Genomic DNA, 112439 nt, shown 5'->3' on the forward strand with positions numbered 1-112439 from the left:
GTATGCACGTCATGTGGAAAGGAGATAACCCCAAGGGAGCACGCCACTCACTTCGTCTGCCCGAACTGTGGCGAGGCGATAATCTGGCGCTGCGAGTCCTGCAGGGTTTTGAGCGTCCCCTACAAGTGCCCCAAGTGCGGCTGGGAGGGGCCGTGAACTGAAGAGGTGATAAAAAATGGCGGATTTCAACCTCGTTGGCGTTATAAAGGTCATGCCGACCGATCCGGACGTGAACCTCGACGAGCTCGAGGAGAAACTCAAGGCGGTTATACCCGAGAAGTTCGGCCTCGCCAAGGTCGAGCGCGAGCCCATAGCCTTCGGTCTCGTCGCCCTCAAGTTCTACGTCCTCGGAAGGGACGAAGAGGGCTACTCCTACGACGAGGTCGCCGAGCTCTTCAGGGAAGTTGAGAACGTCGAGAGCGCGGAAGTTGAGACCGTTTCGAGGATCTGAATCCTCGTCCCTTTTCTCTATATGCCCCCGAACGCGGCTTCATAGTTTCATTGCAATGCTCCTAAAGGCTCACACGATAAAAGGGCAGAAGAGGATATGGACTCAAAGCCCCAGCTCAAGGCTCAGCTTCGGCCTCTTCCACTCGTCGAGGGTCGAGCGGAGGTCCTCGTTCTCCACCCTGGAGTAGAGCTCTTCGAAGCGCTTCTTCGCTTCCTCATCCCCGCCCTTCCAGCGCGCCAGCTCTCCAATCGCCCTGAAGAAGTAGGCAGTATCGTCCTCGAAGAGCTCCGCAAGGGTCTCCACGTTCCCTGCCACGGTTTCGTAGGCCCCTTCGTTGAAGAGTCCCTCTATGAAGTCAACGAGCGTTTCGAACACGAGGTCAAAAATCTCGTCGTTCACGTTTATCGCCTTCAGCAGGGCGTCCCGCATGGCCCTGAACGCCTTTCCGTAGTCCTCTTTACCCGCGGATATCTCCGCCTCCACGAGCTTCGCGTTGACCTCTATCTCGTCGTCCCTCGGGTTCCTGAGGACCTCCCCGATGAGCTTCCCGGCCGCGTCGTAGTCCCCGAGCTCGTACTTAAAGTGGGCCAGGTCAAGGAGGCTTATGAGGCGGTTCTTATCGTCCCCGAGCCTCTCGAAGATCTCCCCGGCCTTCTCCATGAGCTCTATCGCCTTCTCCGTCTCACCGATCTCATCGTAGTTTACCGCAAGGTTCGCGAGGGTCAATGCTATCTCCCTCTCGTTCTTCAGAACTTCCTCCTCAAGCTTGAGGAGGTCCTCGTAGGTCTCTATCGCCTTCTCGGGCATGCCGAAGTGCTCGTAGGCATCGGCCAGGTAGTAGAGGGCGGTCGCGTGCTCCTCCGGATCGTCCTTTTTACGCTCGAGTATCCGTTTGTAAAGGCCAATGCCTTCCTCCAAATCGTCCAGGTGGGCGTAAACGTGGGCTATCTCGTGGGCGAGGTCGTAGGGGTCATCGCAGTCCGGGACGACCTCCCCAAGTCTCTTCAGCTCACCCCTCAGCTTTTCCTCGTCTTCGATGCCCTCTATGTAATCGTCAAACAGCTCCAGGAGCCTTTCGCAGTCCTTCTCGCTCAGAGCCTTCTCCCACTCGGCTTTAACGTCGGTCATCTTCACCACCGACCCCCGTTGGGGAGACGGGTTAAAAAGGTATGGGACCGAAAAATTTATAAATAGCCCAAAGGAACACTAAACCGAAAACACGGATTGTAACTAAAACCTCTCCACTCATAAAAACAAAAACGACGGGAGGTGGGGGGAGATGGCCCAGCTCGCCCTCGGGGAGGAACCCGACCCGGAAGCCCTCGCAAAGCTCACAAAGAGACTCATGAGAACGGAGCTCGTTTACTGGAGCTACACCCCAGCCATAACTGTGTGCAACAGATGTGGATACTCGGAGGTGGGGGGAGATGGCCCAGCTCGCCGGACAGCCGGTTGTTATTCTGCCCGAAGGGACTCAGAGGTACGTTGGAAGGGACGCGCAGAGGCTCAACATTTTGGCCGCAAGAATAATAGCCGAGACCGTCAGAACCACCCTCGGCCCCAAGGGAATGGACAAAATGCTCGTCGACAGCCTCGGAGACATAGTCATCACCAACGACGGTGCGACCATACTCGACGAGATGGACATCCAGCACCCGGCCGCGAAGATGATGGTTGAGGTTGCGAAGACTCAGGACAAGGAGGCCGGTGACGGTACCACCACGGCTGTGGTTATCGCTGGAGAGCTCCTCAGGAAGGCTGAGGAGTTGCTCGACCAGAACATTCACCCGAGCATCATAGTTAAGGGTTACACAATGGCCGCCGAAAAAGCCCAGGAAATACTCGACGAGATAGCCAGGGATGTCGACGTTGAGGACGTCGAGACGCTGAAGAAGGCCGCCGTCACCGCCATCACCGGAAAGGCCGCTGAGGAGGAGCGCGAGTACCTCGCCGGCATCGCCGTTGAGGCGGTCAGGCAGGTGGCCGAGAAGGTTGACGGCACCTACAAGGTCGACCTCGACAACATCAAGTTCGAGAAGAAGGAGGGCGGTAGCGTCAGGGACACCGAGCTCATCCGCGGCGTCGTCATCGACAAGGAAGTCGTCCACCCCGGAATGCCCAAGAGGGTTGAGAACGCGAAGATAGCACTCATAAACGAGGCCCTCGAGGTCAAGGAGACCGAGACCGACGCCGAGATAAGGATCACCAGCCCTGACCAGCTCCAGGCCTTCCTCGAGCAGGAGGAGAGGATGCTCCGCGAGATGGTCGACAAGATCAAGGAGGTCGGCGCGAACGTCGTCTTCGTTCAGAAGGGAATCGACGACCTCGCCCAGCACTACCTCGCCAAGTACGGCATAATGGCCGTCAGGCGCGTTAAGAAGAGCGACATGGAGAAGCTCGCCAAGGCCACCGGTGCCAAGATCGTCACCAGACCCTCGTTAAGGTCATCGCCGCCCACAAGGAGAAGGGAGCCACCATCGGTGTCGACGTCTTCGAGGGCGAGCCGGCCGACATGATGGAGCGCGGCGTCATCGCCCCGGTCAGGGTTACGAAGCAGGCCATCAAGAGCGCGAGCGAAGCCGCGATAATGATACTCCGCATCGACGACGTCATAGCCGCCAGCAAACTCGAGAAGGAGAAGGAAGGCGGCGCTGGCGAGAACGAGAACTTCGGAAGCGACCTCGACTGAGGGCTTTGAACCTTAACTTCTTTCCCTTCTCTCCGGTTTTGTCGATTTTCCGGCGCGCTTCTGGGCAACCTTTTTTAAAGAACTCCCGTTCTCATTCCGGGACAGATACCGAGGTGTTCTCCATGAGGGTGGTGGGAGTCGATCCCGGAACGAAGAGCTTCGACGTTATAGGACTCGAGGATGGGGGGATAAAGCTCGACCTCACATTCCCGAGCGAGGTGGTCGCGGAGGCACCCGAGAGGATCGTGAAGGCCATCGCGGACTTCAACGCCGACCTCGTGATCGGGCCCTCCGGCTACGGGGTGCCGCTGAAGCACATAAGCGAGTTAACCGAGCGGGACCGCTTCGAGATGACCCTCGTCAGGGAGGAGGAGCTGAAGGAGATCCCCGTCCTCATAGGGTTGCAGAGGATGGTAAGCGAGATGGCCGAGAGGGGCATGAACGTCTGGTTCATTCCCGGTGTCATCCACCTCCCGACGGTGCCGGAGTGGAGGAAATACAACAGGGTTGACATGGGGACGGCAGACAAGATGGCCATAACCGTTCTCGGCATCTACGACCAGGCGAAGAGGCTCGGAATCGGGTACGGGGAGGTTTCCTTCGTCCTCCTCGAGGTGGGCTTCGGCTACAACTACGCCGGGGCGGTGAAGGGCGGAAAAATCGTCGACGGCATAGGCGGAACCATCTTCCCGGGCCCGGCCTACGTGAACGGCGGTGCCCTCGACGGGGAGGTCGCCTACCTGATGGGAAAGCTCAAGAAGTGGCACCTCTTCTGGGGTGGGGCCACTGTGATAGCCGCCAACGGGATACTCCCGCCGGAGGAGTTCGCGGAGAGGCTCGACGAGGAACCGTTCGCAAAGGCCTGGGAGGCCATGAAGGACGGCTTTTTAAAGGCCGTCGCGAGCGAGCTGGCCGTCGTTGGTAACGCCAAGGAGATAATCCTCTCCGGCAGGCTGATGCGCATAGATGCCCTCCGGAAGGACGTGGAGGACCTCTTCGAGGAGCGTTTTGGCCTTCCCGTCGTGAAGCAGAGGGGCCTCGAGGGAAAGGCGAAGGAGGCCGCGCAGGGGAGCGCGATAATAGCGGACGGCCTCGCCGGTGGGGAGTTCAGGGAGCTCGTGGAGCACGTTGAGATAAGGAAGAGCCGAGGGAGCGTTCTCGACTACGTGAGGCTCCCGCTGGAGGTATGAGCAGTTTTAGCGTTTCTATTTTAGTTTCGCCCCGACCTCATCTTCCAATCTTTTCAGCTTTCCCTTGAAGCGCCTCAGCTGGGCGTTGGCGATTCCGACGATCCTCTCGATGTATTCCCCATCGACCCAGAGCTCCCCGTCCTCACCGAGCGGGACGTCCATCCTCTCTGTGGAGCGTATCTCGACGAGGAGCTTTCTGTGACTCACGCTCTTTATGTTCGAGTACTTGAAGCCGAGGCCCACCGCGAGGTTCAGGAGTCCAACGGCATCCTCCACGCTCCTCGCCGCGACGTGCAGGATGGGGCTCCTCACCAGGAACCAGAGCTGGCCTTTCCGATGTTTCCCGATGGCCTCGAGCACCTCGTCGACGGAGACCTCGCGGTGCCACTTGCCCAGCCAGACGGAGTTGACCTTGTCGCCGAAGTAGGGCATCTCCATCACCGATACCCTGCCGGAGCAGGAGGAGGTCGTGAAGTAGTTATCGAGCGAGTTTATCCTCTCCAGGAGCGGGATAACGTCCTCGTCCACCTTCTTCTCGGACAGGGCCTTTCTCAGACCCGCCATGGCCCTCGCCTTCTGCCCGTCGAAGTTCTCGGTGTAGAGGAACACCCTCACACCCCCAGTTCGCCGGCATCGACGATAACCTCTTTCTCACGCACGAACTCCACCAGCCGCTTATAGGTCGGATGGGCGACAAGCGTCGATGAGTCGCCCACAACTATGAGCTTCCGTTTGGCCCTCGTCAGCGAGACGTTCAACCGCCTCAGGTCCTTCAGGAAGCCGAGCTCGCCCTTCCCGTTGGAGCGGACGAGGGACAGAACGATCACCTCCTTTTCCCTCCCCTGGTAGCCGTCGACGGTCTTCACCTCGACCTCCTCTGGCAGGAGCGAGCGTATCAGCTCGCGCTGGTCGTCGTAGGGCGTGATGACCCCGATCCATCCCGGGTCGACGCCGAGCCCCAGCAGTCCGTTGACGATTTCCTCCACGAGTTTGGCCTCCAGCGGGTTCTCCCTGCTCTCGCTCCCGTAGCGCCGCCTCTCGAAGCGGTCGTCCCTCCTCGAGGTGTCCACGAAGACGAGGACGTTATCGGGTTTCAGAACCTCACTGGACGGGCCTTCCGGGGGTTCCTCAACCCCGAGGTCGGCGAGGGTTATTCCCCTAACGCTCCCGTCGGCCCTCACCCTTCCGCCGTAGAACTCCTTACTCGGGAACTCCATGAGCCTCTCGTTCATCCTGTACTGGATCTCGAGCATCTCGCTCTTTCCGGGATGGCGTTCGATGAGGCCCTCGAAGAGTGTTTTACTCAGCTCCCTCGCCTTCTCGCTCAGTATCGTCGGGGGCAGCTGCCTGTGGTCGCCGCCGAGAACGAAGCGCTTGGCCCGGTTTATCGGGATTAAAACGCTCGGGATGGTCGCCTGCGTCGCCTCGTCGATTACCGCCACGTCGTAATCGGCGTAGTCTACGACGTCGAGGGCCGCCGAGGAGTTGGTGGTCAGGACGACGTCGGCCTCCCCAATTATCTCCCTCGCTATCCTCTCCTCGAGCTTCATCGCGTCGTCGAAGGCCTTTCTTACCCCCTCGTTTAGCTTAATCCACTCGGCCATCTCCCTTATCAGGCGGGCGGGAACCCCTCTCGTTCCAACTCCCTTAGAGGCCAGTCGCAGTATCTCGCGGTCGCTCAGGCCCCGCCGGTATCTGGGTGCGGGCTTCGTGAAGGTGTCCCGCTTCTCCTTGAGGCTCTGGGCCGTGGCGTAAAGCTCCCTCAGCTCACCGTAGAGCTCGTGCTGGGTTATCAGGTACGCCAGGGTGGTCTCGTGAAGGCCCCGCGAGACCCTACTCGGGTGGCCAACGCGCACGACCCCAACGCCCGAATCGACGAGCCTCTCCACGAGGTTGTCCACCGCCACGTTGCTCTCCGCCGTTGCGAGGACCTTATTCCCCCTCTCCACCTCCTGCCTTATCAGCTCCACCAGTGTTCTGGTCTTCCCGGTTCCGAAGGGGCCGTGGACGAGGAAGAAGTCGGGACTGCCGAGGGCCTTCGAGATGGCCCGCCTCTGGCTCGCGTTCAGGCTTCTATCGAAAGGCTCGAAGGGAACTTCCTCGCTTCCCTCCGGCTCCCTCAGGCCGAGGTAGAACTCGAGGGCTCTCCTCCCGCCCTCGCGCAGGTTATCGAGGTTCTCGAGCCACCTCTTAAAGGTTATGTCGTTCGCGTAGAGGTCAAGCCGAACCCCCTTCAGCGCCCACTCCGGGACCGTCTCGAGGGCGACCGTCAGGAAGCGCTTTCCCTTCTCGGTCACGGTTCCGACCAAATCGCTCTTAAGGGGGTCTCTTTTGCTCACCACGACGAGGTCGCCGACGCTTATCTCGGTCTCTATCTCCCTCTCGCGCCCGTACCGGACGAGGAAGTAGCCGAGCTCCTCGCCGACCACCTTCCCGTTGAGGCCCAGAACGGCCCTCCCGACCTTCTCGCGCTCCCTTCCAGAGAGCCGCCTCATCTCGGCCCTCATCGCCTCTATCTCGGCCTTCCTCTCCATCTCGACGAGGGTCTTGAGGTGAGAGATGAATCCCCTTAGCGTTTCGTTCTCCATCATCCTCTCCCACCTTGAACTGCGGACTGAATTTTTAAACCCTTGGGAAACCCTTTATTTTGTCGGACATATGGGGACGACGGTTAAGGTTTCCGCGAGGATACCCAGGGGGTCCGCGGAGAGGATGGACAGTCTCATTGAACAGGGCATCTACCCGAACAGGAGCGAGATAATAAAGGAAGCCCTCAGGGAGTTTCTTCTCAGAAAGAGACCGAGAACGGCCGAAAATTCCGAGATTAAGCCATACCTCAAAGCCGTTGAGGGAATCCTCCGCAGGGACTGGGAGAGCGCGGCGGACGAGTACTGGGACGACGTGGGGGAGTCCCCTATGATTCCACCGGGTGAGCTCCCCCAGTGGAAGATAGTCCTCCTCGGTTTTCCTTTTGTGGACCTGACGAACCGAAAACTCCGCCCCGTGCTGATTGTTTCAAACGACGAGATCAACAGAACCTCAAACGCCGTTGTGGCGCTCCAGATAACGTCGAACCTCGGAAGCGGTTTCCGGAGTACAACGTCAGGGTACCCGATTAAGACGTTGTACGTTACGCCGGGACAAAGCCGCTGAGGCCCAGCCTGATAAAGCCGTACGTTGTTTTTGCCCTTGAGAAATCCCTCGTCAGAAAAAGGATCGGCGTTCTCAGGAAAGAAAAAATCGAAGAGGTCAAGGAAGGCCTTAGACGGGGCTTCGGCCCCTGAGGTCAGCCCATGCGAGTTTCCTCACCGCTCGGACGAAACTTCCCTCATCATCCCGAACGAGATAGAAAAGAGGGCTTAAAAGGCTAAGCCCTTCAGAAGAGCACCGAAACCATGTCCCTGTGGAAGGACCTCAAAGCTCTCCAGTGCCTTTCCTGGAGCTCGCCGTCCCAGGAGACCCGCTCGTAGAACCCCTCGAGGTCGTCGAGCAGGTACTCGAGGTACTCGCGCCTGCCCCCAGAAACCCCGTTGCTCAACAGCTTGCCCCTCAAAAACGGCATGACCTCCGACGGCCTTCCAAGAGCCGCCCAGAACAGACCTTCCTTCAGGATCTCGTACAGCACTTCCTCGAAGTCAGACCTCTCGGAGGGTTTGGCCCTCCCCCCTTGCGTTCACGATCTCCACGGCTTCCATGGGTACCACCGCTTTATGGAGCGGGCACCCCCTATTTTAGGGTTTTGGGCCTTCCTTCGTCAGTTTGTCATAAAATGGAGGAATTGGGAATGAAGTTTGAACAAAACCCCACATAATCCAGTGTTGCCTGTCACATCATCAGGGCAATGAGGCTCAGGGTAAGTAACAGGGGTGCCGCGTACGATAAGGCTATCGCGAGGTTCTTCGCGGGTATCCCCGTGCTCAAACATATACATCTGTTTACAAAGTTTACGTTTGTAAAGCCCTCGAAGGAAAGGCTCAAATTCCTGGATGCATATCGGATCAGATAACGTGTTGTTCCCAAGTGAAAACCCTTAAAAACTCCTGCCAGGTTCATGTTAAAAAGGACGTGGGGGTCAGGCAAAAATGGGAAAATTTGAACACAAACTTGTTAATGCCCTCAGGGGCTACACCTTCGACGACGTTCTTCTGATCCCTCAGGCGACTGAGGTCGAGCCCAAGGAGGTTGACGTCTCAACCCGGATAACGCCGAACGTGAAACTCAACGTACCTGTTCTCAGCGCGGCGATGGACACGGTCACCGAGTGGGAGATGGCCGTTGCGATGGCCCGCGAGGGCGGCCTCGGCGTCATCCACAGGAACATGAGCGTGGCGGAGCAGGTCGAGATGGTCAGGAAGGTCAAGAGGGCGGAGCGCTTCATAGTCGAGGACGTCATCACCGTGGGGCCAGGGGAGACGCTCGACTACGCCCTCTTCCTCATGGAGAGGAACGACGTGGACGGCCTTCCGGTCGTCGATGAGAACGGAAGGATAGCCGGCATCATCACGAAGGAGGACATCGCCGCAAAGGAGGGGAGCAGGGTCAGGGACGTCATGACGGGAGAGGTGATAACCGTCGACGAGAACGTCTCGGTCGAGGAGGCCCTCGAGACGATGGTGAGCAGGAGGGTGTCCCGCCTTCCGGTGGTCGATGGGGACGGAAAACTCGTGGGGATAATAACCATGAGCGACCTCACGAGGAGGAAGAAGTACAGGAACGCGGTCAGGGACGCGAACGGGGACCTCATCGTTGCCGCCGCCGTCGGGCCCTTCGATATCGAGAGGGCGAAGGCCCTCGATAGAGCCGGGGCGGACGTCATCGTCGTTGACACGGCCCACGCCCACAACCTCAAGGCCATAAGGGCCATGAAGGAGATAAGGAAGGCCGTGGATGCGGATTTGATAGTCGGGAACGTGGCCAACCCGAAGGCCGTCGATGATTTAACCTTCGCCGACGCCGTGAAGGTCGGGATAGGCCCCGGAAGCATATGCACCACGAGGGTGGTTGCAGGAGTAGGCGTCCCGCAGGTCACCGCGATAGCGCTCGTGGCTGACAGGGCCGGGGAGTACGGGCTCCACGTGATAGCAGACGGCGGAATCCGCTACTCCGGGGACATCGTCAAGGCGATAGCGGCAGGAGCGGACGCGGTGATGCTCGGTTCCCTCCTGGCGGGGACGAAGGAGGCGCCGGGTAAGGAGGTCGTCATAAACGGCAGGCGCTACAAGACCTACCGCGGGATGGGCTCCCTCGGGGCGATGATGAAGGGCGGCGCCGAGAGGTACTACCAGAAAGGCCACATGAAGACCGGAAAGTTCGTGCCGGAGGGCGTCGAGGGCGTCGTTCCCTACAGGGGGAGCGTCGGCGAGGTCCTCTACCAGCTCGTCGGCGGTTTAAGGTCCGGGATGGGCTACGTGGGGGCCAGGAACATCGCTGAACTCAAGGAGAGGGGAGAGTTCGTCATCATCACCCAGGCCGGCGTCAGGGAGAGCCATCCTCACGACATCACCATCACCAACGAGGCCCCGAACTATCCCCTCGGGAGGTGAGTTCGTCCTTCCCCCAATCCTTTCTTCCAGTTTTTCTAACCTCCCTCCTCTTTGGGTTTGGGCTTCGGATGAGACTTCCTCACCCGCTTTTTAACGCTCACGTTGAGCCGCATCAAAAACCGTTTAAGCCCTCCCGCCTACCCTCCGCGGGTGGTCGGATGAAGGTTGGAATAATCGGAAGCGGTGCCGCGGGGTTGACGGCCGCGGTGGCCCTCGCGAGGCTTGGCTTCGACGTAACGGTCATCGGGCCGGGGATAAGGGAGAGCAACTCCTACCTGGCACAGGCTGGAATAGCCCTTCCCATTCTCGAAGGCGATTCTCCGAAGGCCCATTTCCTCGACACGGTGAAGGCCGGAAAGTACCTCAACGACGAGGAGGCGGTCTGGAGCGTCATCTCAAAGGCGAGCGAGGTTTACAGCTTTCTAACCTCGCTGGGGCTGGAGTTCGAGACGAACGAGACGGAGGGCGGCCATTCCTTCCCGCGCGTCTTCACGATAAAGAACGAGACCGGGAAGCACATGACGAAGGTCCTTTACATGGCCGCGAGGGAAGAGGGCGTTCACTTCGTCGATGGCTTCGCGGAGGAGCTCGCCGTAAGGGACGGGAAGGCCTACGGCGTTTTCCTCAACGGGGAGCTCCTGAGGTTCGACGCAACTGTTGTGGCAACGGGCGGCTTTTCGGGTCTCTTCAAATACACCGCGGGCTCCCCAGCTAACCTCGGCCTCCTCATCGGGGACGCCGTAACGAAGGGTGCCCCCGCGAGGGATCTCGAGTTCGTCCAGTTCCATCCGACGGGCTACATCGGGAGGAATGGCGTTTTTTTAATCAGCGAGGCCGTTAGGGGGGCCGGGGCGAGACTTTTAGCGGACGGCGAGCGCTTCGTGGACGAGCTCTCCACGAGGGACATCGTCGCGAGGGCCATCTACCTCCAGATGATAGCAGGAAGGAAGGTTTTCCTCGACGCTACGGGGGTGGAGGATTTCAAGAGGAGGTTCCCGCAGATATACGCCTTCCTGAGGAGGGACGGCATCGATCCGGCAAGGGACCCGATCCCGGTCTCTCCAATAGCCCACTACACCATCGGGGGCATAGCGACCGACCTCTGGTACAGGACGCCCGTGGAAGGGCTCTACGCAATCGGAGAGGCCATGAGCAACGGCTTCCACGGCGCCAACAGGCTCGCCAGCAACTCACTCCTCGAGTGCATCGTGAGCGGGCTCGAGGTTTCGAGGACGATAGCGCGCGACAGGCCCAGAGAGGGCGAGGTTCCGGAGGTCCCTTACCGCTTCGACTCCCTCGGGGACGTCGATTCCCTCAGGGGGCTCCTCTGGGAGCACGCGGGTATCGTGAGGAACGCCGGGAGCCTGAGGGAAGGACTGGAAAAGCTCGATTCTATAGAGGCGGACGAAAGGCTTAAACTGCTCGCGAGGGGGGTTCTCGAGTGCGCGCTGGCGAGGGAGGAGAGCAGGGGCGCCCACTACCGCGAGGACTTCCCTTTCATGAGGAAGAACTTTGAGAGGCCGGGCTTTTTCAAGGGGAGGTGCGGGCTTTAGGGAGAACCAGTAGTAGTTGAAACCAGGAGGGGTCTTCCGAGAGACGTCTCGAGCGCGAGCTTAAGACCCACGAAGTCACAGTGGAGGAACTTGAAAAATTGCTTAAGGTCTGAACGGACTAACCTTTTTCAGGGTTTCTCCATAGTCCGGACGGGATTCCCCTATCACAAGCAAAGCTTGAGGTATGTGGTCTTTAGGTCGAATCAAAACCCGTTGCGGCGCACCTCTGAAAGCTTTTATACCCCCAACCGTATCATCCCCCAGGTGGGAGCATGGAGAAAGGGGAACTCGTACGGGAGATTGAACGCCTGAAGGAGGAGAGGAACGCGATAATCATGGCCCACAACTACCAGTTGCCCGAGGTTCAGGACGTAGCCGATTTCCTCGGGGACAGCCTCGAGCTCGCGAGGAAGGCGGTGAACGTTGACGCAGACGTGATAGTGTTCGCGGGCGTCGATTTCATGGCCGAGACAGCCAAGATCCTCAACCCGGACAAGACCGTCCTTCTACCGACAAAGCGGGCCACCTGCGCCATGGCCAACATGCTGAGGGTCGAGCACATCCTCGAGGCCAAGAGGCGGTATCCCAACGCGCCGGTGGTTCTCTACGTGAACACCACCGCCGAGGCCAAGGCCCACGCGGACGTCACCGTTACCTCGGCAAACGCGGTGGAAATCGTGGGAAAGCTCGACTCGGATGTAGTCATCTTCGGCCCGGACAGGAACCTCGCCCACTACGTGGCAAAGCGGACGGGCAAAAGGATAATTCCCGTCCCGGAGGACGGGCACTGCTACGTGCACAGGAAGTTCACCCTCGAGGACGTGGAGCGGGCCAGAAAACTCTACCCCAACGCCAGGCTGATGGTTCACCCCGAGTGCAAGCCGGAGGTTCAGGAGGAGGCGGACATCATCGTCTCGACCGGCGGGATGATAAGGCGCGCGCGGGAGTGGGACGAGTGGGTTGTCTTCACGGAGCGCGAGATGGTCTACCGCCTGCGGAAGCTCTACCCGGACATTAAGTTCCACCCGGCCAGGGAGGACGCCACATGCATTGGAATGAAGGCCATAACGCTCAAGCACATATACGAATCCCTGCGGGACATGAAGTACGAGGTTGAGGTGCCGGAGGAGATAGCGGAGAGGGCGAGGAGGGCCATCGAGAGGATGCTGGAGATGAGTTAAGTTCGGAGGGAAAGATTTCGAGATTTTTTGTTAATTGAAGAGGGAAACTTTTTAAGGATTTTTACCTCTCCATTTAACATGAATCGAGAGGAAACGATATCCCAGATTCTAATGGACTACATCAACATCGACGTTGAGGGCGTCGAGCGCGAGCTTGAGGTTCCCGAGAAAATCCCTGTGAACAAGGCTGTAACGATAATAGGCCCGAGGAGGGCGGGAAAAACGTTCTACATTCTCCAGAGATTTTCCAGGCTCAGGAGAGCTGGTAAAGCGGCCCTCTTCTTCCCCCTCGACGACGACAGGATATACCCGCCGACGCTCGAGGACCTTTCAACCCTCGTGAAGCTCTTTTACGAGCTCTTCCCCGACGCGGACGAGAAGTACCTGTTCCTCGACGAGGTTCAGGAGGTTGAAAACTGGGAGCTCTTCGTCAAGCGGGCCGCTGAGAGGGAAGGGTTCAGGGTTTACCTGACAGGGTCCTCTTCGAAGCTCCTCGGGAGCGAGATAGCGACGGCCCTCAGGGGGCGGACCCTGACGTTCGAGATACTGCCCTTCAGTTTCCGGGAATTCCTGAGGGCCAAGGGGGCCAAGTTCGGCAGACATCCATCCACAAGGGAAGAAGCGACCCTTAAAGCCCTTCTAAAGGAGTACCTAAAGTTCGGGGGTTTTCCCGAGGTCGCTCTCATCGAGGACGAGTTCCTGAAACGGAAGGTCCTCTCTGAGTACGTGGACGTTATGCTCTACCGCGACATCGTGGAGAGGCACGGTATAAAGAACCTCAAAGCCGTCAGGCTGTTCCTGAAGCTCCTCGTAACGTCCTTCGCGAAGGAGTTCTCGGTGAACAGAACCGCGAGGTACATGAAGGACATGGGGGTAGATGTCAGCAGGAACACCCTCTACAGTTACTTCGACCACTTCGAGGAGGCCTACGTGGTCTTCCCGCTCAGGAAGTTCTCCCACAACCTGAAGGAGGTTGAGAAGAGCCTTCCAAAGGTCTACATCGTTGATACCGGCCTGATAAACGCCTACTCCCCGCGCTCGGATGTTAGCATGGGCAGGCTGATGGAAAACGCGGTTTTCCTTGAGCTCAGGAGGCGGGGAAGGGAGCTCTACTACTTCAAGGACGAACGCGGCAGGGAGGTTGACTTCCTCGTGAAGGACGGCGACGGTGTTTCGGAACTCATACAGGTCAATTACTCCATCGAGGAACCCGAAACGTTTAAACGGGAGGTTTCCGCACTTCTCAGCGCCTCGGAGAGGCTCGGCTGTGAAAACCTGAGGATAATAAACTGGGGCAGGGACGACACCGTTGAGGCCGGGGGGAAGGAGATAAGGCTCGTTCCCCTCTGGAGGTTCCTGCTCGGAGGTGAGGAAGAATGACGCGGATTTCCTATCTCCTGCGCTTCGTTGAGGAGGACGCGCCCTTCGGCGACGTCACGAGCGAGGCGGTCATCCCCGAAGGGACGAAAGCAAGGGCCGTTATAATAGCCAAGCAGAGCGGCGTCATAGCGGGCGTTGGGGAGGCCAAGGCCCTCTTCGAGCACTTCGGCGTTAAGGTTGAGGTCAAAAAGCGCGACGGCGATGAGGTCAGGGAGGGCGACGTTATCATCGAGCTCCTCGGTGATGCCCGGGCGATTCTGCTCGTCGAGAGGACGGCCTTAAACGTCATGGGCAGGATGAGCGGCATAGCCACGGAAGTGAGGAAGCTCGTGGAGAAGGTCAAGGCCGTGAACCCGAAGGTCAGGGTCGCCGGAACGAGGAAAACCCTGCTGAAGCCGATGGACAAGAGGGCCATCCTCATCGGTGGGGGCGAACCCCACAGGTTCAGCTTAAGCGACGCGATTCTAATAAAGGACAACCACTTAGCGCTGGTTCCGCTTGAGGAGGCGATAAGGCGCGCGAGGGAGTTCAGCGTCTACAAGGTCGTCGAGGTCGAGGTTGAAAGGCTGGAGGACGCGCTCAAAGCGGCCAAAGCCGGGGCCGATGTTATAATGCTCGACAACATGTCACCGGAGGAGATAGCCGAAACGGTCGAAGCGCTTAGGAGGGAGGGTCTCCGCGATAGGGTGAGGATAGAGGTCAGCGGCGGGATAACGCCCCAGAACATCACCGAGTACGCGAGGCTCGACGTCGACGTGATAAGCCTCGGCTACCTGACGCACAGCGTGAGGAACTTCGACGTGAGCTTGGAAATCCTGAAGGAGTAAAAGAATTAAGGTCTAATGCCTATCCTTAACCATCCCTAAAAAGGATTTCAGTTCCAAAATCGGATGAGCGGACTCTAATTTTAGAACTCTCCTCCCTTAACTGTCCCGAACCGGCGCTCCGGCCCAAAAGTAATGTGAATAAAAATCCAGCCCCAAGGACTCAAAGGCAGAAACACAGCCAGTTCCTGTGAAAAGGCTTAAGAGCTGAAACCACCCTTTCCCTCTTTTTTTCTAAAGTATTATCAGAAACTTAAACCTAACGTTCAACATGCTTATCCTGACAGTATGATATCGATGCTGTCGGTATGCTTTCACTTTAATCACCCTCCGGGGATACATAGTTTATGATAAAAGACTGGGATCGTCTGAGGTTTTAGCTTTCATATTCCCCTTCTTGACAGTTTGAATTTCATAAATCTTCCTTTTTATGAAGGGAACCTTAAAGGATGAAACGGAGAATTTTTTAACACCAAATTGCAGTAATATCTCCACAGCATCTTCTTTTCCTGCCAGTTCCCCGCAAACGCTAACTGGCAGATTGAAGTTTCTAGCTTTTTCAGCTATAGTGGTGATAATCTCAAAGATTATCTCGTGCTCGTCTTGGTAATATTTGGATACTGAAGGATTGTTCCTATCTGCCGCAAAGATATATTGCGTCAGGTCATTTGTGCCTATGCTCACAAAGTCAATATGGGGATTAATCTTATCGATGAGCCATATTATCGAAGGCACCTCTACCATAATGCCCAGCTTGAAGGACCCTATTTTCCTTCCTTCAGTTAAAAGATCTTCTTTTGTTTCGTGGATGATCCTGAGCAGTCCTTTGATGTCTTCAGGCAAAGTAACCATCGGAACTAAAACTGAGAGATTGCCATAGGGTGATGCTCTGAGGAGTGCTCTCAGTTGGGTTTTTAAAATCTCTTTGTGCTTCAGGAGTAAACGGATCCCCCTTAATCCTAAAAATGGGTTTTCCTCATCATCTACTGGCAGGTATTCAAGTTTCTTGTCTCCTCCAATATCTAATAACCTAATGACAACTTCTTCAGGATAAAATGTTTCTAGAGCCTTCTTATAAACGAGATATTGCTCCTCTTCAGAGGGGGGATTATCCCGCCCAACGAATAGGAATTCTGTTCTAAAAAGGCCAATTCCGTCTGCTCCTTTCCTTTTGGCAACCTCTATTTCTTGGGGCACACTGATATTTGCCATTATCTTTATGTCGTCAAACTTGAGCCTGCCGTATTTTTCTATTTTCTCTTTTTCTTTTGTGTACCTTTTTGTTATCTTTTCAAATTCTCGAATATTTGCGTCATCAGGGTCTATAACGATCCTACCGATTACCGCATCAACAAAAACCGTCTTTCCCTCATACTCTGAGAGGTCAGGAAGCCGGATTATGTACGGGATTTCAAACGCCCGAGCGAGAATGGCGGCGTGAGTCGTGTGAGAGCCTTGGGTGGAAAGGAGAGCCTTGACGCCAAGAGTGCTCAACTTTATGATATCAGAGGGGAAAAACTCCTCACTATATACCACATTACTCTTTAAATTATCAAGTCCTTCAGGAGATTCAAGAAGAAGGTTTCTAAATAGGTCTTTAATATCGTCAACTCTCTGTTGTATGAGAGGATTACCGGTGCTCAACAATAATGAGATTATTTCGTCGCGAATATACTTGTAGTCTTCAATCATTATCTTCCCATCCGCGCTTGCATCTTCCAGTTTTTTCCAAAGAAACGGATCCTCAAGAAGGAGCTGATGAACCTGCGAAATTTCCTGTACCTCCTTTGGCAATGAGGGGTCACTTATAATTTTGCTCAACTCGGAAGAGAGAGTTTTTGCGGCAAGTTTGATATCCTCTAGGTTGATAAACTGTTTTTCTGTTGTTTTTTTTCTCTTTAGTACTCTAAGAGTACCCAATCCATAGCCTTCAGATATTATATTGCCCCTTGGAATTTGGATTACTTTATTTTTTTGCCTCTCCATCCAGAATTCCCTCCACAATTTCGATAACTTTTTCAGCGTCTTCTCCGCTTACGATAACCTCAACTTCAGCGCCAGGGTCGACTCCTAAGCTTAGGATGTTTAAGATGCTCTTTGCATTCGCCTTCATGCCTTTATACACAATATAGACCTCACTGGAAACCCCTAAAAGAGCTTTAACCAGCTCAGATGCCGGACGGGCATGAAGTCCTTCTGGGTTTTTGACAACAACTTTTTTTCTAATTTTCATATTATCCCTCCGTTACGATATGAACAAAGAAATTAAAGAAGATGATCAAGCAAAAGCTACCTCTCTACGTGTGTATCTCTTCACGGCAATAACTACCAGTGCTGTAATTATTGTTCCAATTGCTATCACACCTAGGTAAGTGATTGGGTGATTGACGACGTTTGGTAAGATTATTGCGAATATTCCTCCATGAGGTGCCCTAAGTTCCAGATTTAGTGCCATTGAGAGTGCCCCTGTAATTGCTGATCCTGTCATTATAGATGGGATTACTCTGAACGGGTCTGCTGCAGCGAATGGGATCGCACCCTCTGTAATGAAAGATATTCCCAAGATCCATGCAGCTCTTCCTGCCTCAATTTCCTCTTCTGTAAACAGCTCTTTCTTCAGGGTTGTGGCAAGTGCAAGACCGAGAGGTGGTGTCATACCCGCTGCCATAACTGCTGCCATTGGTGTGTAAATTCCTTCTCCGAGAAGACCAACCGCAAACGTGTAAGCAGCTTTGTTAACGGGACCACCCATATCAAAAGCCATCATAGCTCCAAGTATCAATCCGAAAGTTATGGCGCCCGCAGTACTTACAGTGGAGAGCCAGGTTCTTAGGCTCGCTTCAACGGAGGATATTGGGTTACCGATTATGTATATCATTAGAACCCCTACAACAAATACTGACGTTAGTGGAATTACGAAGATTGTGTAAACTCCACTTAAAAGGTCGGGAATTTCTACTTTTTTCATGTATTCTACAAGATATCCGGCTATATATCCCGCCACGATACCTCCAAGAAATCCTGCACCCATGTCTACCGCTAAAAAGCCACCAACCATACCTGGGGCAAGGCCTGGCTTATCTGCAATAGAGTACGCTATGTATCCCGCAAGCACTGGAACAAACAATTTAAATGCTGCCCCGCCACCCATTTTCATGAGTGCCCAAGCTAGTGTTCCTTCCTTCTCAAACGCGTGGATACCAAAAGCGAACGAGAGCGCTATCAACACACCTCCCGCTACGACGAAGGGTATCATAAAGGAAACTCCTGTTAGTAGGTGTCTATATGCACCACTTACCGCGTTTACCTGAATTATGTCGTGGCTTTCTCTTGTCTTTTTAGGGGGGTTTGCGGGTTGCTCTTTTCTGCGGGTGGGCTCTTCCTTTGCAAGTTCAATGGCCTTCAGCAAGACTTCTTTTGCATTCTTTATGGCTTCCTGAAGTGGAACTTCCACTATTGGTTTACCTTCAAACCTAGAGAGATCAACTTTCGTTGCGGCAGCGACTATCACAGCATCTGCTTCCTCAATGTCCTTCTCTGAAAGCTGACTTTCAGTTCCTCTTGCTCCTTGGGTCTCAACTTTTATTTCAACACCCAGTTCCCTAGCGGCTTTCTCTAAAGCCTCTGCTGCCATATATGTGTGGGCTATTCCAGTTGGACAGGCTGTAGTGGCCGCAATTTTTATTTTTCGATTTTCTTCGTCTGGCATCTTTCAACACCTCCCAACACTTTCGATCGGATAACAAATCCGCATTATCCTTCAATGTTCTTACTCAAAATCTCCACAATCTCGTGAGGGCTTTTTGCCCTCATCAGGGCCTCCCTAAACTCTTCATGGACGAGTCTTCTGGAGAGGGAACTTAGTATTTTCAGATGAAGATCTCGTGCATTCTCAGGAACCCCTATCAAGAACACCAAATGGACGGGCTTATCGTCTATGGCCTCAAAATCAACACCTCTACTTGATTTTCCGATGGCCACTACAGGGGACACTACAGCAGAGCTTTTAGCGTGAGGTATTGCAACACCAAACCCAACTCCAGTTGGTGTTATCTGCTCCCTTGCCCATACATCTTCGAAGAACTTCTCCTTATCCTTGACAACTCCATATTCGTAAAGTAAATCAATGAGTTCAAGTATAACTTCTCTCTTGTTTCTCTTCTTTAGTTCCATTTTAATTAGCTCCTCTCGAATTACCTCTTTAATCTCAGTCATTGTTTATCCCCCTCTGTAATCTCAATCCTCGAAAGTAATGCCCGAAAAACTTCTAAATCAATCGGACCCGTATCTTCCGATATTATTGAGGTAGAAGCAGTAGCCGTTGCAATTTTGATAGCATCAACAATACCAAGCCCTTTTTCAAAAGCGTGAGCAAAACCTGCCACTAATGCATCTCCTGCACCTACAGGAGTTTTTACATCTTCAATATAAAGAGGCTCAGCGTAATATGCTCTTTCTGAAGTTATTGTAACACTTCCCCGCGCTCCCATAGAAACACATATGACGCTTATTCCATATTTATCCATCAACTCTCTAGCCGCGGCCACTATTTCACGAATTTCTTCAAAATTCTTCCCAAGTAGCTGTGAAAATTCTTGGAGATTAGGTTTTATCATAAACGGGGAAGCTTCGATCCCCTGTTTTAACGCATCTCCGCTTGCATCAAGGATGACTTTTGTATTCTCTCGAATTTCTGTGATAATCTCCTTGTAAGCAGAAACTGACAATCCCTGAGGGAGGGAACCAGATAATACTGTGACATCTGCTCGTTTAGAATATTGAGAAATCTTTTGTTTTAAGACTTCAAAGAGTTGTTTGCTAACTTCAGGACCTCCTTCATTAATCTCAGTAAGCCGTCCAGTACTAGTTTCTATTAATTTTATGTTCTCCCGAACATCCACTTGGGGAATAACTACAAAATCATATTTTATTCCCAAAGATGAAAGATAGTCCTCAAACACAAGCTTGCTTTTCTCTCCAATAAACCCCACAACTGTAACCTCTGCGCCAAGTGCTCGAGCATTTTTAGCTACATTAATGCCTTTTCCTCCAATGTTTCTACTGACATCTACGGCCCTATTAGTTGCTCCAAGTTTTAGTTCCTCAACAAAAAGGGTCTTGTCAATAGCCGGATTCATTGCAACAGAAAGTATCACCTGCCCACACCTCCCAGTGTTATAAGCTGAATCTTCCGTTCTTTGAACGCCGTAATCCACTTAGGATCAATTCCAGAGTCTGTTATTATCGCAGAAACCTCCTTTGGTTCTGCAAATTTCACAAAAGCAGTCCTACCAAACTTCGAATGATCCACCACAATATATGGCGTCGAGGCAATTTTAATCATTATCCTCTTAATTTCAGCTTCCAGCAAGTTTGTAGTTGTTATTGCATCTAACGTAATACCATTAGCCCCAACGAAAGCCATATCTGCATGTAACTTAGACAAGGTATTCTCTGCTATTGGGCCCACCAAAGCAAGTGTCCCCTTTTTAAGAGTTCCCCCTGTAAGTATTACTTCCACGTTTTTTCGTATAGAGAGTTCCCTAACTATAAGGGGGGAATTCGTGATTACCGTGATATTTTTATCTTCAAGGTTTCGGGTTATCTCTAGAGTAGTCGTCCCAGAATCCAAAACTATGATGTCCCCATCCTTCACGAGATCATTAACTAATTTCCCGATTTCTTCCTTGGCGGATTTCTCAAGAGATTCTTTCTCAAAGAACGTAGGTTCATAAGAAAGGTACTCTATTGCTATAGCTCCCCCATGAGTCCGAATTATCTGTCTTTTACTTTCTAAAAATGCCAGGTCCCTCCTTATCGTGGGTTCGGAAACATTGAGTATTTTAGCTAACTCAGAAACAGTCATGCTCTTGTGCCTCCGTAGGAACTCCAAGATTTTAGCTCTTCGCTCTTCTGCAAACATGGTAGCATCACCTAATCGATATCGATCAAAATCTTATTATTATGATTGTTTGTGATTGTTTATGATTATATAATATATAAGTGTTATGGTGCTGGATAAGCATGCCCTCAGGATAATTGGGGTATCATCTTGCGAAGCTCGACGTCGACGTGATAAGCCTCGGCTACCTGACGCACAGCGTGAGGAACTTCGACGTCAGCCTCGAAATAATTGGAAAGGTCTGAACTCCCCCTGGATTTCCTTTCCATGTTTTCCCGAGACTTAAGTGTTCGATTGTGTTTTGGACTTCATATCCCGGCTTTCCGCTATCCCCTCTCCGCCCCTTTGCTAAGTTCCTTCAGTTCTCGCAGCAGTTTTTTGTAATCGTTTATCATCTTGCCGTACTCTTTGATGCCGCTCTCCTCGAATATCTGAGTGGCGGATTCCAACTCACGAACGGCCCCCTCAACGGTCTCAACCACAACCCCCACGAACTCTCCAACGGGTACCCTGCACACCCTCCTGTAATTCAGGCTTACGAGGTACGTATACCCGTCCTCTTTGAAGAGGTAAACACCCAGGGTGGGGTCGTAACTTCCAAATGATGACGCCAGGAACGGTTTTGATGTTAGCTCTCTGAATTTATCGCCCAATAACCCTTTGAGGATTCCAACGTCCCTGCTAAGCCATTCCGGAATGTCCCTTACCCCCCTGCACTCCAGCCCGTGGAATTCCAAGTTTTCTGGGATTTCTCCGGTTATGGCGTAGAATCCAAAGCGGAGCAGCTCGTAGAGGAATTCGTTGAAGTAAACGGTTGCGTTGAATACCTCCCTACCATCACAATAAATAACGACGTCGTACCCATTCAGCGTTGTTCCGATTATTGACTCACTTGGATAATCATGTCCCTTTCCGTCCATTACCACCTCTTTTGCTCTCCTTTTCAGCGGGCCGAACGAGTCATCAAGCACAAAAACGGCCCTGAACTCACCCGTTAGCATCACCTCGATCTTTTGAATAAAAATAAAAACATTGCTCAGTCCCAGTCCACCGGAAATGCCGTCACTATTCTGTACAGACCACTGGGCAACCGCTCGATAACAACCCTCAGTTTGTTCTTAGCACCAACCCCAGGGTAATACTTCTCGATTATGTCTGTTCTTTCCGTCACAATACGGTTTGCCAGTTTCGATGGTCGTCTTTATCATCTGGAAAATCATGTCCGCGGTTAGATGTCGGAACTTTGACTTACGCTTCCATGTTTCTTTGGAGATATGTCTATCGATTATGTGTTTTGCCCCGTTCTTATCAATAGTGACGTCCCCCTCAGGGAAGTTTCGATGTCTCGTTGTTTCTGGGTTCTACCGTCAACTCTCCCTTTCTTGATGTCCGGTCACCCCGCCACAAACCTTATATTCAAGTTTTTCCTTGAGATTAATGCAAGTCAAAACTTGAGAAGGTGATGGCGATGGGGAAGCTCCACGTTATAGAGGCCAAGGGTACGGACAGGCTGAAGCGCGGTTTTGCCAGGATGGTTAAGGGCGGGGTCATAATGGACGTCACCAACGCCGAGCAGGCCAGGGTGGCGGAAGAGGCCGGCGCGGTCTCGGTCATGGCCCTCCACCGGGTTCCGGCGGACATCAGGAAGGCCGGCGGAGTGGCGAGGATGGCGCCGATAGAGAAGATCCAGGAGATAATGGACGCGGTTACGATCCCCGTCATGGCGAAGGTCAGGATAGGCCACGTGGCCGAGGCCAGGATCCTGGAGAGCCTCGGGGTCGACATGATAGACGAGAGCGAGGTTCTGACGCCCTCCGACCCGTTCTTCCACATCGACAAGCGGGAGTTCAAGGTGCCCTTCGTCTGCGGCGCCAGAAACCTCGGCGAGGCCGTGAGGAGGATATGGGAAGGCTCCGCGATGATAAGGACGAAGGGCGAGGCGGGGACAGGTAACGTAGTGGAGGCGGTGAGGCACGTCCGTCTCGTCGCCGAGGGGATAAGGCAGGTGCAGGCCATGACAGACGAGGGGATTTACGGAGTCGCCGAGAAGTTCGCCGAGCCCTATCTGAGGCTGTCCCTCAACGTCAAGGAGATAGCTGGTCTCCCGGCGAAGGTACTCGATAACGAGCCGGTCTACGGCGACTACACCTACCGCGAGATAGTGGAAGGGCTCTACGGGATATTGCTCGAGATCAAGAAGCTCGGCAGGCTTCCTGTTGTGAACTTCGCCGCAGGAGGGATCGCGACGCCGGCGGACGCGGCGCTCATGATGGAGATGGGAATGGACGGCGTCTTCGTTGGTTCCGGCATCTTCAAGAGCTCCAATCCCGAGAAGATGGCGAGGGCCATAGTCGAGGCCGTCAACCACTGGGACGAGCCGGAGGTCCTGGCCGAGATAAGCAGGGAAATCGGGGAGCCCATGAAGGGGCAGGAGATAGAGGAGCTCCAGGTCCGCCTCGAGGAGAGGGGCGTCTGATCCCCTTTTCTTTTGCCTTCCGGGGGTGATAAAATGGTTAAGGTGGGAGTTGTGGGTCTCCAGGGCGACGTAGAGGAGCACATTGGGGCGGCAACGAAAGCTCTGAAGAACCTCGGGGTTTCGGGGGAGGTGCTCTGGCTCAGGAAGCCGGCCCAGCTCGAGGGGGTCTCCGCGGTGATAATCCCGGGCGGCGAGAGCACGACGATATCCCGGTTGATGGTGAAGAACGGTCTCCTCGATCCTCTGAGGAAGCTCGGCGGGGAGGGTCTCCCGATAATGGGCACCTGCGCGGGCCTGATAATGCTCTCGAGGGAGGTTATCGGCGCCACGCCGGAGCAGAGGTTCCTCGGGCTCCTCGACGTCCGCGTCAACAGAAACGCCTACGGGAGACAGGTGGACAGCTTCGAGGCGCCGGTGAGGTTATCCTTCAGCGATGAACCCTTCCCGGGCGTCTTCATCCGCGCTCCGAGGATAGTCGAGACCCTGAGCGATGAGGTGAGGCCGATAGCGTGGCTCGGTGACAGGGTTGTGGGCGTCGAGGAGGGCAACGTCATCGGTCTCGAGTTCCACCCCGAGCTGACGGACGACACGAGGGTCCACGAGTACTTCCTGGAGAAGGCGATATGAGCTGGATTTTCGTTCCAGACGTATTTCAGGCACCTTTTTGCTAATTTCTCCGAAAACCTTTTTATTCCTGCCGTTGGAACGTGCAAAGGTGGTAACGTGAGCGGGCCCAAGACGGTTGTGTGTCCCTTCTGCGGCTTCGGATGCAGGCTCCTCGTTGATCCAGAGACGATGAAGGTCAAACCCCACAGGGGCGAGCCGAACAGGGGCAAGCTATGTCCCAAGGGGCTTCACTCAACGGAGTTCGTCCTTTCCGGGGACAGGGTCAAGCGCCCCCTGAAGCGTGAGGGCTCGCGGATGCGGCCGGTGAGCTGGGGACGGGCCATAGATGAGATATCCGCTAAACTCCTCGAAATCCGCGAGCTTTACGGGGCCGACGCTGTGGCCTTCCTGGCCTCCTCCAAGGTCAGCAACGAGGAGAACTACCTCCTCCAGAAGATAGCGCGGCTCTTCGGCACCAACAACATAGACAACTGCGCCCGTCTCTGCCACGAGGCGAGCGTCCACGCCCTCAAGATGACCGTCGGGGCCGGGGCGCAGACCAACCCCTACGCGGATCTCGAGGGGTTCGGCGCGATACTCATCTGGGGCTACAACCCGGCCGAGACCCACCCGGTAGTGATGGACTACATCCTGAGGGCCCGGAAGAACGGGGCGAGGATCATCGTCGTTGACGTCAGGAAGACGAGGACGATGGCCTTCGCCGATTACGGGCTCATCGTCCGCCCGGGAACGGACATAACCCTCGCGAACGCCATGATGAACGTGATAATCCGCGAGGAGCTCCACGACGAGGACTTCGTGAGGGGCAGGACCACGGGCTTCTCCGAGGTCAGGATGGCCGTGAGGAAGTACACGCCGGAGTACGCGGAGAAGATCACCGGAGTTCCGGCGGGGGTTATCCGTGAAGTGGCGAGGACGTTTGCCCTGGCCGGTAGCGGGGCGGTGATGTGGGGGATGGGACTGACCCAGCACGTCTCAGGCGTCGAGAACGTCATGGCCGTCATAGACCTCGCCCTGCTCCTCGGTTACATCGGCGAGAGGGGTGGCCTCTACCCCATGCGCGGCCAGAACAACGTTCAGGGGGCGGCGTACATGGGGGCGCTCAGCGAGTTTCTGCCGGGCTACGTCCCCCTGACGGACGAGAGGTTCAGGAAGCGCGTGGCGAAGATATGGGGAGTGGAAGACCTCCCGACGGAGCGCGGCCTCTACCTGACGGAGCTCTGGGAGGCCGTTGAGAGGGGTGACCTCAGGGCCCTCTACGTGGTCGGGGAGAACCCGGCGGTGAGCGAGCCGAACTTCATGGAGGTGCGGAGGGCCCTCAGAAAGCTCGACCTCCTCGTCGTTCAGGACCTCTTCATGACACGGACGGCGAGGTACGCCCACTACGTCCTCCCGGCCAGCGCCTTCTGCGAGAAGTCCGGGAGCTACATGAACAGCGAGCGCAGAATCCAGTGGAGCCAGAGGGTTTGCGAGCCATACGCGGACTCAAGGCCCGACTGGGAGATACTGACCGACCTCGGAAGGGCCCTTGGCCTGCCCGGTTTCAACTATTCGAGCGTCGAGGAGATAACCGAAGAGTACTTCCGCCTCTTCCCCTCGCTGGAGGAGAGGAGCGTTGAGGAGCTCAAGAACGGCGACGGTATCTTCCTCCCGAGGAAGAGACTCCACACCTGGGAGTTCGCGACACCCGACGGGAAGGCGAGGTTCATCGCCGTGGAGCAGGTGGGGCCGTGGGAGAGGCCGGACGGGGAGTACCCGTTCATACTGACCACCGTCAGGGTGATAAGCCACTACAACACGGGCGAGATGACGCTCAGGAGTCCGTCGCTCCTCAGGTTGATGGGGGAGCCCAGGGCGGTGATAAACCGGGACGACGCTGAAAAGCTCGGAATCCGCGAGGGCGATTGGGTCGAGATAGAGACGAGGCGCGGCAGGATAAGGATGAGGGCGGGTATGGGGGACGTCCAGCCGGGCCTCATCGCCGTTCCCTTCCACTTCAAGGCCAACAGGGTAACGAGTCCGGCACTGAACAAGGCGGGAACCCCGGAGTTCAAGTTCGCGGCGGCGAGGATACGGAAGCTGAGATAACGGGAGAGCTACGGGATAGCTAAGCTCAGAAACGAGAAGATCGAGGAAGTCAAGGCCGCGCTCGGGGGAGCCCTTGGAATCAGACCTTAAAGGCCCACTCGGGGTACTCGCCCGTGAGGCACGCGGTGCAGAGGTTTTTCATTCCAACCGCCCTTCTGAGCCCCTCGACGCTGAGGTAGGCCAGGCTGTCGGCCCCTATCGCTTTCCTCACCCTTTCAACCCCGCCGAAAGCCGCTATGAGCTCGTGCCTCGTCGGGATGTCAACTCCCATGTAGCAGGGGTACCTTATCGGCGGCGATGCCACCCGGACGTGCACCTTCCGCGCGCCGGCCTTCCTGAGCATCGCCACTATGCGCCTCATCGTGGTACCCCTGACGATTGAATCATCGACGAGGACGACGCTCTTCCCTTCTACCACCTCTTTCACCGGCGAAAGCTTCAGCCGGACCTTCAGCTCGCGGTAGAACTGCCCCGGGGTTATGAAAGTCCTCCCTATGTAACGGTTCTTTATCAGTCCCTCCGAGTAGGGGATCCCGCTCACCTGCGAAAAGCCGAGGGCGGCCGCCCTGCCCGAGTCGGGCACGGCCACGACGACGTCCCCATCGGCCGGGCTCTCCTTGGCCAGCTCCTGCCCCATCCGGACCCTCGCGAGGTACACGTTAACGCCGTCTATCGTGCTGTCCGGGCGGGCGAAGTAGATGTACTCGAAGACGCAGTGGTGATGCCTCTCCCTGGCTATAACCCTGTTCTCAACCTCCCCCTCCGAGAGGAGAAAGACCTCCCCGGGTCTTACGTCCCTCGTCTCATCGACGAAGAGCCTCAGCGCAGAGTCCTCCGAGGCGAAGTAGTGGCCGTCCCCCCGGCCGTAGCTCAGCGGCCTGAAGCCGACGGGGTCCCTCGCGACGAGTATCTTTCCATCGAAGAGAAAGGCCACGGAGTAGGCCCCCCGGACCTCCTCAAAAACGGCCCCCATGGCCTCGAACTCGTCCCCGGTCTCGCGGAAGTGCCGAAGGAACGAGATCCCCAGGAGCTCCGAGTCAACGGAGTGCCTGAAGCGGGCTCCGAGCCCCTCGTAGTGCCGTCTGAGCGGGAGAAAATTGGTCAGGGTCCCGTTGTGGGCCACGGCTACGGTCTTTCCACAGCAGGCCGCCTCCAGCGGCTGGGTCTCCGTGGGGGAACCCGAAGTGGAGTAGCGGACATGGGCTATCGCCATCCCCGACCTCAGCCTCGCAATCTCGCCGTTCCTGAAGACCTCGGAGACGAGCCCCCTCCCCGAGACCGTCCGTATCCGGTGCTTCCAGACGCTTATCCCCGCGCTCTCCTGTCCGCGGTGCTGGAGCGCCATGAGCGCGTAGTAGGCCTTCCTCGGTGCGTTCTCTGTAACCGCCGCAAAGACCCCGCACTTCTCCCTCATGGAAACCCCGCCGTTTTGGTTTTAGCATTTAACTTTTAAATGTCAATGAAAGCGGACTTCGACGCGATATTTTAGCTTTTCGTGTTTAAAAGCTTTGCCCACTTATTGACATTTAAATGTTAAAATAATCCTTAAATAGAGGTTAACTTTACATTAAAATGGTGAAGACCGTGCGGGTTTACGAAGGCAAGGCCAAGAGGATAGTCCCCCTCGACGAGGGGAAGGTGATTATGGAGTTCAAGGACGATGCCACGGCCTTTAACGGCGGAAAAAAGGGAGAATTCAAGGGCAAGGGCTCGCTCAACGCCCAGATAAGCGCGGTTCTTTTCAGGGTTCTCGAGGAGAGGGGCGTAAAGACCCACTTCATCGGCGTCGCCGGCGACAACAGGCTCATCGTCGAGCGGCTGAGGATGTATCCCCTCGAAGTCGTGGTCAGGAATGTCGTCGCCGGGAGCCTGAAGAAACGCCTTCCCCTTGCGGAAGGGACCGAACTGGCGGAGCCGATAGTCGAGCTCTACTACAAGGACGACGACCTCGGAGACCCGATGATAAACCGTTACCACGCGAAGGCCCTCGGGATAAGCGAGGGGGAGATAGATGAGATGGAGCGCATCGCCCTTAAGGTCAACGAGATCCTGAAGGAGTACTTCGCCTCGCGCGGGGTGGTGCTGGTCGACTTCAAGCTGGAGTTCGGGAAGAACGGCAGGGGGGAGATAGTCCTCGGTGACGAGATAAGCCCGGACACCTGCCGCCTCTGGGATGCGAGAACGAAGGGGAGCCTCGACAAGGACGTCTTCCGCTTCGATAGGGGCGACCTAATGGAAGCCTACGGGGAGCTTTACAGGCGGCTCGTGGGGGACTCGTAGGTTATGAAGACCGTGTAACAGCCCTTCCCGTCCTCCTCTATCACTATTTTCCTCAGTCCGATCCCGTACTCCTCAACGGCCTCCTTTACGATCCCGGGCAGGTTCTCGAGGAACCCCTTCCTCTTAATCGTGAGCTCCATGCCACCACCAAGGAAAGTTGGGGACGGGCCTTAAAGCCCTATCCCGTAGTTTCCCACGACTATCCCCGGTTCCTCCGTGACGGTTCCAAGATCGAAGACCTCAAAGTGCTTACCCAGGATCTCAAGGGCTTCTTCCCTCTCCCTCCATGGCACTATGACCGCCATACCAACGCCCATGTTGAAGACCCTGAACATCTCCTCCAATGGGACGCCGTTCTCGTGGATGAGCCTGAATATCCCCTCGATGGGCGGCATCTCAAGGTAGAAGCCGTGGTTCGTGAGGCGTTTGAGGTTGGTTAGACCGCCGCCGGTTATGTGCACCAATCCGTGGACCTCAACGCTTTCCAGGAGTTCCAGAACGGGCTTCACGTAAATCCTCGTCGGCTCCAGGAGCCACTCCCAGAGTTCCCTCCCTTCGTACTCGTAGTCGAGCCCGTACTTCGGGATGAGGAGCTTTCTGGCCAGCGTGAGGCCGTTGGAGTGTATCCCCGAGCTGGCAACACCGATAACCGCGTCTCCGGGCTTTATCTTCTCGCCGGTTATCACGCGCTCCCTCCGAACGATGCCCACGGCCGTCCCCGCGAGGTCGAAACCCCTTACAAGGTCGGGCATCACCGCCGTCTCCCCGCCGACTATTGAGATTCCGGCCTGCCTCGCCCCCTCGTAGAGCCCCCTGGCTATCCCGGCGAAAACCTTCTCATCGGGCTCCCTCACCGCGAGGTAGTCGACGAGCGCCACGGGCTCGGCCCCAACGCATATCAGGTCGTTGACGTTCATCGCCACCATGTCGATGCCTACGGTGTCGAACTTCCCGACGGCCTCGGCCACGAGAACCTTGGTCCCCACCCCGTCCGTCGTCATCGCGAGGTAGAAGTCGCGGAAATCCATCAAGGCGGCGTAGTGGCCTATCTCCCCCGGCTCGCCGATTTTGCCCTTCCTGAACTTGAAGGTCGCCTTTGCGAGATCTATGATCCCCCTCAAGGCCCGCGAGGTCTTTTCGTCGTCCACCCCGGCTTGAGCGTAGGTAAGCATGCTATCACCGCGTGGGAGTTGGGGGCCGAACCTTAAAAGCTTTGCCATTTTAATGCTTAAAAAGGCTTAAATATAATGAATTTTCAACATTTTTACGTCAAAGCATGAGGTGATGGTGATGATAAAACCCCGGGACGAGCTTGGAACCGCCATGACGGATTCCGCCGTTAGGATAATGCTCCTCGGGAGCGGTGAGCTCGGAAAGGAAATAGCCATCGAGGCCCAGAGGCTGGGCGTTGAGGTAGTGGCCGTGGATAGATACGCCAACGCTCCCGCGATGCAGGTTGCCCACCGCTCCTACGTCGGGGACATGAGGAACGCCGACTTCCTGTTCTCGGTGGTCGAGCGCGAAAAGCCCGACGCGATAATCCCCGAGATAGAGGCCATAAACCTCGACGCCCTCTTCGAGCTCGAGAGGGACGGCTACTTCGTTGTCCCCAATGCAAAAGCGACCTGGATAGCCATGCACCGCGAGAGGACGAGGGAGACGCTCGCGAAGGAAGCCGGAGTTCCCACCTCGCGTTACGCTTACGCAACAACGCTCGACGAGCTCTACGACGCCTGCGAGAGGATAGGTTACCCCTGTCACACGAAGGCCATAATGAGCTCCTCGGGAAAGGGCTCCTACTTCGTCAGGGGGCCGGAAGACGTCCCGAAGGCGTGGGAAATAGCCAAGAAGAAGGCCCGCGGCAGCGCTGACAAGATAATCGTGGAGGAGCACATCGACTTCGACGTCGAGATAACGGAGCTGGCGGTCAGGCACTACGACGAAAACGGCGAGCTCGTCACGACCTTTCCGAAGCCCGTGGGGCACTACCAGATTGATGGCGACTATCACTCAAGCTGGCAGCCTGCGGAAATAAGCGAGAAGGCCGAGCGCGAGGTTTACCGCATAGCCAAACGGATAACCGACGTCCTCGGCGGTCTCGGGCTCTTCGGCGTCGAGATGTTCGTGAAGGGCGATAGGGTCTGGGCCAACGAGGTCTCGCCGAGGCCCCACGACACGGGGATGGTAACCTTGGCCTCTCATCCCCCCGGCTTCTCCGAGTTCGGACTGCACCTGAGGGCCGTTCTGGGGCTTCCGATTCCGGGGGAGTGGGTCGATGGATACCGCCTGTTCCCGATTGTAGCACCTGCGGCGACCCACGTCATCAAGGCCAACGTCCCCGGTTATTCCCCGCGCTTCCGCGGCTTAAGCAGAGCTTTAAGCGTTCCGAACGCCACAATCAGGCTCTTCGGAAAGCCCGAGGCCTATCCCGGAAGGAGACTGGGGGTCGCGCTGGCGTGGGATAAGGACGTTGAGGCCGCGAAGAGGAGGGCCGAGAGGATCGCGCACACCGTTGAGCTGAGGACGAGGAGCGGGGGGTGGCAGAGCCAGGAGTTTATTAAAAAGATGCACCTGCTCTGATTTTTCTTTTTAAAGTCTTTTAAAAAAATAAATTAAAAAATAAAGCCACTAGCCCCTCATCTTTTCCCTGTACTCCTCAAGCTTTTTCTTCATGCTTTCATCTTTTAGCGCCAAAATCTCAATTGCGAGCAAAGCCGCGTTCTTCCCGTTATCTATCCCGACGGCGGCTACCGGAACACCCGGGGGCATCTGGGCCATGCTCAGGAGGGCGTCGAGACCGCCGAGCTTCGCCGAGACTGGGACCCCTATCACGGGTTTGGTCGTGTGGGATGCGATAACGCCCGGCAGGGCGGCACTTAAGCCCGCTATGGCTATGAAAACGTCGTAGTCTCTCTTTGCCAGCTCCTCGACCTTCTCCGGGTTCCTATGGGCGGATGCAACCTCAACGTCGTATTCAACTCCAAACTCCTCCAGGACTTTGGCAACCTTCTCGGCGATGTGAGAGTCGCTTTTGCTTCCCATCACCACGAGCACCTTCATGGCCTTCACCGGTCTCTGTTCTCCCCAGCCCTTATAAGTTTTGCCATTTTAATGTAAAAACAAAGCTTAAAAATTGAATTTTTTGACTTATAAATGGTGAAACCTATGAAGGTTCTGCTCGTTGGAGGCGGCGGCAGGGAGCACGCCATAGGCGAGGCGCTCGTGAGGGGTGGTGCCGAGCTCTACGTTGTCTCAAAGCACAGAAATCCGGGGCTTCTCAAAATCGCGGAGGGCTACGCCCTCGCCAGGGAAACGGACGTGGAAAGGGTTCTCGCCCACGCCGAGAGGTTCGGGGTCGACCTTGCCTTCATCGGCCCGGAGGCCCCGCTCGAGAGGGGAATCGTAGATGTCCTTGAGGAGAACGGGATCCCCGCGGTTGGTCCCTCAAAGGAGGCGGCCCGGCTCGAGACGGACAAGGCCTTTGCGAGGCACATGATGGAAAAATACGAAATTCCGGGGAGGAAGCACTTCAGGGTCTTCGACGACGTTTCCGAGATGCGCTCGTGGGTGGACGACTTCGGAAGGCCCGTCGTCGTAAAACCCCTCGGACTGACAGGGGGTAAGGGCGTTAAAGTTGTCGGCTACCAGCTGAGGGACAACGAGGAGGCGAAGGCCTACGCCGAAGAGCTCATCCGGAGGGACGGGAAGGTTCTGATCGAGGAGAGGACGGACGGCGTTGAGTTCACATTCCAGGTCTTCACGGACGGAAAAAATGTGATCCCGATGCCCCTCGCCCAGGACTACCCCCACGCCTATGAGGGCGATGTTGGGCCGATAACCGGAGGGATGGGCTCTTACTCATGTGAAAACCACACCCTGCCCTTCGTAACGGGGGAGGATTACGAGAGGGCCCTCGAAACCCTGAGGGCAACCGTTGAAGCCATGAGGAAGGAGGGAACCCCCTACAAAGGCATCCTCTACGGCCAGTTCATGCTCGCCAAGGATGAACCAAAGATAATCGAGTACAACGCCCGCTTCGGCGACCCCGAGGCCATGAACGTTCTTCCTATTCTGAAAACACCGCTCCCCGAGATAGCGGAGGGGATAGTTGGCGGGAGGCTCAAAAAGGCTGAATTTGAGAAAAAAGCCACCGTCGTCAAGTACCTCGCCCCGCGGGGTTATCCCGCTGATCCAATAAAGGGCGTCGGGGTTGAAATCAGGGAGGATAAAATCAGGGAAGAAGGTGCCAGGGTTTACTACGCCTCCGTGGATGAGAACTTAACCCTTCTCGGCTCCCGTGCGGTGGCGGTCGTTGGAATCGCCGGTTCCCTTGAAGAGGCGGAGAGAATCGCATCCGCAGGAATAAGGCACGTTAGAGGGGAGGTTTTCCACCGCGCCGACGTGGGGACGAGGGAGAGCGTCGAGAAGAGGATACGCGTTCTAAAGGAACTCGGGAAGGAGTTTGAGCCGAATCCGTGCTGAGGTGGTATGAATGATAGGTCGCGACGAGATCCTGGGGATCCTTGAGGGTTACGACCCCGGGCGGATAGCAATCGGGGTCATCGGAAGCCATTCCGCCCTTGACATAGCCGATGGAGCGAAGGAGGAGGGCCTCCCCGTTTTGGTCGTGGCCCAGCGCGGGAGGCACAGAACATACGCGGAGTACTTCAGGCAGAGAAAGAAGAAGGACGGCCTGACGAAGGGCTTCATCGACGAGGTAATCGTTTTGGAGAGGTTCGGCGGAATCATTGAAATTCAGGAGGAGCTGAGGAGGAGAAACGTCATCTTCGTTCCCAACCGCTCCTTTGTGGTCTACACGGGCATTGACAGGGTCGAGAACGAGTTTTTGGTGCCGCTCTTCGGGAGCCGCAACCTGCTGAGGAGCGAGGAGCGTAGTGAGGAGAAGAGCTATTACTGGCTCCTTGAGAGGGCGGGGCTTCCGTACCCCGAAGCCGTAAAGCCGGAGGAGATAGACGACGTCGGCCTGGTCATCGTCAAGCTCCCCCACGCGAAGAAGAGGCTCGAGCGCGGCTTCTTCACGGCCGCTTCATATAGGGAGTTCCGGGAGAAGGCCGAACGCCTGAAGAAGCTCGGCGTGATCACGGAGGAGGACCTCGCGAGGGCAAGGGTAGAGCGCTACATAATAGGCCCCGTCTTCAACTTCGACTTCTTCTACTCGCCCATCGACGGGGAGATCGAGCTCCTCGGGATAGACTGGCGCTTCGAGACGAGCCTTGACGGCCACGTGCGCCTTCCAGCGGGCCAGCAGTTGACCCTGCCCGAGCACCAGTTCGAGCCCGAGTACACCGTGTGCGGCCACGCGTCCTCGACGCTCCGCGAGAGCCTCCTTGAGAAGGTCTTCGACATGGCCGAGCGCTACGTGGAGGCAACCAAGAAGTACTACCCGCCCGGGATCATCGGCCCCTTCACGCTCCAGACCGCCGTCGACAAGGACCTGAACTTCTACATCTACGACGTCGCCCCCCGGACGGGCGGCGGGACGAACATCCACATGGCCATGGGGCACCCCTACGGCAACGCCCTCTGGAGGAAGCCCATGAGCACTGGAAGGAGGATAGGCCTCGAGGTAAAGCGCGCAATCGAGCTGGACGAGCTCGAGAAGGTCGTTACGTGAGGTGACGCCCATGAGGTGGAAGGCAAAAATCATCGTTCGCCTGAAGGAGGGGCTCAACGACCCCGAGGGAAGGGTCATCGGGAAGGCGCTAAAAAACCTGGGCTATGACGTTGATGAGCTGAAGGTTCCAAAGTGCTTTGAGCTCGTTTTTGAGAGCGAGGAGCCGGAGGAGGACGTCGAAGAAATGTGCAAACGCCTGCTCGCCAACCCCCTGATCCACACCTACGAGTACGAAATAGAGCCGCTGGGTGAGTGAGATGCCAAAGTTCGCCGTTGTAGTGTTTCCGGGGACGAACTGCGACTTTGAGACCCTTGAAGCGATTAGAAAAGCCGGGGGCAAAGCGGAGCGCGTCTGGCACGAATCAGGTCTGAAGGACTTCGATGGCGTTGTCCTGCCCGGCGGCTTCAGCTACGCCGATTACCTCAGGGCCGGGGCCATCGCCGCGAGGGCCGGGATAATGGAGGAGGTTAGGGAGTTCGCCCGGGACGGTAGGCCCGTCCTCGGGATATGCAACGGCTTTCAGGTTTTAACGGAGGCCGGCCTTCTGCCCGGGGCGCTGAGGCCGAACAAAAACCCAAGGTTCCTCTGCAGGTGGGTGCACCTCCGCGTCGAGGACGTCGAGACCCCCTTCACCGCCCTCTACGAGCCAGGGGAGGTCATCAGGATGCCGATAGCCCACGCCGAGGGGAATTATTACACGGACGACCCCTCAAAAGTTCGCGTGGTCTTCCGGTACAGCGACGGGGAGGGAAACGTCACGGACGGGGCGAACCCGAACGGCTCCCTCATGAACATAGCGGCGATAGCCAACGGGCGCGGTAACGTCCTCGGAACCATGCCCCACCCAGAGAGGGCGAGCGATAAATTCCTAGGAAGCGAAGACGGGCTGAGGCTCTTCAGGGGCATGGTGGAGTGGGCGAAGCGTTAGTCTTCTATTTTTTGCACAGGTGAGTGAACACCTCTTCGAGGGTCACTTGAGATGTTTGAACGTCGACAATTTTGTAACGGGATAGGAGACCGAGCACCTCTTTGATGTCCTCATTTTTGAAGTACAGCTGGAGGTACGTGAACTCCCCATTGCGTTGAACTTCTATTTTTTGGGTGATTCCATCAAAATCCTTGGGATGAACCATTCCTTTAATCTTTGCAATGATTTTCCTTTCCGCTTTGAGGGTCTGAACTTCTTCAATGAGCTCTTTTGGGGTCCCCTCGGCGATTTTGCTCCTGTTGAATAGCAAAACCCTGTCGCACAGACTTTCAGCCTCTCTTAGATTATGGGTCGTCAATAGTATTGTTGTTCCGAGTTCTTTTGAAAGCCTCAAAATTGCATTCCAGACTTCCCTTCTCGTAAAAGCATCGAGATAAACCGTAGGTTCGTCGAGGATCAGAACTTCAGGCTGGAGGACTAAGGGTAACGCCAGGTAAACCTTCTGTCTCATTCCAGCGGAGAGTTTTTGATACCACTCGTTCCGTTTCTCTTTTAGGTGGAGTAATTCAAGTGCTTGATTAATTCTTCTATCGGTCTCTGCCTTGGGAATTCCCCACAGTTCAGCCATGAACCTGAGATTCTTCTCCACGCTCACCCTCCACTGAAAGAGTCCGAATAAATCCCTGCTCCCCCCAAAGATGGTAAATATTTTGCCCTTAACTTCGTTGTGCTCTTCAACCGATTCATACCCATCAATGTAGAGATGTCCCCCCGTAGGTATAACAAGGGCGCTGGCGATTTTGCAGAGCGTGGTTTTTCCAGCACCGTTCGGACCGAGGAGACCGTATATCTCGCCTTCCTTAACCTTGAAATTCAAATCAACCAGAGCCGGGATTTCCTCCCTGGGCTTTCCAAGAAAATCCCCAAGACTTTTCAAATCAAGGGGGGACTTTATTGGGGGAGGGTAGTATTTGGTTAGCTTAACCGCCTCTATCACTTAAACCACCCTGATTACGTACGTTTTTCCCTTTCTTTCACGTCGAACCAATCCCATAGCCTCAAGATTCCTGACGGCCCTGCAGGCGTTGGCCCTGCCGAACAGCTCTCCCAATTCCTTCTGGGTTATCTCATTGTTATCAAGGATAAAGTCCAATACCTGCCCTTCCAAATCGCTCAGCTCGTGCTGGTGCAGGTTGTTTATCTCGATCTCAATCTTGAGTAGCAACACGAGTTTCCCGTTTTCACACTCCTCCCTTAAGATACTTACTCTCATCTTACCACCTCACGTGTGTCCCAGTGTTCCCAGCTGTCTCGCCTTGTTAAAGCCCCATCTAAAAGTCAGGTATCCTACGAGGAGCATTATGGCGGTGATGAGGAGCATGTTCGTCAGGCTTGGAAGGATTCGAGATAAAGAGTAGCCGCCACCCATTGTGAGCCTGCCCATCTGGAGGATATACGTCTCTGGATGGATTTTTGATAATGGTTGAAGCCACCATGGCAAAGCCTCGGGTGGAAAGTATAAACCACTGACGAGCTGGGCGGTAATGTTGAAGAACCAGTTCAGCGGGTCCTGTTTCGCTTTAGTGCCAATTCTAAAGCCGGCTGAAAACAGGTCGAGGGCGAAAATTAGCAATATTCCGCTCAGGATAACGATTATAACGCCAAGGTTAAGGTGGATGGTTAACCCGAAGAAGAGGACATAGATTATTGCTATCACTACGGTAAGTCCTAAGTTCCACAGGATTCGCCAGGCGTTAATCCCAATGAAGATTGAAGTTAAAGATGCCGGAGAATTGTAAAGAACCGGAAAAATTCTGCCGAGTACAAAGGACGAGATGCTCCCCCTGGGCAGGAAGACGAGGTTGTGGATTATTGAGCCTATGAGAAGATAATCAAGGTAGTTGGGCTGTTTCTTGGTTGGTGGTTTTTGTAACTTTGTTGTCTTTCATCACCGCAAGGTTTAAATACTACAACTTAGTATTCCCTTGACGGGTGTTAGTAATGCCTAAAGCGACTTTTGTCATCGACAGTGAAACGCTTGAAGAATTCAAAAGGCTGGCCAAAGAACGCTATGGGAACAAGAGGGGAGTCCTAAGCATTGCAGTTGAGGAAGCGATAAAAGATTGGATTAAGAAAACAAGAAAGGAACTGGAAAATGCCGAATGAAACGATAAAACTCACCGCAAAATTCAAGCTCAAAGAGATTCCAGACGGGTTAGATGGCCTATTCCAAACTTACCGAGAAATAGTGAACACCCTCATCACCCACGCTCACGAGAACAACATCACCAGCTTCTACAGGCTGAAAAAAGAAACGTACAAAAGCCTTCGCAAAGAGTACCCGGAACTACCAAGCCACTACCTCTACACGGCCTGCCAGATGGCCGCGTGGATTTACAAGAGTTACAGGAAGAGGAAGAAGAAGGGAAAGGCAAAGGGGAGGCCAGTCTTCAGGAAGGAAGTCATAATGCTCGATGATCATCTCTTCAAGCTCGACCTCGACGGAAAGATAATAAAACTCTCCACTCCTAACGGGAGGATTTCGCTGGAGTTTTACCCCGCAAGGTACCACGAGAAGTTCCGGGGCTGGAAGGTTGGGCAGGCCTGGTTGGTTAAAACCCCAAAAGGCGTCTTCGTGAACGTCGTCTTCTCCACGGAAGTTGAAGTTGGAGAAGCAAAGACTTTCGTCGGCGTTGACCTGAACGAGAACAATGTAACCCTGAGCCTCCCGGATGGTGAGTTCGTGCAAATCATCACTCATGAGCGTGAAATCAGGACGGGTTACTTCCTGAAGAGGCGGAGGATTCAGAAGAAGTTTAGGGCAGGCAAGAAGCGGGAGAAACTCCTCGAGAAGTATGGGGGAAGAGAAAAGAACAGGCTGAACGACTTGTACCACAAAATAGCGAATAAGATTGTTGAACTGGCGGAGGAATACGGTGGAATAGCTTTGGAGGACTTGACGAACATTCGGGATTCGATAAGGTATTCGGCTGAAATGAACGGGAGGCTTCACCGCTGGAGTTTCCGAAAGTTGCAGTCAATCATCGAGTACAAGGCGAAGTTGAGGGGCGTGAGTGTTGTTTTTGTTGATCCGGCTTACACTTCTTCCCGGTGCCCGGTATGTGGGGGAAAGTTAAGCCCGAATGGGTACCGGCGGGTGAAGTGTGAGTGTGGTTTTGAGGCTGATAGGGACGTTGTTGGGAGCTGGAACATCCGCTTGAGAGCCCTGAAGATGTGGGGAGTGCCCGTTCCCCCCGAAAGCCACCCGATGAAGATGGGAGGGTGGAAGGTTAGCCGTAACGATGTTTACAAAAGTTACGGCCAACCAGAACGGGTACCGTATTGAGAGATGTTGGCATTAATGGTTATTAGCTTTGCAAAGATGCCTATCTTCTCATGATGCGGTTCATAAGTGGTTATATTAAAATCAACGATGGTAACAATGAAAGGTATATAAGTCTCATCGATATTATACTCACGGAGGTAGATTGAGATGGGGAGGCTTAAAACCCTTAGCATAGCGTTCCTTGGAATCGGAATCATCTCCCTTATACTTGCGTTCCTGAAAGGGGAAGTAGCCCTCTATATTGTTGGAGCCTTGCTCCTCATGTTTTTCCTAATTACACCCTACGATGTTCAGCTCAGAGGTGACCGTTTAATCGTGAAACATCCCCTTATCACACGGAAATATAAAGTGATTGAAACAATCCCTGTGTCTGTTTTTTCAATAGCTAAAGCTAGAAAGTTTGGCATGCGGATTGGTAACATATGCATTGGTTATTTTTCAACAAGGGAAGGGCAGGATGCATTTTTTGCAACCACACAGTCCTCTGCACTTTTAGTCAGAACCGAAAAGGGGCTGTTCGTCATAGACAATCCCAGTAAATAACCAAGGGGGCTGTGACATGCGGTGGGACAACGTTAAATCCATCGTGCTAAAGGAATACTGGACGTACGTTGGAAATAGAAAAATAATCTTCTCGACTTTGACAGTTATAGTGCTCTACGCGATAATCATCGGGATCAACTATATCACAGGTCCAAAAGCTTTAACATCATATTCTCGAGCAATTGCTATAAAACAAATATCTTCATCCCCGACTGTTTTTGGCATCGGTCCGCTTGATGTTAAGAAAATGGGCGATAATGCGATTTTACTGGCAGCGATGGTCGTCCAGCTTCCCCCCACGATTGCTGTGTTTTCATATTTTACAACATACACATCTATTTTGGCATCTTTTTTTGTGGAGCGTACATTGGGAACGATGGAGGTGCTGTTCTCCACCCCCCTCGAGGATGGGGAAATCCTTGGGGGAAAAATCATAGCCTCCGTGAGCATGGGGATAACTACGTGGATGGCCCTGTTTTTAACAAATACCCTGGGAATCGAAGCCCTGACTTTGAAGAGTCTGGGCAGGATGTGGGTACCCACGCAGGATTACATTATACTGTCCGTCCTATATCCACTATCGATCGTTCTTCTGGCAATTCCCATCGGCCTCTTAATTAGCGCAAGGGCAAAAGAACTTGGAGAACAGGTGGGAAGTTTGATTGGAATCATCCCCGTTGTCATCGTACTCCTTCTCATCCGTATGGATCTTGTAGATTTTTTCAGGCTTATCAAAATACTCACAGTGGCGGATTTCTTAATGATACTCGCATCTTTAAAGTTCCTGAAATTCAACCGCCTTTCCTTCATATCCAACCCGTGAGGTGATCCCATGCTCACAGTTGAGGGCATAAGTGCCGGCTACGGTGAGAGGGATGTAATAAGGGATCTGAGCTTTTCTGTAAAGGAGAATGAAGTTTACGTCCTCCTGGGGGCAAACGGTTCGGGAAAAACCACGACCTTTAGAGTTGTCACAGGCGTTCTCCCGCCTTCTAAAGGTAGGGTTCTGGTCAATGAAGTTGACTTGTGGCTTGAACCGGGTAGTGCCAAAAGGAAAATTGGATACCTGCCTGAAGGTGAGAGAATTTACCCGGATCTAAGCGTTTACAGAAACCTGCTGTTCTTTGCTAAAGTCTACGACATCAATGGGGGAAGGGTTGATGAACTTATAAAGGAGTTTGGACTTGAAAGGTACCGGAATGTTAACGCCGGGAACCTGAGCAGGGGCTTCAGAAAGAGACTTGCGCTGGCCAGGGCGCTCCTCCATGACCCAGAGGTTTTGGTTTTGGATGAGCCGTTCAGCAATCTTGACGTTCCAGGGGTTCTGAGTTTGAGAGATAAGATATTGGAAATGATCAGGATGGGTAAGGTCGTTCTTTTCTCAACCCATATCTTCACGGAACTCCAGCACTTTGAGGGTGTGAAATGCAGGGTTGGGATAATAAACGATGGAGAGCTCGTTGTTGAGGATAAGCTTGACAACCTGCTTTCAAGGGTTTCCAACATCGAGATTGGAATAACAACGGACAAACCCGAGTTGGCGATAAACCTCCTAAAAAATCTTGGGTACGAAGTGAGGCGCGATGAGGGATCCGGCATCGCCGTTCGTGTCTCCAATTACAACGCTGAAGTGCCGGGGATAATAAAAACCTTGGTTGCCGAGGGCGTCAACGTCTACCAGGTAAAACCTAAGGAGACACCGTTGGAGAGCATCTTCGTGAAGGTATCAGGAGAAGGAAGAGGCTTGAGTAAGTGAAGCAACCCGATAGAACGCATCATAATGGATGGGGAAAAGATGCCGGATGTTAAGTCCCTGATGGTGCCCCTTTTAATTCTCCTCATTTTCTTCGCCTATTACATCACCCCTTCGGGAGTTCAGCAAAAGCCTGTCATTCATCTCAACCTCTCCCCCATTTCCGATTGCTCGGGTAACGTCTGCGTTGAAGTCAATCCCTACCTTGAACTCACGGATGTTGTCTTCCACATGGCCGGCTGGAACTATAACGACACGCCCTATGCCAGGGAGGCAATGTCTTACTTCTCCCCTTACAAAAACCATAAGGCGGTGCTCCTCGCCAGAAAGGCTATGAAGAAAGGTTTGAAATACGATGCAATCCCCAGGTTTGCCATGCAGCTGAACTCCACGGAGTGGGATGAACATCTAATAGGGAGGGTTCACGGGGACGAAAAACTCCTCAACGAACTCGCTTTAGCTATGAAGGAGTTCGCCAGGGACTCGAACTTTTCAGGATTCTACGAGGGACATGGAAAATTCTATGAGGGGCAGATAAACCTCTCCCTTAAGGAGAACCCGAATCTTTTCAGCATTCCAAATTTTGAGGAGAACTTCTTCGGAGGGAGGAAGGAACGCTATGTCTTTGTCCTTCAGCCCCTTGAGATGTATAGCAGTTACGGTGGCTACATGGATGGCGGTACCGTTTATGGATTTCTCGGCGTTTGCTCTAATGGCTCATACTGCGATGCCTCTGTCCATGAGTTAGCCCACAGCTTCGTCAATCCCGCGGTGGACGCTCATTACGCCGAGTTCAAAGAATACTCCCAGATGTTCTCACCTGTAAAGGAGGTTATGCCATCCATGGCGTACTCCACCTGGAAGGTCTATCTTGATGAGACCTTCATCAGGGCTTTCAACGCTTACTACATCCTCGAAACGGAGGGAAATCAGAGTGCTGAAAGGTTCATAGAGGGTCAGGAAAGTCTCGGTTTCTACCTCGTTGGAAAGGTTTACAGGGCTTATCTAACCGATTACCTTCCGAACAGAGATAAATACCCCACCTTCGGGAGCTTCATGCCAGAGCTCGCGAGGCTCATGGGGAAGTGGTACAGGGATGGCTTCTGGAAGAACGTCTCTCCCGAACCGACCATCGAGAGGGCTTTCCTGGAATTTAAACATAAAGGAGTTAAAGTCTACGTTGTGGGAAACCTCTCAGAGAGTACCTACGTCAAAAACTACGTTGAGATGCTCAAAGAGGCGGGCTTTAATGCGAGGCTTACAGACAGGCTCGATGGGGGTAACCTTATCGTAATCGCACCGCTGGATTCCCCGATAACCCGTAACCTGAATAAATACGTTGAACTTAAGAACTGCTCAGTCGTTGTGGATGGTACCGCTTACTCGAGTGGCGTCTTCCTCGTTGAAGCACTGAAAAATCCGAATGGGGATGGCTTCCTACTCCTGATCGCGGGAACGCCCGACGTGTTCGGGAGAAAACCATCGAATGGGGATGAGAGCCTGGGGGACTACCATTACTTCGTTTACCTGACGAGCATTAAACGGGTCGTTGCCTTCGGGTGAAATTGAGGACGGGGGATGCTCTCACTTTAGCCTTCCCCCTGTTGAGCGTAGTGTAATAACGGAGAATTCACACTCGACGGGATTAAAATAAGAATAGAGTAATCAAAAGCTTCAATACTGCGATTTCGAAACGGAAAAACAATAGAAAAAGCGGAGCGCGTCTGATATACAGCTATCCAAGGACTTCGGTGGCATAATGATTCACCCGAAGAGGGCTTCTTATAGCTCAGCTCACCTCTAAATCCTTAGGCGTGAGCATCTTAACTCCCTCCTTCTCGCATGACTCCCCGGCTTTCTCCGTGAACCCGGATTTTGAGAAGAAGAACATCACAGCGGAGCCAAATTCACTCCTAACCTTTCCGACGAACTTCTCTATGTCCCTGCGGGTCGCGGGCCGGTTCCTCCACTTAACCTCAAGCACGTAAACCTTATCACCAAAGGCGACCCCGTCGAACTCAACGTCACCCCTCTGGTAGGGACGAAAGTCAACGCCCAGGGTTTCCCGTAGTTTCTCCCTGACCATGGCCTCTTCTGCAATTCCAAGCTCTTGTTTTGCCCTGAGGTATTTCTCCTCCAGCTCCTTAATAAGTTCCTCCAGAAGTTTCTCCCGCCTGAGCTCCAGCTCGGTAATGCCAAGGTAGGTCTTTGCGAGCCAGAAGCGCATAAGCTTGTCCGTAAAGTAGTACCTCCCGTCCTGCCTCGTGATTAAATCAGTCCTCAGGAGGAACTTCAGGTAGTTCGACACCTCCCCGCTGGGTTTGTTCAAACGCCTGGCTATCTCCGAAAGCCTCAGTCCCTCCTCCTGGGCCAGGATAAGAAGTATCTGTTTGTGTATAGGCCCCTTATATGCCCTTGAGAGGGACTCGTTGAAGACGTATTCAAGGTGCGCGTAGATGTCCCCCTTCTCACTCAGCAGTTCGGTGAGGAAGGCGTAGTGGACGTCTTTACGCCGGATCTTCTCAAAGCCCTCCTCGACCAGACGCCTGCAAACTGCTAAAACATAAAAGGGATGTCCCTGTGTGAGGCGGTGGAGCAATTCAAGGGCCGAGTGAGTGGTTTCAGTCCCTGCCCTTTCCAGGATTGCTTTTGAGAGCGCTATCGTATCCTCCTTCGGCAGGCCCCTCAGGTAAATCCGTCGGAATTGCCCAAAGAAGGGATTCTTTGAGGCCAAAATTTCCTCCATCATCCTAACGGCGGAGCCGGAAATGAAGTACGCTATTTTCTCCTGCTTTTCTGTGATGGCACGCATCGTCTCCAGGAACCCTTTAAAGTTAAGAACCTCCTGAAATTCGTCCAGAATGAAAACGGCTTTTTGTTCTGTCTTTTCTAAAATTGACTCCTGCATTTCAAAGAGGGTCTCGAGGGTTCCCCCCTTGATCGCCTTAACCTCTCCATCGACGTTAAGCTTTGCCGAGAGGATCAGCAGGTCGTCCCACGTCAAGAGCTCGCTCCTCTCGACCTTCGTATCCAGCGCATTGGCGAGTTCATAGAGGAGTTCCCGGGTGTAAGCGAAGATGAACGACTCCAGGCTTCCAATACGCTGAAGGTTCAGGTATGGGATTACTCCGTGAGCCTCTTTCTTAAACCTGAGGAGAAGTTCCGTTTTTCCGATCCTCCTCGGCCCGATAACGGCCACGTTGACCTTCTCACCCTTTCTCAGCGAGTTATAGGCGGAATGCAATACCCTCAATTCAAGCCTTCTGTCCACGAACATGTCATCACCTTATAGTTTTATGCATAAAACTATAATGCATTAGAGTTTAATAGTTTTTGGTTGTCTATGGGATGAGCGACATAATGCCTCACCCGATCCCGTTTCCATTATTTTTACATTTTACTGCCAAAATAAATCTTAAAAACTTTAAATTTTTACATATTTCTGACAATAAGGGAGGTGATCCTCATGTTTCCTCACGAGGAGAAAATCATCAGGGAAAAGCTTGGAAGGGAGCCGAACGAAGTTGAGTGGGCCATGATTGAGGTCATGTGGAGCGAGCACGCCTCCTACAAATCGAGCAGGCCCTGGTTAAAGCTCCTCCCAACAAAAAACGAGCACGTAATTCTGGGTCCCGGAGAGGACGCCGGGATAGTGAGGTTCGACGATAACACCGCAATAGTCGTCGGAATCGAGAGCCACAACCACCCGAGCGCGGTTGAGCCCTACGGTGGTGCCGCAACGGGCGTCGGCGGAATCGTTAGGGATATCCTATGTATGGGCGCCCGCCCCATAGCGCTTCTGGATCCGATTCGTTTCGGACCTCTCGAGAAAGAGAGGAACCGCTACCTATTGGGTGGTGTTGTGAAGGGCATAGCCGACTACGGCAACAGGATCGGTGTTCCGACGGTTGGCGGAGAAACCGAGTTCGATGAAAGCCTCGATGGCTACGCGCTCGTAAACGTCGCCTGCGTCGGCATTATGAGGCCGGAGCACCTGACCCACAGCTACGTTACCGAGGCGGGCCTGAAGCTGATCCTGGTCGGCAACAGAACCGGGCGGGACGGGATCCACGGCGTCACCTTTGCGAGCGAGGAGCTGGGCGAGAACGCGGATGAGGAGGACCGCTCAGCGGTGCAAATTCCCGACCCTTTCACGGAGAAGCTCCTAATCGAGGCCACTCTCGAGGCCGTTTACACCGGAAGGGTAAGGGCCCTCAAGGACCTGGGCGGTGGCGGGCTGACGTGCGCCGCCTCCGAGATGGCGGGAAAGAAGGGCTTTGGTGCAATAATTTACGCGGATAGAGTTCCCCAGAGAGAACCAAACATGAACGCAATGGAGGTCATGATTTCGGAGAGCCAGGAGAGGATGCTCTTCGCGGTTAGACCGGAGGACGTTGGGGAACTCGGAAGGGTATTCGAGAAGTACGGTCTCGAGTGGGCGGTGGTCGGTGAAGTTATCGAGGAGCCGCGCTTCGTCGTCATCTGGAAGGGGAAGAAGGTCGCCGACCTGCCGATTGACCTTCTCACGGACGTTCCGACAATGAAATGGGAGCTAAAGCCCCGCGACATCGAGCGGGGCGTTGAGATGCCCGGCCTTCCCTTCGAGAGGGCCTTCCAGCTCGTCTGGGGCAGTGAGAACATCGTGAGCAAGCGCTGGGTATGGGAGGGATACGACCACGAGGTCGGGGGGAGAACGGTCCTCAAGCCCGGCCGAGATGCGGCGGTGCTCAAGATCAACGACGAGTACGGCCTCGCCCTCACGGCCGACGGGAATCCAAACCACAGCCATCTCAACCCCTACCACGGGGCGATGGGAGCGGTTGCCGAGGCCGTCCGGAACCTCGTGAGCGTCGGGGCCGAACCCCTCGCGCTGGTGGACAACCTCAACTTCGCATCCCCTGAAAGGCCCGACGTCTACTGGAGCTTCGCGGAGACGGTCAGGGGCCTCGCCGACGCCGCGAGGGCCTTCGGCTTGGCTTACGTGAGCGGGAACGTCAGCTTCTACAACGAGACGAACGGCAGGCCCATAAAACCCACCCCGGTAGTTGCAGGCCTCGGGAGGGTGAGGCTAAAGGACATCCCCGGAATGGGCCTCGAGGAGGGTCTCCTGATAGGTACCGTGGGGTTAACCCGGGGGGAACTCGGTGGCTCCGAGTTGTTCTCGAGGCTCGGCCTCGGAGGGGGCTTCGCCCCCCGGGTGGACCTTGAACTGGAGCGGGCCAACGCCGAAGGGATCCTAAATGCTGTAAGGGCGGGCCTCGTGAAGGCGGTCCATGACGTGAGCGGGGGAGGAATCGCAGTCGCTTTAGCCGAGATGGCGGTAAACGGGGTCGGTTTCCGGGTGGATCTCTCAAAGGTCCCTGCAGAAACCACGAACCCACTGGAGGTCGCCTTCAGCGAGAGCCACGGCCGCTACATCGTGGCCTTCCCGGAGGGAAACCTCGATGAGCTAAAGGGCTTCTTCAGGCACTTCGCCATCATCGGAGAGGCCGGGGGGAGTGACGTGGTCTTCCGGTGGAACGGAAGGGAGCTCCTGAGGCGGCCCCTCGAGGAGGTTAAGGCCATCTACGAATCCTTCCCAGAGCTCCTGGGTGAGGGGGAATGAGGTAGAACTCTTTTTCCTTTTTTGACAGAGTGATGTGAGGGACGTTAGCTTCGCGGTGGTCCGTTTAACCTTAGATATATTCCATTTTCAGAACAAATTTTTTTAAATTCGGAACATACATGGGGTACCGATGGCCATGGACGACGGGTACTTCATGAGCCTGGCGCTGGAACTCGCAAGAAAAGGGGAGGGCGCGGTAAACCCAAACCCGATGGTGGGGGCCGTTATCGTAAAAGATGGGGAGGTGATAGGGAAGGGCTACCACGAGCGTTTTGGCGGCAAGCACGCCGAAGTCAACGCCATAGAAGACGCCAAGAGCAAAGGCCACTCCATTGAGGGGGCAACTCTCTACGTTACTCTGGAGCCGTGCTCCCACTGGGGCAAACAACCCCCGTGCGTCGATAGGATCATCCAGGAGGGGTTCTCCAGAGTTGTGGTGGCAATGAAGGACCCCAACCCGTTGGTCAACGGAAGGGGCATTGAAAAGCTCGAGGCGGCGGGGATTGAGGTTAAGGTTGGTGTCCTCGAGGGTGAGGCGAGGAAACTGAACGAGGTGTTCGTCAAGTACATTACAACTGGGCTTCCCTTCGTGTCGATAAAGCTGGCCTTGACCCTCGATGGGTTCATAGCAACGAGTGGGTTCTCTTCTAAGTGGATCACGGGTGAAAAAGCCCGAAGGAAGGTGCAGGAGCTCAGGAGAAAACATATGGCGGTAATGATCGGGGCCAGCACCGTCCTCAAAGACGATCCGAGACTGACCTGCAGGATAAAGGGGTGCACCGAGAAGGTCAAGGTGATACTCGACAGGCACGGGCTGACCGCGGACGGGAATTTTAGGGTCTTCAACGACGGGAAGGTCATCGTCTTCACGGATAGCGAAAGGGAGTGGGCCAAAGCAGAGGTCATCAGGGAAACGGATCCAGGGAGAATACTCGAAATTCTCGGCGAAAAGGGAATTGACAGCGTTTTAATAGAAGGGGGAAGGTCAGCGTGCCAGTTTCTTCCCTTTGCTGACAGACTGTACCTGTTCTACGGACCCAAGCTCTTTGGGAGGGGCATCTCTCCGTTTGAGTGCCTGGACGTTGAAACCGTCGATGATGCGTTCAGGCTCGAGTTCCTCGGGGTTGAAAGGCTCGATGACGGCATCTACGTGGAGGCGCGGCCATGTTCTCGGGGATAGTGGAAGAGGTTGCAAAGGCGCATTACTCCAGCGGGAGGCTCTACGTGGATAGCGCGCTGAACGTGAGGCCGGGGGACAGCGTCGCCGTTAACGGGGCCTGCCTGACGGTGAGCGAAATTGGGCGCCAGGTGGTCTTTGACGTTGGGGGAGAGACGCTTAGGAGGACCAACCTCGCAGAGACAAGGCTCGTCAACCTCGAGAGGGCCATAAAGCTTGGTGATAGGATCAATGGGCACCTCGTTACAGGGCACGTGGACGGAACCCTGAGGCTGAGAAAGGTCCTGGGGAAGGGGAACACCCACTGGATGGCCTTTGAAATGCCAAAAGAAAAGTTCGGGGTGGTGGAGAAGGGGAGCATAGCCATCAACGGGGTAAGTCTAACGATCGCCCGGATTGGGAAAAACTGGTTCTGGGTTCAGGTCATCCCCCACACATGGGAGAACACCAACCTGAAGTTCCTGAGGGTGGGGGACCGGGTGAACTACGAGATAGACATCGTTGCCAGGTACCTGAAGGGCATTCTGGGTGATGGCTATGGACCTGAAAGGACTTAGGAAGAGCGTTCTTGAGGGCAAACCGATAGTCCTTATCGACGAGGAAAGGGAAGCTGAGGCTGATCTGGTCTATCCAGCCGAGATCGTTACTCCTGGAACACTGAACCTCATGCTTGAGGCCAAGGGGATGCTCTGCTTGGCCATGGACGAGGATGAGGCCCTGAGGAGGGGCTTCTTCAGACTTCCGTCGAAGGGGAGCGAGACCAACTTCCTGATGAGCGTCGATTACGGGGGAACCTTCACGGGGATCAGCGCCGAGGAGAGGGCGTTAACAGCTAAGAAGATCGCCGAGGAGCTTACAATCGACCACTTCCGCTACCCCGGCCATCTGCACCTGCTGGGCGGGATCGGGATAACGCGCAGGAGGGGACACACGGAGGCTTCCCTTGAACTTGTGGAGATGCTTGGCTTCAAGAGGTACGCGCTGATAATCGAGCTCCTGGATGAAAGCGGGAACTCCCACAACTTCGAGTTCGTCAGGGGTTTCGCGAGGAGACACGGTCTGCCAGTGGTCACGATCAGGGAGGTCTTTAGGGAGACGGTGAGGCGGAAAAGCTTCGTTAAAGTTGCCGCCCGGGCAAAGCTCCCCAGCAAATACGGAACTTTCAAGGTAATCGCCTTCGACAACGATCTGGACTTTAGGGAGCACGTGGGGATAGTGAAGGAACCCCTCGGTGAGGTGCCCCTCGTCAGGATTCACTCCGAATGTCTAACAGGGGATACCCTGGGTTCCTCAAGGTGCGACTGTGGGAGCCAGCTAACGAATGCCCTGAGAATGATAGCCCAAAACGGCGGGATTCTGCTCTACCTGCAGCAGGAGGGAAGGGGCATAGGCCTGAAGAACAAGATCAAAGCTTACGAACTCCAGGACAGCGGTCTCGATACGGTTGAGGCGAATGAGGCATTGGGCTTCAAAGCGGACGAGAGGGACTTCAGCGTCGCGTACCAGATGCTCAAGGCACTCGGGGTATCAAAGGTCAGGCTCCTGACGAACAACCCGCGGAAGGCCAAAGCCCTGGAGGAACTTGGTATTGAGGTCGTTGAGGTGATTCCCCTATTCGGGGAGGTAAACGAGGTCAACCGACCTTACCTTGAGGTGAAGATGCTCAAGCTCGGACACGATTTAAAACCTCTTCTGGAGGGAGGGAAATGATATACGAGGGGGGATACAACGGCGAAGGTCTGAGGATAGGAATAATCGTGAGCAGGTTTAACGACCTGCTGACCAGGGGACTCCTGGATGGAGCGCTGGATTGTTTCAAGAGACACGGTGTAGAGGACCCGGATGTGTTCAAGGTTCCGGGGGCCTTTGAAATCCCCTTTGTGGCCAAGGAACTGGCAAAGAGAGGCAAGTACGATGCCGTTCTGGCGCTGGGGGCCGTCGTCAGGGGTGAAACGCACCACTTCGATCTGATTGCCGGCGAGGTCGCCAAGGGCATCGCCCAGGTGAACCTGAACTATGAAACGCCCGTTGTATTCGGTGTTATAACCGTTGACGATGAACTTCAGGGGCTCGATAGGGCGGGGATAAAATCCAACAGGGGCTTTGAGTACGCCCTTACTACGTTGGAGATGGCGAACCTGCGGAGGAAACTTGAGTCCATATGATTAACATTTTTTTGTTAAAATAATCTTAAAAATAACTGCTTTTCTACATTTTTTTGGTGATGAAATGAACCTTAGAGTAGCCACCTACTCATCCCACTCGGCCCTTCAGATATTGAAGGGAGCGAGGGACGAGGGCTTTGAAACGGTGGCCTTTGGGAGCGGCCGCGTCAGGCCCCTCTACACCCGCTACTTCCCAGTTGCGGATTACTTCATCGAGGGAACCTACCCCGAGGCGGAGCTCCTTGGGCTGGACGCGGTTGTGATTCCAACCGGCTCCTTCGTAGCCCACCTCGGAATCGAACTGGTCGAGCGGATGCGAGTCCCGTACTACGGCAACAAGGCCGTCCTGAGGTGGGAGAGTGACCGCTCGCTTGAGAGGCTGTGGCTCGAAAGGGCCGGTCTGAGGCTCCCGCGCGTGTACGACGACCCGGACGAAATAGACGGGCCCGTTATAGTCAAGCCCGACGGTGCCGGTGGCGGGAGGGGCTACTTCCTGGCGAAGAGCCCGGAGGACTTCTGGAGGAAGGCCGAGAAACTCGGCGTCAGGGACAAGGAAGACCTCGTGGGGATCCAGATTCAGGAGTACGTCCTCGGCGTTCCGGTTTACCCCCACTACTTCTACTCCAAGCTCAGCCGTGAGCTCGAGCTCATGAGCGTGGACAAACGCTATGAATCCACCGTTGACGCGATAGGGAGGATCCCGGCGAGGGAACAGCTTGACCTCGAGGTGGACACCAACTACACGGTGATAGGCAACGTCCCGCTGGTCCTGAGGGAGAGCCTCCTGATGGACGTCATCGAGGCGGGGGAGAGGGTGGTCAAAGCCGCCGGGGAGCTCATGGGCGGCCTGTGGGGTCCCTTCTGCCTTGAGGGCGTCTTCACGGAGGAGATGGAGTTCGTCGTCTTCGAGGTCTCCGCGAGGATCGTCGCCGGGACCAACCCCTTCGTCCACGGCTCCCCCTACAGCTGGCTCCGCTACGATAAACCCGTTAGTACGGGGAGGCGGATCGCCATGGAGCTGAGGGAGGCCCTTGAAGAGGACAGGCTCGACGAAGTTTTAACATGAACATGTTTAAGTCTCGGGAGAATAGGTTTATAAATTGACGTCCGAATGCTGGGAAAAAGGTGGTGTCCATGTGGGAGAGGTTCATCGGGGAGAAGGTTGAGGAGATCAGGGAGACGGTAGGGGACGGAAGGGCGGTAATAGCGCTCTCGGGTGGCGTTGACAGCTCCGTGGCGGCGGTGCTCGCACACAGGGCCATAGGAGACAGACTCCACGCGGTCTTCGTCAACACCGGCTTCTTGAGAAAGGGTGAACCGGAGTTCGTGAGGAAGACCTTCGGGGAGGAGTTCGGCCTGAACCTGCACTACATCGATGCAAGTGAGCGGTTCTTCGGCGAGCTCCGCGGTGTAACGGACCCCGAGGAGAAGCGGAAGGTGATCGGGAGGGTCTTCATCGAGGTCTTCGAGGAGGTCGCGGGGGAAATCGACGCGGAGTTCCTAATCCAGGGGACGATAGCCCCGGACTGGATAGAGAGCAGGGGAAAGATCAAGAGCCACCACAACGTCGGTGGACTGCCCGAGAGGCTGAACCTGAAGCTCATAGAACCGCTCCGCGACCTCTACAAGGACGAGGTCAGGGAGCTTGGGAGGGAGCTCGGTCTTCCGGAGAAGATCTACAGCAGGATGCCCTTCCCGGGGCCTGGCCTGGCGGTCCGCGTCCTCGGGGAGGTCACGCCCGAGAGGATCGCCATAGTCAGGGAGGCCAACGCGATAGTCGAGGAGGAGATAGAGAAGGCCAAGCTGAAGCCCTGGCAGGCCTTCGCCGTCCTGCTCGGCGTTAAGACTGTGGGCGTTCAGGGCGACATAAGGGCCTACAAGGAAACGGTGGCCGTTCGCGTCGTCGAGAGCCTCGACGGCATGACCGCCAGCGCCATGGCCGTTCCCTTCGATGTCCTCCAGCGGATAGCCTTCCGGATAACGAGCGAGATCCCGGAGGTCGGAAGGGTCCTCTACGACGTAACGAACAAGCCACCCGCGACGATAGAGTTCGAGTGATGCGATACCCTTATCCCCATTTCAACGTAGTATCGAAGGGTGGGATCGTGGAGGCCATCTACGGGAACGGGGTGTCGAAATCCCTCAGGCCCCTGAGGCTGAAGGAGGGGCAGAGGCTAAGGGTGAGGACATACCCCGGGATTTCCTTGAGCTCGCGAGGGAGATGAGGCGAAAAGTAACGCCGGAGAGGTTTAGAGAGAACCCAACGGATTATCTCCTGCGGCTTCGGGAGGAGGAAACATGAAGGTCGTGGCTGATACCTCCGCGGTTTTCCCACTGTTTTCGAGTTTTTATCCAGAGCTCATCACTAACGATAAAAAGATGGCCGAGTTGGCAAAGATGATCGGACTGCGGGCGTTTTACCTTGTCGATGAAGCGGACGATTTCTTCGAACTCCTGGGGGTGAACCCATGATTTTGATAATGGACAACGGCGGGCAGTACGTCCACAGGATATGGAGGACGCTTAGATACCTCGGCGTCGAGGCCAGGATCGTTCCCAACACGACGCCGCTCGAGGAGATAAAGGCGATGGGGCCGAAGGGGATAATCTTCTCCGGCGGGCCCGACATCGAGAGAACCGGGAACTGCGGGGCGATTCTGGAGCACTACGACGAGTTCAACGTTCCGATCCTCGGGATATGCCTCGGTCACCAGCTGATAGCGAAACACTTCGGCGGAAGGGTCGGGAGGGGTGAGAAGGCCGAGTACAGCCTCGTCGAGGTCGAGGTAATCGATGAGGACGACCTCTTCGCAGGCCTTCCCGGAAAGCTGAGGGTCTGGGAGAGCCACATGGACGAGGTCAAGGAGCTTCCGCCGGGCTTCAAACTCCTGGCCCGGAGCGAGACCTGCCCCGTCGAGGCGATGAAGCACGAGGAGTTGCCGATCTACGGGGTGCAGTTCCATCCCGAGGTCTCCCACACGGAGCACGGGAGCGAAATCTACAGGAACTTCGCCGCTCTATGCGGAGAGCTTTAGTACCCCACCTTTCTTTGTTTTATCCCTGGTTCATGTGGCTCGTGGTCATGTTCATTCCGAAAAGTCCTTGGGTAATCCCTTTCCACTCCCTATTTTCAAATTGATACAAGTAAAATCGAAAACCTTTTAACGTTTTACTCATTGCTACCTTAGTGTAGTGGAGGGCGCACCATGGGACACACGATTTACTATCATTTGGAGCTCAAAGAACCCGGAAGGGCGTTCCGGTTCATCGAGAGGGTCTGCCGGGGGCTAAACCTTGAGTACGGGCTTCTGGAGGGGGAGATTATCGTAAGATGTTCCCCCAATGTGGAGCCCCTCGTAATCAAAAACGGGGAGGGCTTTGCAAAGACCTACGGTCGGGAGCCGTGCACGTCCCTTTACCTGCTGCTCTTGCTCTCGCTCTCCTCCTTCGGCTCGGTCGAGCTCTGGGAGGACTGACCCCCGAGGTAAACCTCGAGTATCCTCGTCGGAACCGCCCCCCTGAGCTTCCTGTCCTCTATGAGGAGCTTAACGACCCGCCCCACCTCGAGGTCATCCACTGCATCCACCCAGTAGTAGCCGGGCTTGACGTTGGCGGCTATGTCATCGTGAACGGATACCCTGGCGAGGCCGCCCCTGAGTTCCTCAACGACCCCGTAGGTGTAGTCCCGCCCGTATTTCGCCTTGAAGTACCACCTGAACGCCAGGATGGCCACGACCACCAGCGTGAGGTAGGTGTAGTAATAGTAGACGCTCGTGGCGATCCTTCTGAGGAGGTCGTAGCCGAGGAACGCACCGAAGGATATGGTGGATATCGAGTAGTAGAAGAACCTGTAAGGTTGAAATTCGATGAAGAACTCCCTGTTTCTGGTCAGGGTGTACCTGAGGTATAGGAAGTAGATCGCGGCAAGCCCCGCGAGCCACAGTGGGTTGAGCCTCAAGAAGAGCAGGGCAAGGTTGAGCGAGAGGTAGCCGAGGAAGGTCAGCTGGAGCTTGAGGCTTAGGAACTCGTGGACGGTGAGGGGCTTTTTGGTGAGCTTTCTGAGGTACTTGAAGCGCGGAGGCTCGGAGGAGGGGGAGGGGTGCAGGAAGCCCTTTACGGACTCGATAATCCTCCTGGTTCCAGAGTCCACGGACTCACCTATTCTGTAAAGGAATTCTTCAACGTTCATGATTTCACCTCTGGAGGAGGTCTTCCGCCCCCTGTTTTCCGAATATTGCCTCTGCGGTGTCTTCGTCGAGGAAGAACGGGATCGTGCTTAAATCTCCGCTTGATGTTACTCCCTGGGAAATTCCCCACACCCTGAACCCTGAGACCTTTGAACCGCCCTTAAAATAGTAGTTGAGGAAATAGTAGTCCACGCTGGACTGCCCTTCTTCCACTGAAATCCCCAGCGTATTGAAGAGATTGAAGAGCTTCTCATCGTAGTTTGCGTGCGGTATCATGAAGCTGACGAGGCCTATGGGATAGTATTTATCTCCGTATTTAACCCCGAGCTCGTCCTGCATCCTGTGGGCGAGGGTTACGTACGCGTCGTGGTTTGTGCTGCTACCCTCAAGGCGCTCGAAGAAAGACCATCCCCCGTATATGCCGAAGTAGCGGTTGTCCTGGATGCAATCTATGAAGGGCTGGAGGTCGTAGGCGCGGGCATTTGAATAGGTCGTTGAAGAGGTAGGTATTGTTTCTTCTGCCCCTGCACTTACCCTTGGTTCTGGATTGGCGTATTTGCGGATTCTCACCAGATCCACCCAGTAATCATAACCTCCAGCAATGTAGTAATTAGTAAAATTAGAATACTGAGTATCGGTGATAGACCCTGATGCTACAACAGTTCCTTCAGGGTATTCAAGTTCTACACGTATAGTTCCATTGCTCATTATTATCAATCTTTGCAAATACCATACATCCGTTGGAATAGTGGTGATGGTATTATATGAATGGGCTGAAGCGCTCATTCCTGTTCTTACATCTATGCGAGCTTTGTTTCCTTTAATATTAGCGGCAGAACCATATCCATTTCCATTATCATCTACAACACCAACCCTATCCCAGTTACCACCGGTTGATGCAGAGTTCCTGTTAATCCATGACTCAACTATAATATCCCTACCGAGAGGTTTTGGCAATGCTTTCCAAGCACCATTCGGGTCATTATTCTTCGTTTTATGTGCTGAATAGGTTCCTTCATATCTTCTTGACGAATCCTGAGACACTTGACCCTTTCCATATTTTCTCCAGCCTGTCCAAGTTTCCATATCATCGAAGAAATCAAAAACCTTAGTTCCATCTGATTCAGAGGAAGCAGAAGGATTGTCATAGTACATATAAATCGTTGTAGTTGAATAAGCTGGAATATAAGGAACTCTCACCCAGACTATTGCTTTCCCCGTTGTCGTGTCCCATTTTTCTATCCAGTATGGCAAAGAATTACAGGAACTATCGGCAAACCTTATGTCGCTTCCATCCGCTTTTGCCTTTGAAAAATCAAAGTTAGTACTGTCTAACTCAACCTTAACTTGATAATCAGTTAAAGTATTTGGATTTTGTGTGTTGTCGATCGTTATGGGTTTCCGGTGTTTCCAGTTCTGGTAATTGGAACACCAACCCCCTGGTGTTCCACCACCAGCACTCACACCATCGAACACCAGAACACCCATATCATTGTCGTTAAACACATCAAGCGGGGATATCTTCTTCCCGTTCAGGGTTGTGTTGACAATTGCTGGCTTTGTAATACCTGTCGTGTCCCCCTCGCGGAGCACATACCCGTCTGCCCCGCTCCCGGGATATGAATTACCGTAGAATATGTACCCTCCTTTCAGGGTTGGGGAGTATTTTCCGATCACAGGGGAACTCGTACTACTACCTTTACCCTCTAAAACTTTAATCGGCCTGTCAATGAGTTCGGGGAAGGGATAGGAGCATGCCCTAATTGACCGCTGGTACCTGCCTCCCGTCATCGCCGAAAAGAGGGGATCCTCAAGGTTCCGGATTGAGATTATCGAGCGGGTGGGGCCGTTTCTCGGCAGGGGGCCGGTGTAGATAACGGTCCCCGATAGGTCTTTGAGGGTGGCGTTCGGGATCCTGCCAAGTACCACGATCCTGAAAGAATCCAGGGGCGCGACGGTTAGGTTGATGTGCTTTGCAAGAAAACTATTTCTCGCGGATTCATTCCTTCTCATAATCTCGTCGATGCCCTTGTTCGCTATCAGGAATTCGTATCCCTGTTCTCTGAGCTTATCCGCTATCGTTACCAGCCAGTTCTCAACGCTCTGCCCCTTCATGACCCTGTTGAAGTCGTATCCGGGCATGCTCGATGACGTACCCGTCAAAATTAAGTCGCTGATGGTGTTGTTGACCCCATATGCAGGGCTTATGAAACTCCTCATAACCGCCACATAATCAACGGCCGCCACCACCGCCCTCTTCCCGGAGAGCTCCAGCGCTTTTTCGAAGTCCATCTCGAGGTAGGACACCACACGGTAGGTTCTCTCAACCTGGGTTCTCTCGCTCTGGGCCACTATTATCTGGGACGAGACGTCCTCGTAGGTGGCTAAGAGGAGCATCAGGGGTATGATCAGGAGTAGAACTGTTGAGTTAATCAGAAAAGCCCGCCGCTTCCTCATCCGTTATCCCTCCAGACCCTAAGGGTTATGGTTATCGGCTCAAACAGGCCGGGGATGTTGCCCATCGGGGCGAAGTCTATCCTGACGCTGGACGGAAGCCCTACGTCTATGGGGTTTTCTTGAGAGCCATCGTATGGAGTTTTTTTCCATTCTCCGGGGTTTGCATCATTCTTAAAGTTGAGCTTATCGAACAGCCTCAGGATGGCGTCGTCGAGGGCGTATTTGTCCGGCTTTAGTTCATCGACGGAGATATCTTTGTAGGTTTTATCACCCACGAGAATGGTGCTCTTAACGGGTCCCTCCCCAATGTCATAATAGTAGGTTAGCCTGTAACCATTGTACGTCCCCTGGCCCTGGAGAAGGTAGGGGAAGACGTCCCCGTAGCCAGCGTAGCCGGATATGAAATAGTTAATTATGGCCCTGCTCTCACCGGGGCGGAATCCATACTGAGAGACGTCTGAGCTCTCCGCCAGATACGTATTCTTCTGGCCCGGAACCATCATACTACCATTCAACTGGGAGTACGCCGCCCTTATCATATATATGTCCGAATAATTGTTGTAGAACACCTGCCCGTTTTCCGAAAGGGTTGTAGTCGATGATGGGGTGAACGTTGTGAACTGTATGGCCGTCCATACATCCACGTACCATGGTATTGCAGTTTCTGGTAGCGTGTAGGAGAAACTCATTTTGGAACATCTAACTGGGGTTCTATAATAGTAAACACAAGTGCCGCCATAATGGATATCACTGTAGTTTTTGAATATCGAGAGAGGTATTGAGTAGGGGGTGGTGAGGGTTTTCGGCACGTAATCTATTCTTATCCACGATTGGCCGTTTCCGTAGAGGTGCCTCTTCCTGTAAGAGGTATCATAAACAAAGTACCTTTTCTGACTATCCCATTCAGCGTCGAGAGCTATGACTATTCCAAAATAGGTCTTGGACAGGTTGTCGAGAGTGAAACCATACCTGTTCAGGTTTCCTTCTATCTCCGAGGAGCTTATGTCCACGCTTTGAACTCCTGTAGTGGGTACTGTCCTCCGCGCGATTAAGTAGTTGTTGGAACCGTAGGGGTAGTAGACGCGTATATTTTCGACACCTTCAGTAACGAGATGGAGTGATATACCTGTGATGATACCCGGAGCAAATAGGGCGTTTAGGTAGTAAATTCCCGTGTAGCTCTGAACATCGTAGAGCTCTCCGTAACGCCTTGTAGGGTCAAAAAACCGGGAGTCCGTGGTATTGGTGGAGTAGTTCACATACATCATGGAGCCGCTTGCGTATCCCAGCTCATAGCAGTTATCAGTGCCGTAAGAGGTCGAAAATGTCGCAGTTAATACGTTATCCCCCCCCGTTAGATAGTCTTTGATATCGGAATGATATCCCGCTCCGAGCGAGTGGCCGTTGAGGTCAAAAGACGATGTTTGATATCCCGTCCTCTCAGCAAGCTGTATATCAGCTTTTTTAATATCCACATCGTCGGGAAGTCGGAAGTGGCTCCGAACAGTTAGGGTGTTTGCACCCTCCCCATAATTCGTGGTGTAGCGACATCTAGCTAAAACCCTCTGAATTCCAAAGATGTCGCTCCTCGTGTACTCCGCCTTCGTCAAATAAGCCCTCGCCATGTAGCCCCTCGGCGTCTGGTTGTAGGCGTAACCGCTCAAAACAAGGGTGGCGGGTGAAACGTCAGGGACCTTTGAAGGATCGGAGCCGACCTTACGGAGGTAGGGGCTCGTGTAGTTGTTTATCATGAGCTCGTAGTTGTAGTTCCTAAGCGTGTTGTTGAGGATGTAGCCGAGTATCACCTCCGCCTTGTGCTTCAGGTTTGCGCCCGGAAAAATGGGTGCCGTGGCCCAGTAGGTTGTCACTATATCCAGTGGGGACATGTCGGGCGTTACAAGGGTTGTGTTGAGGGTTCCGTTGCTTATCCATCCGTCCACCACGTTCTGAGGGACCAGATCCCTCAAAGAGGTCGTTCTCAGCGTTAGCAGGGTATCTTCCGCCACGTACTTGGACTGGGAGCGCATGTAGGTGGAGTAAACCTGAGAGCTTGGGTTGATCAGGGTTATGCTGGCCACGAACATCGTAACCAGCAGGAGGGCGAGCAGGGCATCAAGGGTGAACACAAAACCTTTCCTCTTCATGAGTCATCCCACACCAGGAGTTTTATTATAGCCTCGTCGAGTTTGGGCTCCATCAGGTACTTTATGCTGGGAACCACATCAAGGCTTACATGATCCCTGCCCCAACCGTTTAGGGAGTAAAGCCATAGTCCTATCGGCTTGTCCTTGGCATTCGGCCCGAAGAGCTCCTCGAAGGGTACCGTTATAGTGCTACCGCTACCCTCGTAGTACTTTAGGGAGACTTTGCCGTTTTCGTAATAGGCCAGGGTCGCTTTTAGCTCCGTGGAGTTCCCGTAAACGAAGAGTCCCCTGACTTCAGTGCCCAGGACTGAAATTAGGGTTAAATTGCCCTGGGAGGCTGAACTGACCTTAACCCTGAGGGAAGTTCCGAGCGGGGGGTTATACCGCATTACGCCGTAAACGATGGGTTCCTCCTTTGAGGGGCCACCCGATAGGTTGTAAGCGAACCTTGAAACGGTTGTAACCCTCTCTGCGGGCTCTATCCAGGGGGAGTTGCCCATCGATTTATCTATCACAGCCCCATCGTTCACGATTGAACCGTTTATCATTGCAAAACTGTGGAAAGATTCCCCATTCTCCAGGAACTCCCGTGCACCCGTGAAGTTCGATTTAAGCTGTGGAAGGGCGTTGTCCCGGGCTGAAATTCGGATCTGAACCTGTCCCTGCCCCCCTATGTGTATGGAGGTTATATTACCAGGGCATCCGGTCACGCTCATGCGATACTGACTCGTAGAGTCGATAACCTCAAACTCGACCTTTACGTTCGAAGGGAGGGTTTTCTCAAACGTTTGCCCTCCCTGCACAGTGACATTTATCGCCTCGGTGGCAACAAACACCAGGTGATCACCCGGTTTAAGAAACACGTTACCAGAATTCTCCAGAGTTAAACTACATACGTCCCCATTCACATAAGACGTTCCGTCCCTGGTTAGGTTGATGTAGGAGATGGAGAACTCCGTATTACCCGGCCCTGCTTTGGATATTTTAACGTTTCCCAAATCATTCCCTGGAAGAAGAAGGTTGTGAAGATAGTACCTCGGGAACCTTCCGGAGATGCTCACGTTAAAGCTCGAGAGATAGAACTCCATCCGGAAGTCCTTCCCCATGCTGAGGTTCAGGAGGCTCTCCTTCACGCTGGCATCATCAAAATGGTTTTTCAGGGCCAGGAGCTTCTCGTAGCTCAGGGCGTAGGTGTAGTTCTCGCTTCTCAACCCGACCACTTTTACCCCGCTGGGGTTCGCCTCCCAGTCGGATGGAACACCGGGGTTCTTAACGAGTACGTCGAGCATGTTGTCCGCTACGTTGGCCCTCTCGTACCATCCGAGCAGAGAGGTTATCTCGCCCCTAAGGTTGTCAGCGGTGGTGGTTACCGTCCCGAGTATCATGATGACCATGACCAGTGACAGCATCGCGTCGAGCGAGAGCAGCTGGCCCCTCCTCATTCTCTCACCACATCAACGTTTATCTCGATCTTTTTACCATTTAGGTAGAGGGGGTCGTTCAATTCCCCGCTCCATTCAACGTCGGTTCTTACCGAGACGTCCGTCTTGATGTACTGGGTTATACCCCTCTCGACCGTGCTCTCCGGAAGCCCGGCCCCGGTGTAGGTTATCTTAACGTCAACTTTTATGGTACCGTTGACCTCCTCCGTGCGCACCCCCAGGAGGCGGAACGCCCGGTAGGAGTAGTTCGTGGCGGTTATTATACCGTTCAGGGGATCGTGGATGTCGTCGTGGGTCACAACCCCAGCGTTCAGGTAGGCGCAGGCGTCCGAGGCCGAGCTTTTAACGTACGATACTATAGAAACGGCCGTGTTCTCGTGTAGGTACGGAGGAATCACCACAAGAACCCCGGTTAAGATCACCGCGGTTATGAAGAGAACCTCAATCGCTGTCTGTCCCTTACGACGAGAGGACCACATCGACCCTCCCCTCCGCTTCGTTGTACGTTGCGGTTACGTTAAACTCCATGTTCGTTGCCGTTAGGGTTACCTTGCTGTTTTTGTATATCGGCACCTGAGCCCTCTGAACCACGTGGTAGGACTCCCCCCCGATATAGGCATCGATGGTGATGTTGCTCGGGGCGATAAGCTTAATGGTTACCTCATCCCCGCTATCCAGCTCAATTGGGAGCCTCTTCCTCACCGTGAACCCGTCCCCAACGGCGTACGCCTTGACCACGGTGTCCCTCACGTCGATGGAGAAGGCTTTAAGCTTCGCCACGGTGTCGAAGGCCTCCGAGTGGGCCTGCTCTATACTGGCAATATGGACTAAGTTGACCATTGTAATGGCTATCAGAGTCACCGCGAACAGGAAGTCGAGGCTTATCTGCCCTTTCCTCATCTCATCCACCAGGTTTTATGTTTATGCGGAGCTCGCCGGCCGTTGGATCGAATGCCCACGAGACGGGCTTGTCTGGGTTCCACTCCACTATTATTTTGAGAGTGGAAGGGAGGCTGGCCGGCTTTATCCCGAGGCCGTAGAGTGTGGTTGAGTCCACGGTTAGTCCAACCCCCGGAGACCACACGGAGGAATTGGTGTAGAGAATGGCCTGGTACATGCCCCTGCTCCAGAAGACGTTCTTGTCCCCCCCACTGAGAACAAGGGTGCCGCTGGTTCCAACAACGGTGACGTACGTTCCATTGCCCTCATTACCGTAGTTCCCGTAGGTTATGAAGACGGTGGGGTCCTTCACGCCCAGACCTTTGCTGAGCATCTCCGGGTCCCGTAAGTAAGTTAACTCCACGTAGGCCGTCGCCTTCGAGCCCGGCCCCTGGGCGTAGACCTGGGATATCGTGTTCGATATCGCGTTGGCGAGGTTCTTCTCCTCGAGGCTTATCTGGATCCGGAGGTTCTCGGTCGAGGCTGAGCCCTCCTTGAAGGTCACGTTGTTCACGGAGTAGATCAGGAGGATGAGCATCACCCCGAAGACCAGCATGAACTCCAGTGAAACCTGCCCGCGTCCCGCTTTTTTTATCATACCTCTCCCCTCATTGGGTTTATCTCAGTGCATCTATTTAATCGTTACTCCCCGTCTCTGCGGAGGTTACTACCCGGCTCTGGGGACTCACGATGGCGAAAATCCCCGTTCCGGACTTTCTAATTTCGACACCGAAGTAATCGCCGCTGAATATCTTGAACCTGTACCTCTCCGGCCGGAGGGAGTGCTTTTCAACGAGTTCCCTCAGCTCATCGATGAAGAACTGGGTAAGCTCGTAGTAAATTAGATCGAGCTTTTCCCGGGTTAGGCTCCAAATCAGGAAAACCGCCGGAAGAACCGCGAGTCCAAGGATGACGTACGGTTGGCGCAGGAGAGCCGTAGCGATCACGGTGAGGATAATGAACACCGCTATCGAGGCGTACGCCATTTTCTCCCTCAGCCTCGCCTTTTTAATCTCCCTCACCTTTCTCTCCCAGATATCCAGCAGGGCGGGGTTGTAGAAATCGAAGGCAGTGTGCCGCTTCCCCTTCGCTATCCTCTCCCTTATCAGATCGTCCCAGTCGTCACGGTAGTATATGACCTCCCCGTGGAGCCTCGCCCTCTCAGCATCGAGGGAGGAGATTATCCTGACGATGTCCTCCGCGCTCTCGTGGGCTATGTGGGAGTAGACCTCCTTCTCGTCCAGCTCGAGGGCGACCTCGACGGAGTCCCTGACGGGTTCAGTCATCCCCCTCCCCTCCGGCATCGGGATACTCCTCCGGGAATCCTCCCCTCGCGTACACGTCGTCGAAGTCCGGTAAACCGCTCAGGAGCTCCCGCTTCTTCGTCTCCGCCTCCTCCTTGGCCTCCATGAACGAGCGGGCGTACCTCTTCGCGGTGGCGATTACCTCCTCTATGCTCCCACTCTCGTATATCCCGCTTAGGAGGGTCACGACCTCGACCTCCCTCTCGCGCGGGTCCGGGTAGAAGCCCCTGAATATCTGCTTGCCCCTTATCTTGTTGGTGAGGTAGTCGAGGGCCTCGAATATCTCGGAGGCCTTGAGGACCTCGGGTGGGCCGTGGACGGCGACGAGGCCGTAGAGGGCCGATTCTATGTTCGCGTCAAGGTAGAGACCCTCGTTCTCGAAGGATTTTATGATAAGCCTGGAGAGGTTCTTCACCCTGCTCGCATCCGCCTTGGCGTAACCGACGGTTGCGAAGCTCCCGAAGGCCTTCAGTACGAACTTCAGGTCACTGGCGTCCAGCGTTTGCTCGCCGGGAACGTCCACGAGGGCGAGGAGCGATGCTATACGCTCGACTACCGTGTAGTTTATCCGCTCGTAGGCCTTCGCTATGTCGTCGCCCCCCTCCTTGAGCCTGTTGTTGTCTATGGCTATGATTGAGTCGGCCACCTTGGAGAGCTTGTCGATGGTTATGGCGGCGTTTATCGTCGGTCTTATGCCCTCCTCCTTGAGCGGGAGCGCCCCGATGGCGACGACGAGCGAATCCGGGTACTCCTCCTTTAGGGCCTCCGCCAGGACCGGCGTCCCCCCGGCTCCGGTTCCACCCCCGAAGCCAAAGGTGAGGAAGAAGATGTCAACGTCCTCGTAGCCTATTATCGAGCCTATCTTGCGCATGACCAGCGGAAGGTCGCGCTTCATCGCCTCCCTGCCGAGTATCGGGTTCGCGTTGACTCCCTTCCCGCCCGTCAGGCTCTCACCTATCAGTATCCTCCGCTCCGGGGGGACGTGCTTGAGGTAATCGAGGTCGCCGCGGGAGGTGTTTATCGCCAGGGCCTCGAAGTCAACAAGGGCGAAGAGGTCGGCTATCTTGGTCCCGCACTGGCCGACCCCTATGATTAGAGCCCTCACCTCTTAATCACCCCACCACCGTTACCCGTACCTTGCCATTCTCGAGGAGGAGAACCATCGCGTGTCCCCGGATGTACCTGATGAAGCCGGTGGTGAAGACCTCCCTGGCGATCTCTGAATTTTCGGGTTCGTACAGAACGAAGAGGACGATCCCCTCCGGGGTCTTGCCGGGGACGAGGACGACGGCTTCGCTCGTCGGTACGGTGATGTTTCCAACGGTTACGGTTCCGTTGTCCACGTAGAACTTCAGATAGGGGTTGTACTCCCTTATGGGGTATCCCGTGAAGTTCGCCAGGACTATGTAGCTCCCCTCACCGATTGAGCTCGTGTTGGCCGGGAGGAAACCCCCGCTGAAGAGGTCGTTGAGCGTCTTTATTACCGCTTCGAGGCTCTCGTTGTCCATGCCCGGTGCTACTACTCTGAAGGTGTCCCCGTCGAGGGCCCTCCTCACGTCGTAAAGGTCAACGGGCGGGATGTACTGGAAGCGCGAGAGGTATTCTATCGCGCTGGCCATCTCTATCGTTTTGCCGTCTATCGCTCCGGAGTCCCTCGCGTTCATGACGAAACTCAGGGTCTCGTTGGTGTAGTTGTAGCCGTAGTCCAGCAGAAGGTCTGTTGCCCTGACCGTGAGCTCGACGGTCGGCGTTCCGGGGAATTCCCTGTTCTCGTCCCACACGTAGTACGTCTTCCAGTAGGGCCAGCCTCCGTCCACCCTCTGCTCTATCAACCACTCGAGGTGAGGTTTGAGCTCCTCGGGAGTGGCCATCCCCTTCAGAGCCTCCAGAACGGTGATGGTAGTCAGCACGTCCGGCTTGAGCATGTAGGAGTAATAGGCGGTTGTTACGTAGGTCCCCCATCCGCCGTTGCTTACGCTTAAAAGCCAGCTCTTTGCCCTCTGGATGAGTGAATCGTTCGCCGGAACTCCCAGCTCACGCAGGGCATCCACTGCAAGCGCCGTGTCGTAGGGTTGTGGCCCGAGCACGGTGTTGCCCCAGAGGCCCTGATCGAGCTGAACACTCCGTATAAGCTCCCTGGCCTCCTCCTTTTCCTCCGCCGTCAGGTTACCGTAGGCGAGGAGCGTTTTCAGCGCGTAGTAGTATCCAACCGACATCCTGCGGTTCTCCTTCATCCAGTTCGCATCCCGTTCAAACGCCTCCCTCGTCCACGCGAGGGCCCTCCTGACCCTCTCCGTTGAGGGGTAGCACACATCAATGGCCCTGAGCGCGTAGTAGGTGGCCTTCTCGTCGGACGGAGTGTTGAGGCCGAGCCCCCATCCACCATCGGGGTTCTGCATGTTTTCAAGCGCCTGACAGGGCATCTCGTAGGGGTTGCTGACTTTTTTTACCGGCGGCAGCTTGGAAACGCTCGAGAGTGCCATCAGGGCGTAGGAGGTGGTGGCTATAAGCTCGGAGGACGAGAACATGTACGGGGTGCTCACCCAGTAAACGAGGTTTCCCGCTTCCGTGCTGTAAGATTCGAGCCTGATGAGCATCCTCATCGTGTCGAAATCCCAGGGGGCGTAGAGAACGAGGACGTAGGTGAGCATGGCCCTCTCCTTCATGCTCAGGTCTCCGCCCTTAAGGAGAAGCTCCTTCACCGTCTCCAGCGTCCCGTTGGACACGGGGTAGCCCACGCTATGGTAGGCTATTAACTTGAGGGCGAGCGCCTCGTACTTCGGGAGCTCACAGGTGGCGTTCCCCACGTACTTGACGGCGTTTCTAACGGCCCTGCTGTTGTAGCTGTAACCGTTCTCGCCGAGGGCCCAGATGGCCGCAAGCGTCGGGTAGCAGGAGGTCGGGGTTCCGGGCACGTAGCCCCATCCATCGTCGTTCTCCGCCGAGAAAAGGTACGAGAGGCCGCGATCGATGGCGAGCTTCACTGTCCCCCTCTTCTGGCTCTCGAGGTACGGGTAGACCCTGCTAAAGGCCACAACGGCGTAGGCCGTGTCAACCACGTTGCTAACCTCTCCTGGATAGAAGCCCCATCCGCCGTCAGGATTTTGATAATCGAGCATTCTGTCGACGAGGGTAACGAGGTCGGGGGTTACATCCCAGGCCAGGTCATCTGCCGCCGCCGAGAGGGCCATTATCGCCAGGCTTATTTCTCCCGTCTGCTGACTGGACCCGGCGGCGTCTTTGAGGAACCTCACGGAGCCGTCTATCGTTCCTGCGGCAACTGCTGGGATCAGCATGAGAACGATCGTTATCAGGGCAAGAATCCTCTTCATCACCTCACACCTCTAAACTCATCCTAAGCCGCCGGAATAAATAAACTTTTTCCATGGGCATGAGGCATGAATTGAAAAATCGAAAGGGGTTCAGTGTTTTATGAACCTGCCCCCCGTGCCCGATGCGTGCGGGTCAACGTCGTCGCGCATTATGAGAACCACCCTGCTGGGCTCGTACTCGTCCTCGATGTGGTAGCCCGGAAGGTGCTTCACCAGCTCCTCCGCGAAGGCCTTTATCTCCCCGTGCTTCGGCATGTTGTCTATGGTCAGCCGGTTCCTCGAGAAGCCGACGAACATGTACGCTTTGGCCTCGACGAACATGGGCCTGGCCTTCATTATGAGCCTCGCGTAGCCCTCGGGGTTGTGCATGTTCTCGCCCCTGACGAGCGTCATCCTTACCACGGTCCTCGTCGGCAGGTCTTTCATGAGCTCGAGTGTCCTGAGGATCCTGTCCCAGCCGTCGGGGATCATGGGAACGTTGACGCGGTTGTAGGTCTCCAGGTCCGGGGCGGTCAGCGAGAGGTAGAGCTGGGTCGGGAGCTTGTCCTCCCTCAGCATCTCCTCGATCCTCTCGGGAACCGTGCCGTTCGTGACTATGAAGGTCGTGAAGCCCCTCCTATGAAACTCCTCAACGAGGTCGCCCATGTAGGGGTAGAGCATCGGCTCGCCGGAGAGGCTTATGGCGGCGTGCTTCGGGTTCCACGCCTCCTCGAACTTCTTCATGTTTATGCCCGGCATGCCCTTGTAACCGACGAGGAGCCTCCTCTGGGCCTTTATGCTCTCCTCGACTATGAAGGCCGGGTCGTCCCAGGGCTGGGGCAACTCCGTCCCGAGGAAACCCTCCATCGGGCGCCAGCAGAATATGCAGTTGTGGGTGCACCACGCGGTGACGGGCGTCATCTGCAAACAGCGGTGCGAGTGGATACCGTAGAACTTCTGCTTGTAGCAGAAGCGGTCGTGCTTCAGGCTCTCCTTCAGCCAGTGGCAGAGCTTGACCGAGCTGTGATGGCCCACGAGGGCGTAATGCTGCCTCTGGAACAGTCTCGCAATCTCCTCCGGCATGTTCGGATTGGACTGGAACGTTATCGCCATTAGCCTCACCTACGTCTCTCTGTGGTTGGGTTCGGGGAGCCTTTTAAAAAGGTGATGGGAACAGAACTGGCCAATATTTTATCGTCGAAAAATACTTCGGCAATCTGCGAAAGGTTTAAAAGTGGGGTATCGATGTACCTTCCATGTTCGAGACGATGAAACCTGAACCGTCCTTCAATCCAAGGGAGATTAGAATCGAGTTCCTCGAGGACGACCCCGAGCCCGTGGAGAGGCCAAAGGTTAAGTTCCTCTTCGAGGTCAGGAGGAATCACCTGGCGTAGCCGTTTATCAGGACTATGTCCTCGAAGAAGAAGTGCCTCGTGGCGATTACCCTCCCGTTAAACCCGGCCTCTTCCAGCAGTCTCAGGGTCTCCTCCACCCCGGTTATCGAGCTCTGGACTATCTGGACGACTCCGCCCGGTTTGATGTACGCGGGAACCTCCCGGATGAACCTGTCGAGGACTTCCCTCCCGTTTTTGCCTCCGACCAGCGCGAGGTCTATGGGTTCCTCGGGTTCGCCGGGCAGGTAGGGGGCGTTGAAGGTCACCACGTCGAACTTTCCGGAGACGTTCTCGAAGAGGTCACTCACCCTGAACTCGACGTTTTCAAGGCCGTTTATCCGGGCGTTCTCCTTCGCCAGTTCAACGGCCATGGGGTTTACATCGACCCCCAGGACAAAGCGGGCCTTCCTCGCCATCAGAAGGGCTATTACGCCAGTCCCCGTGCCCACGTCGAGGGCGACGTCTCCCGCCTTAACGGCAAGGTTCTCGGCCAGTAGAAAGGTGTCCTCGGCCGGTTCGTAGACCTGCGGGTGAAGCTTGAGATCGATGCCGTAGTAGGATGGCATTAAACACCACGCGCCAGTTGATATAGGGGTAAAGGAGCAGAAAAGCCGAAAGAGGTCACTTCCTCTTCCACTCGGTGTAGCCGCACCTTCCGCAGCTCCAGCGGTCCTTGTGCTCGGCCATGAAGACGCCCGGACCGCAGCGCGGGCAGAACTTGTTCTTCCTCCTGACCTTGCCGCCCTTGACCTCGTAGAGCTTCCACTTCTGGCCCATCTCACTCCTCCTCCTTCTTTATTATCCCGTCCCTCACGAGGACGTATTCGGGTTCGATGTAGAGCATCCTCTCCTTGCTCTCGTAGGCCTTGGCGTAGCCCCTGCTAACGCGGCTACCGAAGTAGCTCCTTATGTACTGGATGACCACGGTTTCAGGGTTGAGGTCGAGCATTGCGACGAGCTTGCCCTTGACGTCGGCCCTGCTCGGGGTCGCCTCGCCCTCGTGGATTACGTCGAAGTATATCTCCTTTCTCCCGAGGAGCCTGTTCTCCTTCATCTCCCTAACCTTAATCTCCATCGCGAACCACCTCCATCTTCGACATGATCTTCCCGCATTTGAGCTTGCATTCGGGTGTTACCCTTATAAGCACCACTCCCTCATCGGGCTGGCCGTAGAGCACGATCGAGTCGGGGGGCGCGTAGAGCACGGCCGGGATGGCCGCCAGATCCTCCTCACCGTTCACCTTTATGTAGACCCTCCTGCCCCTCTCGGCCAGTCCAAGGCCCTTTCTGACTGCATCTAATAAAGCTTTCGTTATCGTCCCGGGGGGATTCTGAACCGTTATCACCACGGCGCCGATCTCGATCCGGGGATTGTACTCGTGACGTTTGGTTCTGTGGTCGTATATCGCCACGCTCGGCCTTATCCCCAGCTTGAGGACGTTCTCGGTGACGACGTCGCCGACGGTAATCAGGTGGGGGGCCTTTTCAAGCTCTTCCCTAACCCTGATGTAGGGCTCTGGGATCTCCCCCCGGATGAGCTCGCCGAGGGGGTTCTTCAGCTCCCCCCGGAGTTCTGGAGTTAGTACGAACAGCATCATCTGACCCTTACTGCGTACTTTCCTGGGGCCTTAACGCCCAGTTTTTGGGCTATCCTCGACTTCTCGGGGTCGGTGATTATGACGAGGTCGAACCACTCGTCGCTCAGGTCCCTGCTCCCGCAGATCGGGCATCGGTCCTCGGTCGTTATGTAGTGGCAGTGCCTGCAGGCCCTCTCCTTCGTCATGCCTCGGCCTCCTTGCGCTTCTCCTTCTCTATCCAGTCCCTCTTTCCGAGACCGGGCTGACGCATCGTGAGGCCTATCTTGTTCTCCCTGATGACGCGGCTCTTACCGCTTACGGTAATGATCCTCGCCCTGACCTCATCGCCGAGCTTCAGCGTCCTCTTGGTCTCCTTGCCGAGGAACTGCTTGTTCTTCTCGTCGAAGACGACGTAGTCGTCCATGAGCTGGCTGATGTGGACGAGACCGTCCATCGGGCCGATCCTGATGAAGGCACCGTACGGGGCCACGTCGATGACCTCGCCCTCAACCACTTCGTGCATCTCTGGCTTCCAGACGAGGACGTCAAAGACAACCTCGTGGTAGGTCGCTCCGTCTCCCGGCACCACGACCCCCTGGCCTATCTCCTCAACGTCCATGACCGCAAGGATAACGCCCTCTTCGCGGTCGTAGATTCCCTCGTAGGTCTCGCGGAGCACGAGCTTCGCCGCGTCCTTCGGATCCATCGTGAACATGGTGGGCGGGATCCTCACGACGTCCTTAACCTTCAGGAGCTTGTACATTCCTTTACCTCCCGCGGGATGGGAATAAAAGAAGGGAAATCACTCCTTCCTGCCGAACTTCTCCCTGTACATCTCTATGGCCCTGAGTATCTCCCTCTTGGCCTCCTCGGCGTTGCCCCAGCCCTCAACGGTGGTGGTCTTGCCCTGAAGCTCCTTGTAGCGCTGGAAGAAGTGGGCCACCTCGTCGAGGAAGGCCCTCGGAACGTCGTCGATGTCCTTCCAGTCCTTGAAGTAGGGGTCCTCAACCGGGACGGCCAGAACCTTCCAGTCCCTGTCCCCGGAGTCGTTCATCTTCATTATGCCTACAGGCCTCGCCTCGATGATGGTGAGCGGATAGACGGGCTCGCGCATGATCACCATGATGTCGAAGGGGTCCCCGTCGTCGTACCAGGTCTGGGGGATTATTCCGTAGTCCACCGGGTAGAAGAACGGGCTGTAGAGGACGCGGTCAAGCTTTATTAGTCCGGTCTTCTTATCGAGCTCGTACTTGTTTCTGCTCCCCTTTGGTATCTCTATGAGGGCGTAAACGACCTCTGGAACCTCCGGGCCGGGTTCAAGCTCGTGGAACGGGTTCATCTCTAACCACCTCTTACCTCTTGTAGAACTTCTACTTAGCCTTTCGGATAGGTCTTTTAAAGTTGTTGGTTACGAAAATTAGAAACGCAAAGGAGAGAGCCTCAGTTGGGCTCGTTCCTCTTCCCGGGCAGGGGTTTCCTGTACTCGTACGATACCCCCTCGTCGATTATGGCGAAGACCTCTTCATTATCGTCCACGTAGTGGAGCACCGGCCTGTCCAGGAGCTCGAAGGCCGTCTCCAGGTCCTTCGGGGTCTTCAGAACGACCCGTTTCTGGACCTGCCCCGGTACGCCGTTGACCATGTACCGCTTTATCCTCGCCATCTCGTCCTTTGGCGGTCTCGAGGTGTAGGCGTAGCCCACCACGGGTATCAGCATCAGGAGCGCCATCAGTGTGGTCACTACCTTCGCCGTATTGAGGTCGCCCGTTACCCCCAGAACGCTTGCGCTGACCTCTTCCCTGCTGGTCGCCGTCAGCGGCTTCCTGGTGGTCTTCTCCGTGTTCGTGAAGTAGTAGAGCCCGGCCCCGCCGTCTCTGACGAGCTCAACCTCATGGTCGAACTTCTCGTTTACGGCCTTCCCGCCGACCTCGCCGGTCCCGGAGGCCTTCACCGTCACGGTTATCCGCCGCTTCAACCGCGTCATCCCGAGCTCTCTGGACACGTTACCGCTCATCTCCTCGATCTTCCCCATGTCCAGCTTTCTCTCCACCGTGAACCCACCGTTCTGGAGCTTCCCCCTCTCGTCGAAGAGCGTTTCCTCCCACAGGGTAACGTCTTTGCTCCCCCTGGTGACGTAGTAGGTGACCTTCCCCGTGACTTCGTACGTACCCGTGCTAAGCGGGGGGTTGGAGCGGTACGTGTAGTTAAGCAGGAACCGGTCAACGAGCGATATTGGGTATTCATCCCTGGAGATCAAATACCCGTAGATTTCGTTGGGCTTGAGGTACGCGGAGTGCCTCAGCTCCCCCATATCACTGAACGTCCCGAGTTTCTGGGTCTTCACCACGTACGGGCTCGCGCTCATGAACTTCACCGAATAAAAGGCGAAGAGCAGGAAGAGTATCAGGAACGCCCCCAGGACTTCCTTCCGTCCAATAAACCAGATCAGCTTTTTCTCCTTCATCCTTCACATTCTCCCATGTCGTTTTCATGATTGTAACCCTGGTCGTGATTGCACCAGCAGTTGTTATGACAGCACCAGCCGTCCACGCTTACGGTGAGGGCGTTGCTCGTTATGCCGTAGTGCAGTATGGTCGCCCCGTCGTTCAGGTTGTAGTCGCCGCATGAGGTGAACTCCTGTTTTCCTCCATTGTTCACCCTGGTGAATATCGTCACGTTCATGCGGGCGCTTCCTCCCGCTGGGATCGTGACGTTCCACTCCATCTTGGTGGCGGAATGGGAGTGACCGTTGTTGGCCGCCGCCCAGAACCTGTAAGTGCCGGCGCTTGCACTGGTTCTCCCCGGACTCACGTTGAACTCTGCGGGCACGGTGTCGGTGATGGTCAGGGAAAGGTCGTCCGCCGTTGGGTTCGTCACCAGTATCTGGAAGGTCCATTCCTGGTACGTGAACATGGGTATCCCGCTGGTGTTGCCGTAGAGGAGTACCTTCTCCACCGTCGGGTCCGCGGGTGGATCACCGACGATGAGCTTTATCGGGCAGGTTTCTATAACGGCATCTCCACCGTCCCAGCGGGCGCGCATCGTGACCGGAATAACGTACTCCCCCGGGGCCGTGTTGCTTGCGTTAACGTGCCCGGTGAACGTGTATTCAGCACCGGAGGCTATCATCCGCTCGGCGCCGTCCTCGGTTTCTATGAACGTGTCCGCGTTGCCCTGAATGCCCGAGTAGTCCGGGTCGAGCGATATCCATACGTCCTTTCCCCCGTTCAGGTAGTTCCTCACGGTCAGCGCGTCGAAGTCAGTCCCGTTGTTGGGGTTAACCTCCACGACCGCGGCGTAGCCGTCTTCACAGTCAAAGCCGAGGTACTCGTTATCGTGGGGGACGACGGCAACTTTGACGTCCCTTGATGCGTTAAGACCCACGAACGTCCCGCTGGAGCCCATGAGAACCAACGCTGCCAGTGTGAACGTTACGATAATTGAGAACAGAGCTTTCATATCCTGAACACCTCCGATATTCCACTAAGAAAGGAACCCCTTCTCCTCCTGATTCTGATGACCTCCTCGTTCCCGACGCCCGAGATGACGTACAGTGCCCCCAGGAGCACGGATATCTCGGCTAAAATTGCCATCAGCGGCACCATTGGGTGGATTTCGTACAGGTAAACGAGTATAGGGGCCGGGAGGAGCGGTGGGTACGCGTTAACCTGCAGTTTTGGCGAGTACAGGCCCGTTGCATTCGGGGCCCTGATGGTCAACACGAGGTCTTTCTCCTCCCCACCGCCCAGTTTGAATCCCCCGCTCGATACGTCCGTTATCGTGGGTCCGGCCGAGGTGCGGTACATCATGGGGTAACGGTTGTCGTTCCTCACCGTGACGTTCTGCCGGAACTCCTCTCCCGGGAGGTACCAGCCCTCCCTCAGTCCCCCCGCGGAGGTGGAGGAGTAAGTCACCGGAAGGGCCTCCCACGAGACGAAGGTCGAAACGGCCACCATGATGAGTAGGAGAATGGAGGCAAGGAGGTAAAGGGTCTTGAACCTGAGAACGGTCTCCCTCTTCCTCTTCTTGTGGCCCTTCGAACCCCCGTCCCCCGCGAAGGAGAGGATGCCGAGAACTATCAGCCCCCCAGCGAGGAGCACCCTCGTCCTGCCGGAGAGGCCGCCTTCGAGGTAGTTCCCGATCTTGGGTACCTTTATCGGTTTTCCGTTTACCGTTATCACGGTTCCCGCCACCTTATCCTTCGGGATGGGCGGGATCTTGTGGCTCTGCTGGTCCGTCGCCACGTTGTTGTCGCCCTTCGTGACGTATCCGTCTTCGGTAACGGCGTAGACCCTGTGAACGGTCCACACGCTCCCCGTTCGGAAGACCATTATCTCACCGACCCCGGGGCTCCTCGCCAGGGGGTTGATGAAGAAGACGTCCCCCTTGCCTATCGTCGGGGCCATGCTCCCGGAGTAAGCGTAGGAGACGAACACGGGCCTGTCGAGGAGCACACCCACGAGGGAAGCCACCGCGAGAACGCCGACGATGAGCAGGGCCGCGTACTCGAGTAGGGTCTTCATCCGCAACTTCTCCCCCAGGCCTCTATGGTTATTTCATCGCTGTAGTCTCCAAGCGTCAGGTTGTGGGTGTCGATCCTGACCCCAACGCTCGTGCTCTCGTTCGCCGCGAGGGTTACCTCCACCGCGTCGCTCCAGTTTCCCCCGAAGCCCCCGGTGAAGAGGCCCACGTTCGGGGCGTTTGAGGTGACCCTCACGCATATCTCGTCGTATCCGGTCTGGCTCCGATTGTTCTCGATGGTGAACACGTGGTCAAAAACGAAGGTGCCGTTCACGCCCAACCCATCGCCGTAACCCGGATAGAAAGGGTTTTCGGGCGAGACGTCAACGAACAGAACCCCGCCTTTGGAGTAAGCGTAAGGAGGAACGGGGTTAATGGAAGGGTTTACGCCCTCGGAGGTTGCGTAAACCACGGTTAAAGGATTGGAGGGGTAAAGTCCTCCGATCCCCATGAGCAGGATAATAACTCCAAAACCAATGACGGCTGTTATATTTTTTCTCATCTTCTTCCCTTCCTTCCGCAAACAACGGTAAGGGGAGCAAAGGCTCCCGAACTAAAGTTCATCACGGTGAGGTCTCGCAGGGCCCCGGAACCGCGTAGAGCTGTACCTGGCCGTTTATGCTGTCTCCGGCCTCAAGGTCGGTGCTGTTCAGGATCATGCCGATGGGGACAACGTCTCCAGGCATAACGGTTACGTCGAGGCTCGTCTCGCCCGGCTGGCCGGTGTAGTTCCCAACGAAGAGACCTACCTCGTCGCCGTAGGCGCTACCGCTGTAGGTCAGGTGCATGCAGATGGGGGTTCCCTCCCAGAGGTCGTTGCTGATACCGAAGACTTCCTCGAACACGTAGGTGCTGTTCGGGCTGACGCCCTCACCGAAGCCTTCCTGGTAGTTCAGGTTGTTGTGGCTGAAATCAACGAGCAGCATTCCGTTGTCGTTGATGTACGCGTAGGGTTGCATAGGTCTTAGATCTATGAGCTCGTTGTCATCCGGAACAACCTGGATGTGAACTCCCCTGTCCGCCTGGAAATAAGCGAAGTGGGCACTGCTTGCCGCGACCGCAACTAAAAGACCCATCATCAGTGCGAATAGTCCCATGAGTTTTCGCATTTTCAGTCACCTCCGCAAGTGAACGGTGCATCGTCCGCCGGCCATGCCTGGATGTTTATATCCACGTCGTAGCCTCCAAGGGTGTTTGATGCCGCAAGTTCCATGCCAACGCCGAGGGCCTGTCCGGGCTCAAGGTAGAAGCACACGTCTCCAACCGCGGTGTCCGAGTTGTAGGGAACGCCGCCGCCGTTGGTGTTGTACATCAGTTCGTCGGGGCTGTAGAACGAGACCATTCCGGGATCCGAGGAGGTTATCCTCACGACTATCGTTTCGTTTTCCCAGAGGTGGTTGCTGACGTTGAAAACCTCGTCGAAGTTGTACCTGCTCTGCGGGCTCAGGCCGATTCCTCTGCCTGTGTACCCGTCGAGCTCCCCCTGGTACTCGGCCCAATCGCTTCCGTTATCGTTCCCGGGCCAGTTGGGGTTGTCCTTTGAGAAGTCAATAACGAGTTGCCCACCATCGTTCAGGTAAGCGTAGGGCTGAACCGGCGTCAGATCGATGAGCTCGCTGTCGTCGGGAACGACGGCGATGTGAGTGCTCCTCTGGGCTCTGTAGTCCCTGAAGGTTGCGCTCGTGCCCAACGCGAAGGCCGCCGCTATCATCAGCCCCAGCATACCCAGGGCCAGAATTTTCTTCATGGTACATTACCTCCATGTTTTCCAACGACACCCTCGGCGAAGGCCATCATAAGATGCCTGATGACGTTAGAGGGGTCGGGGTATATAGTAAATTCCGGCTTACTCAATGGTAATACCCCGTTACCGGAACAAAAATGACTGGATTTTATCAAAACGGGCGGTTCACGACCGTGCTCCGCTAAAACAGCCTCTTGATCTTCCTGTGGTGGACGATGCTTATGAGGAGGTACACCACGGAGGCCAGCAGCAGGTGCAGGTTCCCGAGGTACCAGCCGGCCACGATGAATATCACCGACGTCCCCATGTAGAAGGTGCTCCAGCTTATGTCGTGCCTGTTGACGGTCTCCATGTAGACGGTAACGTTGTCCGGGATCCTCAGGAGCTTAACAACGCCGCGGTCGAAGGTTACGACGCCCTCCCTCTCCAGCTTTGGTATGTGGGTCTGGACTAAACTGACGTATACGCTCTTCCTGTGCTTCCGGTCGGTGTCCCCCTCCCTCTCCGCTATGTACTCCACGAGTTCCCGAAGTTCCGCGTTGCCCTCCATCTTCTGGAGGTACTCTATCATCAGCATCCTCCTGTCGTTTCCGAGTATAGCCGTTGTCGCGCCCATTCTCTCACCGCAACCGGTAGTGATTTCTCCTGTTTCCGTTGGTGTAGAACGCCTCCACCTTTCTCTGCTCCACGAGCTTCCTCAGGGTTCTCTCAACCTTCTGCCTCGTGCAGAAAATGCCCCTCTCGTTGAGGAACCTGGTCAGAAACGCCACGCTGAGCGGTCCACGACTCCGGAGGATATTCCCAATCTCTCGCTCCAGATCAACCACGTTGCTCACAACCACCCCCACATGTTAGGCAACGATTATGTAACGCTACATCCGGTTGGTAGTCATACTATTTAAAGGTGTTTGAAAAGTCCGATTTTCGACTTTTATTGGCTCAAAAGGAGTATATCCCATCGTAGGGCGAAAACAGCCGAGAAAGACTCTAAAAATCCACTGTCCACCTGTTTTTATCCTCCGGATTTCCGGCCGTCATTGGGAACTGAACAACTTTCCGTCAATCTCCCGGCAATACGCCAAACATCCGCGATTTTCCCGGGGAAGTTAACCCCTGGAATATTCACGTCGGATATTAAAAACCGCTTCGAGATACTAACCGGAGTATAACACGAGGTTCGAAAGGGGAAAGGAGGACATGGAAAAGAGTGGGGTTCGATGGTCTGGAGCCCGGTTGAATGGTAGCCCCGCGGGGATTCGAACCCCGGTCGCGGGATCCAGAGTCCCGCATGCTTGGCCGCTACACCACGGGGCTGTGCCCGTTGATAGCTTAAGGGAGGTATTTATAAATTTTATCCCTACGCTTAACCCTTCCGGGAGCTCAAACCATGCGCCTCCATCGGCCTTTTGGAAGAAGGCTGGGGAAAAATGGCCCTTTCTCATGAGAGGCTGGGATGAGAGCGTGCGCTCTAAAAGTTGGAGAATCAAAGAGGGATTAGCATTAAGACCAATCCCTGAACAGGTTTCACTTTTTATTCTGGCGTTCTCCGAACGCCTTGTGGGAGTGAAACACTACAAAACGGGCCGATTAAAAGCAATCCAACTTGATAGCTGGCGTCTCTGAGAAGCACCTGAACTTCCGCCATCCGTCTGGATGTTCGAACGATAGTGAGAACAGCGCTTGCGAAGCAAGGGCTGAAGGCTGGCGAAAAATGGTGATTCCTTTTAACTGCCCTCCCGTGAGTGTTTGCACCCTCAAACGGCCATTGAACTCCGAATTCGAGATTAAAAGGCCAAATCCAAGGGGTTTGCAATCTCCCGCGCTCCGAAGGAGCACCATCCAAAAGCAAACCCCACCATAAAAGCTTTCTTAAGAAGAGTGAATTCAAAACCCAAGAGCAGTCTTTACCTTAGCAAACACCCTTAAACTGCTCCTTGAAAAAAGAATCACCCTTTTCCGTCAACGCTTTGAGAAACAAGAACCTGTTCCAGGGGTGTGGGGGCTCCGCCCCCTTGTCTTTCGTTATGGTGGGCCCGCGGGGCTTCGAACCCCGGACCTCCCGCTTATCAGGCGGGCGCTCTGACCAGGCTGAGCCACGGGCCCGCGAGAAGATTTTGGTGCCCCGGCCGGGATTTGAACCCGGGTCGCGGGATCGAGAGTCCCGCATGATTGACCGGGCTACACCACCGGGGCGCGTCCGAGATTAGAGAGCCTGGAGGGTTTAAAAAGTTTTTGGTAATATGGAGCCCTGGGGGTGTCTTCATTGAATACCTCCCAGAAGCTCCCTGACGGTTCTCCTAACCGCCTCGTAGCTATCCAGCCTTGGCTTCCAGCCGGCTTTCTTCGCCTTCTCTATGCTCAGGCGCATGAACTTGACGTCGCCCTTCCAGCCGCGACCACCATCAACGCCGCCCGTGAACCTGAAGGCCGGCCTCAGCCCCATCTCCTCGCTCACTATCTCCGCTATCTCCCCCACGGTTATCCAGTCGTCGTTGCCGAGGTTGTAGAAGTCGACCCGCGCCTTTCCTTTCTTGAACGCCCCGAACAGGTGGAGCATGCCGTTAACGGTGTCGCTCACGTGGAGGTAGCTCTTCCTCTGCGTTCCGTCGCCGAGTATCTCGAGCTCGTTCGGGTTCCTTCTGAGCTTGTTGATGAAGTCGTAGATGACCCCGTGGTTGGAGCGCTCGCCTATGATGTTGGCCAGACGGAAGATCAAAGCCCTGAAGTCAAAGGTGTGGGCGTAGCCGCTGATGAGGGCCTCGGCGGCAAGCTTCGCCCCGCCGTAAACGCTTATCGGCTCCAGCGGCGCGTAATCCTCTGGAGTGGGTATCACCCCGGCGTCGCCGTAAACGGTCGAGGAGCTCGTGAAGACGAGGTACTTAACGCCGGAATCCTTCATTGCACTTAGCAGGTTGTGGGTTATCAGAACGTTCGTCTCGTAGAGGAGCTCTGGACTCTGGGAGCCTATCCTGACCTCGGGGTTGGCGGCGAGGTGGAAGACGGCCTCGACGCCATCGACGGCCTTCCTGACGGTTTCGACGTCCCGCATGTCCCCCCTTATGAACTCGAACCCCTCGTGGTTCATCCAGCGCTTTACGTTGTCGAGGCTACCCGCGCTCAGGTCATCGAGAACCCTGACATCATGACCGGATTCCATCAGGGCATCCACGAGGTGCGAGCCTATGAAACCAGCACCGCCCGTAACGAGAACCTTCATCGTACCACCAACCCCGATGAAACGGAATAGTTTAAATACGTTTAGGGAGTACCCTTTCAGGAATTACAAGCGTTAAAGGTTATCCCGGTGGTGACCATGAAGGTTCTCATAATGGCCGGCGGCTACGCGACCAGGCTGTGGCCCATCACGAAGGACAACCCCAAGGCCCTGCTGCCGGTGGGGAACAGGACGATACTCGACTACATCCTGGAGAAGGCCGGCGAACTGGGATTCGAGACGTACATCTCCACGAACCGCTTCTTCGAGGCGCACTTCAGGCCCTACGCCGAGAGGTACGGGGTCGGGCTGATAGTGGAGGACACGCTCCACGAGGAGGAGAAGCTCGGCACAATCGGGGCCATGAAGAGGGCCGTTGATGAGCTGGGCCTCGACGACTACCTCGTGATAGCCGGCGACAACCTCTTCTCCTTCTCCCTCAGGGAGTTCCTGGGCGCGTACGACGGAACGACGCTCATAGCCGTTTACGACGTCGGCGATCTGGAGCTGGCGAAACGCTACGGTGTCGTTGTCCTTGAGGGTGATAGGGTAGTCTCCTTCCAGGAGAAGCCCGCCGAGCCCGGCTCGACTCTCGTGAGCACCGGCGTCTACGTCTTTCCGCGGAAGGTTATGGGGCTCATAGACGAGTACCTCTCCAACGGGAACCGCGACTCCCCGGGCTACTTCATCCAGTGGCTCCTGTCGAGAGGCGTTGACATCAGGGCTTACAGGTTCGACGACTACTGGTACGACATCGGCTCCGCCGACAGCTACCTGGAGGCTCTGAAGACATTACTCCGGGAGAGCCACATCGAGGAGATCCAGATAAGCCCCTACTCGAAGATAATTCCGCCGGTGGTCATAAAGCGGGGGGCGAAGGTACTCGGGCGTTCGATAATCGGGCCCTACGCCTACATCGGCGAGGACTGCCTCATAGAGAACTCCGACGTCAGCGATTCGATAATCTTCAGGGGAACGACGATAAGAAACGCCACCATCTGGCGCTCGATAATAGACGAGAGGTGCGAGATAAGGAACCTCGAGCTGAGGAAGAGCCTCGTCGGCGGGCACGCAAAGATACAGAGGGGAGAATGAGGGGGCGAAGGAATGGACACCGAAGACCCTAGAAGGAGGCTCGGGAAGGCGGTCGACCTGATTTTAGCCCCAAAGTACGCCATCTTAACCCTCCTTATCGTCTCCTCCGCCGTCCGCCTCCTCCCGATGCGCTTCAGGTACCTCCTCGGCTACGACCCCTACTTCCACCTTGCCTACACGCGCTACGCCCTGACCCACGGCTGGGTGAACTTCTTCCCCTACGCCCTCGGCCCATGGGGGTACCAGGTTCACAGCTTCCATCCCCTCGGCCTCTGGATGACACCTGCCTTCGTTTACAAACTCCTGAAGCCACTCGGCGTTTCCCTCTTCAACGCCTTTCGCCTGACCCCCGTCATCTTCGGTGTCCTCACCCTGATCTTCACCTATCTAACCATCCTCAGGCTCTACGGTAAAAGGGAGGCCTTTCTCTCGGCCTTCTTCCTGTCCGTTCTCTTCGGCCACGTCTTCCGCTCGATGGCCGGCTACTACCGCGGGGACAACTACATGCTCTTCTGGTACAGCGTCGGGCTCTACGGGATGGCCCTCGGTCTCACCCTGAGGCCAGGGAAGTGGGGTTACAGGAGGTTCATCATCTACGTTATCCCCGCCGTCGCGGGCGGCCTCTCGGCGGTGTTCTGGCAGGCGTACTACCCGATATTCGCCTTCCTCCTGGCCAACACCCTCCTGCTTGCGGTTGGAGCCTTCTTACTCAGGAAGGATAGGTACCTCCTCGATTCCCTCGTTCTCACGATCTCAACCGCCCTTGGAGCCCTGATCGCCAACTACCTCGGTGGGATCTTCGGCTACGGCATGGTTGGGCACAACAGGTGGCTGGGCAGGAAACTGGCCGAGGAGCTGGGACTCAGCTTCGGATGGATGAAGGACGTTTTTCTGCTGGCTTTTCTGAAGTACGCCGTTCCTCTGGCGGTTCTGGCGATCGTGGTGCTTCTCATCACATCGAGGTTCCTCAGGGGAAAGAAGGAGCGGGCGCTGGTCGTTGCAATCGGACTCCTTCTCGCCCTGTGGCTGGCGGTGAGGTACTACGGGACGGTTAACGAACTCCTGCAGAGGCTGTTCCCCCAGTCCCCGATAGTCGAGACGCAGAGGACGGGTTTCGGAGACTGGTGGGAGGCCTACGGCGTAGCCGGCCTCCTCTTCCCGCTCTTCGCCCTGAGGTTTCTCCCGTCGAGGGCCAAACTCAGGGATTTCCTCCTCCTCGGAACCCTGGTGGTTCAGCTTCCGATGGTCTTTCTGTGGACGAGGTTCCTGTTCATAAGCTCCCTCTCAATAGCGCTGGGGACGGGAATCGGACTGGTCGAGCTTTACGATGTCTTAAGTCCAAGGCTCTCGCTTAAGAAGGGTGGCGCGCTGGCGTTGTCTGCGCTGTTGCTCTTAATTCCTGTCGTGGGGGCCTACCAGGGCTTCCGGACCACCCTGAGCGTTAAACCCCTGGCGGACGAGCACTGGGAGAGGGCTTTAACCTACCTCGGGGAGAGCTCCAGCATAAACGACGTTGTCCTGACCTGGTGGGACCAGGGGCACTGGGTGACGTACTTCGCCGGACGGGCGCCCGTCGCCCAGGGAGGTCCCAATGGGGCCGTTGCCAAGTATTATCTCGGACTGGAGAACGGGAGGTACCTGATGAACCTCGGGGTTGACTACGTGGTCGTCTCCTACGACACCGTGCTGAAGTTCGGCTCGGTGCTCGAGACGGCGGGTGCCTCGCCTCGAGAGTACGCAATGATTCCAATGCCGCTCGTCTCCGCCGGCGGGGTGCTCGTCTTCTCCACAGGGGGTTACTCGATAATGGCTGTGCCCGAAGGGGATCGCTGGAACGTTCAGGTCAACGCGGGGGGAACCGTACTGATACCGGGGAAAGTCTTCGTTGAGCGGGGGAAGTCCCTGGAAAGTGTGGTCCTCACAGGGAGGCCGAACGCCGACGCCTACGTTTACATCAACCTGAACTACGGCTACGCCGTCCTGATGAACGGGAAGGCCTTCAACACGCCCCTCGCCAGGCTCATGTTCACGGATGAGTACCCTGGTTATTACAGGCCCGTTTACTCCGATGGCGGTTACGTCAAGGTCTTCCGGTTCGAGCATCCCAACGTCGTCGTTGCCGCCGGGAACGGCTCGGTGGTTCTTAGGTTCACGAACGCCACCGGGACTGGGATTGGGATCTTCGGCTACCTGGACAATGGAACCAGGGTCTTCAAGAAATGGTACGGCGTTAAGGGAAAGGACGAACTCATCCTGCCCGGCGACCTGAACGGTAGCGTCGTCGTCCGCTACACCTACACCCAGAAGAAGACCGTGCTCGACAGGGGCGTTTTCAGGATATCGGATGTGCTGTCCGGTACTGATACAGGGGATTAACCTTCCAGATCTCATGCCTTTTTCGAAACCTTTATATTGCCTGCTCCCATGTATCGAGTGTAATTAAATATCATTAAGGCAGGAGGTGTTTGGGATGGCCGATGAGAAGAAGTACACGACCGTTTCCATACCGAAGCCCCTCTACGACAAGATCAAGGCCAGAATAGAGGGCACAGGGTTTACTTCGGTTTCGGACTACGTCACATACGTTCTCCGCGAGGTTCTGGCGAGCCTCGAAGAGGAGGAGAAGGAAGAGGTCTTCACAGAGGAGGAGGAAGAGAAGGTCAAGGAGAGGCTCCGCGCCCTCGGTTACCTCGACTGAGGCCTTTCCTTTTTGAGGTGGTACCATGGTCTCAAAGCCCCACGGCGGCAAACTCGTCAGGAGGCTCGTGGCCGAGAGGACGCGCGAGAGGATCCTGAGCGAGCAGGAGGAGTACCCCCGCGTCCAGATCGAGCACGGCCGGGCCATAGACCTCGAGAACATCGCGCACGGCGTTTACTCCCCCCTCAAGGGCTTCTTGACGAGCGATGACTTTCAGGATGTACTCAACCACATGCGCCTCAGCGACGACACGCCCTGGACGATCCCGATAGTCCTCGACGTAAAGGAGAGGGCATTCGACGAGGGCGACGCGGTGCTCCTCTATTACGACGATATCCCCGTGGCCAGGATGCACGTTGAGGAGATATACACCTACGACAAGAGGGAATTCGCGACCAAGGTCTTCAGGACCGACGACCCGGCCCACCCGGGAGTCGCCCGCGTTATGGGCATGGGGGACTATCTCCTCGGCGGCGAGATAGAGCTCCTCAATGAGCTCCCGAACTCTTTCGCCAGGTACACCCTCAGGCCGGTCGAGACGAGGGTTCTTTTCAAGGAACGTGGCTGGAGGACCATCGTTGCTTTCCAGACGAGGAACGTGCCCCACCTCGGCCACGAGTACGTCCAGAAGGCGGCGCTAACCTTCGTCGACGGGCTCTTCATCAACCCCGTCCTCGGAAGGAAGAAGAAGGGGGACTACAGGGACGAGGTCATAATCAAGGCCTACGAAACGCTCTTCAGGCACTACTACCCCAGAGATGCGGCCGCCCTGGCGACCGTCCGCTACGAGATGCGCTACGCCGGTCCGAGGGAGGCGATCCACCACGCCATAATGAGGAAGAACTTCGGTGCGACGCACTTCATAGTGGGGAGGGATCACGCGGGCGTTGGCGACTACTACGGCCCCTACGATGCGTGGGACCTCTTCGAGGAGTTCCCGGACCTCGGGATAACCTCGATGTTCATCCGCGAGGCCTTCTACTGCAGGAAATGCGGCGGCATGGTAAACGCGAAGATATGCCCCCACGGCGAGGAGTTCCACGTCCACATAAGCGGCACCAAACTCAGGAAGATGATAATGACGGGGGAGAAACCCCCGGAGTACATGATGCGCCCGGAGGTCTTCGAGGTCGTGAGGAGCTTCGAGAACCCCTTCGTTGGGTGACCCATTATTTTTTTGCGGGGTGGGTTAGGTGAATCTAATCGTCCACCACTGGGACACGGACGGGGTAACCTCTGCGGCGCTCCTCGTGAAAGCGCTCGCCCTGGAGGACTTCACCAACATGACGGCGCCCATAGGGGAGTTCTCCTTTGATGAGCGCATCTGGGGTGCCGTTGGGAGGGCCAAAAGGCTCTACGTACTGGACTTCAACGTCCCGGGTGAGGCGGAGAAGGTTGAGGTGCCGACGCTCTTCATCGACCACCATACCCAGCCGAGGATCCGGAACCCGCTCGTGGAGCAGGTCAATCCGTCGCTCGGAGGCGAATATTACCCCTCCTGTTCCCTCGTCGTCTCGGAGCATTTCGGGATATGGAACGCCTGGAGCGCCCTCGGTGTCGTCGGGGACATCGGGGAGAGGGCTTTCGAGCTGGAAAAAGTCAGGACACTCCTTGAGAGGGAGGGGATTTCGCGGGATGAAGCTTTAAGGCTCGTCGAGCTCGTGGATTCGAACTACATCGCCATGGAGAGGGAAGCCGTGGAGGAGGCCGTGAGGGTTCTCCTCAACAACGATATCAAAGGTCTCCTCGAGTACGAACCGTGGGTGAAAAAAGCGGAGGCGATAAGGGAGGCCATTGAGGAAGCCACCTCAAATCCCGAGGAGAGGAACGGCTTCGCCATCGTCCGCTTCGAGAGTCCCTTCAACGTAATCTCGAAGGTCGCCAGAAAGCTCGTCTGGGAGATGAAGTACAGGGGCGCGGTGGTCGTCAACGGGAACTTCCACGGAAATGCTCAGGTGTACTTCAGGGTCTCGGGCGAGGAGGCGGAAAGGACGGACATGGCCGAGCTCATCGAGCGCGTTAGGGCCCTCGGAACCAACACCGGCGGCAAGAGGGAGGTCATGGGGTGCGTCTGCGAGAAGGGTAAAACCAACGACGTGCTCTCAATCATCGAAGAATACCTGAGGTGAGGAGGATGGAGTTTGAGAGGAAGGTTAGGGAAGGGATGGCCCGGACGAAAAGGGTCCTCGTCATAGGACTGGATTCGGCCCCTCCGGAGCTGATGTTCAACCGCTTCTACGACGAGCTCCCCAACATTAGAAGGCTCCTCGAGAGATCCGTTCACGGGCCGATGCAGACCGGCATTCCGGCCATAACCATTCCGATGTGGATGGTGATGGTCACCGGTAAGACCCCGGGCGAGCTCGGGCTCTACGGCTTCAGGCACAGGAGGGGGAACTCCTACACTGACTACTGGATAGCCCACAGTAAAAAGGTGAAGGAGAAGACCCTCTGGGACCACCTCGGGGAGAGGGGCAAAAGGTCCGTAATCGTCGGCGTGCCACCGACGTACCCACCCAAGCCCATCAAGGGGCACCTCGTGAGCTGTTTCATAACCCCCGATGCGAGCGTCGACTACACATATCCGAAGGAGCTGAAGGGCGAGATAGAGCGGCTCGTCGGCGAGTACATCTTCGACGTCCCCTTCAGGAAGGAGGCCAAGGACGAGGTGAAGGAAGGCCTCTGGGAGATGACCGAAAAGAGGTTCGAGGTGATTCGCTATCTAATTCAGGAGAAGGAGTGGGACTACTTCCACTTCGTCGAGATCGGCCTCGACAGGGTTCACCACGCCTTCTGGCGCTACTTCGACGAGAACCATCACCTTTACCCAGGGAAGGGGAACAGGTACGAGAACGTCATCCCAGACTACTGGAGGCTTTTGGACAGGGAGATCGGGAAAACCCTGGAGCTTGTGGACCTCGACGAGACGGCGGTCTTCATAGTCTCCGACCACGGGATAAAGGCCATGCACGGCAACTTCGCCGTGAACCAGTGGCTGGCGGAGGAGGGCCTCCTGAAGGTGAGGAACCCCGAGGCGCTGCACGACGGCAGAACGAAGCGCTTCGAGAGCCTCGACGTCGACTGGAAGGAAACAACCGCCTGGGGCTGGGGCGGCTACTACTCGCGCGTCTTCCTCAACGTGCTCGGCAGGGAGAGGGAGGGAAGGATACCGCTCTCCCGGTTCGAGAGGGTGAGGGACGAGGTGGCGGAGCAGATAAAGTCCATACGCGGCCCGAACGGGGAGGGGTGGAACACGAAGGTGTTCTATCCGGAGGAGATCTATCCTGTGGCGAGGGGCAACAAGCCCGACGTGATGGTCTACTTCGACAACCTCAACTGGCGCGCCGCGGGAACGGTCGGGCACCCGAGCAACTACCTGCCGGAGAACGACACGGGGCCGGACGACGCGAACCACTCCGAGTTCGGGGTGTTCTCCATGTACCTCCCCGGCTTCGACGAGAGCAGGGCAACCAGGCTGAGCATCTACGACTTCGCCCCGACGATGCTGAGGCTCTTCGGAATTGAAGAACCCCTCGCGGAAATGCACGGGAAGAGCATCCTCTGATCTTTTACCCTTCGTTTTCCAATCACAGCTCGAAACGAGGTGGATGGAATGGACGGGCTCAGGAACATCGAAAAGGGCTTTACGATATGGCTCACCGGGCCGAGCGGTGCGGGAAAGACGACCTTAGCGGTGAAGCTCGCCAGGAAGCTCAGGGAGATGGGTTACCGCGTGGAGATACTCGACGGGGACACGATAAGGAAGACCCTTTACCCGGAGCTTGGCTTCTCGAAGGAAGCGAGGGAGATGCACAACAGGATAGTTATCCACATGGCCAGGCTCCTGAGCAGGAACGGGGTTATAGCGATAGTTTCCCTCATCTCGCCTTATAGAGCGGTCCGCGAACGCGCGAGGAAGGAGATAGGGGACTTCATCGAGGTCTACGTTTATGCCCCCCTCGAAGTGAGGATCCAGCGAGACCCGAAAGGGCTCTACGCCAGAGCAATGAGGGGCGAGATAAAGGGCCTCACGGGTTACGATGGGGTCTACGAGGAGCCGGAGAACCCGGAGGTGAGGGTGGACAGCTCCAGGATGACGCCTGAGGAGGAGGTCGAGGCGGTAATAGAGAAGGCCCGGGAGCTCGGGTACCTGCCGTAATCCGGAGGGAAAACCTTGAGCCCGCCTATCTTTGTGGGTCTGGGCTTTCTCGTGGGCTTCCTCGTCGGCCTAACGGGGGTCGGCGGCGGGGCCCTGATGACCCCCCCCTCATCTTCCTCGGCATCGAGCCCCTAACGGCCGTCGGAACGGACCTGCTCTACGCCACGATTACGAGGGTCTTTGGCCTGTTCTTCCACGGGAGAAGAGGCAGGATAAGGTACGATATAGCCCTTCGCCTCCTGGTGGGAAGCATCCCCGCGGTCTTCATGGGAGGCCTGATACTGCGGGGGCTGAACAGGGAAGCCCTCAACGCCTACCTCACACTCCTGCTCGGCCTCATCCTCGTCACCAGCGCCTTTTTGAGCATCCTCAAAGGAGAGCTACACGTCCCCGTGAGGCCGAGGTGGGCCTACGTTTACCTCCTCGGCTTCATCGTTGGCCTGACAGTCCAGTTCACGTCGGTCGGGGCGGGCGTTGTAGTGAGCTTCACCCTGATGAACGTGGCCAGACTCGATCCAAAGGACGTCGTGGGGGTCACCATACTCTACGGGCTTGCGCTCTCCGCCATGGGTTTTCTGAACTACGCGGGCATCGGCGGGGTTGATTACGGCCTCGCCGGAGCGCTGATCCTTGGGACGGTTCCCGGGGTTTACCTGGGGACCCACATCAGCAGGATCTCCGATGGGGAGAACCTTAAAAGGGCCATGAACGTGATGATACTGCTGATTGGGCTGTTCACCCTGCTGGGAGGTTGAGGTGCTTGGATGAGGTCAACCGCGCGCTTCAGAGGATGGCGAGGGGTACGGGCATCGTGTTCTTCGGGGGAATAATAGGGGTTATCCTGGGGTTTACATCCCGGACGCTTATAGCGAGGTATTTTGAAAGGAGCCAGTACGGAACGTTCAACCTGGCATTGACAATTCTGAGCGTGGGTTTGGTTATCGCCATGCTCGGTCTGTCGAGCGGGGTCACCAGGGAACTTTCCCGTTACCGAAAGGAGGCCCCTGAAAGAGTTACTTCCCTAATATCCACGGCGTTCTTCATCGTTCTGGTGAGTTCCCTCACAGTTGCCGTGGGGTACGTTATCCTCGCCCCTTACATCTCCCTGCTGTTCCATGATGGGTTGCTCGAATATGCCCTCAGGGTGAGCGCGCCTGCGATGCCCTTTCTGGCTTTGACTTCGCTCCTGGTTGCGATCTCCAGGGGGTTCAACAGGGTCCGTGAGAACTTCTACTACCAGAGAATACTGTCGCCGCTCTTGTATCTCTTGGTTGTCCTTGTTGTGGTCTTTGGCGGTTTGGATTTTGGTACTCTCTTCACGGGATACGTACTTGCCCAGGCGGCGACCTTCACGGCACTCCTTTTTGAGATGCTCCGGTTGGGTATCCTCCGGCTCAGGCTTTCCTTTAGCTCCCGGCTGGCCAGGGAACTGGTAGTCTTTTCCGCGCCTCTGATGCTCACTGGAATACTGGAGTACATCATGAACTGGACGGACACCCTGATGCTGGGTTATTACCTCAACTCCGATGTCGTTGGTCTCTACAACTCCGCTTCACCTCTGGCCAGGTTTATCCCCGTGTTTTTGGGCTCCGCCGGTTTCCTGTTCATGCCAATAGCCACCGCTTTTTACACCGAGGGTAAATTGGGGGAGCTCAACAGGATATACCGGATAATAACCCGCTGGATTTTCCTGCCAACGTTTCCCCTCTTCACGCTGCTCGTGGTGTTTCCCGAGACCACCATAACCGGGTTCTTCGGTCCGAAATACTCGGCCGCCTCCACTGCCCTTCAGATACTCGCGGTGGGCTTCATGTTCCACACCTTCCTTGGCCTCAACGGGATGAGCTTAGTAGCCATCGGAGAACCAAACGCCAACCTCGTTGGTAACATCTTCGCCGCGACCTTCAACGTGATCCTCAACGCCCTGCTGATACCCAGTTACGGGATCAACGGGGCCGCCGTGGCGACGTCTGTCTCGTACGTAGTGGCGAACCTCTTCCGCTCCTGGTGGCTCTACCTCAGGACTAAGATCCACCCCTTCGGAAGGAGCTACCTCCGCCAGCTTGCCGTTGCCGTTGTGATCGTGCCGATACTGATGCTCTTGGCTCCAGCTGATGTGGGTCTTCTCATGGCCCTTCTACTGGTGGGGCTATCCTTTTTGGTGTACCTGGTAATTATACTACTTCTGAGGACCGTGGAGCCCGAGGACGTTGCTCTGCTGAGGGCGGTTGGTCAGAGGTTGGGATGGAACGTTGAACCCCTTGCGAGGGTTCTGGAGAGGTTTTCCGTCTGAGGCTCAAATGGCTCTCATTGTGGGTTTCTCTCTGTAAGAAAAATTTAAGCGAAGATTTCAATTATCTTCTAAAACTTGGCGGATTGCCTTCTCATTCGGATAAGTTCCTGAGAGTCCTAGAGCTCATCACAAAGTTTTATCACATTAAGGGAGATTTTCGGAACGAATTGATTGTTAAATTGCCCCAGGCAAAGAAAAATGCCCGTGGAATCGGCAATTCAACCAACCACTTCATCCAAAAGACTTTGAGTCCTAACTGGGAGGAGCTCATTGAAAGCCTGCACTTCAAGATAGAAGAACTCTTTAAGTGAATGGAAAAGTCAAGTACAACCGGAGTTTAACCCCTTTATCTCGGTTCATCTCTCAATGGAGTGGCATTATATCCTCTACTGGATTATTCCGGTTATGCCCAAAACCAAGAATACTGATACCTATCTATTCTTCTCTTTATAAGCCGGGCAGGCGGCGCAGAACATGTAAAACCTATCAACGTTCACCCTGTAGAAAGTCTCTCCATTTTCTTTAAATTTTCTCAATTCCCCTCTCCAAACACTGGCTCGCTCCATCTCCAATAGTGGCAGTAGCCGTTGCGGTTGTATTCGCAACGATCTTTCTTCCATAAAGCATGGTCCTCCATAGCATCCCATAGACTCCAGAACTCATCCCAAAAGTCATCGGCGAAGAAAAGAAGTCTGCTACTCCAGAGCCCTCCACTCTTTTTAATGAATAGATAGGCGTACAAGGCCATTTCAGCAACCTGCTCAGGAGTCAACTCTTTGGCCTTCTCACCGCAGTATTAAGGGGCCCCATGTCTAAGCCCAATTCCACTGCCTGCTGCGTGAGTTCCTGACTCAACCCTTATCCCATTTTTTCTGTACATGACTTATTATTGTATCCCCGTATCCTGAAGGGGATTGTAGTTATAATGGAGTGTTTATACTGCATGGGATGGCAAGCTGGTTGCGATAGTGCCTGTAAGGAGGGAGACTTAACCATATGAAAGGGAAATTGTGAGGAACTTCTCCACTTTGGAGTGCGGCATCTCAACTTGGCCTTAGCGAGCCCACCATTTGACATCTTTATCATGGAGTGCCATAGCCGGATTAATAAATTGGAAAAGTGAGCCTGTTGAGCACGACACCTGCTGGCCTTTACAGGCTCTTATTTCATAGCTCAGTATTTTCCTCAGGTCCAACCTCACACGATAGATTTTTATTTTGTGAGGTTGTATAGGGGGCGGTGGAATGACATGAAGGCCCTTATTCTCTCAGGGGGTCACGGTACGAGGCTCAGGCCTTTAACGTACTCACAACAGAAACAGTTGATCCCGGTTGCGAACAAGCCTGTCCTGTTCTACGCCATCGAAGACGTCATCGAGGCCGGGATCCATGACATCGGAATCATCGTGGGCCCCAACGCCGAGCAGGTGAAGAAAACCGTTTTAAGCAGGGACTGGGACGCCCGCATCGAGTTCATCTATCAGGGCGAGCCCAAGGGACTGGCCCATGCCATCCTGGTGGCTCGAGACTACCTCGGCGACGATGACTTCGTCATGTACCTGGGCGACAACATCCTCAGGGAGGGCATCGTAGAGCACCTGGAGCACTTCAAGGAGGGAAACTTTGACGCGAGCATTCTGCTCTGTGAGGTCCCCAACCCCCGGCAGTTCGGGGTCGCAGAGATTAGTGAGGACGGGAAGACCATACGTCGCTTGGTTGAGAAACCGAAGGTGCCGCCGAGCAACCTGGCCCTGGTCGGGATCTACTTCTTCAAACCCGTCATCCACGAGGCGGTGAAGAACATAAGACCCTCATGGAGGAACGAGCTCGAGATCACCGACGCGATCCAGTGGCTCATAGATCAAGGCTACCGCGTAGGATGGACGAAGGTTCGGAACTGGTGGAAGGACACGGGAAAACCGGAGGACCTGCTGGAGGCAAATAGGCTGATCCTTGACGACATAGAGGCCGATGTAAGGGTGCAGACCAGCGCGCGCATCCACGGGAGGGTCGTCATCGGCGAGGACAGCGTAATAGATGAAGACACGGTCATTAAGGGTCCCGTGGTTATCGGGAAGAACGTCAGGATAAAGAACTCGTACATCGGCCCCTACACCAGCATTGGGGATAACGTTGTGATCGAGAACACCGAGATAGAGGATTCCATAGTGCTGGAGGGAAGCGAGATAAGGAACGCCGGCAGGATCGTCGAAAGCCTAATCGGGAGGGGCGTGAGGATAATAAACAGCACGTCCCACCCATTGGGTAGAAAGCTGGTCATAGGTGATAACTCAAGGCTGATACTGTGAGGTGGAATGATGCGGCTCCTGGTAACAGGTGGAATGGGATTCATTGGGAGCAACTTCATACGTTACATCATGGAAAAGCATCCCGACTGGGAAGTGATAAACTTAGACAAGCTCGGTTATGGGTCAAACCTGGCAAATCTGAAGGATATTGAGGATGATGAGAGATATACTTTTGTTAAAGGGGATATAAACGATTTTGATCTTGTAAAAAGGCTAATTAAGGAAGTTGACGCCGTTGTGAACTTTGCAGCCGAATCACACGTTGATAGGAGCATCTCGAATCCTTATGCATTCATAGAGAGCAATGTTCTTGGAGTTTACACTCTCTTGGAGGCAATTAGGAAGTACAATCCAGAGGTAAAAGCCGTTTTTGTCTCGACAGACGAGGTCTATGGAGATATAGAGAAAGGCTCCTTTACCGAGGAAGATAGGCTAATGCCATCCTCTCCATATTCGGCAAGCAAGGCTGCGGGTGATATGCTGGTTTTGGGCCATGCGAGGACCTACAATCTGAATGCCTCGATAACGAGGTGCACCAACAATTACGGCCCCTACCAGTTCCCCGAAAAGCTAATCCCGAAGACGATAATAAGGGCCAGCATGGGGCTTAAAGTTCCGGTCTACGGCACCGGCCAGAACGTGAGGGACTGGCTCTACGTTGAGGATCACGTGAGGGCGATCGAGAAGGTCCTGCTGAAGGGTGAACCACGGGAGATCTACAACATCTCCGCCGGAGAGGAAAAGACCAACATTGAAGTCGTCAGGACGATTCTGAGGCTCATGGATAAAGGCGAGGAGTTTATCGAGTTCGTTGAGGACAGGCCCGGCCACGACCTGCGCTATTCCCTTGATTCATGGAAGATAACAAGGGATTTGAAGTGGCGCCCGAAGTACACCTTTAAGGAAGGAATCAGAAAGACCGTTAACTGGTACCTCGAAAACGAGGACTGGTGGAGACCGCTGGTGAACGATAAGGTTCTCCACCCAACGCCCTGGAAGCTGGGGTGGTAACATGCCCTTTGAGTTCAAACGGCTGGAGATTCCAGACGTCATCCTGATAAAACCCAGAGTCTTCGAGGATGAGCGTGGATTCTTTATGGAAACTTACAAAAAATCAGATTTTGAGAAAGCCGGGATCAGGGGGGAGTTCATCCAGGACAATCATTCAAAGTCCAAGTACGGCGTTTTAAGGGGATTACACTTTCAGAGAGAGCCCTACGCTCAGGCAAAGATAGTCCGCTGTATTCGAGGAGTAATCTATGATGTCGCCGTCGATTTGAGGAGGAACTCGCCGACTTTCGGAAAGTGGGTTGGCGTCATACTCTCGGAGCATAACAAATACCAGCTCTACATCCCGAGGGGCTTTGCCCACGGTTTTCTCGTGCTGAGCGACGAAGCCGAAGTGATCTATAAAGTGGACAACATCTACGCGCCTGATTATGAAGGGGGAATCATCTGGAACGACCCTGATGTAAACATTCAGTGGCCAATCGATGAGCCGATAGTCTCTAAGAAGGATGGGAGATGGCCAACTTTGAAAGAGCTGATTGAGAGGGACGAACTGTTTTAGCCCTCAAAATTTTTATATGTTTGTAATACGAAATTGTATTCGGGTGTCGTATATGGAAGTTCTCAGCATAAGGATCCCCCGCGAGCTCAAGAGGAAGATGAAGGAGGTTGACGTTAACTGGAGCGAAGAAATCAGAAAATTCATTGAAGCCAAGGTTAGAGAATACAGGAAAAAGAAGGCCCTGGAGGAGATCGATAAAATGCTTGCAGGCTTACCGGAAACAGAGAAAGGAACCGCGAGAAAGTACGTGAGGGAGGACCGTGATAGTAATTGATGCATCTTCCCTGACCAAGTACATCTTGAGGGAGGAGAACTGGAGAAGGGTTAGGGAATACCTGCTGGACGATCCATACTCCTTAACTCTGGCTTTGGCTGAAGTATCAAACGCCATCTGGAAGCATCACGTGTTATACCGGAGGATATCAAAAAAAGAGGTCGAGGTAATGTTTGAGGCCGTGAAAAAGCTCAGGGAGGACGTTGTGATTTTTGAGCCGTTCGAAGGCTATCTCGGGGATGCCGCAAAGATAGCGATTGACTGGAGGATTCCGGTTTACGATGCGCTCTACTTGGCCCAAGCAAAGAAATACGGAGGTCTCCTAACGAGTGATGAGGAACAGTGGAAAATTGCAAAAAAGCTCGGAATTAAAGTGGAATACGTGGAATGATCACTCTTTGGAAAAATTGAAAGGATGAAACTAATCAAACTCGGTGGTTGAAGATGAGGGTCGCAATAATCGGAGCCAAAGGTCAATTGGGGACGGATCTGGTAAGAACCTTCGGGGAGGATCCGGCTTTCGGGGTCATTCCATTAACCCACGCCGATCTGGACGTCACCGTCCCCGAAACCCTGAAGGTCCTGAGGAAATTGAAGCCCAACGTCATCATCAACACGGCCGCGTACGTAAGGGTGGATGATGCCGAGCTTTACCCGGAGAAAGCCTTTCAAGTTAATGCAATCGGAGCTTTGAATGTTGCACGGATAGCCAACAAAATTGATGCTATTAATGTCTACATCAGCACGGACTACGTCTTCGATGGAGAGAAGGGCGAGCCCTACACTGAGGAAGATGTTCCCAACCCGATAAACGTCTACGGGGTGAGTAAACTGGCCGGGGAGGTGTTCACGAGGAACTATTCTCAAAAGCACTATATCATCCGTGTGGCGAGCCTCTACGGGAAGGCCGGTGCGAGCGGGAAGGGAGGTAACTTCGTGGAGTGGGTTATCGAAAGGGCAAGGCGCGGGGAGGAGCTAAGGATAGTGGACGACCAGTTCATGAGCCCCACCTACACAATGGACGTCGCCAGAACCCTGGGGAAGTTTTTAAAGCTCGGACCGGAGTTTGGAGTTTATCACATGGTGAACGAAGGCTTTTGCTCGTGGTATGAATTTACAAAGGCAATATTTGAGATTTTGGAGTGGGATGTTGAGGTGAAACCCATAAAGTCGAGCGAGCTTAACAGGCTGGCGAGGAGGCCGGGGTTCTCGGCCCTGGAGAACGCGAAGATTCACGACATCGGCTTAAAAATGCCCGGATGGAAGGAGGGGCTGAGGGAATATTTAAGTGAAAAGGATTATTTTTAGCAGTGTAAAAAGATTTTCGGGAAATTTAAAGGGAGTTATTGTTCTTTTTGTCGTCCTTTAAAATTTCTTGGAGCCTTTTGGCTCTTTCGACAAGATAATCATAACCGGTTAAGGAGTTAATAAAATTATAAGGTAGAACGTCTAAAAAGTTTCTGAGTTCCTCCCTTTTTATTTCTGGAGGGGCTTCTTGCAGTCGTTCTACTATCAATTCCAGCTCCCGCAGGCATTGCTCAAGAGAACGTTCAAGATCTCTCTTGACTTCCGGCTTGACATCTGAAGAGGAATAAATGGGGTAAAGAGTAATCATAATGTCAGTAAAGAGAGTTCTAAAGATTGGGTGTATTATATCCAATATCCATATTGCCTCATTCTGACTTATCCTGCTCGTGTTAAATTGATCAATGGTATGTAAGGTAATAAAACGCATCCAAAAGGCTAATTCTTCACTAAAGTTTAATATTGTTTTGAACTCATTTAAATCCTGCTCTGTTTTTGTTTCTGTTCTTTTTGTTACCATTTTTCCTATTGTTTCTAACTTTTTTGAAAAGTCAGTTCGAACGTATTCATCAATCTTTTGAAGGATGTAAGCGGTAACCTCTACATTCTGAGATTGCATGCTCCTAGAGGATATTCTGGAGAGTTTCTTGAGAGTACCCTCATCGTTAATACTATAAATTTTCAAAAATCTGTCAATGAGTTTTCTTGGATTAAAGAGGATAAAGGAATTATATATAAATTATATATAAACAGAGGTACAATTAGAAGATTAAATGTGCCCCACAGATAAGCCAGACGTATCCAGAGAGTGGCAATGTTTTCTGCATTTTGCAACAATATTAGCGTAAAGACTATGGAAGCTACATAGGAGATAAACACCAGGCAAAATTCACAATTTTTGCTATAGACATCAAGAACGACCTCTGAGTATTCTTTTAGAGTGAGCTGAATCCCAACGAGCATCATGGTTATGTATATGGATATAATTGCCCCTTCTACTTGAGCCAATGCACTCAGGAAGTATCTGGTGTCTTGGGGGTTAAGGTTTTGGAAGAATCCTAGTTCTAAAAAGACCTGCGTTACCTCCACACTTATTACGAAGGATATAATATATGATGACCATAGGTCATGCTCTTTTAACACTCTGATTAATCCGTGCATGAGAGTATTAAGTGTCTTTGATTTAAAAACGTTAATACTGAAAAGTGGATAATACAGCAATTCTTAAAAAGCTAAGTGTCTCATCAAATCCCTGAGCGGGGTGCAATCATGAACACTGTCCAGAGAATAGCAAAAAATATGATGGTACTTATAACTGCGAGAATCCTGAGCATGTTGTTTGGCTTTTTCTACGTAATGTATACTGCGAGGTATCTGGGCCCGGCTAATTATGGTATTCTGGCGTTTGCCCTCGCCTTGAACGGGATTTTTGGTGTTATAACAAATTTTGGCCTTGATCCTTTGACCGTTAGAGAGGTTGCGAGGGATAAAAGCCTGGCTAAAAAGTACCTGGCTAATGGAATTGTGCTGAAGTTAACTTTTGGCGTCTTGACGTTTTTGTTGGTTTTTGGAGTGGTATACCTCTTGGGCTATCCTGATATCACAAGGAAGGTTGTGTATATAATAACTCTATCAACTGTAGTGAACGGGATTAACAACCTTTTCAACGATGTTTACCAGGCTTTCGAGAGGATGGAGTTCATGTCCATTGGACAGATATTGGGGAGTGCGCTTTCTCTGGTTTTTGCAGTAATCGCGATCAAACTAGGATTGAACGTTGTACACTTTGCAATGATTCCTCTTGCTGTGAGTCTGATACTTCTTGTGTATCATGCCATTATAACCACATGGAAGTTCTTAAAGCCGAAGGTTGAGGTGGACGTTGGCTTTTGGAGGAGTACTTTAAGGGAAGCGTGGCCCTTTGCATTGACGGCGGTTTTTGTCTCAATCTACTATTGGATTGATTCCGTCATGCTCTCCTACATGAAGGGGGATGAAGTTGTCGGGTGGTATAATGCGGCTTACCGGTTGGTATTGATTTTACTGGTCATTCCGGGCATTTATTTCACCTCATTGTATCCATTGATGTCGAGGTTTTTTAAGGACTCAAAAGACTCGTTGAGATTCACTTTTGAGCGATCTTTTAAATATATGAGCATGCTTGCCTTTCCAATCGGCGTCGGAACCACACTGTTGGCGGATAGGATAATCCTGTTTATATTTGGTCCAGCATATTTACCATCTGCAAAAGCCCTGCAGATTCTGGTCTGGAGTGTTGTTTGTATTTATTTGAGTTCGCCCTATGGACAGCTGGTTCGCTCAGCTAACAGGCAAGGAGTAGAAACAAAGATTACTGCAATGGGAGCCGTTTTAAATACTGTGTTGAATGCAATCATTATTCCAAAATGGAGCTACGTGGGAGCAAGTTCGACAACTTTAGCAACAGAATTGTTTGTAACGTTGTTTTATTTCTACACTTTTCGAAAAACTGAATTTTTTGGGCCTCTCATTTTGATTCACATGGGCAGAGCAATGGTTGCTTCTATTATAATGGGAGCATTCATATGGTTCTTTCCGAGGCTTAACCTGCTCTTAATAATAGGATCAAGCATTACGATATACTTTATAACTTATTATGCTCTAAATGGTGTAGATGTAACTGATAAGAAAATTATAAAGGAACTCAAAGGGGTGAAAGCAAGATGAAAATTAACTACACCATGTTTGGAACTGGCTTAACTGGTGGAGTTAGGGTAATACTGGAAATAGCAAATCACCTAGTTAAGAGAGGACATGAGGTAACAATAACATCTCTCGGAAGAGAAAACGACCATAAGTGGTTTCCACTAAAAGCCAGGACAATCTATGTTAAAAGGCCAAAGTACATTCTTGGGGCAAGATACGTGATTAGAAAATACCTAAAAAACCATTGGTTTGAGGCCTACCCCCAAGCTGAAATAAGGAAGCTTGCAGAAGCTACTCCAGATGATATTGACATAAATGTGGCTACCTTTTGCTTCACTGCATATTCAGTATTCGCAAGTGAAAAAGGTGTCCCCTTTTATCACATGCAACACTATGAACCGCTGTTTTTTGATGATGCTTTTTTAAAGAAATTGGCGGAAGGAACATATCACCTTCCTCTAAACAAGATTTCAAATTCCATATGGCTTCATAACATTATGAAGGAAAAATATGGGGTCGAGACACCTATAGTTAATCCAGCTATTGATCACAATGTCTTTTATCCTCGAGAGATTGAAAAAGAAAGTAACAAGTTAAGAGTTATTGCCTTTGGAAAACAAACACGGTGGAAAGGGTTTCCAGAGTTATTGAAGGCAATGGAGGTTGTAATGAAACAGAGAAATGATGTGGAATTTGTAGTGTATGGTGCCAAAAAGCCAACTTATGAATCAAGAGTTCCATATAAGTTCGTTCAAAGACCATCAGACGAAGAACTGGCGCAACTTTATTCCTCTGCTGATGTGGTTGTAACTGCTTCTTGGTATGAGAGTTTCCCACTCCCACCACTTGAGGCAATGGCATGTGGGGCACCCGTTGTAACTACGAGGTATGGAACGGAAGATTATGCATTCCATGGGAAGAATGCATTAGTGGTTCCGCCTAAAGATCCCAAAGCATTAGCTGAAGCAATATTGAGATTGTTAAATGATGAAGACCTAAGAGAACAATTCCGGAGGGAAGGGCCAAAGACAGCGAAGCGATTTACATGGGATAATACAGTAGACAAAGTAGAGAAGTTATTCAAAGGTGCTCTTAAAGGGTGATGAAAAATGAAAATCGGAATCCTCGGCGGTGGCTTAGCGGGGCTCTCTCTGGGATATTTCTTAAACCAGAGGGGATACGACTTTTTAATTTTGGAGAAAAACCCTGAGACTGGGGGGCTCCTTAAGTCTGTTCAAATTGAAGGGTTCACGTTTGACGTTGGCGGCTCCCACATAATATTCTCGAGGGATAGAGAGATTTTGAATTTCATGGCGTCCCTCCTTGGTGATAACGTGGTCAAAAACCGCAGGAATACAAAAATCCTCTACAAAGGTCGTTATGTGAAGTACCCCTTTGAAAATGGACTGGCTGACCTGCCAAAGCAGGACAACTTCGAGTGCCTGTATTACTTCGTCCAAAATCTAATCGCAAAGGAGAAGGGGCTTTTGAAACCTCCAAGAAACATGAAAGACTGGTTTTATTACACCTTCGGCAAGGGGATTGCCGAGAAGTATTTGATCCCCTACAACGAGAAAATATGGAAGTATCCGCTTGATAAGATGAGCACAGTCTGGGTTGAGAGAATCCCGAATCCACCGATTGAGGACGTGATAAAATCCTCCCTGGGAATCTCAACCGAGGGGTACACCCACCAGCTTTACTTTTACTACCCAAAATTCGGTGGAATCCAGAGCTTAGCCAGAGCCTTGGAAAGACCAATAAAAGACAAAATCGTCACAAATTTTGAAGCTAAGAGTATCAAAAAGGAAAATGGGAAATGGATAATATCGAATGGCAAGTGTGAGTTTGAGTTTGACAGAGTGATCTCCACCATCCCAATACCAGAATTGATTAAGTCCTTAGATGATGTTCCTGAAGAAATTATTGAAGCCGTGAATAATCTAAACTTTAATTCCCTTATTACTGTCGGGATTGGCGTTGATAGATCAAAGCTCAACGATTTCTCCTGGCTTTATATTCCGGATAAGGACATCTTACCGCACAGGGTTAGTTTTCCATCGAATTATTCCCCCCACGTTGCTCCATCGGGTAAGTCCTCAATCTTGGCTGAAGTTACATATAGAGAAGGGGATGAGATAAGTAGAATAAAGGATGATGAGATCGCCGGGATAACAGTGGAGAATCTCCATAAGCTGGGAATTATGGACAAAAAGGACGTTGTACTAACAACGGTCCACAGATTTAAATACGCTTACGTTATATACGATCTTGATTACAGGAATAATCTCGAAGCCATCTTTAAATATTTAAATGAAATTGGAATTGAGAGTATTGGAAGATTCGGGAGCTGGGAATATGCAAACATGGACGCGGTAATTAAAATGGTGAAGGATTATGTTGGATGAAACCTTAACCCAAGGGTTTTAATCATAATCCTCAACTGAAAGGACAAGTGACGGAGGCTAAGTTTAAATAGTGGAAGATCAAATTATAAATTGGTGACTAAAAATGAAAGTGGAAATCAAAAAAATAGATTCCCAGGGCAGGATTGTATTACCCATCTCATGGAGAAGAAGGATAAAGGGGGATGAAGTGGTGGTTATTGAAGAGGAGGGGAAAGTTGAAATCCTTCCAAGGGATGTGGACCTGTCCAAATACGTGGATTCGGTGGAAGTGGATGTCGATAACTTTGGGGATTACCACAAACTGAGAAAGGAGCTGAGGGAGAAGAAATGAGGTTCATTGATGCAAATGTTTTCATCTACGCAGTTTTAAAACCCAAGAGAGAATTAAACGAGAAGGAGCTGGAGATAAAAAGGGTTTCAAAAGAGATATTCAATCGGATAAACGAGGGGGAAGAGGTTATAACAACGGTGGCACATTTAAGCGAGGTTGCAAACGTACTGGAGGATGCTGCGAATCTCAGCTTTGCAGTCTCTTTCCTGAAGGATGTGTTGATAAAGGGAAACGTTATTGTCGAGGAGGTTAGCGATAAGGATTATATGGAAAGCGTTTTGCTGGCGGAGGAGAAGGGAGTTAGTATCAACGATGCCCTTGCTTATATTTTGATGAAAAGGAGAGGGATAGAGGAGATCTATACTTTTGACAGACATTTTGAAAACTTGGATGTTAGAATAGTTAATAGTGTGAAGGATTTAATCTTTAATCGTGAGGAAGAAAAGTACACTAAAAGAGATCACCTGTAAACATAATATTCCCAAACCTGATTGCTTGAATATATTTTGTTAAAATCATACAGTTGCTTCCACAACTTTGTTTGCTTTAGAGGAACGAATTGATGCCTCTGGATTCCTCCAATATCAAAATAAAACGCTTCAATTTCCTTAAACAATACCGTTTCTTTTCCAAGATACACATACTGGTTTCCGTTATGTGCATAGATGCTAACTTGTGGCTCTTTGCCAAAACTCTTAGTTTTCATCCCCAATCCAAGAAAGAGTGGGAATTTAAAGTTACCTAACCACACAGCATTACCCTCGGGAGTATAGTATTTCAACCATCTCGCTCCTGTTATCTCAGCAGGGCTCCAAGATGGAGAATGATATTTATCCAGCCATAGGACAGGTTGTGGATCTTTTGTAACTTCGAGCATAAAACCAGAGTTAAATAGGAAATACACTAATAAAAACCCCGCCAGCGCCTTGGTCATGCGTCTAATGTTAACATGATCGAGCTTAACTCTGAATAGCTTGCGAAACCCCTTGAGAATAGTGGCAGTCCCAATAACAAGGTAAGGAGACAAGAAGAACAACGTGATCTGATATAAACGGGTGGCATTTAATCTATTCGCAAAGAAGGGAACTATTACACCTGCGACATCGTATGCAAAAAACACAAAGGATAGAACATAGAATTCGATGTACTTCCTCTCTTTCTGTTTGATAAGAGTATAAACCACTGCCACCATCCCAATTGAAATCAAACCCTGAGCAATCAAGTTTATCCACTTTGCTATTTCTCTTGTGAGTGTTGTTTTGCTCGCGATAATTGCGAGTCCCTGAGAGTACTGGGGCTTGAGGATGTTCTTTAGCATTATGACAGTGAAATAACCGATATCAACCAGTTTGTGGAATTCAAATCCTCCTCCCACATATTGATACCATAGGAGGGTAAATAACCAGAATAATACTACATAGCTTTCCTTTATTATTGAGTTCTTTTTGGCTAAGCTAACTGGAATAACAAATAGCAGGGCGAACATGACCATATAGGCAGTTCCATAATGGGAAACTATGAGGGAGGTTCCAAAAATCAGCAGCAATAGAGGATGCACTCTTTTTATTAGAGCATAAACCATTAAGGCAAGATACAACTCTGCGATCATCTGTCTTGCAAGAGCCATCATTTCTGTAAAGAAGGTGAATAGAAACATGAAAAAGAGTATCGAAAGCTCGGCCCAGATTTTTTTCCCCAAGAGCCGTTCATAAGCTTTCAGGAGTATTACCGAAACCATGGAAAAGATTAGAGGGTAAATTATCTTGAAAATCGGGATTATGCCAATGTTTAGGATTAAAGAGTACAGCGGGGCTAAGATGTTCACGCTTGCAACAGTGTTGTACTGATAGTATGTCGAAACATTCCACATTCCCTGTCTCAAAACTAAATGAGCATAGTAATACTCCCCGCTTATGTCATACCCCCATATATAGTTCCAGGACACCCCAAAGACGGTTGACCACATGAGAGAGATGGCTATTGACCATATGGCAAAAGCCCTGTTGAAGTTTTTTACCTTGATAAAAATAATAGGAGTAAGTGAGATAACAAAGTACAGGGCCAGCAATCCTCGGTTGTCTCCATAGAAGCTGAACATGTATGCACTCAAAAGCGAAAACAAAGGCAAAAGCAGGAAGAAGAGATCCCACCTTGTTATTTTGGGAAATTTTGACAGGTTTTCTTGAGTCTCCAGGCTTCTATTCTGTTGGATTACAAGGAGAGATACCACAATGACATTAAACGTTACCAGAAGTGGCTTTAATGTTATTGGCCTCTTAATTCCAATGAACGGATAAATGAAGTTCGCAAAGATGCCCATGAACATTACAGTGGAGATACTCAGGGCAACTGTCATGAAGATGCTTTCAGAAATACTCTCCACCCTTGTTCTTAAAATCTTCAAAAGGAGATATCCGGGTAGAAACGTTAGGGCAATAAAGCCAAAAACTTCTCTGGCTAGGGGTATATGAATACCCAAATGATCGATTATTATTGATGAGTCCAGCCCTATCAAAATCGAAGCCGTGATTATAAGTGCCTTCCTGTCCATTGAACCCACTCCCATGTAATCACCACCAAAAAGCCTTTTAATATTTTTGTGGATACCCATTAAGATGCTTATGAACTATCCAAGAGTCTCAATCATAATCCTCAACTGGAACGGCTGGAGGGATACGGTTGAGTGTTTGGAGTCGCTCTACAGGATAACCTATCCAAATTACGATGTTATTGTTGTGGATAATGGTTCTAGGGATGAATCCATTCAGAAGATAAAAGAGTATGCCAGAGGCAAGATTAAAGTCAATTCCAAGTTCTTCAAGTACAATCCCAAAAATAAGCCAATAAAGGTTTTTGAGGTTGGCGAGGATGAAGCTAAGGAGGGAAAGTTCAATAGACCGCTTTATGAAAAACTTGACCCCGATAGGAGGATGATTCTGATTAAAAACAGGGATAACTACGGGTTCGCCGGCGGGAACAACGTTGGGATAAAGTTTGCCTTGAGCGTTTTGAATCCGAGTTATGTTCTGCTATTGAATAATGATACTGTTGTTGATCCCGATTTTTTGAGTGAGCTTGTTAAGGTTGCTGAGAGTGATGAGAAGATTGGGATTGTGGGGCCAAAGATTTATTACTATGATTACAACGGAAGGAGCGATATGATTAATTTTACTGGAGCAGATTTAATCCTTTGGAGGGGGACTGAAAAAAGGTATGGATTCAATGAAGTGGATCGTGGACAGTGGGATAGAATCATGAGTGTTGACAAAATTGAAGGTTCCTGCATGTTAATAAAGAAAGAGATTCTTGAAAAGGTAGGGTTTTTTGATGAAAAATTTTTCTGTTACTGGGAAGAGACAGATTTGTGTCTTAGGACAAAACATACCGGGCATAACTTGCTCTATGTACCAACCGCAAGGACATGGCATAAAGTAGCTTCCTCTAGTGGAGGAATACTGAGTAATTTCCATGAGTATTACATGACTAGAAATAGATTATGGTTTCTAAAAAGAAATTCCTCTTCAAGTGTAATGCGAAAACATCTAACGTATACTCTATTGTGGGAGTTGCCCTTCAAAGTTACTTCACTTGTATTATACTATAAAAGACCTCGTTTGGTTTTTGCATATCTAAAGGGTCTCTCAGATGGGATTACAGGATTAAAAGCCATGTGATTTTACGACTTAGAATTGATCAATGACTGAATAACTTTTACCATATCTTCCATGGAATCCGCAATAAAAATCTTATCTCCAATAAGCTCCTCAAATCCTCTTGCTCCAAGAGATGTTGATATTACTGGCGTATCTATCTTTAAATAATCAAACATTTTAATCTCTATTCCAGTTGGAGACGTAAACTTTGGATTTATAAACAAATCACATCTGCTTAGAACACTTCCTAAATTCTGCACGAATCCCAAGAATTTTACATTTTTAGGTATTTCATCTTTCTGCCCCCTGAATAAGTTTCCAACACTACCAATAATCCAGAATTCGAATTTGGTATCTGATAATCGCTTGCTGAGCTCAATGATTTTTTCAACAGCATCAATGTTGTGGGTAGTTGCGCTTCCTATGAATCCAATCACTATCTTTCCTTTTTCCTTAAATTCTTTGGAAATTTCTAATTTTCGTTTTTTTCTGATTGGTACCCATACGTATACATCCCGATCCTCTATACTTTGGGCAAGCATTTCTCTATCTTGGGGGGAAACACAGAAAATGAAGTCTACATGTTTCAAATTGTAAAATTCAATCCATTTATACACTCTCGAAATGGTAGACACGATCCTGTTAGGTATCCCAAATATCCTTAGTTTCTCTTCTAAGAATATGTACTCAATGTTGTGCTCTATAATAATCGTTGGTTTATTTGTTAATTTCTTTACGATTGCCGCTCCAATTGGAAAATTGACTATGATGAGGTCGTATTTTTCTTTAATTTCATTACATGATTTTTTAAGAGTCGGATCTATTCTCAGTAACAGTTCCACAATTGCAGTTATAAACGGTAAAAGTAAACTCCCAAAAGGGCTTGTTTTCTTCTTTTTAATCATTCCGGTTGCAAATTTTATGTTAATCTTTGTAGCATTCTGAAACAATCTAAGAATTTTGAAAACCGCTGAAATATTAAACAAGGACTCCAATTCTACATTTTTATTAATGATTCTAAGATATCTAACCTGTTCTCTTATTAGCCTTTCTCCTCCTCTGTTACCTTGTAGAATATCCAAAACATCAATAGGAGCTAAGATTAATATATCATTTGCTTTTTTTAATATTTTCTCTGCTGAATTGTACTGAATATCAACTTTCATTTTTATCAACCACTCTCCTGTATATATTCAACGTTTGAGTAGCAATATTCTCCCACATGAATCGCTCCGCGTACTTCCTTATCTTCTCCCTGTCCCAATCTTTTTCAAGGGCTATTAAAATCTTTTCCGCCAAACATTCTGGATCCTTTGGTGGGCAGAGCAGGCCGTAATCCTCGGAGGTTATTATTTCCTCACTGCCGCCATTGTACGTTGCAACAACTGGAGTTCCAACGGCCATCGCTTCTAACTGAACAATTCCAAAGCTTTCGCTCAAGCTCGGAAGGACGAAGAGGTCGGCGGCGTTCATCCATAATGGTATCTCGTTATGTGGTTTGGGACCCACAAGTTTTACATAATCATCTAAATCCAACTTTTTAACCTGATTTTTCAGTTTGTTTTCCAGTTTCCCACCGCCGACTATGATACAAAGAACATCTTTTCTATGCTTTACAACCTCTCCCATGACATCTATCAGGTATCTGTGCCCTTTAACCTCAACCAGATTCCCAACCGTCAGAATTATCCTTTTGTTAAGAGGTAACTTCAGGATTTTTCTGCACTCCTTTTGGTCTTGTGGATAGAATAAATCGCTTCTAAACCCATTTGGGACGAGTTTAACCGGGGTGTTGATATCTAATCTTCTAATTGAAGACAAGTTTTTATTGCTAACCGTTATTACATAATCGGAAGAACTTAAGACATGTCTTATCAGTTTCTTCCATCTTTCATTTCGGAAGGGTAAGTCGTAAACATCGTATCCGTGAGCAGTAACAACTGCTGGAACATTGAACTTCTTTCCAAGCCTTACCGCCGCGTACCCACTCGGCCAAGTAAAATGAGCATGAATCAGATCGAACTCAATGTTGTTCTTTTCTATGTATTTTTTAAATAGATTGGCCAATTTATCACCAAGCCCATAATTTTGTCCATCGGGAGTGAAATAGAAGGATGAGACTACATGCACCTTAACATTTTCAGGTGTTTCAGTCAAATCTACAAGCCACTTCTTTGAAAACTTTTCAATGTGCCTGAAATACGAAAAGGGCAGATATCGAGCAAGTTCCGAAAGGTAATTATGATGAACAAAGACGTTGATTTCATCGAAATATTTGCTCTGAGCTTCTACAAGATCTTTTATAAAAGTGTGATAATGAGGAGAGATCACCAATAACTTCATGTTATCACTCCCTGATGAGTCTTAACCCCCACCCAATATCTCTATAATTCTTTTACTCGCCTTCCCGTCTCCAAACTTGTACGTGTACGTTCTCCCGTCAGGCTCAAACTCCCTAACAGCCTTTAGTATCTTCTCCTTATCGGCCCCAACAAGAACGTTCCATCCATCCTCAACAGTCTCAACCCATTCCGTTTTTTCCCTTAAAGTAATGCATGGAACTCTCAAAAAGTAAGCCTCCTTCTGCACGCCTCCAGAATCTGTCAAAATCTTTCTCGCGTTCTTCTCAAGCACGATGTTATGCTCTCCAAGTTTTTTCTATTGTCCGTGTTCTCAGCCCGATGAACAGTCGCAAGGTAATACTCCATCGGCTTTAATCCCAACTCATCCAGTATTTTTGATTCCCTCTCAGCGATCTTAATATTGTAGAGCAACGCATCCAACATGACGTCCCCCGTTAAATAAACTCCTTCCCTAATTCCCTCATTTTTCAGATTCTCAACTGCAGTTTCAGTTGGAGCAAAGAGGTGATCACTAATGTGATCCGTCAAAACCCGATTAACCTCCTCCGGCATTCGCTTATCAAAACTCCTCAAACCAGCCTCAACGTGGGCCACTTTAATGTGAAGCTTAACCGCCGCCAAAGCCCCAGCGAGGGTAGAGTTAGTATCCCCGTAAACCAGAACCAAATCGGGCTCTTCCCTGAGCAGAACCTCCTCAATCCGCTTTAACATTTCACCCGTTTGATAACCGTGACTCCCGGAACCGACCCCCAGATTATAATCTGGTTCTCTAATATTCAACTGCTCGAAAAAGATTTTGTTCATTTCATAATCATAATGCTGGCCCGTGTGCACGATAACCTCTTGGATGCCAGCCTTTTCAAGTTCTCGAGAAACCGGAACCATCTTAATGAACTGCGGCCGAGCACCAACAACCGTAACAACCCTCATGGGCATCACCTAAACCGATGCTGAATTTTTGGGTTTTGCCTGAATTCCTCCAGGCTTTCAGGATAGTTCTCGAGGAACCATACCATAAAGGACGTTATATCGATCTTCTCTTTCAAGAGTTTTTCCCTTTTTCTGTACCACTCTCTTTTGAGACCATTCAGTTGAACCAGTTCAACGGCTTTTTTTATTGCCTCTTCGCGGTCTCTGATGTTGAACATAAGGCCAAAGCGTTTCTCAAGCTCTATGAAGTTGCCCATATCCTTTGGGCCAACGAACTTGTTGCTTCTGATGGTCGGAGTTCCCAACAGAGCCCCTTCCGTAGCCATTGTCTGGGTATCAGTAACCAAGAGTTTAGCATGGTAAATAACATCATGTATTCTGCTCTTGGGAACCGGGAGAAGATATTTTTCTAACTCCCCTGGAACTTTCCCTTCAGCGGAGATGAAAACGTGGGCATGCTTTTCGAGTTCTTTCACGAGTGTTATCTTGTCTTCGGTCGTGAAGCCTCTAACCCCTTCATCGTGGGCAGCGTCAAAGGCGTTGAACCTTAATAAGACATAATCTTCCCCTTTAGAAATCCCCAAAAGATCAAAAATGTCGTCATTGGGAGTATAATAATTGGGATGTAAATATGCAAGCTCTTTGTAACTGGCTACTCTGAGATGCTTTTTTCCCAACTCATCTCTAAATGACTCCGGAGTCAATAAAACGTCCGTAAAAGGCATCATGGCCTTAAATTGGAGAGAAAGGAGTGTGTGTATGCTCGGTTCCGAATCATAGAACTGAACATAAGGAGCCCTAAGTAATTTGGATGTATATGCACCATATATTTCAAATCCCGTTACTACGCCTATTTTTTCTTTGCGCAGGAATGTAAACGCCTTGAGGACGTCTTTAGGTAATGTAATAATCCGTTTAGACCCCTTAGGTGGCTTTGAAAAAACAGCGTAATCAAACCCTAATGCGTTTAATATGTCCAACGTTTCTCCATAATCCCTCGCCAGGAGGTGCACATTATAACCTTTTTCTGTTAATCTTCTCAAAATATTTCTGTAGAAATGAACCTGAGCAGGAGTACTTACAAAGATAGCTATGGATTTCATCTCGTTCTCCCTCCTATTTACTTTTGTCTCATACTCCTCTTTATCTCCACCATCACCTTAAACATGTAGCTCATCACGAAACCTATAACTAAAAACTGAACCCCGCCGAGCACGAGGATGGCGGTAACTATGGCGAGCAGATCGTGGGAGACATGATTTAACCACTCGTAAACAACGTAAACCCCCGAGATGAACCCAAGGAGGAGGAAGAACACCCCGAGGAAGTAGAGGTACTTGGCCGGGTTGTACCTCACGAGGAGCTCGGCTATCGTCCTCCCTATCCTGAGCCCGTCACCGAGGGGGCTGAGCTTGGTATCGCCGTGGCGCCTGTGATAATTTATGGGCACCTCGATGATACTGAAGCCGTTGGCGAGGGTCTCGACGGTCAGCTCTGCTTCAACCTCAAAGCCGTGCTTGAGGAGGTTGACGTTTTTATAGACGTCCCTGGTTAGGGCCCTGTACCCGGAAAGGATATCGTAGAGCTCAACGCCGTAAAGAAAGCGGAAGAGCCAGTTCAACACTTTGTTTCCAAACAAGTTTAACCGTGTGAACGCTCCGTCCTCAAAGTTAACCAGCCGGTTCCCTATAACGTGTTCGGCAACGCCCCTCCTTATGGGTTCGAGCATCTCCTCTATATCATTAGGGTCATAAGTCCCGTCCCCGTCGATGAGAACGGCGACATCGGTATCGACCATGGAGAAAGCCTCGGCAACCGCCTGGCCCTTGCCCTTGCCGCTCTGCACGATGACCTTTGCACCTTTCTCCCCCGCCACCTCGCGGGTTCTATCCTTACTGTTGCCATCTATGACGAGGATGTTACCGTATCCGAGCTTTTTAAAAGCGTCTATAACCTTTCCGATGCCTTCCTCCTCGTTGAGGGTGGGGATTATTATGGTGACGTCCTCCGGGGTTATATCCTGCTTTTTAGTGATATTCAGCACCCCCCGTGGAAACGCTTGGGTTAAATAATCGAGCCAGAGCAACAACCGAACCAATCGTCAGCTCCTCGTTGTAGGCCGGGATGAGTACCAGGACGTTGTCCTCCGCCATGCCGCTTATCCCTCTCTGTCAGTTATATGGACAACTCACTTCAGTTTTGTAATTGACATCGTTATAAAGTTTTCTAAGTGCACCTCATAAAATTGCCGTGCTTCCAAGGATATATTTCATCTAATCTTTCGCCGTGTTACGTTCTCACGGGAATTTTTCCAGGTTCTCACCCACTGTATACAACACAAATTCACCATTCCATTGGACAACGAAACTCCTTGCTCAACTTTGGGGAATTGTTGTGAACATCACCTGTGAAAAGCTGAAGGAGATTTGAGGGGCTTGCAGTTGAAGGACAGATATTTAAGAGTTCCTAACTACCTTTTACTGGTGGCGAGGAGCATTGGAGGATTCCAAAATGGGCCTGGGGAGAGGATTGAGTTCATAAAACTCTACGTGGAGTGGCTCAAAGGACACCGAACGAGGTCTGGAGCAGACAGCAGGCGGAGTTCATCAACGCCCTCCTTGAGAACGCAAGGAACTTCCCCCTGTCAAAGGAGGAATACCTGAGGATCAAGAAGGGGGCGAGGAACATGAAACGGGTTCTCAAATTAGTATTTTGACGATTATTTTATTATCTCGTACACCCTCTTAGCCACTATGAACGAAAAAACGAGGAGGAGCAGGTAGGCCGAGAGCTTTAACGAGCTCTTAACGTCCCTCGGCAGGTAGAACTCGCCCACCTCAAGGGTAATCAGTATCCCGATGAGTGCCACGGTCAGGAATATCTCAACGGATGGAATTATCAGAGCGGAGATGACCACCCAAAGGGCCAGGAACAGGATGACGTTCTCCCTCATAGCCATCTCTCGACCCCACCGAGCCTTCTCAACGTAACCTTAACGTGTTCACCGGCATTTTCAACGGACTCCACCTCGAGGAGCTCTCCCGAACCCATCGCTATCCCCAGGAGAACCGCCGAGACCGCGGGATCGGCATAGGCCGGTCCACCACACAGGGGCTTTGCGAAAACCTCTATCTCTCCGTCTTCCTTCTCAAAGACCTCCGCCGAGCCGAGGCCGAGAGCGCTGAGAACGGATGATACCGCGGAGGCCGCGTATCCGATGCCCGTCCCCGAGAGCTCACCAACGTTTTCAAGGGTGTAGTCAATGATTCCCCTGCCCGGAGGCGGGCCTATCAGAACTCCACTTTCATCCTCGGTTCCCGCTAAAAAGACGGTGTTTCCATCCAGCTTTCCGAGGGGCACCCTGAAATCCTTTGACCGGGGGATGAACACCCCTCCGGATGGGAGGTTCTCGTATGGGGGGATAACAACCGGGTTTCCCTTCAGCTCCAGGTCTTCGACGAGGTTTCCGACGAACCTGCAGAACGGATCGCAGCTGAGGACGAGCGATTCCTTCTCGACCTGTCCGCCCATGGGGAGGGCCGCGACCACCAGCCCGAGGATTACCGTGCCGATGCCGAGGTTTACAAGGTAGGGAACCCCTGAGGTGCCCCCGTAGTACCAGAGTCCGATTCCAGCGATTACAAGGATACCTCCCCAGATCCGCCCCATCCCAACACCTGAATGAACAAAACTTAAAAGGTTTTTATGCCTTGTGGATGTGATGGCAATGAGAGAAGCAGCGTTTTTAATAACCCTCATTTTAATCATCGGCTCACTTCCCCTCACGGCCGGAAAGGGTGTGGAGAAGCCGGTTCAGAGGGATGTCTTTCTGTACGACTACTTCTCGGAAGTCCTGGTTCACTTCGAGTACTCCCTGAAGTACACGCTGGCCAACGAGAGCTACGGCCTGAAACTGGCCACTCAGACCCTCAACGAACTGGAACTTATAAACACAGAGGCCATGTACTACAGGGACAGGGGCGTTGACTCACCAGTGATGGAGGTCATCCCCCCCTTCTACGACTTCGCCAGGGAGCTCGTTACATTGGACAACATGACCCTCGAATTCCAGAGGAAGCCCACCCCTGCTCTGGCGGCCGGGATAACCGGCACCATTAGGAGGATGGAGGGGGATCTAAATAAGATCTCAGCGCTCAGGCTCCGGAACGGCACGAAGGTTCTGGCATTCAACACGGAGAAGGTTGGTAAGTACCTGGAGGCCATAAGGAAGCTCGTCTCCAAGACGGGTCCGACAGGGAAGTTAATGATAGGGATCTCAACCAACAGTCCCATCCTCCACCAGAACGTCACGATCTTTGGCTCCTGTCCCGGCAACGAGACCGTTACGATCGTGATAGCCGGAAAAAACTCCACCATCCTCATCCCGATAAAACCCATCAACGGGCTCTTTTCCACAACGTACTCCTTCGATAGGCTTGGAACGTACACCGTATATGCCACCCAGCGGGGAAACAGATCCAACGTGGTAACCGTCACCGTCAGGAAGATCCCCTCCCTCTTTCTGGCCCCGGATGCCGTGAGTGCCCTCTTGAATCAAACGGCCACGATATCCGGAAAGCTCGTTGACTACTACGGGAAACCCCTGGGGGGGCGGAATATAACGGTTGGAAACGAATCGCTGACCACTAACCCGGACGGAAGCTTCTCAAAGGGATACCTCTCCCCAAAAGCCATCGGTTTCAGGGTATCATTGAAGTTTGATGGCGATTCAACCCACTCGGGAACGACAAAAACCGTTACCGTTAAGTTCAAGCGCTACCCCGTGACTATAACGCTGAACGGTCCCCAGGAGATAACCCTCGGGAAAACGGCCTCTTTCACTGGAAACATTCGACCCCGCCTGAGCGTCCCCATTAGCATATACGTCAACGGCAAGCCCTACCTTAACTTAACATCTGAAGAGGGAAACTTCTCCTTCACGTTAAGGCCTGAGGAAACAGGCGATATCGAGGTGTACGCCGCGTTCCCCGGCAACGAGGTTTACGGGGAGGCAACCTCCAACGTGCTGACGATCAACGTGGTTTCGCCGTTGAGCAGGTTACCGAGGTACATCGAGACCACGTTGATAGCTCTCGTCTTTATGGGTGGAATCATCATTCTCAAACGTAAGAAACGGCACCCGACGAGAAAACTCGAAAAAATTAGGGAACCTTCACCCGTACAGGGGAGGGACGAAGGGCCAACAACCGCAGCCGAAGTCGAAATACCGAAGGACGTCGGTGAAGCCTACCGGTTACTCAGGGAGAAGTTAAGGGATCGCTTCGGGGTAGGCGAGAGCCTCACTCCGAGGGAGGTCCTTGGGATACTGAAGGGCAGGGAGTTTTACCCCTACCTCGAGAGGGTCACTTTACTCCACGAGAAAGCCGTTTACGGGAACGTTCCGCTAACAACGGAGGAGCTTGCGGAGTTCATAGAAGACGTAAGGAGGATCATGGAGGGGGATTCCAGATGAACAAGACGATAAGGTACCTCATCCTCATCCTCCTCATCCTGACGTTCCTGACCATGCCCCTCACCGTTCCGATGTTCAAGAGCTCCACCGCCTACAGCATGTTCAACACCGGCTGGGACGGGGTTTCCGGGTTCGCGAGGCTGGCCTATCACAGAGGAAAGACGATAACGCCGATCTTCCAGTCGTTTGATATCGCCGGAGTGGGGGACCTCGACGGCGTCCTCCTGATAATAGGGCCCAACGTGACGTTCACGGCGGCCGAGATGGAGGGGATAAAGCTCTTCCTGGAAAGGGGAAACACCCTCTTCATAGCCGACGACTTCGGGACGGGAAACGAGATACTCCGGGCTCTAAACGTGCCGGTTGGGATCTCAAAAGACCCCCTCAGGGATTTCTTCTACGACAAAGACGACAGGTTCGTGGTCTCCGTAAGGATAGAAGACCCCATCCTTGCCCGGAACGTTACGGAGATCATCACCAACGAGCCCTCTGCCATAATAGTCACAGGAAATGGCGAGGCCTACGCCAGCAAGGTCTCCATGGTGAACTTCCACAGGAGAATGTTTCCACTGCTGACGGAGGTCAGGTACGGGAAGGGAAGGATAGTGGTGCTGTCCGACCCGGATGTCCTGACGAACCAGCTCTACGGAGAAAACGAGCCGTTCCTGAGGAACCTGATAGACTACCTCGGCGGGGATAGGTTTTACATCGACGAGGCCCATCATCCTGATTTCAACCTCTACACCACCGGCACCGTTACGATAACCCGCGTGCTCTCAAGGAGGACGGCTATTGGGTTGATGCTCCTCATAGCAACGATGATACTGCTGTGGGAAATCGGAGCCTTCGGGATAACGGCACGGTTGACGTCGCGCCTCCTCGCGCGCCTTTTCAATGAAAACGAAAACGTTGAAGAGGTTGCCCTCCTCCTCGCGGAGGAGAGGGGCTGGGACGAGAAGGAGATAATTGAGATGCTCGAAAGGATGGGTGGTTGATATGATACTCGAAAAGATCCAAAAAGAAGTTGGAAAGGCCATTGAGGGCATGGACGACGTGGTCGAGCTCATGACGATAGCCCTGCTGGCGGAGGGACACGTACTCCTTGAGGGGGTTCCCGGAATAGCCAAGACGACGCTCAGCAAGAACTTCGCGGGAACCCTCGGGCTGAAGTTCTCGAGGATACAGATGACGCCCGACCTCCTCCCGGCGGACATCCTGGGCCACACGTTCTATGACATGCGCGCGGGCGAGTTCAAGATAAGGAAAGGGCCGATATTCGCCAACGTCGTCCTCGTAGACGAGATAAACCGGGCCTCCCCGAAAA

117 protein-coding genes, 3 tRNA genes and 4 pseudogenes (2 of these 124 running past the window's edge) are annotated in these 112439 nt (G+C 53.2%); 64 read left to right on the plus strand and 60 right to left on the minus strand.

What is annotated here, in order from left to right:
- Together A3L02_RS01280 and A3L02_RS01285 are read left to right on the plus strand one after the other, a co-directional pair.
- Positions 1 to 156, plus strand: the 3' portion of a protein-coding gene (locus A3L02_RS01280; protein ID WP_088862262.1) for a zinc finger domain-containing protein. 24 nt of this gene lie to the left of the window's left edge; 156 of the gene's 180 nt are visible here — the last part of the coding sequence; its start codon lies beyond the left edge, outside the window; its stop codon occupies positions 154 to 156.
- A 19-nt stretch (positions 157 to 175) separates the two neighbouring features.
- Positions 176 to 451 (plus strand): elongation factor 1-beta, encoded by a 276-nt coding sequence (locus A3L02_RS01285; RefSeq protein WP_088862263.1) that lies wholly within the window; start codon positions 176 to 178, stop codon positions 449 to 451.
- Positions 452 to 553: 102 nt separating this feature from the next.
- Here the strand turns inward: A3L02_RS01285 and A3L02_RS01290 are convergent, their stop codons facing one another.
- Positions 554 to 1579 (minus strand): tetratricopeptide repeat protein, encoded by a 1026-nt coding sequence (locus A3L02_RS01290; RefSeq protein WP_088862264.1) that lies wholly within the window; start codon positions 1577 to 1579, stop codon positions 554 to 556.
- 160 nt (positions 1580 to 1739) lie between these two features.
- On the opposite strand from A3L02_RS01290, the pseudogene nrdD reads away from it, so the two are divergent.
- The 3 genes and pseudogenes from nrdD to A3L02_RS01300 form a co-directional block, all read left to right on the plus strand.
- Positions 1740 to 1874, plus strand: a pseudogene (nrdD, locus tag A3L02_RS10135) (anaerobic ribonucleoside-triphosphate reductase); the annotation flags it as partial.
- 4 nt (positions 1875 to 1878) lie between these two features.
- Positions 1879 to 3140, plus strand: a pseudogene (gene thsB / locus A3L02_RS01295) (thermosome subunit beta).
- 122 nt (positions 3141 to 3262) lie between these two features.
- A complete protein-coding gene (locus A3L02_RS01300; protein WP_088862265.1) occupies positions 3263 to 4330 on the plus strand; it encodes a DUF1464 family protein in 1068 nt (355 codons plus the stop codon).
- Between the two features lie 15 nt (positions 4331 to 4345).
- Here A3L02_RS01300 and taw3 read toward each other — a convergent pair whose 3' ends face one another.
- Both taw3 and A3L02_RS01310 read right to left on the minus strand, forming a co-directional pair.
- Positions 4346 to 4939, minus strand: coding sequence for a tRNA(Phe) 7-((3-amino-3-carboxypropyl)-4-demethylwyosine(37)-N(4))-methyltransferase Taw3 (gene taw3, locus A3L02_RS01305; RefSeq protein WP_088862266.1), 594 nt, complete (start codon positions 4937 to 4939; stop codon positions 4346 to 4348).
- A 2-nt stretch (positions 4940 to 4941) separates the two neighbouring features.
- Positions 4942 to 6921, minus strand: coding sequence for an IGHMBP2 family helicase (locus tag A3L02_RS01310; RefSeq protein WP_088862267.1), 1980 nt, complete (start codon positions 6919 to 6921; stop codon positions 4942 to 4944).
- 67 nt (positions 6922 to 6988) lie between these two features.
- On the opposite strand from A3L02_RS01310, the gene A3L02_RS10290 reads away from it, so the two are divergent.
- Positions 6989 to 7483 carry a type II toxin-antitoxin system PemK/MazF family toxin gene (locus A3L02_RS10290; RefSeq protein ID WP_204247204.1) on the plus strand — a complete coding sequence of 165 codons (495 nt, stop codon included), beginning with the start codon at positions 6989 to 6991 and terminating at the stop codon, positions 7481 to 7483.
- Positions 7484 to 7706: 223 nt separating this feature from the next.
- Here the strand turns inward: A3L02_RS10290 and A3L02_RS01325 are convergent, their stop codons facing one another.
- Positions 7707 to 7955, minus strand: a complete 249-nt coding sequence (locus A3L02_RS01325) for a hypothetical protein (protein ID WP_237268612.1) — start codon at positions 7953 to 7955, stop codon at positions 7707 to 7709.
- A gap of 457 nt (positions 7956 to 8412) precedes the next feature.
- On the opposite strand from A3L02_RS01325, the gene guaB reads away from it, so the two are divergent.
- The 5 genes from guaB to nadC all read left to right on the plus strand — a co-directional run bounded on the left by guaB (position 8413) and on the right by nadC (position 14814).
- Positions 8413 to 9873, plus strand: a complete 1461-nt coding sequence (guaB, locus tag A3L02_RS01330; RefSeq protein WP_088862268.1) for an IMP dehydrogenase — start codon at positions 8413 to 8415, stop codon at positions 9871 to 9873.
- Positions 9874 to 10031: 158 nt separating this feature from the next.
- Positions 10032 to 11426 carry an L-aspartate oxidase gene (locus A3L02_RS01335; protein ID WP_088862269.1) on the plus strand — a complete coding sequence of 465 codons (1395 nt, stop codon included), beginning with the start codon at positions 10032 to 10034 and terminating at the stop codon, positions 11424 to 11426.
- A 272-nt stretch (positions 11427 to 11698) separates the two neighbouring features.
- Positions 11699 to 12607 carry a quinolinate synthase NadA gene (gene nadA, locus A3L02_RS01340; RefSeq protein ID WP_088862270.1) on the plus strand — a complete coding sequence of 303 codons (909 nt, stop codon included), beginning with the start codon at positions 11699 to 11701 and terminating at the stop codon, positions 12605 to 12607.
- 78 nt (positions 12608 to 12685) lie between these two features.
- Entirely contained in the window at positions 12686 to 13987 is a 1302-nt protein-coding gene (locus A3L02_RS01345; protein ID WP_088862271.1) for an ATP-binding protein, read from the plus strand.
- On the plus strand, positions 13984 to 14814 hold the full coding sequence (nadC, locus tag A3L02_RS01350; protein WP_088862272.1) for a carboxylating nicotinate-nucleotide diphosphorylase: 831 nt from the start codon (positions 13984 to 13986) through the stop codon (positions 14812 to 14814). Before A3L02_RS01345 ends, nadC begins: the two co-directional genes overlap by 4 nt.
- Positions 14815 to 15156: 342 nt before the next feature.
- Here nadC and ptsP read toward each other — a convergent pair whose 3' ends face one another.
- From ptsP to A3L02_RS01380, 6 genes are read right to left on the minus strand one after another with little or no spacing between them, the layout of a single operon-like run.
- Positions 15157 to 16797 (minus strand): phosphoenolpyruvate--protein phosphotransferase, encoded by a 1641-nt coding sequence (ptsP, locus tag A3L02_RS01355; RefSeq protein WP_088862273.1) that lies wholly within the window; start codon positions 16795 to 16797, stop codon positions 15157 to 15159.
- Positions 16778 to 17044, minus strand: a complete 267-nt coding sequence (locus tag A3L02_RS01360; RefSeq protein WP_088862274.1) for an HPr family phosphocarrier protein — start codon at positions 17042 to 17044, stop codon at positions 16778 to 16780. The genes ptsP and A3L02_RS01360 overlap by 20 nt, the downstream gene beginning before the upstream one ends.
- Before the next feature lie 45 nt (positions 17045 to 17089).
- Complete coding sequence (locus A3L02_RS01365; protein WP_088862275.1) at positions 17090 to 18520, minus strand: PTS fructose transporter subunit IIC; 1431 nt, start codon at positions 18518 to 18520, stop codon at positions 17090 to 17092.
- Positions 18521 to 18564: 44 nt separating this feature from the next.
- Positions 18565 to 19026 carry a PTS sugar transporter subunit IIA gene (locus tag A3L02_RS01370; RefSeq protein ID WP_088862276.1) on the minus strand — a complete coding sequence of 154 codons (462 nt, stop codon included), beginning with the start codon at positions 19024 to 19026 and terminating at the stop codon, positions 18565 to 18567.
- Positions 19023 to 19967, minus strand: coding sequence for a 1-phosphofructokinase family hexose kinase (locus tag A3L02_RS01375; protein WP_157895710.1), 945 nt, complete (start codon positions 19965 to 19967; stop codon positions 19023 to 19025). The genes A3L02_RS01370 and A3L02_RS01375 overlap by 4 nt, the downstream gene beginning before the upstream one ends.
- Positions 19964 to 20734: a DeoR/GlpR family DNA-binding transcription regulator gene (locus tag A3L02_RS01380; protein WP_088862278.1), complete on the minus strand. Its 771-nt coding sequence runs from the start codon at positions 20732 to 20734 to the stop codon at positions 19964 to 19966. The genes A3L02_RS01375 and A3L02_RS01380 overlap by 4 nt, the downstream gene beginning before the upstream one ends.
- A gap of 131 nt (positions 20735 to 20865) precedes the next feature.
- Between A3L02_RS01380 and A3L02_RS10140 the strand changes: the two are divergent.
- Positions 20866 to 20958 (plus strand): annotated as a pseudogene (locus tag A3L02_RS10140) (carboxylating nicotinate-nucleotide diphosphorylase); the annotation flags it as partial.
- Between the two features lie 81 nt (positions 20959 to 21039).
- Here A3L02_RS10140 and A3L02_RS01385 read toward each other — a convergent pair.
- Positions 21040 to 21714: a hypothetical protein gene (locus A3L02_RS01385; RefSeq protein WP_088862279.1), complete on the minus strand. Its 675-nt coding sequence runs from the start codon at positions 21712 to 21714 to the stop codon at positions 21040 to 21042.
- Between the two features lie 467 nt (positions 21715 to 22181).
- Here A3L02_RS01385 and pdxS point away from each other — a divergent pair, with 467 nt between their 5' ends.
- The 3 genes from pdxS to fdhF all read left to right on the plus strand — a co-directional run bounded on the left by pdxS (position 22182) and on the right by fdhF (position 25904).
- The gene (gene pdxS, locus A3L02_RS01390) at positions 22182 to 23189 is read left to right on the plus strand and encodes a pyridoxal 5'-phosphate synthase lyase subunit PdxS (RefSeq protein ID WP_088862280.1); all 1008 of its coding nucleotides are present in this window, start codon (positions 22182 to 22184) and stop codon (positions 23187 to 23189) included.
- Between the two features lie 33 nt (positions 23190 to 23222).
- Complete coding sequence (pdxT, locus tag A3L02_RS01395; protein ID WP_088862281.1) at positions 23223 to 23816, plus strand: pyridoxal 5'-phosphate synthase glutaminase subunit PdxT; 594 nt, start codon at positions 23223 to 23225, stop codon at positions 23814 to 23816.
- 96 nt (positions 23817 to 23912) lie between these two features.
- A complete protein-coding gene (fdhF, locus tag A3L02_RS01400) occupies positions 23913 to 25904 on the plus strand; it encodes a formate dehydrogenase subunit alpha (RefSeq protein WP_088862282.1) in 1992 nt (663 codons plus the stop codon).
- A gap of 79 nt (positions 25905 to 25983) precedes the next feature.
- Here fdhF and purF read toward each other — a convergent pair whose 3' ends face one another.
- Positions 25984 to 27318: an amidophosphoribosyltransferase gene (gene purF / locus A3L02_RS01405; RefSeq protein ID WP_088862283.1), complete on the minus strand. Its 1335-nt coding sequence runs from the start codon at positions 27316 to 27318 to the stop codon at positions 25984 to 25986.
- A 170-nt stretch (positions 27319 to 27488) separates the two neighbouring features.
- Here purF and purC point away from each other — a divergent pair, with 170 nt between their 5' ends.
- Positions 27489 to 28184, plus strand: a complete 696-nt coding sequence (gene purC / locus A3L02_RS01410) for a phosphoribosylaminoimidazolesuccinocarboxamide synthase (RefSeq protein ID WP_088862284.1) — start codon at positions 27489 to 27491, stop codon at positions 28182 to 28184.
- Here purC and A3L02_RS10295 read toward each other — a convergent pair.
- Together A3L02_RS10295 and purM are read right to left on the minus strand one after the other, a co-directional pair.
- A complete protein-coding gene (locus tag A3L02_RS10295) occupies positions 28157 to 28324 on the minus strand; it encodes a hypothetical protein (protein ID WP_204247206.1) in 168 nt (55 codons plus the stop codon). The genes purC and A3L02_RS10295 overlap by 28 nt on opposite strands.
- Before the next feature lie 30 nt (positions 28325 to 28354).
- Positions 28355 to 29356 carry a phosphoribosylformylglycinamidine cyclo-ligase gene (purM, locus tag A3L02_RS01415; protein ID WP_088862285.1) on the minus strand — a complete coding sequence of 334 codons (1002 nt, stop codon included), beginning with the start codon at positions 29354 to 29356 and terminating at the stop codon, positions 28355 to 28357.
- Positions 29357 to 29474: 118 nt separating this feature from the next.
- Between purM and purT the strand changes: the two genes are divergently transcribed.
- Positions 29475 to 30764, plus strand: a complete 1290-nt coding sequence (gene purT / locus A3L02_RS01420) for a phosphoribosylglycinamide formyltransferase 2 (RefSeq protein ID WP_088862286.1) — start codon at positions 29475 to 29477, stop codon at positions 30762 to 30764.
- Positions 30765 to 30812: 48 nt separating this feature from the next.
- Here the strand turns inward: purT and purE are convergent, their stop codons facing one another.
- A complete protein-coding gene (gene purE, locus A3L02_RS01425) occupies positions 30813 to 31244 on the minus strand; it encodes a 5-(carboxyamino)imidazole ribonucleotide mutase (protein WP_088862287.1) in 432 nt (143 codons plus the stop codon).
- A gap of 105 nt (positions 31245 to 31349) precedes the next feature.
- Here purE and purD point away from each other — a divergent pair, with 105 nt between their 5' ends.
- The 4 genes from purD to purQ are packed head-to-tail and all read left to right on the plus strand — an operon-like array spanning position 31350 to position 34748.
- Positions 31350 to 32666: a phosphoribosylamine--glycine ligase gene (purD, locus tag A3L02_RS01430; protein ID WP_088862288.1), complete on the plus strand. Its 1317-nt coding sequence runs from the start codon at positions 31350 to 31352 to the stop codon at positions 32664 to 32666.
- A 10-nt stretch (positions 32667 to 32676) separates the two neighbouring features.
- Positions 32677 to 33819, plus strand: coding sequence for a formate--phosphoribosylaminoimidazolecarboxamide ligase family protein (locus A3L02_RS01435; RefSeq protein WP_088862289.1), 1143 nt, complete (start codon positions 32677 to 32679; stop codon positions 33817 to 33819).
- Positions 33820 to 33829: 10 nt separating this feature from the next.
- Positions 33830 to 34075: a phosphoribosylformylglycinamidine synthase subunit PurS gene (gene purS, locus A3L02_RS01440; RefSeq protein WP_088862290.1), complete on the plus strand. Its 246-nt coding sequence runs from the start codon at positions 33830 to 33832 to the stop codon at positions 34073 to 34075.
- Position 34076: 1 nt separating this feature from the next.
- A complete protein-coding gene (purQ, locus tag A3L02_RS01445) occupies positions 34077 to 34748 on the plus strand; it encodes a phosphoribosylformylglycinamidine synthase I (protein WP_088862291.1) in 672 nt (223 codons plus the stop codon).
- A gap of 4 nt (positions 34749 to 34752) precedes the next feature.
- Here purQ and A3L02_RS01450 read toward each other — a convergent pair whose 3' ends face one another.
- Genes A3L02_RS01450 through A3L02_RS01460 form a run of 3 tightly spaced genes read right to left on the minus strand, consistent with a single transcriptional unit; the run spans position 34753 to position 36465 of the window.
- Entirely contained in the window at positions 34753 to 35745 is a 993-nt protein-coding gene (locus A3L02_RS01450) for an ABC transporter ATP-binding protein (RefSeq protein ID WP_088862292.1), read from the minus strand.
- Positions 35746 to 36021: a helix-turn-helix transcriptional regulator gene (locus A3L02_RS01455; RefSeq protein ID WP_054833759.1), complete on the minus strand. Its 276-nt coding sequence runs from the start codon at positions 36019 to 36021 to the stop codon at positions 35746 to 35748.
- 9 nt (positions 36022 to 36030) lie between these two features.
- Positions 36031 to 36465, minus strand: coding sequence for an ABC transporter permease (locus A3L02_RS01460; RefSeq protein ID WP_335755129.1), 435 nt, complete (start codon positions 36463 to 36465; stop codon positions 36031 to 36033).
- A gap of 275 nt (positions 36466 to 36740) precedes the next feature.
- Here A3L02_RS01460 and A3L02_RS10145 point away from each other — a divergent pair, with 275 nt between their 5' ends.
- The 6 genes from A3L02_RS10145 to A3L02_RS01485 all read left to right on the plus strand — a co-directional run bounded on the left by A3L02_RS10145 (position 36741) and on the right by A3L02_RS01485 (position 41953).
- Entirely contained in the window at positions 36741 to 36914 is a 174-nt protein-coding gene (locus A3L02_RS10145; RefSeq protein ID WP_157895711.1) for a hypothetical protein, read from the plus strand.
- On the plus strand, positions 36904 to 38094 hold the full coding sequence (locus A3L02_RS01465) for an RNA-guided endonuclease InsQ/TnpB family protein (RefSeq protein ID WP_088862293.1): 1191 nt from the start codon (positions 36904 to 36906) through the stop codon (positions 38092 to 38094). The genes A3L02_RS10145 and A3L02_RS01465 overlap by 11 nt, the downstream gene beginning before the upstream one ends.
- A 147-nt stretch (positions 38095 to 38241) precedes the next feature.
- On the plus strand, positions 38242 to 38637 hold the full coding sequence (locus A3L02_RS01470) for a hypothetical protein (RefSeq protein ID WP_088862294.1): 396 nt from the start codon (positions 38242 to 38244) through the stop codon (positions 38635 to 38637).
- Between the two features lie 16 nt (positions 38638 to 38653).
- Positions 38654 to 39460, plus strand: a complete 807-nt coding sequence (locus tag A3L02_RS01475; protein WP_088862295.1) for an ABC transporter permease subunit — start codon at positions 38654 to 38656, stop codon at positions 39458 to 39460.
- 9 nt (positions 39461 to 39469) lie between these two features.
- The gene (locus tag A3L02_RS01480) at positions 39470 to 40393 is read left to right on the plus strand and encodes an ABC transporter ATP-binding protein (RefSeq protein WP_088862296.1); all 924 of its coding nucleotides are present in this window, start codon (positions 39470 to 39472) and stop codon (positions 40391 to 40393) included.
- Positions 40394 to 40432: 39 nt separating this feature from the next.
- Complete coding sequence (locus A3L02_RS01485) at positions 40433 to 41953, plus strand: DUF4932 domain-containing protein (protein ID WP_157895712.1); 1521 nt, start codon at positions 40433 to 40435, stop codon at positions 41951 to 41953.
- A 226-nt stretch (positions 41954 to 42179) separates the two neighbouring features.
- Here the strand turns inward: A3L02_RS01485 and A3L02_RS01490 are convergent, their stop codons facing one another.
- On the minus strand, positions 42180 to 43667 hold the full coding sequence (locus tag A3L02_RS01490) for an AAA family ATPase (RefSeq protein WP_088862298.1): 1488 nt from the start codon (positions 43665 to 43667) through the stop codon (positions 42180 to 42182).
- 189 nt (positions 43668 to 43856) lie between these two features.
- Here A3L02_RS01490 and purL point away from each other — a divergent pair, with 189 nt between their 5' ends.
- The 11 genes from purL to A3L02_RS01545 all read left to right on the plus strand — a co-directional run bounded on the left by purL (position 43857) and on the right by A3L02_RS01545 (position 52813).
- A complete protein-coding gene (gene purL, locus A3L02_RS01495) occupies positions 43857 to 45995 on the plus strand; it encodes a phosphoribosylformylglycinamidine synthase subunit PurL (RefSeq protein ID WP_088862299.1) in 2139 nt (712 codons plus the stop codon).
- A 130-nt stretch (positions 45996 to 46125) separates the two neighbouring features.
- Complete coding sequence (gene ribD / locus A3L02_RS01500; RefSeq protein WP_237268613.1) at positions 46126 to 47175, plus strand: bifunctional diaminohydroxyphosphoribosylaminopyrimidine deaminase/5-amino-6-(5-phosphoribosylamino)uracil reductase RibD; 1050 nt, start codon at positions 46126 to 46128, stop codon at positions 47173 to 47175.
- Complete coding sequence (locus A3L02_RS01505) at positions 47160 to 47729, plus strand: riboflavin synthase (protein WP_088862300.1); 570 nt, start codon at positions 47160 to 47162, stop codon at positions 47727 to 47729. The genes ribD and A3L02_RS01505 overlap by 16 nt, the downstream gene beginning before the upstream one ends.
- Positions 47710 to 48882, plus strand: coding sequence for a bifunctional 3,4-dihydroxy-2-butanone-4-phosphate synthase/GTP cyclohydrolase II (locus A3L02_RS01510; RefSeq protein ID WP_088862301.1), 1173 nt, complete (start codon positions 47710 to 47712; stop codon positions 48880 to 48882). Before A3L02_RS01505 ends, A3L02_RS01510 begins: the two co-directional genes overlap by 20 nt.
- A complete protein-coding gene (ribH, locus tag A3L02_RS01515; RefSeq protein ID WP_088862302.1) occupies positions 48879 to 49337 on the plus strand; it encodes a 6,7-dimethyl-8-ribityllumazine synthase in 459 nt (152 codons plus the stop codon). The genes A3L02_RS01510 and ribH overlap by 4 nt, the downstream gene beginning before the upstream one ends.
- A 64-nt stretch (positions 49338 to 49401) precedes the next feature.
- Complete coding sequence (locus A3L02_RS01520; RefSeq protein ID WP_088862303.1) at positions 49402 to 50403, plus strand: formate--phosphoribosylaminoimidazolecarboxamide ligase; 1002 nt, start codon at positions 49402 to 49404, stop codon at positions 50401 to 50403.
- Positions 50404 to 50471: 68 nt separating this feature from the next.
- Positions 50472 to 51395, plus strand: coding sequence for a glutamine-hydrolyzing GMP synthase (guaA, locus tag A3L02_RS01525; RefSeq protein ID WP_088862304.1), 924 nt, complete (start codon positions 50472 to 50474; stop codon positions 51393 to 51395).
- 47 nt (positions 51396 to 51442) lie between these two features.
- Positions 51443 to 51562, plus strand: coding sequence for an antitoxin family protein (locus A3L02_RS10365; RefSeq protein ID WP_237268614.1), 120 nt, complete (start codon positions 51443 to 51445; stop codon positions 51560 to 51562).
- Between the two features lie 73 nt (positions 51563 to 51635).
- Positions 51636 to 51809: a hypothetical protein gene (locus A3L02_RS10300; protein ID WP_204247207.1), complete on the plus strand. Its 174-nt coding sequence runs from the start codon at positions 51636 to 51638 to the stop codon at positions 51807 to 51809.
- The gene (locus A3L02_RS01540; RefSeq protein ID WP_088862305.1) at positions 51806 to 52372 is read left to right on the plus strand and encodes a GMP synthase subunit A; all 567 of its coding nucleotides are present in this window, start codon (positions 51806 to 51808) and stop codon (positions 52370 to 52372) included. The genes A3L02_RS10300 and A3L02_RS01540 overlap by 4 nt, the downstream gene beginning before the upstream one ends.
- 171 nt (positions 52373 to 52543) lie before the next feature.
- Positions 52544 to 52813 carry a hypothetical protein gene (locus tag A3L02_RS01545; protein ID WP_088862306.1) on the plus strand — a complete coding sequence of 90 codons (270 nt, stop codon included), beginning with the start codon at positions 52544 to 52546 and terminating at the stop codon, positions 52811 to 52813.
- Here A3L02_RS01545 and A3L02_RS01550 read toward each other — a convergent pair.
- The 11 genes from A3L02_RS01550 to twy1 form a co-directional block, all read right to left on the minus strand.
- Positions 52753 to 53526, minus strand: coding sequence for a DUF2101 family protein (locus A3L02_RS01550; RefSeq protein ID WP_088862307.1), 774 nt, complete (start codon positions 53524 to 53526; stop codon positions 52753 to 52755). The two genes, A3L02_RS01545 and A3L02_RS01550, sit on opposite strands and share 61 nt — an antisense overlap.
- Before the next feature lie 4 nt (positions 53527 to 53530).
- On the minus strand, positions 53531 to 55981 hold the full coding sequence (locus A3L02_RS01555) for a DUF2341 domain-containing protein (RefSeq protein ID WP_088862308.1): 2451 nt from the start codon (positions 55979 to 55981) through the stop codon (positions 53531 to 53533).
- Entirely contained in the window at positions 55978 to 58125 is a 2148-nt protein-coding gene (locus A3L02_RS01560) for a hypothetical protein (RefSeq protein WP_088862309.1), read from the minus strand. The genes A3L02_RS01555 and A3L02_RS01560 overlap by 4 nt, the downstream gene beginning before the upstream one ends.
- Positions 58122 to 59567: a hypothetical protein gene (locus A3L02_RS01565; protein ID WP_088862310.1), complete on the minus strand. Its 1446-nt coding sequence runs from the start codon at positions 59565 to 59567 to the stop codon at positions 58122 to 58124. The genes A3L02_RS01560 and A3L02_RS01565 overlap by 4 nt, the downstream gene beginning before the upstream one ends.
- A complete protein-coding gene (locus A3L02_RS01570; RefSeq protein WP_237268615.1) occupies positions 59564 to 59965 on the minus strand; it encodes a hypothetical protein in 402 nt (133 codons plus the stop codon). The genes A3L02_RS01565 and A3L02_RS01570 overlap by 4 nt, the downstream gene beginning before the upstream one ends.
- A 61-nt stretch (positions 59966 to 60026) precedes the next feature.
- Complete coding sequence (locus A3L02_RS01575; protein ID WP_088862312.1) at positions 60027 to 60467, minus strand: hypothetical protein; 441 nt, start codon at positions 60465 to 60467, stop codon at positions 60027 to 60029.
- Between the two features lies 1 nt (position 60468).
- A complete protein-coding gene (locus A3L02_RS01580) occupies positions 60469 to 61104 on the minus strand; it encodes a class III signal peptide-containing protein (RefSeq protein ID WP_088862313.1) in 636 nt (211 codons plus the stop codon).
- Between the two features lie 37 nt (positions 61105 to 61141).
- On the minus strand, positions 61142 to 61792 hold the full coding sequence (locus A3L02_RS01585) for a hypothetical protein (protein ID WP_088863799.1): 651 nt from the start codon (positions 61790 to 61792) through the stop codon (positions 61142 to 61144).
- Positions 61785 to 62915, minus strand: a complete 1131-nt coding sequence (locus A3L02_RS01590) for an FtsZ/tubulin family protein (RefSeq protein WP_088862314.1) — start codon at positions 62913 to 62915, stop codon at positions 61785 to 61787. Before A3L02_RS01590 ends, A3L02_RS01585 begins: the two co-directional genes overlap by 8 nt.
- A gap of 7 nt (positions 62916 to 62922) precedes the next feature.
- Positions 62923 to 65142, minus strand: a complete 2220-nt coding sequence (locus A3L02_RS01595) for a prenyltransferase/squalene oxidase repeat-containing protein (protein WP_088862315.1) — start codon at positions 65140 to 65142, stop codon at positions 62923 to 62925.
- Positions 65143 to 65232: 90 nt separating this feature from the next.
- Entirely contained in the window at positions 65233 to 66234 is a 1002-nt protein-coding gene (twy1, locus tag A3L02_RS01600; protein ID WP_088862316.1) for a 4-demethylwyosine synthase TYW1, read from the minus strand.
- A 143-nt stretch (positions 66235 to 66377) separates the two neighbouring features.
- Here twy1 and A3L02_RS10305 point away from each other — a divergent pair, with 143 nt between their 5' ends.
- Complete coding sequence (locus A3L02_RS10305; protein WP_204247208.1) at positions 66378 to 66515, plus strand: hypothetical protein; 138 nt, start codon at positions 66378 to 66380, stop codon at positions 66513 to 66515.
- Here A3L02_RS10305 and A3L02_RS01605 read toward each other — a convergent pair.
- From A3L02_RS01605 to A3L02_RS01695, 19 genes are all read right to left on the minus strand, one after another.
- Positions 66503 to 67081, minus strand: a complete 579-nt coding sequence (locus A3L02_RS01605) for a HemK2/MTQ2 family protein methyltransferase (RefSeq protein WP_088862317.1) — start codon at positions 67079 to 67081, stop codon at positions 66503 to 66505. The genes A3L02_RS10305 and A3L02_RS01605 overlap by 13 nt on opposite strands.
- A 55-nt stretch (positions 67082 to 67136) precedes the next feature.
- Positions 67137 to 67292, minus strand: coding sequence for a 30S ribosomal protein S27ae (locus A3L02_RS01610; RefSeq protein ID WP_054834264.1), 156 nt, complete (start codon positions 67290 to 67292; stop codon positions 67137 to 67139).
- Between the two features lies 1 nt (position 67293).
- On the minus strand, positions 67294 to 67590 hold the full coding sequence (locus tag A3L02_RS01615; protein WP_054834265.1) for a 30S ribosomal protein S24e: 297 nt from the start codon (positions 67588 to 67590) through the stop codon (positions 67294 to 67296).
- Complete coding sequence (locus A3L02_RS01620; RefSeq protein WP_088862318.1) at positions 67580 to 68110, minus strand: GTP-dependent dephospho-CoA kinase; 531 nt, start codon at positions 68108 to 68110, stop codon at positions 67580 to 67582. The genes A3L02_RS01615 and A3L02_RS01620 overlap by 11 nt, the downstream gene beginning before the upstream one ends.
- Positions 68110 to 68298: a transcription elongation factor subunit Spt4 gene (spt4, locus tag A3L02_RS01625; RefSeq protein ID WP_088862319.1), complete on the minus strand. Its 189-nt coding sequence runs from the start codon at positions 68296 to 68298 to the stop codon at positions 68110 to 68112. Before spt4 ends, A3L02_RS01620 begins: the two co-directional genes overlap by 1 nt.
- Positions 68295 to 68855, minus strand: a complete 561-nt coding sequence (locus A3L02_RS01630; RefSeq protein WP_088862320.1) for a DNA-directed RNA polymerase — start codon at positions 68853 to 68855, stop codon at positions 68295 to 68297. Before A3L02_RS01630 ends, spt4 begins: the two co-directional genes overlap by 4 nt.
- A gap of 39 nt (positions 68856 to 68894) precedes the next feature.
- On the minus strand, positions 68895 to 69431 hold the full coding sequence (locus tag A3L02_RS01635) for an inorganic diphosphatase (RefSeq protein WP_088862321.1): 537 nt from the start codon (positions 69429 to 69431) through the stop codon (positions 68895 to 68897).
- A 101-nt stretch (positions 69432 to 69532) separates the two neighbouring features.
- A complete protein-coding gene (locus A3L02_RS01640; RefSeq protein ID WP_088862322.1) occupies positions 69533 to 70555 on the minus strand; it encodes a DUF5305 family protein in 1023 nt (340 codons plus the stop codon).
- Positions 70552 to 71550: a DUF11 domain-containing protein gene (locus A3L02_RS01645; RefSeq protein WP_204247209.1), complete on the minus strand. Its 999-nt coding sequence runs from the start codon at positions 71548 to 71550 to the stop codon at positions 70552 to 70554. Before A3L02_RS01645 ends, A3L02_RS01640 begins: the two co-directional genes overlap by 4 nt.
- Complete coding sequence (locus A3L02_RS01650) at positions 71547 to 72614, minus strand: signal peptidase I (RefSeq protein WP_088862323.1); 1068 nt, start codon at positions 72612 to 72614, stop codon at positions 71547 to 71549. Before A3L02_RS01650 ends, A3L02_RS01645 begins: the two co-directional genes overlap by 4 nt.
- A complete protein-coding gene (locus tag A3L02_RS01655) occupies positions 72611 to 73024 on the minus strand; it encodes a DUF1102 domain-containing protein (protein WP_237268616.1) in 414 nt (137 codons plus the stop codon). The genes A3L02_RS01650 and A3L02_RS01655 overlap by 4 nt, the downstream gene beginning before the upstream one ends.
- 151 nt (positions 73025 to 73175) lie before the next feature.
- Positions 73176 to 73721, minus strand: a complete 546-nt coding sequence (locus tag A3L02_RS01660) for a DUF1102 domain-containing protein (RefSeq protein WP_088862325.1) — start codon at positions 73719 to 73721, stop codon at positions 73176 to 73178.
- Positions 73722 to 73723: 2 nt separating this feature from the next.
- Entirely contained in the window at positions 73724 to 74359 is a 636-nt protein-coding gene (locus A3L02_RS01665) for a DUF1102 domain-containing protein (protein WP_088862326.1), read from the minus strand.
- A 178-nt stretch (positions 74360 to 74537) separates the two neighbouring features.
- The gene (locus tag A3L02_RS01670; RefSeq protein WP_088862327.1) at positions 74538 to 74972 is read right to left on the minus strand and encodes a DUF7344 domain-containing protein; all 435 of its coding nucleotides are present in this window, start codon (positions 74970 to 74972) and stop codon (positions 74538 to 74540) included.
- A 4-nt stretch (positions 74973 to 74976) separates the two neighbouring features.
- Positions 74977 to 75192 carry a hypothetical protein gene (locus A3L02_RS01675; RefSeq protein WP_088862328.1) on the minus strand — a complete coding sequence of 72 codons (216 nt, stop codon included), beginning with the start codon at positions 75190 to 75192 and terminating at the stop codon, positions 74977 to 74979.
- Between the two features lie 402 nt (positions 75193 to 75594).
- Positions 75595 to 75670 (minus strand) — tRNA-Gln (locus tag A3L02_RS01680).
- 711 nt (positions 75671 to 76381) lie between these two features.
- A tRNA-Ile gene (locus A3L02_RS01685) sits at positions 76382 to 76459 on the minus strand.
- A 12-nt stretch (positions 76460 to 76471) separates the two neighbouring features.
- Positions 76472 to 76549 (minus strand) — tRNA-Glu (locus A3L02_RS01690).
- A gap of 67 nt (positions 76550 to 76616) precedes the next feature.
- On the minus strand, positions 76617 to 77573 hold the full coding sequence (locus A3L02_RS01695; RefSeq protein WP_088862329.1) for an NAD-dependent epimerase/dehydratase family protein: 957 nt from the start codon (positions 77571 to 77573) through the stop codon (positions 76617 to 76619).
- Between the two features lie 96 nt (positions 77574 to 77669).
- Here A3L02_RS01695 and A3L02_RS01700 point away from each other — a divergent pair, with 96 nt between their 5' ends.
- The 9 genes from A3L02_RS01700 to A3L02_RS01740 all read left to right on the plus strand — a co-directional run bounded on the left by A3L02_RS01700 (position 77670) and on the right by A3L02_RS01740 (position 87815).
- The gene (locus tag A3L02_RS01700) at positions 77670 to 78665 is read left to right on the plus strand and encodes a nucleotidyltransferase family protein (RefSeq protein ID WP_088862330.1); all 996 of its coding nucleotides are present in this window, start codon (positions 77670 to 77672) and stop codon (positions 78663 to 78665) included.
- Between the two features lie 12 nt (positions 78666 to 78677).
- Positions 78678 to 81041, plus strand: a complete 2364-nt coding sequence (locus A3L02_RS01705; RefSeq protein ID WP_088862331.1) for an STT3 domain-containing protein — start codon at positions 78678 to 78680, stop codon at positions 81039 to 81041.
- Positions 81042 to 81135: 94 nt separating this feature from the next.
- Entirely contained in the window at positions 81136 to 81363 is a 228-nt protein-coding gene (locus tag A3L02_RS01710) for a ribbon-helix-helix domain-containing protein (RefSeq protein WP_054834271.1), read from the plus strand.
- Positions 81364 to 81388: 25 nt separating this feature from the next.
- Positions 81389 to 82528, plus strand: a complete 1140-nt coding sequence (gene sat, locus A3L02_RS01715; protein ID WP_088862332.1) for a sulfate adenylyltransferase — start codon at positions 81389 to 81391, stop codon at positions 82526 to 82528.
- Between the two features lie 28 nt (positions 82529 to 82556).
- Positions 82557 to 83492 carry a DHH family phosphoesterase gene (locus A3L02_RS01720; RefSeq protein ID WP_088862333.1) on the plus strand — a complete coding sequence of 312 codons (936 nt, stop codon included), beginning with the start codon at positions 82557 to 82559 and terminating at the stop codon, positions 83490 to 83492.
- A gap of 5 nt (positions 83493 to 83497) precedes the next feature.
- The gene (locus tag A3L02_RS01725; RefSeq protein ID WP_088862334.1) at positions 83498 to 84928 is read left to right on the plus strand and encodes an alkaline phosphatase family protein; all 1431 of its coding nucleotides are present in this window, start codon (positions 83498 to 83500) and stop codon (positions 84926 to 84928) included.
- 48 nt (positions 84929 to 84976) lie between these two features.
- Positions 84977 to 85522, plus strand: coding sequence for an adenylyl-sulfate kinase (gene cysC / locus A3L02_RS01730; protein WP_088862335.1), 546 nt, complete (start codon positions 84977 to 84979; stop codon positions 85520 to 85522).
- A gap of 152 nt (positions 85523 to 85674) precedes the next feature.
- A complete protein-coding gene (locus tag A3L02_RS01735; RefSeq protein ID WP_335755140.1) occupies positions 85675 to 86277 on the plus strand; it encodes a sulfite exporter TauE/SafE family protein in 603 nt (200 codons plus the stop codon).
- 5 nt (positions 86278 to 86282) lie between these two features.
- On the plus strand, positions 86283 to 87815 hold the full coding sequence (locus A3L02_RS01740; RefSeq protein ID WP_088862336.1) for a flippase: 1533 nt from the start codon (positions 86283 to 86285) through the stop codon (positions 87813 to 87815).
- A gap of 532 nt (positions 87816 to 88347) precedes the next feature.
- Here the strand turns inward: A3L02_RS01740 and A3L02_RS01750 are convergent.
- Positions 88348 to 88587, minus strand: coding sequence for a hypothetical protein (locus A3L02_RS01750; RefSeq protein ID WP_088862337.1), 240 nt, complete (start codon positions 88585 to 88587; stop codon positions 88348 to 88350).
- Positions 88588 to 89064: 477 nt separating this feature from the next.
- Between A3L02_RS01750 and A3L02_RS01755 the strand changes: the two genes are divergently transcribed.
- From A3L02_RS01755 to rfbD, 6 genes are read left to right on the plus strand one after another with little or no spacing between them, the layout of a single operon-like run.
- Positions 89065 to 90123, plus strand: a complete 1059-nt coding sequence (locus A3L02_RS01755; protein WP_088862338.1) for a glucose-1-phosphate thymidylyltransferase — start codon at positions 89065 to 89067, stop codon at positions 90121 to 90123.
- A gap of 9 nt (positions 90124 to 90132) precedes the next feature.
- A complete protein-coding gene (gene rfbB / locus A3L02_RS01760) occupies positions 90133 to 91134 on the plus strand; it encodes a dTDP-glucose 4,6-dehydratase (RefSeq protein ID WP_088862339.1) in 1002 nt (333 codons plus the stop codon).
- A 1-nt stretch (position 91135) separates the two neighbouring features.
- A complete protein-coding gene (gene rfbC / locus A3L02_RS01765) occupies positions 91136 to 91693 on the plus strand; it encodes a dTDP-4-dehydrorhamnose 3,5-epimerase (protein ID WP_088862340.1) in 558 nt (185 codons plus the stop codon).
- A 52-nt stretch (positions 91694 to 91745) separates the two neighbouring features.
- Positions 91746 to 91967 (plus strand): type II toxin-antitoxin system VapB family antitoxin, encoded by a 222-nt coding sequence (gene vapB, locus A3L02_RS01770; protein ID WP_088862341.1) that lies wholly within the window; start codon positions 91746 to 91748, stop codon positions 91965 to 91967.
- Entirely contained in the window at positions 91954 to 92358 is a 405-nt protein-coding gene (locus A3L02_RS01775) for a type II toxin-antitoxin system VapC family toxin (protein ID WP_088862342.1), read from the plus strand. Before vapB ends, A3L02_RS01775 begins: the two co-directional genes overlap by 14 nt.
- A gap of 53 nt (positions 92359 to 92411) precedes the next feature.
- Positions 92412 to 93275: a dTDP-4-dehydrorhamnose reductase gene (gene rfbD / locus A3L02_RS01780; protein ID WP_088862343.1), complete on the plus strand. Its 864-nt coding sequence runs from the start codon at positions 92412 to 92414 to the stop codon at positions 93273 to 93275.
- Positions 93276 to 93300: 25 nt separating this feature from the next.
- On the opposite strand, the gene A3L02_RS01785 is transcribed toward rfbD, so the two are convergent.
- Together A3L02_RS01785 and A3L02_RS01790 are read right to left on the minus strand one after the other, a co-directional pair.
- On the minus strand, positions 93301 to 93957 hold the full coding sequence (locus A3L02_RS01785; RefSeq protein WP_157895713.1) for a hypothetical protein: 657 nt from the start codon (positions 93955 to 93957) through the stop codon (positions 93301 to 93303).
- Positions 93954 to 94433 carry a hypothetical protein gene (locus tag A3L02_RS01790; RefSeq protein WP_157895714.1) on the minus strand — a complete coding sequence of 160 codons (480 nt, stop codon included), beginning with the start codon at positions 94431 to 94433 and terminating at the stop codon, positions 93954 to 93956. The genes A3L02_RS01785 and A3L02_RS01790 overlap by 4 nt, the downstream gene beginning before the upstream one ends.
- A gap of 108 nt (positions 94434 to 94541) precedes the next feature.
- Between A3L02_RS01790 and A3L02_RS01795 the strand changes: the two genes are divergently transcribed.
- The 5 genes from A3L02_RS01795 (at position 94542) to A3L02_RS01815 (ending at position 99166) form a co-directional block, all read left to right on the plus strand.
- Positions 94542 to 95978, plus strand: coding sequence for a flippase (locus A3L02_RS01795; protein ID WP_088862346.1), 1437 nt, complete (start codon positions 94542 to 94544; stop codon positions 95976 to 95978).
- Positions 95975 to 97060, plus strand: a complete 1086-nt coding sequence (locus tag A3L02_RS01800) for a glycosyltransferase family 4 protein (RefSeq protein WP_088862347.1) — start codon at positions 95975 to 95977, stop codon at positions 97058 to 97060. Before A3L02_RS01795 ends, A3L02_RS01800 begins: the two co-directional genes overlap by 4 nt.
- 6 nt (positions 97061 to 97066) lie before the next feature.
- Positions 97067 to 98365, plus strand: a complete 1299-nt coding sequence (locus A3L02_RS01805) for a protoporphyrinogen/coproporphyrinogen oxidase (protein ID WP_088862348.1) — start codon at positions 97067 to 97069, stop codon at positions 98363 to 98365.
- A gap of 103 nt (positions 98366 to 98468) precedes the next feature.
- Positions 98469 to 98696 carry an AbrB/MazE/SpoVT family DNA-binding domain-containing protein gene (locus A3L02_RS01810; protein ID WP_088862349.1) on the plus strand — a complete coding sequence of 76 codons (228 nt, stop codon included), beginning with the start codon at positions 98469 to 98471 and terminating at the stop codon, positions 98694 to 98696.
- Positions 98693 to 99166 (plus strand): type II toxin-antitoxin system VapC family toxin, encoded by a 474-nt coding sequence (locus A3L02_RS01815; RefSeq protein WP_088862350.1) that lies wholly within the window; start codon positions 98693 to 98695, stop codon positions 99164 to 99166. The genes A3L02_RS01810 and A3L02_RS01815 overlap by 4 nt, the downstream gene beginning before the upstream one ends.
- On the opposite strand, the gene A3L02_RS01820 is transcribed toward A3L02_RS01815, so the two are convergent.
- Positions 99157 to 101247: a DUF2206 domain-containing protein gene (locus A3L02_RS01820; RefSeq protein WP_088863800.1), complete on the minus strand. Its 2091-nt coding sequence runs from the start codon at positions 101245 to 101247 to the stop codon at positions 99157 to 99159. The genes A3L02_RS01815 and A3L02_RS01820 overlap by 10 nt on opposite strands.
- Before the next feature lie 64 nt (positions 101248 to 101311).
- On the opposite strand from A3L02_RS01820, the gene A3L02_RS01825 reads away from it, so the two are divergent.
- The gene (locus A3L02_RS01825; RefSeq protein ID WP_335755130.1) at positions 101312 to 102370 is read left to right on the plus strand and encodes a glycosyltransferase family 2 protein; all 1059 of its coding nucleotides are present in this window, start codon (positions 101312 to 101314) and stop codon (positions 102368 to 102370) included.
- Positions 102371 to 102372: 2 nt separating this feature from the next.
- Here the strand turns inward: A3L02_RS01825 and A3L02_RS01830 are convergent, their stop codons facing one another.
- From A3L02_RS01830 to aglJ, 5 genes and pseudogenes are all read right to left on the minus strand, one after another.
- Positions 102373 to 103515 (minus strand): glycosyltransferase, encoded by a 1143-nt coding sequence (locus A3L02_RS01830; RefSeq protein ID WP_088862351.1) that lies wholly within the window; start codon positions 103513 to 103515, stop codon positions 102373 to 102375.
- Complete coding sequence (locus A3L02_RS01835) at positions 103505 to 104692, minus strand: glycosyltransferase family 4 protein (RefSeq protein ID WP_054834281.1); 1188 nt, start codon at positions 104690 to 104692, stop codon at positions 103505 to 103507. Before A3L02_RS01835 ends, A3L02_RS01830 begins: the two co-directional genes overlap by 11 nt.
- A gap of 21 nt (positions 104693 to 104713) precedes the next feature.
- Positions 104714 to 105648 (minus strand): annotated as a pseudogene (gene wecB, locus A3L02_RS01840) (non-hydrolyzing UDP-N-acetylglucosamine 2-epimerase).
- On the minus strand, positions 105648 to 106745 hold the full coding sequence (locus tag A3L02_RS01845) for a DUF354 domain-containing protein (RefSeq protein WP_088862352.1): 1098 nt from the start codon (positions 106743 to 106745) through the stop codon (positions 105648 to 105650). Before A3L02_RS01845 ends, wecB begins: the two are co-directional and overlap by 1 nt.
- Positions 106746 to 106762: 17 nt before the next feature.
- Entirely contained in the window at positions 106763 to 107686 is a 924-nt protein-coding gene (gene aglJ / locus A3L02_RS01850) for an S-layer glycoprotein N-glycosyltransferase AglJ (protein WP_237268617.1), read from the minus strand.
- Between the two features lie 510 nt (positions 107687 to 108196).
- Between aglJ and A3L02_RS10150 the strand changes: the two genes are divergently transcribed.
- Positions 108197 to 108358, plus strand: a complete 162-nt coding sequence (locus A3L02_RS10150) for a hypothetical protein (protein ID WP_237268618.1) — start codon at positions 108197 to 108199, stop codon at positions 108356 to 108358.
- A gap of 3 nt (positions 108359 to 108361) precedes the next feature.
- Here A3L02_RS10150 and A3L02_RS01855 read toward each other — a convergent pair whose 3' ends face one another.
- The gene (locus A3L02_RS01855) at positions 108362 to 108601 is read right to left on the minus strand and encodes a hypothetical protein (RefSeq protein ID WP_054834451.1); all 240 of its coding nucleotides are present in this window, start codon (positions 108599 to 108601) and stop codon (positions 108362 to 108364) included.
- Positions 108592 to 109311 (minus strand): hypothetical protein, encoded by a 720-nt coding sequence (locus A3L02_RS01860; protein WP_088862353.1) that lies wholly within the window; start codon positions 109309 to 109311, stop codon positions 108592 to 108594. Before A3L02_RS01860 ends, A3L02_RS01855 begins: the two co-directional genes overlap by 10 nt.
- Positions 109312 to 109363: 52 nt before the next feature.
- Between A3L02_RS01860 and A3L02_RS01865 the strand changes: the two genes are divergently transcribed.
- The 3 genes in view from A3L02_RS01865 to A3L02_RS01875 are tightly spaced (at most 1 nt apart) and all read left to right on the plus strand, a layout consistent with a single transcriptional unit that may run on beyond the window.
- Complete coding sequence (locus A3L02_RS01865) at positions 109364 to 111115, plus strand: DUF4129 domain-containing protein (protein WP_237268619.1); 1752 nt, start codon at positions 109364 to 109366, stop codon at positions 111113 to 111115.
- Positions 111112 to 112110, plus strand: coding sequence for a DUF4350 domain-containing protein (locus tag A3L02_RS01870; protein ID WP_088862355.1), 999 nt, complete (start codon positions 111112 to 111114; stop codon positions 112108 to 112110). Before A3L02_RS01865 ends, A3L02_RS01870 begins: the two co-directional genes overlap by 4 nt.
- A 1-nt stretch (position 112111) precedes the next feature.
- Positions 112112 to 112439, plus strand: partial view of an AAA family ATPase gene (locus A3L02_RS01875; RefSeq protein ID WP_088862356.1) — the start only. It continues 593 nt past the right edge of the window; 328 of the gene's 921 nt are visible here — the first part of the coding sequence; its start codon is at positions 112112 to 112114; its stop codon lies beyond the right edge, outside the window.

Origin of the sequence: Thermococcus celer Vu 13 = JCM 8558 (assembly GCF_002214365.1) — an archaeon.
In the GTDB taxonomy this organism is placed as follows: Archaea; Methanobacteriota_B; Thermococci; order Thermococcales; family Thermococcaceae; genus Thermococcus; species Thermococcus celer.

Coding starts and splice junctions, on each gene's coding strand:
- A3L02_RS01845 (WP_088862352.1), bottom strand. CDS start 106,745: ATGAAATCCATAGCTATCTTTGTAAGTACTCCTGCTCAGGTTCATTTC.
- A3L02_RS01465 (WP_088862293.1), top strand. CDS start 36,904: ATGCCGAATGAAACGATAAAACTCACCGCAAAATTCAAGCTCAAAGAG.
- A3L02_RS01610 (WP_054834264.1), bottom strand. CDS start 67,292: ATGGGCCAGAAGTGGAAGCTCTACGAGGTCAAGGGCGGCAAGGTCAGG.
- A3L02_RS01595 (WP_088862315.1), bottom strand. CDS start 65,142: ATGAAGAGGATTCTTGCCCTGATAACGATCGTTCTCATGCTGATCCCA.
- rfbB (WP_088862339.1), top strand. CDS start 90,133: ATGCGGCTCCTGGTAACAGGTGGAATGGGATTCATTGGGAGCAACTTC.
- A3L02_RS10290 (WP_204247204.1), top strand. CDS start 6,989: ATGGGGACGACGGTTAAGGTTTCCGCGAGGATACCCAGGGGGTCCGCG.
- A3L02_RS01695 (WP_088862329.1), bottom strand. CDS start 77,573: ATGAAGGTTCTCGTTACGGGCGGTGCTGGTTTCATAGGCTCGCACCTC.
- A3L02_RS01870 (WP_088862355.1), top strand. CDS start 111,112: ATGAACAAGACGATAAGGTACCTCATCCTCATCCTCCTCATCCTGACG.
- A3L02_RS01705 (WP_088862331.1), top strand. CDS start 78,678: ATGGACACCGAAGACCCTAGAAGGAGGCTCGGGAAGGCGGTCGACCTG.
- A3L02_RS10305 (WP_204247208.1), top strand. CDS start 66,378: ATGTTCGAGACGATGAAACCTGAACCGTCCTTCAATCCAAGGGAGATT.
- A3L02_RS01855 (WP_054834451.1), bottom strand. CDS start 108,601: ATGGCTATGAGGGAGAACGTCATCCTGTTCCTGGCCCTTTGGGTGGTC.
- cysC (WP_088862335.1), top strand. CDS start 84,977: ATGGACGGGCTCAGGAACATCGAAAAGGGCTTTACGATATGGCTCACC.
- A3L02_RS01485 (WP_157895712.1), top strand. CDS start 40,433: ATGCCGGATGTTAAGTCCCTGATGGTGCCCCTTTTAATTCTCCTCATT.
- rfbD (WP_088862343.1), top strand. CDS start 92,412: ATGAGGGTCGCAATAATCGGAGCCAAAGGTCAATTGGGGACGGATCTG.
- vapB (WP_088862341.1), top strand. CDS start 91,746: ATGGAAGTTCTCAGCATAAGGATCCCCCGCGAGCTCAAGAGGAAGATG.
- A3L02_RS01640 (WP_088862322.1), bottom strand. CDS start 70,555: ATGAAGGAGAAAAAGCTGATCTGGTTTATTGGACGGAAGGAAGTCCTG.
- A3L02_RS01860 (WP_088862353.1), bottom strand. CDS start 109,311: ATGGGGCGGATCTGGGGAGGTATCCTTGTAATCGCTGGAATCGGACTC.
- A3L02_RS01475 (WP_088862295.1), top strand. CDS start 38,654: ATGCGGTGGGACAACGTTAAATCCATCGTGCTAAAGGAATACTGGACG.
- A3L02_RS01435 (WP_088862289.1), top strand. CDS start 32,677: ATGATAGGTCGCGACGAGATCCTGGGGATCCTTGAGGGTTACGACCCC.
- A3L02_RS01565 (WP_088862310.1), bottom strand. CDS start 59,567: ATGAGGAGGGGCCAGCTGCTCTCGCTCGACGCGATGCTGTCACTGGTC.
- A3L02_RS01365 (WP_088862275.1), bottom strand. CDS start 18,520: ATGCCAGACGAAGAAAATCGAAAAATAAAAATTGCGGCCACTACAGCC.
- A3L02_RS01805 (WP_088862348.1), top strand. CDS start 97,067: ATGAAAATCGGAATCCTCGGCGGTGGCTTAGCGGGGCTCTCTCTGGGA.
- purM (WP_088862285.1), bottom strand. CDS start 29,356: ATGCTTACCTACGCTCAAGCCGGGGTGGACGACGAAAAGACCTCGCGG.
- A3L02_RS01725 (WP_088862334.1), top strand. CDS start 83,498: ATGGAGTTTGAGAGGAAGGTTAGGGAAGGGATGGCCCGGACGAAAAGG.
- A3L02_RS01470 (WP_088862294.1), top strand. CDS start 38,242: ATGGGGAGGCTTAAAACCCTTAGCATAGCGTTCCTTGGAATCGGAATC.
- A3L02_RS01825 (WP_335755130.1), top strand. CDS start 101,312: ATGCTTATGAACTATCCAAGAGTCTCAATCATAATCCTCAACTGGAAC.
- guaA (WP_088862304.1), top strand. CDS start 50,472: ATGTGGGAGAGGTTCATCGGGGAGAAGGTTGAGGAGATCAGGGAGACG.
- ribH (WP_088862302.1), top strand. CDS start 48,879: ATGATATACGAGGGGGGATACAACGGCGAAGGTCTGAGGATAGGAATA.
- A3L02_RS01670 (WP_088862327.1), bottom strand. CDS start 74,972: ATGGGCGCGACAACGGCTATACTCGGAAACGACAGGAGGATGCTGATG.
- A3L02_RS01370 (WP_088862276.1), bottom strand. CDS start 19,026: ATGACTGAGATTAAAGAGGTAATTCGAGAGGAGCTAATTAAAATGGAA.
- purE (WP_088862287.1), bottom strand. CDS start 31,244: ATGAAGGTGCTCGTGGTGATGGGAAGCAAAAGCGACTCTCACATCGCC.
- A3L02_RS01710 (WP_054834271.1), top strand. CDS start 81,136: ATGGCCGATGAGAAGAAGTACACGACCGTTTCCATACCGAAGCCCCTC.
- purQ (WP_088862291.1), top strand. CDS start 34,077: ATGCCAAAGTTCGCCGTTGTAGTGTTTCCGGGGACGAACTGCGACTTT.
- A3L02_RS01360 (WP_088862274.1), bottom strand. CDS start 17,044: ATGAAAATTAGAAAAAAAGTTGTTGTCAAAAACCCAGAAGGACTTCAT.
- A3L02_RS01385 (WP_088862279.1), bottom strand. CDS start 21,714: ATGCTAACGGGTGAGTTCAGGGCCGTTTTTGTGCTTGATGACTCGTTC.
- pdxS (WP_088862280.1), top strand. CDS start 22,182: ATGGGGAAGCTCCACGTTATAGAGGCCAAGGGTACGGACAGGCTGAAG.
- A3L02_RS01585 (WP_088863799.1), bottom strand. CDS start 61,792: ATGACTGAACCCGTCAGGGACTCCGTCGAGGTCGCCCTCGAGCTGGAC.
- A3L02_RS01505 (WP_088862300.1), top strand. CDS start 47,160: ATGTTCTCGGGGATAGTGGAAGAGGTTGCAAAGGCGCATTACTCCAGC.
- sat (WP_088862332.1), top strand. CDS start 81,389: ATGGTCTCAAAGCCCCACGGCGGCAAACTCGTCAGGAGGCTCGTGGCC.
- twy1 (WP_088862316.1), bottom strand. CDS start 66,234: ATGGCGATAACGTTCCAGTCCAATCCGAACATGCCGGAGGAGATTGCG.
- pdxT (WP_088862281.1), top strand. CDS start 23,223: ATGGTTAAGGTGGGAGTTGTGGGTCTCCAGGGCGACGTAGAGGAGCAC.
- purS (WP_088862290.1), top strand. CDS start 33,830: ATGAGGTGGAAGGCAAAAATCATCGTTCGCCTGAAGGAGGGGCTCAAC.
- rfbC (WP_088862340.1), top strand. CDS start 91,136: ATGCCCTTTGAGTTCAAACGGCTGGAGATTCCAGACGTCATCCTGATA.
- A3L02_RS01285 (WP_088862263.1), top strand. CDS start 176: ATGGCGGATTTCAACCTCGTTGGCGTTATAAAGGTCATGCCGACCGAT.
- guaB (WP_088862268.1), top strand. CDS start 8,413: ATGGGAAAATTTGAACACAAACTTGTTAATGCCCTCAGGGGCTACACC.
- A3L02_RS01580 (WP_088862313.1), bottom strand. CDS start 61,104: ATGATAAAAAAAGCGGGACGCGGGCAGGTTTCACTGGAGTTCATGCTG.
- A3L02_RS10295 (WP_204247206.1), bottom strand. CDS start 28,324: ATGGAGCTCACGATTAAGAGGAAGGGGTTCCTCGAGAACCTGCCCGGG.
- purT (WP_088862286.1), top strand. CDS start 29,475: ATGATAAAACCCCGGGACGAGCTTGGAACCGCCATGACGGATTCCGCC.
- A3L02_RS01755 (WP_088862338.1), top strand. CDS start 89,065: ATGAAGGCCCTTATTCTCTCAGGGGGTCACGGTACGAGGCTCAGGCCT.
- A3L02_RS01820 (WP_088863800.1), bottom strand. CDS start 101,247: ATGGACAGGAAGGCACTTATAATCACGGCTTCGATTTTGATAGGGCTG.
- purD (WP_088862288.1), top strand. CDS start 31,350: ATGAAGGTTCTGCTCGTTGGAGGCGGCGGCAGGGAGCACGCCATAGGC.
- purL (WP_088862299.1), top strand. CDS start 43,857: ATGTTTCCTCACGAGGAGAAAATCATCAGGGAAAAGCTTGGAAGGGAG.
- A3L02_RS01510 (WP_088862301.1), top strand. CDS start 47,710: ATGGACCTGAAAGGACTTAGGAAGAGCGTTCTTGAGGGCAAACCGATA.
- spt4 (WP_088862319.1), bottom strand. CDS start 68,298: ATGACGAAGGAGAGGGCCTGCAGGCACTGCCACTACATAACGACCGAG.
- A3L02_RS01575 (WP_088862312.1), bottom strand. CDS start 60,467: ATGAGGAAAGGGCAGATAAGCCTCGACTTCCTGTTCGCGGTGACTCTG.
- A3L02_RS01490 (WP_088862298.1), bottom strand. CDS start 43,667: ATGTTCGTGGACAGAAGGCTTGAATTGAGGGTATTGCATTCCGCCTAT.
- A3L02_RS01335 (WP_088862269.1), top strand. CDS start 10,032: ATGAAGGTTGGAATAATCGGAAGCGGTGCCGCGGGGTTGACGGCCGCG.
- A3L02_RS01835 (WP_054834281.1), bottom strand. CDS start 104,692: ATGAAGTTATTGGTGATCTCTCCTCATTATCACACTTTTATAAAAGAT.
- A3L02_RS01550 (WP_088862307.1), bottom strand. CDS start 53,526: ATGAACGTTGAAGAATTCCTTTACAGAATAGGTGAGTCCGTGGACTCT.
- A3L02_RS01520 (WP_088862303.1), top strand. CDS start 49,402: ATGAACCTTAGAGTAGCCACCTACTCATCCCACTCGGCCCTTCAGATA.
- A3L02_RS01650 (WP_088862323.1), bottom strand. CDS start 72,614: ATGAAGACCCTACTCGAGTACGCGGCCCTGCTCATCGTCGGCGTTCTC.
- A3L02_RS01830 (WP_088862351.1), bottom strand. CDS start 103,515: ATGAAAGTTGATATTCAGTACAATTCAGCAGAGAAAATATTAAAAAAA.
- A3L02_RS01700 (WP_088862330.1), top strand. CDS start 77,670: ATGAAGGTTCTCATAATGGCCGGCGGCTACGCGACCAGGCTGTGGCCC.
- A3L02_RS01790 (WP_157895714.1), bottom strand. CDS start 94,433: ATGCACGGATTAATCAGAGTGTTAAAAGAGCATGACCTATGGTCATCA.
- A3L02_RS01310 (WP_088862267.1), bottom strand. CDS start 6,921: ATGATGGAGAACGAAACGCTAAGGGGATTCATCTCTCACCTCAAGACC.
- A3L02_RS01345 (WP_088862271.1), top strand. CDS start 12,686: ATGAATCGAGAGGAAACGATATCCCAGATTCTAATGGACTACATCAAC.
- ptsP (WP_088862273.1), bottom strand. CDS start 16,797: ATGGAGAGGCAAAAAAATAAAGTAATCCAAATTCCAAGGGGCAATATA.
- A3L02_RS01545 (WP_088862306.1), top strand. CDS start 52,544: ATGGGACACACGATTTACTATCATTTGGAGCTCAAAGAACCCGGAAGG.
- A3L02_RS01865 (WP_237268619.1), top strand. CDS start 109,364: ATGGCAATGAGAGAAGCAGCGTTTTTAATAACCCTCATTTTAATCATC.
- A3L02_RS01665 (WP_088862326.1), bottom strand. CDS start 74,359: ATGAAGAAAATTCTGGCCCTGGGTATGCTGGGGCTGATGATAGCGGCG.
- A3L02_RS01560 (WP_088862309.1), bottom strand. CDS start 58,125: ATGAAGAGGAAAGGTTTTGTGTTCACCCTTGATGCCCTGCTCGCCCTC.
- A3L02_RS01800 (WP_088862347.1), top strand. CDS start 95,975: ATGAAAATTAACTACACCATGTTTGGAACTGGCTTAACTGGTGGAGTT.
- A3L02_RS01620 (WP_088862318.1), bottom strand. CDS start 68,110: ATGCTGTTCGTACTAACTCCAGAACTCCGGGGGGAGCTGAAGAACCCC.
- A3L02_RS01615 (WP_054834265.1), bottom strand. CDS start 67,590: ATGGAGATTAAGGTTAGGGAGATGAAGGAGAACAGGCTCCTCGGGAGA.
- A3L02_RS01555 (WP_088862308.1), bottom strand. CDS start 55,981: ATGAGGAAGCGGCGGGCTTTTCTGATTAACTCAACAGTTCTACTCCTG.
- A3L02_RS01645 (WP_204247209.1), bottom strand. CDS start 71,550: ATGAAAGCTCTGTTCTCAATTATCGTAACGTTCACACTGGCAGCGTTG.
- ribD (WP_237268613.1), top strand. CDS start 46,126: ATGGCCATGGACGACGGGTACTTCATGAGCCTGGCGCTGGAACTCGCA.
- nadA (WP_088862270.1), top strand. CDS start 11,699: ATGGAGAAAGGGGAACTCGTACGGGAGATTGAACGCCTGAAGGAGGAG.
- A3L02_RS01795 (WP_088862346.1), top strand. CDS start 94,542: ATGAACACTGTCCAGAGAATAGCAAAAAATATGATGGTACTTATAACT.
- A3L02_RS01290 (WP_088862264.1), bottom strand. CDS start 1,579: ATGACCGACGTTAAAGCCGAGTGGGAGAAGGCTCTGAGCGAGAAGGAC.
- A3L02_RS01660 (WP_088862325.1), bottom strand. CDS start 73,721: ATGCGAAAACTCATGGGACTATTCGCACTGATGATGGGTCTTTTAGTT.
- A3L02_RS01300 (WP_088862265.1), top strand. CDS start 3,263: ATGAGGGTGGTGGGAGTCGATCCCGGAACGAAGAGCTTCGACGTTATA.
- A3L02_RS01455 (WP_054833759.1), bottom strand. CDS start 36,021: ATGAGAGTAAGTATCTTAAGGGAGGAGTGTGAAAACGGGAAACTCGTG.
- A3L02_RS01630 (WP_088862320.1), bottom strand. CDS start 68,855: ATGTACAAGCTCCTGAAGGTTAAGGACGTCGTGAGGATCCCGCCCACC.
- A3L02_RS01815 (WP_088862350.1), top strand. CDS start 98,693: ATGAGGTTCATTGATGCAAATGTTTTCATCTACGCAGTTTTAAAACCC.
- A3L02_RS01540 (WP_088862305.1), top strand. CDS start 51,806: ATGATTTTGATAATGGACAACGGCGGGCAGTACGTCCACAGGATATGG.
- A3L02_RS01380 (WP_088862278.1), bottom strand. CDS start 20,734: ATGTTTGCAGAAGAGCGAAGAGCTAAAATCTTGGAGTTCCTACGGAGG.
- purF (WP_088862283.1), bottom strand. CDS start 27,318: ATGAGGGAGAAGTGCGGGGTCTTTGCGGCGGTTACAGAGAACGCACCG.
- A3L02_RS01635 (WP_088862321.1), bottom strand. CDS start 69,431: ATGAACCCGTTCCACGAGCTTGAACCCGGCCCGGAGGTTCCAGAGGTC.
- A3L02_RS10300 (WP_204247207.1), top strand. CDS start 51,636: ATGAAGGTCGTGGCTGATACCTCCGCGGTTTTCCCACTGTTTTCGAGT.
- nadC (WP_088862272.1), top strand. CDS start 13,984: ATGACGCGGATTTCCTATCTCCTGCGCTTCGTTGAGGAGGACGCGCCC.
- A3L02_RS01480 (WP_088862296.1), top strand. CDS start 39,470: ATGCTCACAGTTGAGGGCATAAGTGCCGGCTACGGTGAGAGGGATGTA.
- A3L02_RS01810 (WP_088862349.1), top strand. CDS start 98,469: ATGAAAGTGGAAATCAAAAAAATAGATTCCCAGGGCAGGATTGTATTA.
- A3L02_RS01605 (WP_088862317.1), bottom strand. CDS start 67,081: ATGCCATCCTACTACGGCATCGATCTCAAGCTTCACCCGCAGGTCTAC.